Annotated in this window: 85 protein-coding genes, 4 pseudogenes and 1 riboswitch; of the genes and pseudogenes, 56 read left to right on the top strand and 33 right to left on the bottom strand. The window is 66.8% G+C overall.

Features of this window, described 5'->3' with window-relative positions:
* Positions 1-352: 352 nt before the first annotated feature.
* Positions 353-1825 carry an aminotransferase-like domain-containing protein gene (locus tag AVMA1855_RS18730; protein ID WP_284426841.1) on the bottom strand — a complete coding sequence of 491 codons (1473 nt, stop codon included), beginning with the start codon at positions 1823-1825 and terminating at the stop codon, positions 353-355.
* A gap of 126 nt (positions 1826-1951) precedes the next feature.
* On the opposite strand from AVMA1855_RS18730, the gene AVMA1855_RS18725 reads away from it, so the two are divergent.
* The 9 genes and pseudogenes from AVMA1855_RS18725 to AVMA1855_RS18685 all read left to right on the top strand — a co-directional run bounded on the left by AVMA1855_RS18725 (position 1952) and on the right by AVMA1855_RS18685 (position 9431).
* A complete protein-coding gene (locus AVMA1855_RS18725; protein ID WP_284407225.1) occupies positions 1952-2551 on the top strand; it encodes a LysE family translocator in 600 nt (199 codons plus the stop codon).
* Positions 2552-2633: 82 nt separating this feature from the next.
* Positions 2634-3623 carry a DMT family transporter gene (locus AVMA1855_RS18720; protein ID WP_284426840.1) on the top strand — a complete coding sequence of 330 codons (990 nt, stop codon included), beginning with the start codon at positions 2634-2636 and terminating at the stop codon, positions 3621-3623.
* Between the two features lie 109 nt (positions 3624-3732).
* Complete coding sequence (locus tag AVMA1855_RS18715; protein WP_284426839.1) at positions 3733-4923, top strand: aminotransferase-like domain-containing protein; 1191 nt, start codon at positions 3733-3735, stop codon at positions 4921-4923.
* A 3-nt stretch (positions 4924-4926) separates the two neighbouring features.
* Positions 4927-5547 carry a glutathione S-transferase family protein gene (locus AVMA1855_RS18710; RefSeq protein WP_284426838.1) on the top strand — a complete coding sequence of 207 codons (621 nt, stop codon included), beginning with the start codon at positions 4927-4929 and terminating at the stop codon, positions 5545-5547.
* Between the two features lie 14 nt (positions 5548-5561).
* Complete coding sequence (locus AVMA1855_RS18705) at positions 5562-6428, top strand: PhzF family phenazine biosynthesis protein (RefSeq protein ID WP_284407222.1); 867 nt, start codon at positions 5562-5564, stop codon at positions 6426-6428.
* A gap of 219 nt (positions 6429-6647) precedes the next feature.
* Positions 6648-7523 (top strand): PhzF family phenazine biosynthesis protein, encoded by an 876-nt coding sequence (locus tag AVMA1855_RS18700; RefSeq protein WP_284403000.1) that lies wholly within the window; start codon positions 6648-6650, stop codon positions 7521-7523.
* Positions 7520-8224, top strand: coding sequence for a VOC family protein (locus AVMA1855_RS18695; protein ID WP_284407221.1), 705 nt, complete (start codon positions 7520-7522; stop codon positions 8222-8224). Before AVMA1855_RS18700 ends, AVMA1855_RS18695 begins: the two co-directional genes overlap by 4 nt.
* A pseudogene (locus tag AVMA1855_RS18690) lies at positions 8224-8367 on the top strand (LysE family translocator); the annotation flags it as partial. The gene AVMA1855_RS18695 and the pseudogene AVMA1855_RS18690, both read left to right, overlap by 1 nt.
* 107 nt (positions 8368-8474) lie before the next feature.
* Complete coding sequence (locus AVMA1855_RS18685; protein WP_284426842.1) at positions 8475-9431, top strand: threonine dehydratase; 957 nt, start codon at positions 8475-8477, stop codon at positions 9429-9431.
* Positions 9432-9547: 116 nt separating this feature from the next.
* On the opposite strand, the gene AVMA1855_RS18680 is transcribed toward AVMA1855_RS18685, so the two are convergent.
* On the bottom strand, positions 9548-9784 hold the full coding sequence (locus AVMA1855_RS18680; protein ID WP_284426837.1) for a hypothetical protein: 237 nt from the start codon (positions 9782-9784) through the stop codon (positions 9548-9550).
* Between the two features lie 49 nt (positions 9785-9833).
* Between AVMA1855_RS18680 and AVMA1855_RS18675 the strand changes: the two genes are divergently transcribed.
* The 4 genes from AVMA1855_RS18675 (at position 9834) to AVMA1855_RS18660 (ending at position 15702) form a co-directional block, all read left to right on the top strand.
* The gene (locus AVMA1855_RS18675; RefSeq protein ID WP_284426836.1) at positions 9834-10925 is read left to right on the top strand and encodes an Ig-like domain-containing protein; all 1092 of its coding nucleotides are present in this window, start codon (positions 9834-9836) and stop codon (positions 10923-10925) included.
* Between the two features lie 3 nt (positions 10926-10928).
* Entirely contained in the window at positions 10929-12035 is a 1107-nt protein-coding gene (locus AVMA1855_RS18670; RefSeq protein WP_284426835.1) for a hypothetical protein, read from the top strand.
* Positions 12036-12176: 141 nt separating this feature from the next.
* A complete protein-coding gene (locus AVMA1855_RS18665) occupies positions 12177-12848 on the top strand; it encodes a histidine phosphatase family protein (protein WP_284426834.1) in 672 nt (223 codons plus the stop codon).
* A gap of 370 nt (positions 12849-13218) precedes the next feature.
* Positions 13219-15702 (top strand): hypothetical protein, encoded by a 2484-nt coding sequence (locus AVMA1855_RS18660; protein ID WP_284426833.1) that lies wholly within the window; start codon positions 13219-13221, stop codon positions 15700-15702.
* 52 nt (positions 15703-15754) lie between these two features.
* Here AVMA1855_RS18660 and AVMA1855_RS18655 read toward each other — a convergent pair.
* Positions 15755-16642, bottom strand: a pseudogene (locus AVMA1855_RS18655) (LysR family transcriptional regulator).
* 155 nt (positions 16643-16797) lie between these two features.
* On the opposite strand from AVMA1855_RS18655, the gene AVMA1855_RS18650 reads away from it, so the two are divergent.
* On the top strand, positions 16798-17190 hold the full coding sequence (locus AVMA1855_RS18650) for a carboxymuconolactone decarboxylase family protein (RefSeq protein WP_272566867.1): 393 nt from the start codon (positions 16798-16800) through the stop codon (positions 17188-17190).
* Between the two features lie 14 nt (positions 17191-17204).
* On the opposite strand, the gene AVMA1855_RS18645 is transcribed toward AVMA1855_RS18650, so the two are convergent.
* Positions 17205-18065, bottom strand: coding sequence for a creatininase family protein (locus AVMA1855_RS18645; RefSeq protein ID WP_284414650.1), 861 nt, complete (start codon positions 18063-18065; stop codon positions 17205-17207).
* A gap of 7 nt (positions 18066-18072) precedes the next feature.
* Positions 18073-19401: a sulfatase family protein gene (locus tag AVMA1855_RS18640; RefSeq protein ID WP_284426832.1), complete on the bottom strand. Its 1329-nt coding sequence runs from the start codon at positions 19399-19401 to the stop codon at positions 18073-18075.
* A 235-nt stretch (positions 19402-19636) separates the two neighbouring features.
* On the opposite strand from AVMA1855_RS18640, the gene AVMA1855_RS18635 reads away from it, so the two are divergent.
* A complete protein-coding gene (locus tag AVMA1855_RS18635; RefSeq protein ID WP_284426831.1) occupies positions 19637-21430 on the top strand; it encodes a methyl-accepting chemotaxis protein in 1794 nt (597 codons plus the stop codon).
* 82 nt (positions 21431-21512) lie between these two features.
* Here AVMA1855_RS18635 and AVMA1855_RS18630 read toward each other — a convergent pair whose 3' ends face one another.
* The 3 genes from AVMA1855_RS18630 to AVMA1855_RS18620 all read right to left on the bottom strand — a co-directional run bounded on the left by AVMA1855_RS18630 (position 21513) and on the right by AVMA1855_RS18620 (position 25106).
* A complete protein-coding gene (locus AVMA1855_RS18630; protein ID WP_502870348.1) occupies positions 21513-23582 on the bottom strand; it encodes a TonB-dependent receptor in 2070 nt (689 codons plus the stop codon).
* A 139-nt stretch (positions 23583-23721) separates the two neighbouring features.
* Entirely contained in the window at positions 23722-24081 is a 360-nt protein-coding gene (locus tag AVMA1855_RS18625) for a DUF2946 domain-containing protein (RefSeq protein WP_284426829.1), read from the bottom strand.
* A 71-nt stretch (positions 24082-24152) separates the two neighbouring features.
* On the bottom strand, positions 24153-25106 hold the full coding sequence (locus AVMA1855_RS18620; protein ID WP_284426828.1) for a LysR family transcriptional regulator: 954 nt from the start codon (positions 25104-25106) through the stop codon (positions 24153-24155).
* A gap of 101 nt (positions 25107-25207) precedes the next feature.
* Between AVMA1855_RS18620 and AVMA1855_RS18615 the strand changes: the two genes are divergently transcribed.
* The 5 genes and pseudogenes from AVMA1855_RS18615 (at position 25208) to AVMA1855_RS18595 (ending at position 31574) form a co-directional block, all read left to right on the top strand.
* A complete protein-coding gene (locus tag AVMA1855_RS18615; RefSeq protein WP_284426827.1) occupies positions 25208-26224 on the top strand; it encodes a zinc-binding alcohol dehydrogenase family protein in 1017 nt (338 codons plus the stop codon).
* Between the two features lie 58 nt (positions 26225-26282).
* Positions 26283-27723, top strand: a pseudogene (locus tag AVMA1855_RS18610) (MATE family efflux transporter); the annotation flags it as partial.
* A 42-nt stretch (positions 27724-27765) separates the two neighbouring features.
* Positions 27766-28569, top strand: coding sequence for an alanyl-tRNA editing protein (locus AVMA1855_RS18605; protein WP_284426826.1), 804 nt, complete (start codon positions 27766-27768; stop codon positions 28567-28569).
* 47 nt (positions 28570-28616) lie between these two features.
* The gene (locus AVMA1855_RS18600) at positions 28617-30833 is read left to right on the top strand and encodes a protein-disulfide reductase DsbD family protein (RefSeq protein WP_284426825.1); all 2217 of its coding nucleotides are present in this window, start codon (positions 28617-28619) and stop codon (positions 30831-30833) included.
* A gap of 132 nt (positions 30834-30965) precedes the next feature.
* On the top strand, positions 30966-31574 hold the full coding sequence (locus AVMA1855_RS18595) for a thioredoxin family protein (protein WP_284407203.1): 609 nt from the start codon (positions 30966-30968) through the stop codon (positions 31572-31574).
* A gap of 77 nt (positions 31575-31651) precedes the next feature.
* On the opposite strand, the gene AVMA1855_RS18590 is transcribed toward AVMA1855_RS18595, so the two are convergent.
* Both AVMA1855_RS18590 and AVMA1855_RS18585 read right to left on the bottom strand, forming a co-directional pair.
* On the bottom strand, positions 31652-31810 hold the full coding sequence (locus tag AVMA1855_RS18590) for a hypothetical protein (protein WP_272566856.1): 159 nt from the start codon (positions 31808-31810) through the stop codon (positions 31652-31654).
* 25 nt (positions 31811-31835) lie between these two features.
* Positions 31836-32819 carry a TerC family protein gene (locus AVMA1855_RS18585; RefSeq protein ID WP_272550714.1) on the bottom strand — a complete coding sequence of 328 codons (984 nt, stop codon included), beginning with the start codon at positions 32817-32819 and terminating at the stop codon, positions 31836-31838.
* A gap of 229 nt (positions 32820-33048) precedes the next feature.
* Here AVMA1855_RS18585 and AVMA1855_RS18580 point away from each other — a divergent pair, with 229 nt between their 5' ends.
* From AVMA1855_RS18580 to priA, 3 genes are all read left to right on the top strand, one after another.
* Positions 33049-33963 carry a LysR family transcriptional regulator gene (locus tag AVMA1855_RS18580; RefSeq protein ID WP_284426824.1) on the top strand — a complete coding sequence of 305 codons (915 nt, stop codon included), beginning with the start codon at positions 33049-33051 and terminating at the stop codon, positions 33961-33963.
* Positions 33964-34042: 79 nt separating this feature from the next.
* Positions 34043-35155: a uroporphyrinogen decarboxylase gene (hemE, locus tag AVMA1855_RS18575; protein ID WP_284426823.1), complete on the top strand. Its 1113-nt coding sequence runs from the start codon at positions 34043-34045 to the stop codon at positions 35153-35155.
* 637 nt (positions 35156-35792) lie between these two features.
* Complete coding sequence (gene priA, locus AVMA1855_RS18570) at positions 35793-37934, top strand: replication restart helicase PriA (RefSeq protein WP_284426822.1); 2142 nt, start codon at positions 35793-35795, stop codon at positions 37932-37934.
* Positions 37935-38006: 72 nt separating this feature from the next.
* On the opposite strand, the gene AVMA1855_RS18565 is transcribed toward priA, so the two are convergent.
* The 5 genes from AVMA1855_RS18565 to AVMA1855_RS18545 all read right to left on the bottom strand — a co-directional run bounded on the left by AVMA1855_RS18565 (position 38007) and on the right by AVMA1855_RS18545 (position 41193).
* Positions 38007-38957: an AEC family transporter gene (locus AVMA1855_RS18565; RefSeq protein ID WP_284407233.1), complete on the bottom strand. Its 951-nt coding sequence runs from the start codon at positions 38955-38957 to the stop codon at positions 38007-38009.
* A 135-nt stretch (positions 38958-39092) separates the two neighbouring features.
* Positions 39093-39452 (bottom strand): hypothetical protein, encoded by a 360-nt coding sequence (locus AVMA1855_RS18560; protein ID WP_272566851.1) that lies wholly within the window; start codon positions 39450-39452, stop codon positions 39093-39095.
* 86 nt (positions 39453-39538) lie between these two features.
* Entirely contained in the window at positions 39539-39940 is a 402-nt protein-coding gene (locus AVMA1855_RS18555; protein ID WP_272566850.1) for a roadblock/LC7 domain-containing protein, read from the bottom strand.
* A gap of 6 nt (positions 39941-39946) precedes the next feature.
* Positions 39947-40489, bottom strand: coding sequence for a GTP-binding protein (locus tag AVMA1855_RS18550; RefSeq protein WP_284426821.1), 543 nt, complete (start codon positions 40487-40489; stop codon positions 39947-39949).
* Positions 40486-41193: a DprA-like winged helix domain-containing protein gene (locus AVMA1855_RS18545; protein ID WP_284426820.1), complete on the bottom strand. Its 708-nt coding sequence runs from the start codon at positions 41191-41193 to the stop codon at positions 40486-40488. Before AVMA1855_RS18545 ends, AVMA1855_RS18550 begins: the two co-directional genes overlap by 4 nt.
* 271 nt (positions 41194-41464) lie before the next feature.
* On the opposite strand from AVMA1855_RS18545, the gene AVMA1855_RS18540 reads away from it, so the two are divergent.
* The 4 genes from AVMA1855_RS18540 (at position 41465) to AVMA1855_RS18525 (ending at position 45598) form a co-directional block, all read left to right on the top strand.
* Positions 41465-43528: an ATP-dependent helicase gene (locus AVMA1855_RS18540; protein WP_284426819.1), complete on the top strand. Its 2064-nt coding sequence runs from the start codon at positions 41465-41467 to the stop codon at positions 43526-43528.
* A complete protein-coding gene (locus AVMA1855_RS18535; protein WP_284426818.1) occupies positions 43525-43728 on the top strand; it encodes a hypothetical protein in 204 nt (67 codons plus the stop codon). The genes AVMA1855_RS18540 and AVMA1855_RS18535 overlap by 4 nt, the downstream gene beginning before the upstream one ends.
* A 14-nt stretch (positions 43729-43742) precedes the next feature.
* Positions 43743-44972: a phospholipase A gene (locus tag AVMA1855_RS18530; protein WP_502868976.1), complete on the top strand. Its 1230-nt coding sequence runs from the start codon at positions 43743-43745 to the stop codon at positions 44970-44972.
* 239 nt (positions 44973-45211) lie between these two features.
* A complete protein-coding gene (locus tag AVMA1855_RS18525; RefSeq protein ID WP_272566840.1) occupies positions 45212-45598 on the top strand; it encodes a hypothetical protein in 387 nt (128 codons plus the stop codon).
* Positions 45599-45614: 16 nt separating this feature from the next.
* On the opposite strand, the gene AVMA1855_RS18520 is transcribed toward AVMA1855_RS18525, so the two are convergent.
* Positions 45615-46100, bottom strand: a complete 486-nt coding sequence (locus AVMA1855_RS18520) for a universal stress protein (RefSeq protein WP_272566839.1) — start codon at positions 46098-46100, stop codon at positions 45615-45617.
* 131 nt (positions 46101-46231) lie between these two features.
* On the opposite strand from AVMA1855_RS18520, the gene tgt reads away from it, so the two are divergent.
* Together tgt and AVMA1855_RS18510 are read left to right on the top strand one after the other, a co-directional pair.
* A complete protein-coding gene (gene tgt, locus AVMA1855_RS18515; protein ID WP_284402457.1) occupies positions 46232-47404 on the top strand; it encodes a tRNA guanosine(34) transglycosylase Tgt in 1173 nt (390 codons plus the stop codon).
* Positions 47405-47495: 91 nt separating this feature from the next.
* The gene (locus tag AVMA1855_RS18510) at positions 47496-48185 is read left to right on the top strand and encodes a glutathione S-transferase family protein (protein ID WP_284426817.1); all 690 of its coding nucleotides are present in this window, start codon (positions 47496-47498) and stop codon (positions 48183-48185) included.
* A gap of 44 nt (positions 48186-48229) precedes the next feature.
* Here the strand turns inward: AVMA1855_RS18510 and AVMA1855_RS18505 are convergent, their stop codons facing one another.
* From AVMA1855_RS18505 to AVMA1855_RS18490, 4 genes are all read right to left on the bottom strand, one after another.
* Complete coding sequence (locus tag AVMA1855_RS18505; protein WP_284426816.1) at positions 48230-49363, bottom strand: zinc ribbon domain-containing protein; 1134 nt, start codon at positions 49361-49363, stop codon at positions 48230-48232.
* 98 nt (positions 49364-49461) lie between these two features.
* Positions 49462-50265 (bottom strand): DUF2145 domain-containing protein, encoded by an 804-nt coding sequence (locus AVMA1855_RS18500; RefSeq protein ID WP_284407192.1) that lies wholly within the window; start codon positions 50263-50265, stop codon positions 49462-49464.
* An 11-nt stretch (positions 50266-50276) separates the two neighbouring features.
* Entirely contained in the window at positions 50277-50747 is a 471-nt protein-coding gene (locus AVMA1855_RS18495) for a hypothetical protein (RefSeq protein WP_284414608.1), read from the bottom strand.
* Positions 50748-50842: 95 nt separating this feature from the next.
* Positions 50843-51370 carry a YiaA/YiaB family inner membrane protein gene (locus AVMA1855_RS18490; protein WP_284426815.1) on the bottom strand — a complete coding sequence of 176 codons (528 nt, stop codon included), beginning with the start codon at positions 51368-51370 and terminating at the stop codon, positions 50843-50845.
* 218 nt (positions 51371-51588) lie between these two features.
* Between AVMA1855_RS18490 and AVMA1855_RS18485 the strand changes: the two genes are divergently transcribed.
* Both AVMA1855_RS18485 and AVMA1855_RS18480 read left to right on the top strand, forming a co-directional pair.
* Entirely contained in the window at positions 51589-53181 is a 1593-nt protein-coding gene (locus tag AVMA1855_RS18485; protein ID WP_284426814.1) for a surface layer protein NpdA, read from the top strand.
* A gap of 288 nt (positions 53182-53469) precedes the next feature.
* Positions 53470-55083, top strand: a complete 1614-nt coding sequence (locus tag AVMA1855_RS18480) for a surface layer protein NpdA (protein ID WP_284426813.1) — start codon at positions 53470-53472, stop codon at positions 55081-55083.
* Between the two features lie 158 nt (positions 55084-55241).
* Here the strand turns inward: AVMA1855_RS18480 and AVMA1855_RS18475 are convergent, their stop codons facing one another.
* The gene (locus AVMA1855_RS18475) at positions 55242-55763 is read right to left on the bottom strand and encodes an Lrp/AsnC family transcriptional regulator (protein WP_284426812.1); all 522 of its coding nucleotides are present in this window, start codon (positions 55761-55763) and stop codon (positions 55242-55244) included.
* A 218-nt stretch (positions 55764-55981) separates the two neighbouring features.
* Between AVMA1855_RS18475 and AVMA1855_RS18470 the strand changes: the two genes are divergently transcribed.
* Positions 55982-56998, top strand: a complete 1017-nt coding sequence (locus AVMA1855_RS18470) for a 1-aminocyclopropane-1-carboxylate deaminase (protein ID WP_272566827.1) — start codon at positions 55982-55984, stop codon at positions 56996-56998.
* A gap of 23 nt (positions 56999-57021) precedes the next feature.
* Positions 57022-59718, top strand: a complete 2697-nt coding sequence (mdeB, locus tag AVMA1855_RS18465; RefSeq protein WP_284426811.1) for an alpha-ketoglutarate dehydrogenase — start codon at positions 57022-57024, stop codon at positions 59716-59718.
* Between the two features lie 48 nt (positions 59719-59766).
* Here mdeB and AVMA1855_RS18460 read toward each other — a convergent pair whose 3' ends face one another.
* Together AVMA1855_RS18460 and AVMA1855_RS18455 are read right to left on the bottom strand one after the other, a co-directional pair.
* A complete protein-coding gene (locus AVMA1855_RS18460; protein WP_284426810.1) occupies positions 59767-61710 on the bottom strand; it encodes an MFS transporter in 1944 nt (647 codons plus the stop codon).
* A gap of 26 nt (positions 61711-61736) precedes the next feature.
* Entirely contained in the window at positions 61737-62708 is a 972-nt protein-coding gene (locus tag AVMA1855_RS18455; RefSeq protein WP_284426809.1) for a hypothetical protein, read from the bottom strand.
* Positions 62709-62862: 154 nt separating this feature from the next.
* Here AVMA1855_RS18455 and AVMA1855_RS18450 point away from each other — a divergent pair, with 154 nt between their 5' ends.
* On the top strand, positions 62863-63594 hold the full coding sequence (locus AVMA1855_RS18450; protein ID WP_284402471.1) for a helix-turn-helix domain-containing protein: 732 nt from the start codon (positions 62863-62865) through the stop codon (positions 63592-63594).
* A gap of 91 nt (positions 63595-63685) precedes the next feature.
* Here the strand turns inward: AVMA1855_RS18450 and AVMA1855_RS18445 are convergent, their stop codons facing one another.
* Positions 63686-64438 carry a hypothetical protein gene (locus AVMA1855_RS18445; RefSeq protein WP_284414589.1) on the bottom strand — a complete coding sequence of 251 codons (753 nt, stop codon included), beginning with the start codon at positions 64436-64438 and terminating at the stop codon, positions 63686-63688.
* 387 nt (positions 64439-64825) lie between these two features.
* Here AVMA1855_RS18445 and AVMA1855_RS18440 point away from each other — a divergent pair, with 387 nt between their 5' ends.
* The 11 genes from AVMA1855_RS18440 to AVMA1855_RS18390 all read left to right on the top strand — a co-directional run bounded on the left by AVMA1855_RS18440 (position 64826) and on the right by AVMA1855_RS18390 (position 71626).
* Entirely contained in the window at positions 64826-65146 is a 321-nt protein-coding gene (locus AVMA1855_RS18440) for an FAD-binding monooxygenase (RefSeq protein WP_284426808.1), read from the top strand.
* A gap of 122 nt (positions 65147-65268) precedes the next feature.
* Positions 65269-65586, top strand: a complete 318-nt coding sequence (locus AVMA1855_RS18435; protein ID WP_272566815.1) for a R body protein — start codon at positions 65269-65271, stop codon at positions 65584-65586.
* Between the two features lie 35 nt (positions 65587-65621).
* Positions 65622-66125 (top strand): hypothetical protein, encoded by a 504-nt coding sequence (locus tag AVMA1855_RS18430; RefSeq protein WP_284426807.1) that lies wholly within the window; start codon positions 65622-65624, stop codon positions 66123-66125.
* Positions 66126-66197: 72 nt separating this feature from the next.
* Positions 66198-66575, top strand: a complete 378-nt coding sequence (locus AVMA1855_RS18425; protein WP_284426806.1) for a hypothetical protein — start codon at positions 66198-66200, stop codon at positions 66573-66575.
* The gene (locus AVMA1855_RS18420; protein WP_284414583.1) at positions 66572-66913 is read left to right on the top strand and encodes a hypothetical protein; all 342 of its coding nucleotides are present in this window, start codon (positions 66572-66574) and stop codon (positions 66911-66913) included. Before AVMA1855_RS18425 ends, AVMA1855_RS18420 begins: the two co-directional genes overlap by 4 nt.
* Positions 66910-67113 carry a Ras family protein gene (locus AVMA1855_RS18415; RefSeq protein ID WP_284407179.1) on the top strand — a complete coding sequence of 68 codons (204 nt, stop codon included), beginning with the start codon at positions 66910-66912 and terminating at the stop codon, positions 67111-67113. Before AVMA1855_RS18420 ends, AVMA1855_RS18415 begins: the two co-directional genes overlap by 4 nt.
* A 1-nt stretch (position 67114) precedes the next feature.
* Positions 67115-67336 carry a hypothetical protein gene (locus AVMA1855_RS18410; RefSeq protein ID WP_284426805.1) on the top strand — a complete coding sequence of 74 codons (222 nt, stop codon included), beginning with the start codon at positions 67115-67117 and terminating at the stop codon, positions 67334-67336.
* A gap of 10 nt (positions 67337-67346) precedes the next feature.
* Positions 67347-68042: a hypothetical protein gene (locus AVMA1855_RS18405; RefSeq protein WP_284426804.1), complete on the top strand. Its 696-nt coding sequence runs from the start codon at positions 67347-67349 to the stop codon at positions 68040-68042.
* Between the two features lie 333 nt (positions 68043-68375).
* Positions 68376-68798, top strand: a complete 423-nt coding sequence (locus AVMA1855_RS18400) for a YXWGXW repeat-containing protein (protein ID WP_284402473.1) — start codon at positions 68376-68378, stop codon at positions 68796-68798.
* A 149-nt stretch (positions 68799-68947) separates the two neighbouring features.
* Positions 68948-69967, top strand: a complete 1020-nt coding sequence (locus AVMA1855_RS18395; protein WP_284426803.1) for a Bug family tripartite tricarboxylate transporter substrate binding protein — start codon at positions 68948-68950, stop codon at positions 69965-69967.
* Positions 69968-70117: 150 nt separating this feature from the next.
* Positions 70118-70228: riboswitch (glycine riboswitch) on the top strand.
* 93 nt (positions 70229-70321) lie between these two features.
* Positions 70322-71626, top strand: a complete 1305-nt coding sequence (locus tag AVMA1855_RS18390; RefSeq protein ID WP_284426802.1) for a D-amino acid dehydrogenase — start codon at positions 70322-70324, stop codon at positions 71624-71626.
* Between the two features lie 146 nt (positions 71627-71772).
* On the opposite strand, the gene AVMA1855_RS18385 is transcribed toward AVMA1855_RS18390, so the two are convergent.
* Positions 71773-73089, bottom strand: coding sequence for an FIST signal transduction protein (locus AVMA1855_RS18385; RefSeq protein ID WP_284426801.1), 1317 nt, complete (start codon positions 73087-73089; stop codon positions 71773-71775).
* A gap of 73 nt (positions 73090-73162) precedes the next feature.
* Complete coding sequence (locus AVMA1855_RS18380; protein ID WP_284426800.1) at positions 73163-74065, bottom strand: PhaM family polyhydroxyalkanoate granule multifunctional regulatory protein; 903 nt, start codon at positions 74063-74065, stop codon at positions 73163-73165.
* 277 nt (positions 74066-74342) lie between these two features.
* Between AVMA1855_RS18380 and AVMA1855_RS18375 the strand changes: the two genes are divergently transcribed.
* Positions 74343-74837, top strand: a complete 495-nt coding sequence (locus AVMA1855_RS18375; RefSeq protein WP_284402479.1) for an HU family DNA-binding protein — start codon at positions 74343-74345, stop codon at positions 74835-74837.
* 96 nt (positions 74838-74933) lie between these two features.
* Here the strand turns inward: AVMA1855_RS18375 and AVMA1855_RS18370 are convergent, their stop codons facing one another.
* Entirely contained in the window at positions 74934-75686 is a 753-nt protein-coding gene (locus AVMA1855_RS18370; RefSeq protein ID WP_284426799.1) for a tyrosine-protein phosphatase, read from the bottom strand.
* A 339-nt stretch (positions 75687-76025) separates the two neighbouring features.
* Here AVMA1855_RS18370 and AVMA1855_RS18365 point away from each other — a divergent pair, with 339 nt between their 5' ends.
* The 5 genes from AVMA1855_RS18365 (at position 76026) to AVMA1855_RS18345 (ending at position 80778) form a co-directional block, all read left to right on the top strand.
* The gene (locus tag AVMA1855_RS18365) at positions 76026-77474 is read left to right on the top strand and encodes a diguanylate cyclase domain-containing protein (RefSeq protein ID WP_284426798.1); all 1449 of its coding nucleotides are present in this window, start codon (positions 76026-76028) and stop codon (positions 77472-77474) included.
* Positions 77475-77664: 190 nt separating this feature from the next.
* A complete protein-coding gene (locus AVMA1855_RS18360; RefSeq protein ID WP_284426797.1) occupies positions 77665-78498 on the top strand; it encodes an alpha/beta fold hydrolase in 834 nt (277 codons plus the stop codon).
* Between the two features lie 3 nt (positions 78499-78501).
* The gene (locus AVMA1855_RS18355; protein ID WP_284426796.1) at positions 78502-78807 is read left to right on the top strand and encodes a cupin domain-containing protein; all 306 of its coding nucleotides are present in this window, start codon (positions 78502-78504) and stop codon (positions 78805-78807) included.
* A 273-nt stretch (positions 78808-79080) separates the two neighbouring features.
* A complete protein-coding gene (locus tag AVMA1855_RS18350; protein ID WP_284426795.1) occupies positions 79081-80376 on the top strand; it encodes a tyrosine-type recombinase/integrase in 1296 nt (431 codons plus the stop codon).
* A 195-nt stretch (positions 80377-80571) separates the two neighbouring features.
* A complete protein-coding gene (locus AVMA1855_RS18345) occupies positions 80572-80778 on the top strand; it encodes a helix-turn-helix transcriptional regulator (protein WP_284426794.1) in 207 nt (68 codons plus the stop codon).
* A 328-nt stretch (positions 80779-81106) separates the two neighbouring features.
* Here the strand turns inward: AVMA1855_RS18345 and AVMA1855_RS18340 are convergent, their stop codons facing one another.
* Positions 81107-82210 (bottom strand): hypothetical protein, encoded by a 1104-nt coding sequence (locus AVMA1855_RS18340; protein WP_284426793.1) that lies wholly within the window; start codon positions 82208-82210, stop codon positions 81107-81109.
* Between the two features lie 723 nt (positions 82211-82933).
* Here AVMA1855_RS18340 and AVMA1855_RS18335 point away from each other — a divergent pair.
* Positions 82934-83524: an HAD domain-containing protein gene (locus AVMA1855_RS18335; protein ID WP_284426792.1), complete on the top strand. Its 591-nt coding sequence runs from the start codon at positions 82934-82936 to the stop codon at positions 83522-83524.
* 117 nt (positions 83525-83641) lie between these two features.
* On the top strand, positions 83642-84004 hold the full coding sequence (locus AVMA1855_RS18330) for a DUF4238 domain-containing protein (protein WP_284426791.1): 363 nt from the start codon (positions 83642-83644) through the stop codon (positions 84002-84004).
* A 464-nt stretch (positions 84005-84468) separates the two neighbouring features.
* On the opposite strand, the gene AVMA1855_RS18325 is transcribed toward AVMA1855_RS18330, so the two are convergent.
* The 3 genes from AVMA1855_RS18325 to AVMA1855_RS18315 are packed head-to-tail and all read right to left on the bottom strand — an operon-like array spanning position 84469 to position 86860.
* Complete coding sequence (locus tag AVMA1855_RS18325; RefSeq protein WP_284426790.1) at positions 84469-84747, bottom strand: hypothetical protein; 279 nt, start codon at positions 84745-84747, stop codon at positions 84469-84471.
* Entirely contained in the window at positions 84744-86264 is a 1521-nt protein-coding gene (locus AVMA1855_RS18320; protein WP_284426789.1) for a class I SAM-dependent DNA methyltransferase, read from the bottom strand. The genes AVMA1855_RS18325 and AVMA1855_RS18320 overlap by 4 nt, the downstream gene beginning before the upstream one ends.
* Positions 86261-86860: a hypothetical protein gene (locus AVMA1855_RS18315; protein ID WP_284426788.1), complete on the bottom strand. Its 600-nt coding sequence runs from the start codon at positions 86858-86860 to the stop codon at positions 86261-86263. Before AVMA1855_RS18315 ends, AVMA1855_RS18320 begins: the two co-directional genes overlap by 4 nt.
* A gap of 18 nt (positions 86861-86878) precedes the next feature.
* Between AVMA1855_RS18315 and AVMA1855_RS18310 the strand changes: the two genes are divergently transcribed.
* Genes AVMA1855_RS18310 through AVMA1855_RS18300 form a run of 3 tightly spaced genes read left to right on the top strand, consistent with a single transcriptional unit; the run spans position 86879 to position 90524 of the window.
* A complete protein-coding gene (locus AVMA1855_RS18310) occupies positions 86879-87004 on the top strand; it encodes a type I restriction-modification enzyme R subunit C-terminal domain-containing protein (protein ID WP_284426787.1) in 126 nt (41 codons plus the stop codon).
* On the top strand, positions 87001-88806 hold the full coding sequence (locus tag AVMA1855_RS18305; protein ID WP_284426786.1) for a restriction endonuclease subunit S: 1806 nt from the start codon (positions 87001-87003) through the stop codon (positions 88804-88806). Before AVMA1855_RS18310 ends, AVMA1855_RS18305 begins: the two co-directional genes overlap by 4 nt.
* 2 nt (positions 88807-88808) lie before the next feature.
* On the top strand, positions 88809-90524 hold the full coding sequence (locus AVMA1855_RS18300) for an ATP-binding protein (protein ID WP_284426785.1): 1716 nt from the start codon (positions 88809-88811) through the stop codon (positions 90522-90524).
* 140 nt (positions 90525-90664) lie between these two features.
* On the opposite strand, the pseudogene AVMA1855_RS18295 reads toward AVMA1855_RS18300, so the two are convergent.
* Positions 90665-91021 (bottom strand): annotated as a pseudogene (locus AVMA1855_RS18295) (type I restriction-modification enzyme R subunit C-terminal domain-containing protein); the annotation flags it as partial.
* Positions 91022-91055: 34 nt separating this feature from the next.
* On the bottom strand, positions 91056-91147 hold a 92-nt coding region (locus AVMA1855_RS26650; protein ID WP_349817121.1), incomplete at its 5' end, for an IS3 family transposase.

The raw sequence follows: 91147 nt of genomic DNA, 5'->3' as shown, positions 1-91147 counted from the left end.
ATTTGCTCTCGCTCAGCAGGTCCACGTCCAAGGAGAACAACTCGGAGAGCGCTTCTTTGCCCTGCAGCTGGCGAAACTGCAACTGCTCGCCCAGGGGCGTCTGGATGGTGACTCGGCGTGTCATGGGTGCAGCGGCCGCGAAGGGCCGGTGGGTGGGATTGGAATGGGCCGAATGATAGTGCGCGGCTGAGCGCAACCCACCCCCGTCCAATCCCCCCGCCAGCGGGAAAATGCCTCTAGATGTAACCAATTGCGGCTGTTTCGGCCGCAACGTGCACGAAATCACACAGGCCGCCGCTCCATCTCCAGGCCCATGGACTGCGGCCCGGCAGCCGCCGGGCTCCCCCTGGAGTCACCCCCGCACGCCCCCGGCGAGGGCCGCCGCCTGCTGCTGGAACACGCGCCAGAACGCCGCGTCCTGCGTGGTGGTGAAGTTGATGCGCATGAGCGTGCACGGCTGGCGGCTGGCGTGGAACAGCGCGCCCGGCGCGAGCAGGTAGCCCTCGTCCAGCATGCGCTGGGCCAGCACGTCGGTGTCCACGCCCGTCTCGACCCAGCCGAACATGCCGGCCGGCTCGGCCGCGAAGGTGCAGCCGGCCTCCAGCGCCAGCTGCACGCTGCGCGCCCGGGCCTGGGCCAGCCGCTGGCGCATGCGGTCGCTGTGGCGGCGCAGCATGCCCTGCTCGATGCACAGGGCCATGGCCTTTTCCAGCAGCGAGGGCGTGGTCAGCGTGGACAGCAGCTTGGTGTCCAGCAGCGGCTCCACCAGATCGGGCGGCGCGGCCAGGTAGCCGATGCGCCAGTTGGGCGCGAGGATCTTGGCGAAGCCGCTCACGTAGATGGTGCGCGCCAGGCCGTCCAGCACCGTGAGGCGCGTGGCGTGTTCCGGCGCGATGTGGCTATAGGTGTCGTCTTCGACGATGTGAAAGCCGTGCCGCCCGGCCAGCTGCAGCACCTGGTGCGCGCTGCCCGGCGTGAGGCAGTAGCCGGTGGGGTTGTGGAACACGCTCACGCTCACGAAGAGCTTGGGGGCATGCACCTCGCAGTAGCGCTCCATCACGGCGAGGTCGGGGCCCTGGGCGCCGCGCGGCACCGGCAGGATGCGCATGCCCAGCGCATCGAGCCGCGCGAACTCCACCGACCAGCCGGGTTCTTCCACCATCACGGTGTCGCCCGCCTTCAGCAAAGTGCGGCTCACGATGTCCAGCGCATGCGTGGCGCCCATGGTGGTGATGACCTGGCTGGCCTGTGCGGGCACGCCGAAGCCCTGCAGGCGCCGGGCCAGCACCTCGCGCAGGGTGGGCTCGCCCATGGGGTCGCCGTACTGCAGCGAGCTGTCCTGCAGCGCCCGGCCGCTGGCAACCTTGCGCACCGCCGCGCCCATGAAGGTGTTCTCCAGCCAGTCGCGGGGGAACACGCCGGCCCCCGGCTGCGGGTGGCTGGAGGCCTGGTGGAACATGCCCCGGATCAGTGCCGTGGCATTAACGCACGAGCCAGAGGGCAGCGGGGACAGCACGGGGGACGATTTGCGGTCGTTTGCTATTTTTTCTATAGCACCATGCCCTAGTGGAATATGTCCTTCAGGCATTTTTTTTGCAATATCGCGCACATAGAAGCCCCGCTGGCTGCGGGCCTCCACCAGGCCCTGCGCAAGGAGCTGGTCGTAGGCGGCCACCACCGTGTACGCGCTCACGCCCTGCAGCCGCGCGCATTCGCGCACCGAAGGCAGCCGCGCACCGGCGGGCAGTAGCCGGGCCCGGATGCGCTCGGCAAAGCGCTCGGCCAGTTGCTCGGTCAGGGATCGTCGGGCGGTGCGGGTCAGCATGGCGGGGGGCTCCTTCACTGTGCTGATGCAAACACCAATACAGATCATGAAATTGTCGAAATAACTGTATTGCAACTGTAATGGAATCTGCTCCTACATTGGAAGCCACAACCCCTACAACACCCCATGCCCTTCGTCGAATTCACCGCCCTGCTGGCCCTGGCCACCGCCATGAGCTTCAGCCCCGGCCCCAACACCACGCTGGCCACGGCGATCGCCGCCAACCGCGGCCTGCGCCACGCGATGCGCTTCGTCTGGGCGGTGCCCCTGGGCTGGAGCGCCCTGCTGCTGGTGTGCGCGGGCGGTGTCGGCGCGCTGGTGATGGCGGTGCCGGCGGTGCGCCTGGGCATCAAGGTACTGGGCATCGGCTACCTGCTGTGGCTGGCCTTCAAGCTGAGCCGCAGCGCCCAACTGGGCCAGGCGCAGGCCGGGCGAATGGACGTGGGGTTCTGGCAGGGCGCGGCGATGCAGTTCGTCAACATCAAGGCCTGGCTGCTGGCGCTGACCATCGTGGCCGGCTGGATCGCCGGGCGCGACGATGCCCTGGCGCGGCTGGGCGTGGTGCTGCCGGTGATGGTGGTGTTCGCCTTTTCCAGCAACCTGGTGTATGCCGCCACGGGCGCGCTGCTGCGCCACTGGCTCGCCCAGGGCTCGCGGCTGCTGTGGTTCAACCGCGCCATGGCGCTGGTGCTCGCACTCACCGCCGCATGGATGGTGAACGCATGATCGTCCACCGCCGCCTGGATGGTGAACGCATGACCGCCCGCCCCCGCCGCTTGCGCGCCCTTTGTTTCACCGGACCCCGCCCATGACGCACCCCGCCATCTTGCCGAGCGCCCCCGGCGCCCCCACGGCCCCGGCCACCGGCTGGCAGTCGCCCGAAACCCGCGGCCTGCTGTGGGGCCTGCTGGGTGTCACCATCTTCGCCTTCACCCTGCCCATGACGCGGCTGGCCGTGGGCACGCCCGAGGCGCCGCAGATGTCCGGCGTCTTCATGGCCATGGGCCGGGCGGCGATCGCGGGGGTGCTGTCGGCGCTGCTGCTGTGGGCGCGCCGCGCGCCCTGGCCGCGGCGCGAGGACTGGCGACCACTGGTTTTTACCGCGCTGGGCGTGGTGTTCGGGTTTCCGCTGCTCACCTCGCTGGCCATGCGCCACGTGGGCGCGGTGCATGCCAGCGTGATCATCGGCATGCTGCCGCTGGCCACGGCCGGCGTGGGCGCGTTGCTGCACCGCCAGCGCCCGTCGCCGCGCTTTTGGCTGTGCGCGCTGCTGGGCACGGCGATGGTGGTCGCGTTCGCGGTGCTGCGCTCGGGCAGCGCAGGCCTGTCGCTGCACCCGGCCGACCTGCTGCTGTTCGCGGCCGTGCTGTGCGCCGCCGTGGGCTACGGCTACGGCGCGCGGCTGTCGCAGCGCATGCCTTCGGGCTCGGTGATCTGCTGGGCGCTGGTCATCTCTCTGCCCGCCACGCTCCCGCTGGGGGCCTGGTCGTGGCCCACGGCGCCCATGCCGGCATCGGCGTGGGGCGCACTGGCCTATGTGTCGGTGTTTTCGATGTGGCTGGGGTTCTTCGCGTGGTACCGGGGTCTGGCGCTCGGCGGCACGGTGCGCGTGAGCCAGGTGCAGCTGGTGCAGCCGTTCCTGGGCATGCTGTTTTCGGTGCCGCTGCTGGGCGAATCGCTCGATGCGGTCAGCCTGGGCTTCGGCATCGCGGTGATGGCCACGGTGGTGGTCGGCCGACGCGCCCCGGTGCGACAAGGCCCCGCCAGGAACCCCCAACCCGCCGCGATGCGCGGTTAAGCTCTTTCCCCGGCGGGCCCACCCGCATGCCCGCCACCCGCCGCACAACGGCTTCCTCAACGACGACCCCGGCGCCCCGGAGAACAAGCGCCCCCTGGAGATGCACTCAATGACGAACTGGACCCTGGCCGCACGCGCCGCGAAGATGAACCCCTCGGTGATCCGCGAGATCCTGAAAGTGACCGAGAAGCCCGGCATCATCAGCCTGGCGGGCGGACTGCCCTCCCCCAAGACCTTCCCCATCGACGACTTCGCCAAGGCCTGCAGCGCCGTGCTGTCGCAGGACGGCCAGTCGGCCCTGCAATACGCCGCGAGCGAGGGCTACCAGCCGCTGCGCCAGGCGGTCGCCGACTTCCTGCCGTGGGACGTGAGCGTCGATCAGGTGCTGATCACCACCGGATCGCAGCAGGGCCTGGACCTCGTGGCCAAGGTGCTGATCGACGCCGGCAGCCGCATTCTGGTGGAAACGCCCACCTACCTCGGCGCGATCCAGGCCTTCGCGCCCATGGAGCCCGAAGTGGTCAGCGTGGCCAGCGACGACGAAGGCGTGCAGATCGATGACCTGGCTCTGAAGGCCGGCAGCGGTGCCGACAAGGCGCGCTTCTTGTACGTGCTGCCCAATTTCCAGAACCCCACCGGCCGCACCATGAGCGAGGCGCGCCGCGCTGCGCTGGTGGCCAAGGCCGCCGAGCTGAACCTGCCGCTGATCGAGGACAACCCCTACGGCGACCTGTGGTTCGACCAGCCCCCGCCCGCGCCGCTGACCGCGCGCAACCCGGAAGGCTGCATCTACCTGGGCTCGTTCTCCAAGGTGCTCGCCCCCGGCCTGCGCCTGGGCTTCATCGTGGCGCCCAAGGCCGTGTTTCCCAAGCTGCTGCAGGCCAAGCAGGCGGCCGACCTGCACAGCCCGGGCTTCAACCAGCGCATGGTGCACGAGGTCATGAAGGACGGCTTCCTGGGCCGCCACGTGCCCACCATCCGCGCGCTGTACAAGCAGCAGCGCGACGCCATGCTGGAGGCGCTCACGCGGGAGATGGCCGGCCTGGACGTGCACTGGAACAAGCCCGACGGCGGCATGTTCCTGTGGGTGCGCCTGCCCGAAGGCATGAGCGCCATCGACCTGCTGCCCGAGGCCGTGGACCGCAACGTGGCCTTCGTGCCGGGCGCGGCCTTCTATGCCGACAACGCCGACCAGCGCACGCTGCGCCTGTCGTTCGTGACGGCCAGCGCCGCGCAGATCAACACCGGCGTGGGCGCGCTGGCCGCGGCCATCCGGGCGCGCGTCGCCCAGAAGGACTGAAGCATGCTGCGGCTCTGGGGACGGCTGTCGTCCATCAACGTGCGCAAGGTCGTGTGGACCGTGCAGGAGCTGGGCCTGGAGCTGCAACGCACCGACGCGGGCGGGCAGTTCGGCATCGTGTGCGAGCCGCAGTTCCTGCGGCTCAACCCGAACGGCATGGTGCCGCTGATCGAGGACGACGGCTTCACGCTGTGGGAGTCGAACGCCATCGTGCGCTACCTGTGCGCCAAGCACGCCAGCGGCACCCTCTACCCCGAGGACCTGCGCACGCGCTTCGTGGCCGAGCAGTGGATGGACTGGCAGCAGACCACGCTCAACCCCGCAGGGCGCGACGCGTTCCTGCAGTGGGTGCGCACGCCCGAGGCGCAGCGCGACCCGGCCGCCATCGCGCGGTCGGTGGCGGCCACCGAGCCGCTCCTGGACCGGCTGGAGGCGCACCTGGCGCAGCAGTCGTGCCTGGCCGGCGAGCGCTTCACCATGGCCGACATCGTGGTGGGCTGCGAGATCCACCGCTGGTGGGGCCTGCCGCAGGAGCGCGTTGCGCGCACCCACCTCGACGCCTGGTACCAGGGCCTGCTGTCGCGCCCCGGCGCGCGCGGCGTGATCGACCAGCCGCTCGCCTGACCCCATCGCCCGCCATGCGCCAGCGCCCCTTCAAGCAGATCGACGTGTTCAGCCACCGCCCCGGCGACGGCAACCCGCTGGCCGTGGTGCTGGACGCGCAGGGCCTGGACGACGCCGACATGCGCCGCTTCGCCGCTTGGACCAACCTGTCGGAAACCAGCTTCCTGCTGCCGCCCACCGAGGCGGGCCGCACAGCGGGGGCCGACTACCGCGTGCGCATCTTCACGCCGCGCGGGGCCGAACTGCCGTTCGCCGGGCACCCCACGCTCGGCACCTGCCACGCCTGGCTGGAGGCCGGCCACGTGCCGCGCGATGCCGGCCTGGTGGTGCAGGAGTCGGCCGGCGGGCTGGTGCGCATCCAGCGCAGCGGCGACCGGCTGGCGTTCGCGGCGCCGCCGCTGCGCCGCAGCGATGCCAGCCCCGCGCTGGTGCCGCTGATCGCCGGGGCCCTGGGCATCCGGCCGCAGCAGATCGAGGCCGCCCAGCTGCTGGACAACGGCCCGCGCTGGCTGGGCCTGGTGCTCGACAGCGCCGAGACGGTGCACCGCCTGCGGCCCGACCACGCCCGGCTGAAGGACCTGGGCCAGGATGTCGGCGTGATCCACGTCGGCGCCGACGCCCACGATGCCACGCAGCCCGGCGTGGTGGTGCGCGCCTTCGCCGCGCCCATGGGCAACCCCGAAGACCCGGTCACGGGCAGCCTGAACGCGAGCTTTGCGCAGTGGCTCATCGCCGAAGGCCGTGCGCCGCACAGCTACCTCGTGGCCCAGGGCGAGAGCCTGGGCCGGGCCGGCCGCGTGCACATCCGCCAGGACGCGCAGGGCCAGGTCTGGGTCGGCGGCCGCAGCCTCACCTGCATCGAGGGAACCGCCCGCCTATGAGCTGCGCCCCGCCCGCCACCGCGCCGCCGCGCCAGATCCCCACCGGCTGACGCGCCGGCCCTTTTTTTGAATGGTCGATGGGTCCCGGCGCCGGCCGCGCCGCGCTGCCGCATGGGCGCGCGGCCCGAAACGCCGGCCTGCCGACCCGCTTCCACCCCGTTTTCCATCGCCCCCGGCCCAGCGGCCGGCCTTTTTCCTCCCCGCAAAGAAGCCCACACCATGCGCCAACGCCCTTTCAAGCAAGTCGATGTGTTCACCCAGCAGCCCTACCTGGGCAACCCGCTGGCCGTGGTGCTTGACGGCTCGGACCTGTCCACCGAGCAGATGCAGCACTTCACCAACTGGACCAACCTGTCCGAGGCCACGTTCCTGCTGCCGCCCACCGAAGCCGGCCGGGCCGCCGGCGCCGACTACCGTGTGCGCATCTTCTGCCCCGGCCGCGAGCTGCCGTTCGCGGGGCACCCCACGCTGGGCAGTTGCCACGCCTGGCTGGAGGCCGGCGGCCAGCCGCGCACCGAGGGCGAGGTGGTGCAGGAATGCGCGCTGGGCCTGATCACGCTGCGCCGCGACGGCGACCGGCTGGCCTTCGCCGCGCCGCCGCTGCTCAAGAGCGGGCCGCTGGCCGAAGAGGACGTGGCCCTGATCGCGCGCGGCCTGCGCATCGAGCGCAGCGACATCGTGGCGCATGCCTGGTGCGACAACGGCCCGAACTGGCGCGGCGTGATGCTCGCCAGCGCCGAGCAGGTGCTGGCCCTGCAGCCCGACAGTGCCGTCCTCGGCCAGCTGGACATCGGCGTGGTGGGGCCGCGCGGCAAGGTGGGCGTGGTCGGTGCGCATGCCGACGAGGGCATCGCCTTCGAGGTGCGGGCGTTCTTTCCGGGCAACAACGGCCTGGCCGAAGACCCGGTGACGGGCAGTCTCAACGCCGCCCTGGCGCAGTGGCTCATCGGCGCGCACCTGGCACCGCCCAGCTACGTCGCCAGCCAGGGCACGGCAATGGGCCGCGCCGGGCGCGTGCACGTGCACCAGGACGGCGAGCGCATCTGGATCGGCGGCGGTTCGGTCACCTGCGTGAACGGCGAGGTGCGGCTGTGAACCTGCCCGACGCCTGCATCGACCATCTCGTGGTGATGGCCGACCGCCTGGACAGCGGCGTGGACTGGTGCCGCCGCACCCTGGGCGTGGTGCCGGCCATGGGGGGCGAGCACCCGCTCATGGGCACGCACAACCGCCTGCTCAACCTCAGCGGCCCGGCGCACCCGCGCACCTATCTGGAAATCATCGCCATGAACCCCGGCGCCCCCGGGCCGGCGGCGGGCACACGGCGCTGGTTCGACATGGACGACCCCGCTCTGCAGGCGCGCGTGGCGCGCGACGGCCCGCAGCTCATCCACTGGGTGGCCTCGGTGCGCGACGTGGCCGCCGCCCATGCGGCGCTGGCCGCGCGCGGGCTGGACCGGGGCGAAGTCGCCACCGCCAGCCGCCCCACGCCGCTGGGGCTGCTGCAGTGGCAGATCACCCTGCGGCCGGACGGCCAGCGCCTGCTGGGCGGCTGCCTGCCCACGCTGATCCAGTGGGGCGAGCGCCATCCCTGCTACAGCCTGCCCGCCGCCAGCGGCGTGCAGCTGCAGTCGCTGCGGCTGGAGCACCCCGAGGCGCCCGCGCTGGCCAGCGCCTGCGCCACCCTCGGCCTGGGCACGCAGGTGACTGTGTCGCCCGGGGCCGCGCCGCGCCTGCAGGCCGTGCTGGCCACGCCCCGCGGCCCCGTCACCCTCGCATCGAAGGAGCCCGTCTGATGTTTCTCTTCACCTTCCAGGACATCCTACTGTTCGCGTTCGCCGCGCTGGTGCTCGTGCTCGTGCTCACGCCCGGGCCCAACAGGGTCTATTGCGTGTCCCGCAGCCTCACGCAGGGGCCGCGCGCGGGCCTGCTTGCGCTTCGCATCCTGTCCGAAAAGAAAGCCACCGCATGAACGCCCCCACCACCGCCATCGACGCCTTCGCTCCCGCATCGGCACCCGCCACGGACAGCGCCGGTTTGCACGCCATGGCCGCACTCCCCACGCTCGCCGACATCGAGGCCGCCGCCCAGGTGGTGTACGCGGACTTCGCCCCCACGCCCCAGTACCGCTGGGCGCTGCTGGGCGAGCGGCTAGGCACCGAATGCTGGCTCAAGCACGAGAACCACACGCCCGTGGGCGCGTTCAAGATCCGCGGCGGGCTCACATACTTCGACCAGCTCGCCCGGCGCGGCGCGCTGCCGCGCGAGGTGGTCAGCGCCACGCGCGGCAACCACGGCCAGAGCATGGGCTGGGCCGCGCGCCGCCACGGCGTGGCCTGCACCATCGTCGTGCCGCGCGGCAACTCGGTGGAAAAGAACGCCGCCATGCGCGCCCTGGGCGTCACCCTGATCGAGCATGGCGACGACTTCCAGGAAGCGCGCGAACACGCCATCCAACTGGCGGCCGACCGCGGCGCGCACATGGTCCCCAGCTTCCATGCCGACCTGCTGCGCGGCGTGGCCACGTACTGGTGGGAATTTCTGCGCGCGGTGCCGCAACTGGCGGTCGCCTACGTGCCCATCGGCCAGGGGTCGGGGGCGTGCTCGGCCATCGCGGCCAAGCGCGCGCTGGGCCACGGCGTGCGCATCGTCGGCGTGGTCAGCGCCCATGCCACCACGTATGCCGACTCCATCGCCGCCGGCCACGTGGTCGAGGCGCCCGTCACCACGCAGCTGGCGGACGGCATGGCCTGCCGCGTGGCCGACCCGGCCGCGCTCGCCATCCTGGCGCCGCACCTGGACCACGTGGTGAAGGTGACCGACGCCGAAGTGGCCGCCGCCATGCGCGCCCTGTTCACCGACACGCACAACGTCGCCGAAGGCGCGGGTGCCGCCGCATTCGCCGCCGCGATGCAGGAACGCGGCTCGCTCGCGGGCCTGCCTGTGGGGCTGGCGCTCACGGGCGGCAACGTGGATGCGGCGATGTTCGCTGGCGTGCTGTGACGCGGCCGATCCTTCAGTCACCGGACGGCACGAAAGGAGGGGGTACGAATCAGGGGGGTGTCGATAGGAAAGAACCTCCAGCACAATAAAGATGCCGGCGTATCGTTATTAAAAATTTAGCGTTTAGTTTTGAATTGCCCTGCGCCATACGGCTGGAAGCGAATGAAAAAGTCTGCCGTCACCAAAGCTCTCAAGACGGTGTCGCAATTTTTCTTTTTCAACGGCAGTGAAGGGGTTTGCAGAAATTGCTGCATGTTCGATTGCCGGCCTGTTGACAGGGCGCCTGCATCTGGTCGCAAAGAAAAGCCTGGAGAATCTGCGCGCGCGGCTACAACGTTGCAAAAAAGCTGCATGAATCACTTCCAGTCATGGTAACTTTCGGGACTTTTTCGAAAGTTAACATTGAGCAATATAATCCATCGACGCGCGCTATCTTTGGTGCTGGTGGCAATGGCAGCTCCCACGGTGCAGGCACAGATCACCGTGCAAGGATGGACGGTTGGGAGTTGGGGATCGGATGGCAGAAGTTGCTACCCCTCCATCCAGGAAGCCTGCACCATTGGCGGGAATGGCCAATTGAGTCCATCACCGACTGCTGGTACGGGATATACCTGCCGGGAAATGGGCACGGAAGGCCCCTACTGGGCGGCCATCAACAAGTGCTACTACCAGCAATTTCCCACCTTGGTCACTTTGTCGGGACCACCGGAAACGCGCCCCGCCGCCACGGGCGGTTCTGCCGAAATCACCTTGATTGCCAAGGTCACCAACAGCACCGCCGCCAAGTCCGGTGTGGCGCTCGGCTTTTCAGTCGATATCACCTCCAATTCTGGCGGGCATGAACACCACGACGTGGCCCGGCCCAAGGGCTTGTTGAACGCAACCCAGGGCGTCACGGATGCCAATGGGGAAGTCAAAATCGCCTTCAAAGCCCCCGAAGTGGCGGGAATTCATACGATCCAAGTCGCTTGCGCCGTTTGCTCCAACAGCCCGGTTTCCAAAGAGATACAGGTCAGGGTGCCAGACCTGCTGCCCATTTCTCCGAATCCACCCCAGAATGCAGATGGGACTTTCGTTTATGCGTTGACCAGTGTGGATAAAACCCACCAAGGCAATGGGCGGTATCACCACAATCAATACTATTTGACACAACAATCGTTGCAGAATCTGCTCGGGTTGATTGGCTCTTTTGCTGCTGAAGGTTGGGGCACTGTGGCATTGAACGATGCGAGCCTATTTTGGGGTGGCCGCTATGACATCACGTCCAACTGGCGCGGACCACATGCGGGGCATCGAGAAGGTCGTGAAATAGACATTTCTTTCACCCGCGCAAGAAATTTTGTTTCTATCGACAAGCAAAATAATCTCTACAAAAAATTTTGTGAAGCCAATGCAGCTGAAGTTCCTTTTTCAATACTTCATCACTACGCGTCGGCACCGCACTTCCATATATTTCTAGAGAAGCAGAAGGCCTGCTTTAAATCGGAGCACTGAACCATGAAATTTGCCCTTTTCGTTCGACCTATGCTAGTAGTTCCCTTGCTGTGCTTGGGTTTGGCCCATGCCCAAGACAGCGCCGTCTTCGACGCACAGAAAAACGCATGGAAGCTCTACTACCAAGACCCAGAAACTTCGCAGTGGGTGAATAAGACCTACATTCAACAGAATGCGATCAAACCAGGCATCAAGTCTGCCATACAAGCTAGCGGATCAGAGTATATATACCGTTATCGACTAAGCAACAGCCGCGAAGCAAAACAGGCAATCGATCTCTTCCGGATTTGGGGGATCCCACTGGTATATGCAATACCAAATTTGCCAGCGGTGACGGCAAACGCAAAAACAGAAAATGACAGATGGACACAGCAATACTGGAATCAATTAATTTCCAAAAGAAATTTTGAAACCAAAATAATCAAGGCGCCCACAGGCTGGAGCGGTAACTTGCGCGTTGACGAGAATGTGGGTCAGACCAGTTTCGTCTGGACTCCTGGCTTGAAAGATACTGATCCGGATGGTATTTCTCCAGGAAAAACACAAGATGGCTTTGTCGTGACCCGTGTAGAACTGCCCGGCATGGCACGTGCCAAGCTGACGGGGGCCACCCCGGAGCCTTGGGGACTGGATAACCTGCCTGATACACCCTACTGGAATCAGAAAATCGACGAAATTCAAGATTTGGATTACGTCTTGGTCCCTGTTCTGGCGCCAGTGATTCCCGTGCCGACGCCATATAGTGGGGCGGAACTGGCTCGCAGGCTAAAAACACACGTTCAGTCCTGGGTGAAATACGAGCATATCCATGCCGATGTGCTCACACGACTCAACCGCCAGTTCGACGTTTTGATTCCCGCATTGGAAATGAACAACCAGCCCACCGCGCGCGCGGCCGTCGCGGCGATGCGCAAGGAATGCACCGATCACCATCGCGATCTGGTGGATGCCAAGGCCGGCGAAGACGATGACACGCAAGTTTCGGTGGCGTTGCCGCGCACACCTGCACAACGCAGCGCCACGCCCACTCCAGCATTTGATCGCCTAGCGGCCAGAGCGCTGATGTTCGATCTGCGCTACCTCCTGGATCGGATGGATACGGTCCGTTGATGACCCACTGCGGATTCTGCGCAACACCTGCATCGGAACGGCCGCCAGCACAATGAAAACGCCGGCATATAGCTATCAAAACAATAGCATTCGTCACCCGCGAGACAAAGGCGCACCCAGGCCCCGCCCAGAATCGCCGGCATGGGAACCCTCTACCTCGTGCGCCACGGCCAGGCCTCGTTTGGCGCGGATGACTACGACCAGCTGAGCCCGCGCGGGCGCGAGCAGGCGGTGCGCCTGGGCGAGTACTGGCGGGCCCGCAACGTGCGCTTCGATGCGGTGATCACCGGCACGCTGCGCCGCCACGTGCAGACGCTGGAGGGCATCGCCGAGGGCCTGCAGATCGCGCCACAGCCGCTGGCCCTGCCCGCCCTGAACGAGTACGACAGCGCGGCGCTCATCGCCGCCATCCATCCCCACCCGCTGCCCCCGCCCGACACGCCCGAGCGGTACCGGCACCACTTCCGGCTGCTGTGCGATGCGCTGGCGCAGTGGATGGGCGGCACGATCAGCCCGGCGGGCATGCCCAGCTGGGTGGCGTTTTCCAGCGGCATCCGCGCGGCGCTGGAGCATGTGCGCCGCCATCACGTGGGACACCACGTGCTGCTGGTGTCCAGCGGCGGGCCGATCTCCACCGCTGTGGGCGAGGTGCTGAGCACGCCGCCCGAAGTGACGATCGCGCTCAACATGCGCATCCGCAACAGCGCGGTGACCGAGTTCAGCATCGCCCCCAAGCGGCTCATGATGCAGACGTTCAACACGCTGCCGCGCCTCGATACCGAAGAACATGCGATCTGGGTGACGCACGCATGAGCGCGGACTGCGCGGGCACTTGGCAGCCTGTTCTGCCCGCCTCTTCCTGCATGGAGGTGGACGACCCAGGCCGACGCAGGCAACTTCGGATGCGCTGACGCGCTTTCGCGCTACCGAGCGCTCGCCACTCCTTTGCCAGCGATTCTGGTGCATTGTTATTGGTGAAACCATGCCCACTCGCGCACTTGCTGCAAAACCGCCCACGCCCCAACCCTTGCCTCCCCGGCCGCGCCAGCCCGCCAACGCCACAGCATGCCGCCCTTCGGTGTCATCGTCACACGGCTGGCCGCTCGGACTGCGCTCCATGCGGGAGGCCAGAGAGCGCGCCGGGCACAAGCCCGACCCGGAACACCATGCCGAACTGACGCCTTTGGCGATCATCGATGCGGAGGAGGCTGGCTCGAATCTCCTGGCCGCAGTGAAGTACATGACCGATCCATTGCACGGGGCATCCGAGAAAGCCGTGGAATTGGGAACGGAGGGCGTGAACGGCGAGCAAGGGGGAGAAACCTCCGCGGAAGGCGCGGACGGAGGCACGTCCGCCAGCGGAGCGGAAGGGCACCATGCCCAGGATCCGTCCCAGACCACTGCGCAGCAGGGCGCGGACGCAGGCAACCGCCATGGCGCCAGCGTCGGCACGGAAGACGCGGCCCCCCATGCCGATGCGCTGCATAAGCTTGCAGAAGAAGGCACGCCCAGTGGCGTGAGCGACCTTGCGACCACCCTGGGACTGGGCGCGGCCATGCTGCCGCTGTCGGCGTTGGCGATACACACCGGCTACCGGGAATTGCGCGAGGTGGCCGAGCAGCGCACGATCCTCGAACAACAAAAGGATGCGCTGCAGCACCAGCGCGACAGCCTGCCCGCCGCGGCGCAATCCGGCCCCGCGCAGGCGGCGGTTCAAGCCCAGACGCTTGCGCTGGACCAGACCATCGACGACGTGGCCCACCAGCAGCTCATCAACCGGCACGACGGCCGCGTCGCGGGTGCATCCGTCACTTCGGCCAGTCTGATCTTCGCCAAAACTGCAGTGGAAACCTCGGTGCAGGCGGGCCTGTCGATCGCTTCGGGCCATGCCAATGCCGCCAATCTGGTCGCTCACAGCGCCAGTGCAGCCGGCGCGGCGTCGGCCGCCACGGTCGCCAGCACCTTCGTCCTCGGGCCCGCTGCCAGCGTGATGGCGACGGTGCTGGGCGGAGTTTTTCTGCACCAGTCGCACGTGGAAAAGAAGCGTTTTCGTGCCGACTTCAAGCGTGTCAGCGCTTTTCTGGACGGCGTGAGTGCCAAGGGGCTGAGTGGAGAAACAAAGCAATACCATGATTTCCTGAAAACCAAGTTCGACCAGCGCAACCGCTTCGTGAACGGGTTCAACAACTGGAACAAGGGATTCGTCGTTGGCGGCGTGACTTACACCGCCAGCACCGCGGCCAAGGTGGGCGTCGGCATCGCAACGGTGGCGGGCGCCAGCGCCGTGGCTGGACCCGTCGGCCTTGGCCTGCTGATCGGCGTCGGGCTGCTGGGCGCTGTGACCATGGGCGTCGGCTCGCACCAGTTCGTGCTCACCCACGGCAAGGTCAAGCGATATCGAAACTATGATCGCGAGGACGCGGCGGGCATCGACCGGGCCTTCCTTGCCATGGCGGACCTACTGCCGGCAGCAACCCGCAGGGGGCCGTCGGCGCTGGCGGAAACGCCAGCAGCGCAGGAGGGCACCGTTCCATCCATCCACGCGGATTCGGACGCTGAATCCCCAACCGAAATTTCGTCCTATGCGTCGGCGCTCTCGCGAAGGCTATCGGAACCAGACGACACCGCTCCATCCCTGCCTGCGGATTCGGATATCGATTCCCGATCGGAAATTTCGTCCTATGCCTCGGCGCTGCCGGAAACGCCATCGGATCTGGACGAAACAGAGGCATCCATGCACGCGGATTCGGGCATCGAATCCGGGACGGAGATTTCGTCGCATGCCCCACCGTCGCCGATGCAGCATGCCGGCCCAGTGCCCGCTGAGCCCCAGGGATTTGTGCTGCGCAGCGCCCTCTACCAAGCCACCGATGGCCACGAGCGCGCACTGGGCGGGTTTCTTCGGCAAGCGGCAGAGAGCCTGCAAAAGCGCTACAAGGACAAGGGCCGCTCCACCGATCAAGCCCCTCCCGCGGCGCCCACGCACAAGCGTTCCGTGCAACGCGAGGCCAAGGCTGTCCTGCACGGCGGGCTGGCCTACGGAAAGTCGCTGCTGACCGGCCACAAGCCGCGTGAAGCGCGTGACCAGGCCCGCCAGGCGCACGCAAGCAAGACAGGCCGACTCACCGAGACCGTGCTGGCGCAGTGGCTGGACTCTCCGCAGTCCAGGCAAATACAGGTGGATTACATGCGGACCGCGGTCGATCTGCAAAAGAGATACCTGGAAACCAAGTTGGATGCCCGCGAATCGCTGCGGGACCTGGAGGACTTGCTGGCCGGCTCCGACGCAAGCCTTCTGCCCTCTGCATCCGCAGAATCCCTGGAAACGCCGGCATCCCTTTCAGCCAAGCTTCGCAAGGCCCGCGCCGACGACCAGACCCAATTGCACATGCTGCAGTCGCTCCACGGTGATCTTCAGATGAATTTGATCGATGGCCCTTCTGCCCCGCTGCTGCTGCAGTCCGTCAGGCAGCACTTCCTGGTATCCCAGACCGGCAAGGCGCACAGCCCGGAACACACCGCCCGGCCTTTCGCGCACTACTGCATGAAGCAAGCGCAAATACAGGCCACTGCAGTGCGCGGTACCCTGCTCGCCACGGAAATGCAGGCGGCACGCGTTCGTGACCGCGAGCGGCAAGTGCGCGTCGCGGACGTGGCACAAGCGTGAGCGGGAAAGGGGGGACTGGATTGAACCGCCCCTTCTGACGAACCAGTGGCGCTCAGGCAGGGGCCACACCCGCCGCCGCGATCAGCACATCGCGCAGCGGCTGCCGGCCCTCCCGCGTCGCCAGCCCGATGCCGACCGCCAGCGCCTCGCCCTCGGCCAGCGCCCGGTACACCACACCGGGCCGCCGCAGCGCGGTGAACGACCGGGGCAGCAGCGCCATGCCGCGCCCGCTGGCCACCTCCGCCAGTAGGACATGGTGGTCCGCCGGCTCCCGCAGCTTCGGTGCGGCGAACCCATGGCGTGAAAACACCTGCTGGCAGTGGTCGTAGAACGCGGGCTGGCGCGCGCGCTCGAACCAAAAGAGCGCCTCGCTCGCCAGGTCGGCGAGGCGAACCGACCTGCGCCGTGCCAGCGGGTGGGACTACGGCATCGCCACGACCATGGGCAGGCGATCCAGTTCCTGCACGTCGAGCCCGGGGGCCTGCGTCGGCAGCGCGACGAAGGCGGCATCCAGTTTGCCAGCGCCCAGTTGCCGCACCAGCTTCGGCGAGGCATCGGACACCACCGACACCGTGGTGCCCGGCTGCGCCGCCTGCACCCGCTGCACCAGCCCGCGGAACCAGGCCGGCTCGACTGCACTGGTCAGGCCCAGGCGCAGCGTGGCCGGCATGCCCTGGGCCGCTACCGCCGCTTGCGCATCGCGCAGCAACTGGCCGACGCGGCGCGCGTAGGGCAGCAGCCGGCGCCCGGCCTCGGTGAGCGCCACGCCCTGGGTGGTGCGGTCGAAGAGCCGCGTTCCCAGCCGCTCCTCCAGTTCGCGGATGGCCCGGCTCAGGGGCGGCTGGGACAGGTGCAGGGTTTCGGCCGCCTGCCGGAAGCTGAGGGCATCCGCCACCGCCAGAAAAAGCGCGAGGGAGCGGGAATCGAGAAGGTTTGGCATATCAAAAAGGTATCACGAATCGGGTCATTCCCAGGTTGATCAACCCTCCCTAAATTGGCGGCTTCCATACACTTTTCGAGAACCGCCATGACCCGTTATCTCCCTGATTTTTTCGACCGCCAGAACTTCGCGCAGCAGCGCCAGGGCGGCGCCCGATGAGCGCCGGGCGCTACGAACGGGGCCGGCGCATGCTGGCCGCCGTGGACGGCCCTGCCGGCCTGGCGGTGGTCGAGGCGCTGGCCCAGTCGTTTCCGGACTTCGCGCGCTACCTGCTGGAGTTTCCGTTCGGCGACATCTATGCCCGCGAAGGGCTGGGCCTGCGCGAGCGCGAGCTGGCCACCGTGGCGGCGCTGTGCGCCCTCGGCCATGCGCTGCCGCAGTTGAAGGTGCATGTGCACGCCGCGCTGCACGTGGGCTGCCAGCCCCAGGAAATCGTGGAGGTGGTGATGCAGATGGCGGTGTACGCGGGCTTTCCGGCCGCGCTCAACGGGCTGTCCGTCGTGCGCGAGGTGTTCGCGGAGTCGGGCATCGCACTGCCGCTGGCGTGATCGCCAGCGCCTCGTCAGTCCCCGCCCCCGGGCCGGTCCACCACGGTATCGAGCGGCAGCGCGTGCAGCTCGCCCAGCAACTGCACCAGCGCGGCTGCCGCGGCCTGCACCACCGCCCGGCCTTTTTCCGCCGTGGCGCCCGCGGCGTTTCCCACCGCGCCGGCCGGGTGGTAGTCCTGCATGGCCCAGCCCATCTTGGCGCTCTTGCCGTTGCCCAGGAGGGCGTAGCGCTCCGCGCGGTCCTGCGAGGTGGAGCGCCAGTGCTGCGCCTGCGCCATGTGCACGGTGCCGGGGGCGAGGTGCAGCATCATCGATGTCTCGATCTCGCCGCCGTGGATGCCGAAGCGGTGCTCCTCGGCGCTGAACTGCGCGCTCACGGCCTCGGGCAGCGGCAGGCTGAACCAGCTGGCGCTGTACACCAGCAGGCCGCAGTGCTGGCGCAGCTCGCGCGCCACGATGTCCATCACGCTCACCTGGCCGCCGTGGCCGTTGAGCAGCAGCAGTTTCTTCACGCCCGCGCGGGCCACGCATTCGCCCAGCTCCGTCCACAGCGCGATGAGGGTGGCGGGCTTGAGCGTGAGGGTGCCAGCATAGGCCGTGTGCTCGGTGCTCAGGCCCACGTTCTGCGGCGGCAGGAACAGCGCCGGCACCTCGGCCGGCAGTTGCGGCAGCGCGGCATCGATCACGCCCTGCAGCAGGGCGGCATCCACGCTGAGCGGCAGGTGGGGGCCATGCTGCTCGATGGCCGCCACCGGCAGCACCGCGACGGTTTGCGCCGCCCGGCCCGAGGCCTGCGCCTGCGCGAAATCGCGGGCGGACCATTCGGCCCAGAAGCGGGAAGGCGGGGCCGGGGGAGCGGTGCGGGGTGAGGTCATGGGCGGTTCAGAAGGTGGCCTGCGGCAATTCGTTGCGGGTGAACACGAGCGAGACCTTGGCCTCCGGCGGGATTGCGGGCAACTCCGCATCCCACGCCTGCCACGCGGCGCGCAACTCGGCCAGGCGCGCGGGCTCGCGATCGCGCAGGTTGGCGCGCTCGCGCGGATCGGCCACCACGTCGAACAGGTATTCCACGCCGTCCACCTGCAGGTACTTGTGGCGGCCGCGCACCAGCGCGCGCTGCTCGCGGTGCTTCATGCGCCAGCACAGGTCGCGCTCCGGATTCCACGCGGGGTCGTCGAACAGCGGCAGCAGGCTGGTGCCGTCCAGCGGGTAGTCGGGGTGGGCCGCCACGCCGGCCGCGTCGAGGAAGGTGGCGGTCCAGTCCATGGTGAGGCTGGGCGTGTCGCTCACGCGGCCCGGGGCGATGCGGGCGGGCCAGCGCGCCAGCAGCGGCACACGGATGCCGCCCTCCAGCAGGTCCATCTTCTGGCCCACGAACGGCCAGTTGTTGGAATAGCGCTCGCCGCCGTTGTCGCTGGTGAAGACGATCAGGGTGTTTTCGGCCAGGCCCTTTTCCTGCAGCGCATCCAGCACCCAGCCGATGCCTTCGTCCATGTGGTGGACCATGCGCTGGTAGGTTTCCAGGCTGCCGCCGTCGACGTGCTTGCCGAAGCCGGCGAGCCGCTGCGATTCGGCGCGGTCGTCCCGCGTGAGCCAGGGCCAGTGGGGCGCGCTGTAGTGCAGGCTCAGCAGGAAGGGGCGGTCCGCCGTCTGGTCGCGCACGAAGTCCACCGCCCGGCGGCTGAGCAGGTCGGTGAGGTAGCCGTCTTCGGTGTGCTCGGTTTCGTTGACCCAGAAGTCCGGGCGGCCGCGCGGGTCGCAATGCGCGAAGTAATCCGAACCGCCGGCATGAAAGCCATAGAACGTGTCGTAGCCGGACATGCGCGGGCCGAAGTGCGGCGGGTAGCCCAGGTGCCACTTGCCCACCAGGGCGGTGGCGTAGCCCGCGTCGCGCAGCAGCGAAGGCAGCGTGGGGTGGCCGGGTGGCAGGCCCAGCACCTTGTCGCCGTGCACGCTGGCCAGCGGCTCCTCGGCCGCGCCGCGCAGGCGGTACTGCCAGCGCCCCGTGGCCAGTGCGAACCGCGTGGGCGAGCACACGGCCGAATTCGAGTAGCCCCGCGTGCATCGCAGGCCTTCGGCCGCCAGCGCGTCCAGGCGCGGCGAAACATCCACGGGCACGCTGTAGGCATCGCGGGCGCCGGTGCAGCCCAGGTCGGCATAGCCCAGGTCGTCGGCAAGGATGAAGATCAGATTGGGGCGGGAGGACGTCATGGACCGGTCGCAGTAAGGGGATTGGCGCGAAATTGGGGCGGCGCAAACCAGCAAGGGACCGTCGATTGTCGCCGCCTGCCCGGCACCTGAACCCTCGTCCGCTCGCCATCCGCGCACCGGCAGGCTGGTTTGTGTCCTACAGATCGATTACATCAGAGGATTAAAAATTACACATTGACACACACCCATCCCGCCGGCCAAATCGGCATTCGACTCTAGCGAAAAGGCTGCATCCATGAACTTCTTCCAACGCATGAAACTGGGTACCTTGCTGGGCTCGGGCTTTGCTCTCGTGATCGCCATCGGCTTCCTGGTGGCCGCCTTCGGACGGGTACAGCTCGATCACATCGGTGGCAACATCAAGCTGCTGTCGCATGAACGCATCGCCAACCTGCTGGTGCTTCAGGAGATGAAGGACGGCATCAACACGGTGGCCCGGGCCGCACGCAACATCGCGCTGCTGGAAGACATTCCGCAGATGGCCGATGAAAAACGCCGCATCGACAAGGCCCAGGCACGCAATGCCGAACTGCTCAGCCAACTGAACCAGCGCATGACCAGCCCCGAGGCGAAAGCCCTGGTTGCCCAGATCGGGCAGGCGCGGCCGGCCTATGTGGAGGCCCTGAACAAGGCCGTCGACCTGGGCCTGGCCAACCAGAACGATCAGGCACGCGAGCAGTTGCTCGGCCCGGTGCGCCCTGTGCAAGCCGCTTATTTCAAGGCGCTGGACGACCTGGTCGACTACCAGAAGGTCGCCACCGTGCGCACGGCCGACGAGTCCGAAAAGGACGCGGTCGCCGCAGGCACGCTGATGCTCGCGCTGGCCGCCCTCGCGGCCGCCGCCGGCGCCATGGTGGCCTGGGCCATCACCCGGCAGATCAAAGGACAGCTGGGCGGCGAGCCGGCCTATGCCTCCGAAGTCGCGCAGCAGGTGGCCAACGGCAACCTGGCGGTCGGCGTGCAGTTGCGCCAGGGCGACACCCACAGCGTGCTGGCGGCCATGAATGCCATGCGCACCAGCCTGAGCGGCATCGTGAGCCAGGTGCGCGAAAGCAGCGAATCCATCGCAACCGGCGCCGGGCAGATCGCCACCGGCAACGCCGACCTGAGCCAGCGCACCGAAGAGCAGGCTTCCAACCTGCAGCAGACGGCGGCATCAATGGAAGAGATGAACTCCACCGTCAAGCAGAACGCCGACACCGTGCGCACCGCCTCGCAACTGGCGAGCTCGGCCAGCGCCACCGCCTCCAAGGGCGGCGAGGTGGTGGGCAACGTGGTACGCACCATGGAAGACATCACCGCCAGCTCGCGCCGCATCAGCGACATCATCGGCGTGATCGACTCCATCGCCTTCCAGACCAACATCCTGGCGCTCAACGCCGCGGTGGAAGCCGCCCGCGCGGGCGAACAGGGCCGCGGCTTCGCCGTGGTGGCCAGCGAGGTGCGCAGCCTGGCGGGCCGCTCCGCTGATGCCGCCAAGGAGATCAAGGCGCTGATCGGCCAGAGCGTGCAGACGGTGGAGCAGGGCTCGGCGCTGGTGAGCGAAGCCGGCGCCACCATGAACGAGATCGTCGACCAAGCCCGCCGGGTGGCCGACCTGATCGGCGAGATCGGCGCCGCCACGCGCGAGCAGGAGCAAGGCATTTCGCAGGTGAGCGATGCGGTGAACCAGCTCGATCAAGTGACGCAGCAGAACGCCGCGCTGGTGGAGGAATCCGCCGCAGCCGCCGACAGCCTGAACCACCAGGCCACCCGCCTGGTGGAGATCGTGAGCGTCTTCCAGCTCGAAGAGTCGGCCTCCAGCGCCGTCATCCGCCGCGCGCAGGCGCAAAGCCGGACGGCGCCGGTGTCGACGCCCTCGCTGGCCTCGGCGCCTGCCCCGGCCACCAAGGCCCCGCGCGCCATGCCCGCCCCTGCGCGGAAACTGCAGGCATCGCCCGCCAAGGCCCCGTTGGCGGCCGCGCCCGCCAAAGCCGCCAAGCAGCCAGCAATGGCGGGCACGGGCGCTGACGACTGGGAAACCTTCTGACGCCACCGCCCCCTGCCCCACCGGACGCCGCCCCACGCCCCTCCGGCCGTGGGGCGTTTTTCTGGGGCGGCCCGCGCGGCGCCTAGAACCGCCAGCCGAGCGAGGCCGACACGCTGCGGCCATCCCCCGGCGAATAGCCCGACGAGCCGCTGTCGTACCACGCATAGACGTAGCGGCGGTGGGTGGCGTTCTTCACCTGCACCGACACGTCCATCGCGGGCGTGAGGCGCCAGGTGGCGCCTAGGTTCAGCAGCGCGTAGCGGCCGGCGCGGCCCTGCGTGTTGGTGCGGTCCAGAAAGTAGTCGCCCTGCGCGCTGGCCGAGGCGCTCAGCTCCCATTGCTCGCTGGCGCGGTAGGTGATGCCGGCGGTCGCCAGGTGGTGCGGCACGTTCTCGACCTCGCGGCCCGCCGTGGCGGGCGCGCTCGGGTCGGGCGTGGTGATGCGTGCCACCTGGCGCGAATAGGCAAGCCAGCCGGTCCAGCGGGCGTGCAGTTGCGCGTTGAGCTGCAGGTCGTAGCCCTTGCGCAGCGTGCGGCCCACGTTGCCGAGGCCCCCGGGATCGGGAACTCCATCCACCCCCAGCACGCGCGCCACCTCGCCCGAGGCGCGCTGGCGCCACAGTGCCGCGCGCGCCTCCAGCCAGGGCAGCGGGCGGAACTTGGCACCCACCTCCCAGCCGTCGTTGATCGAGGGATCGAGGTTGCGCGACTGCGTGCGGTACGCATCGATGCCCGTGCCGATCTGGAAGGTGCGACCCCAGTTGCCGTACACGCTGGTGTCGGGTGTGAGCGCGTAGGCCACGCTGAGCTTGGGCTGGCGGATGGTGCCGTAGTCGTGCACGGGCGCGCTGGTGCCCGCGAGCCCGTCGGAAAAATGCCCGCCGATGCGGTCGACCCGCAGCGCGGGCACGATTTTCAGCGCCGCCGCGGGCCGCACTACGGCCTGCACGTACGCGCCGCGCGTGTCCAGGTCGAAGTTCCAGTCGCGAAACGTCGAGGTCCGCACGCGCTCGATGGTGCGGTAGCGCTGTGCGGCGTTGCTCTGCCACTGGGCATCGACACCGCCTTCGAACGTGAACTCGTGCGCCCAGTCCACCCGCGGGCGCCAGGTGAGCGACGTCAGGGCTCCCCGGTGCGTCTCGTCGTTGTCGCGCTCCTGCTGCACGGCGGCCTGCGAAAAGCGCACCCAGCGCTGGTTCTCGTAATGATTGCCATAGGCCTTGGCGGACCAGGAGAGGCGCTCGGCCAGTTCGCCGTCGATGTGCAGGGCGATCTGGCCCGTCTCGCGCTCGCTGCGGTCGGCGCTGGCGTAGGCGGGGGACGAGCGCGGCGCGGCCTCGGCCTGCTCGCGCGTGAGGTAGCCCGATTCGAGCGCGCGGTTGCGGTAGTAGCGGGCGGTCAGGCCCGTGCGCCAGCGCCCGTCGTCGCTGGTGTAGAACCATTTGCCCGACAGCGCGCGCTGCGTGCCGTCGGCATGCGCCCGGTAGCCGTTCGACTCGCGCCAGGCCAGCGTGTAGTTCTGGCTCCAGTTGCCGCTCTCGATGCCCTTGGCCACCTGCACCTCGCGCGTGCCGAAGCTGCCGACCGTGGCGATGGCGCGGCCCTCGTTGCCGCCCGTGCGCGTGACCACGTTGGCATTGCCCGCGATGTTGTTCAGCCCGTAGCGCGGGTCGTTGGTGCCGCGCACCACCTCGATGGCCTCGATGTCGATGGGGAAGACCGCATCGAGGTAGGGCATGCCGCCCGCGTTGTCGTTGGAAGGAATGCCGTCGATCAGCAGCTTGACGGCGTTCACGCGGCCCTCGCCGTTGAAGCCGCGCATCGAAAAGCGCCCGGCATCGGTGCCCTGGCGGAACGGCGTGACCTGCACGCCCGGCGCGCGCGCGAACAACTCCCAGGCGTGGTCCACATGCTGGTCCTGCAGCACGCTGGCGCCCAGGATGTCGACCGAGCTGAACACGTTGCGCACGGGCAGCGGGCCCGCGCTGGCGGCCTGCACCTGCACGGTGCCGAGCGTGAGGGCAGCATCGGCCGTGGGTTCGGCCGCAGTGCCGGGCGCGGGTTGCGCATGGGCCGCGAGGGCCGTGGCGGCGGCCAGCGCAAGGGTGTGGCGCGCAGCGCCCGAGGAAAAGGAAAGTCGTTTCATGGCCATCGTCCGTGGGCCCTCTCCCGCATCGGCCGGTGCGTGGCGATGCAGGGCGAGGGCGAAGAAAACCGAAGGGCTGCGCCCAGGCGCTCGCCCACGCGCCGCACCCCGGGCCCGGCCGGGGTGCGGCGCACGATTCAAGGCATCACGAAACGAACGGAGGCCCGCGTGCGGGCAGTGGCGCGCCCACCAGGGCGGCGATGCGCGCAGCCGCCACGGGTTGAACGGCATGGGCCAGCGGCTGCGGCGGCGCGGCGCGTACCCGCAGCACCGGCGGCGGGGCGCCGCCCGGCAGGCACAGCGCGCAGTCGAGCGTGTGCAAGCCCCCACCATCGGGCACAGTGCCATCGTCCTGCGCCACGAGCTGGAACACGCCCGCGGCACTGCACACCACCATCAGCGACTGCGGATGCACCAGGGGCGACGCCGCGGCCACGCCCAGCGCCAAAGCAAACCACGCCAGGACCCAGCGGGCGGTGAGGAAGGGCGTGCGCAGCGCATTCATGGGCGGGGGGATTATCGGCGCCGGGGCCGGGCGCGCATGGCGGCCCGACCATCAAAGAAAGGCGCGCGGCGTCACGGCAGGGCCACCCAGCCGGGATGGCCGGGCATCGCAGCCTCTTCGGCCACCAGGGCTGCGCAGCACTGCGCCACGTGATCGACCAGCGCCCGCACGCGCGCCGGCATGAACCGGTGGCTGGGCAGCACAGCGTGCAGGGCATAGCGCTGTCCCCGCCAGTCGGGCAGCAGCGCGACCAGGGCGCCCGAGCGCAGGCTGGCGCGCACGTCGATCGCCGACTTGTAGACGATGCCGCCGCCCGCCAGCGCCCATTCATGGGCCATGGAGCCGTCGTCCACGCTGCGCTCGCCCTCCACGGCCACCGAGACCGCCTCGCCATCGGACGCCCGCTCGAAATGCCAGCGCACCTCCCGCCGGCCGGCGATGTGCAGGGTCAGGCAGTCGTGCCCCGCCAGTTCGGCGGGGTGCCGGGGCACGCCTCGGCGCGCCAGGTAGGCCGGCGCAGCGCAGGCCACGCGCCGGGTGATGCACAGCGGCCGGGCGATCAGTTGCGAGTCGGCCAGCGCGCCGTAGCGCAGGGCCACGTCCACCGCATCGCGGCGCACGTCCTGCACCCGGTCGCTGACCGACAAGGCCAGGTGCACGCCCGGGTGCTGCTGCAGGAAGCCGTCGAACCACGGCAGCAGCAGGCTGCGCGACAGGTCCGACGGTGCGGCCACGCGCACGGTGCCGCGCAGCGCGCCGGCCTCCGAGGCCGCCTGGCTCGCGCCCTCCTCCAGCAGCTCGAGCGCCCGCGCCGCGTAGTCCAGCAGGGTCTGCCCCTGGTCGGTGAGCCGCATGGCGCGGGTGGAACGCTCGAACAGGCGCGCGCCCACTTGCGCCTCCAGCCGCTTGAGCATGGCGCTGGCCGCTGCGGGCGTGATTTCCAGCACCCGCGCCGCAGCCGTGAGGCTGCCGCCCCGGGCGGTTTCCACCAGCACGCGCAGGTCGGAGATATTTTCAAATTTCATTTGAAAGAGATAGGCATCCAAGCCGACTTATCAAATCCATTTTGCCAACCTACAGTGCATCCATCGCTGTTTTTCCCATATCTTTTCAGAGAAAGTCACCCATGAAAGCCATCGGCTACCACGCCCCCCATGCCATCGACCACCCCGAAGCCCTGGTGGACCTGGACCTTCCCGCGCCGATCCCTGGCGAGCACGATCTGCTGGTGCGCGTTCACGCGGTGTCGGTGAACCCGGTGGACACCAAGGTGCGCGCCAGCGCGGCGCCCGAAGGCGGCGCGGCCAAGGTGCTGGGCTGGGACGCCGTGGGCACCGTGCAGGCGCTGGGCAGCGCGGTGCAGGGCTTCGCCGTGGGCGACCGGGTGTACTACGCCGGCGCCATCGACCGCCCCGGTTCCAACGCCGAATTGCATACGGTGGATGCGCGCATCGCCGCCCATGCGCCCGCCACGCTGTCCGATGCGCAGGCCGCCGCCATGCCGCTGACCGCCATCACGGCCTGGGAAATCCTGTTCGACCGGCTGCGCGTGCCCTCGGGCGACGGCGCTGCGGCGGGCCAGTCCCTGCTGGTGGTGGGCGGCGCGGGCGGGGTGGGCTCGATCCTGATCCAGCTCGCGCGCCAGTTGACCGGCCTGCGCGTGATCGCCACCGCCTCACGTCCCGAGACGCGCCAGTGGTGCCTGGACCTGGGCGCGCACGACGTGATCGACCACCGCCAGCCGCTCGCCCCGCAACTGGCCGCGCTGGGCGTGCCGCAGGTGGACCATGTGGCGGCCCTCACCCACACGCCGGCCTACATGGCGCAGTACGTGGACTGCGTGCGGCCCCAGGGGCAGATCGCCGTGATCGACGACATGCCCTCGCTGGACGTGATGCCGCTCAAGCGCAAGAGCATTTCGCTGCACTGGGAAATGATGTTCACCCGCTCGCTGTTCGGCACGCCCGACCTGCACCGCCAGGGCGAGCTGCTGGCCGAAGTGGCGCGCCTGCTGGACGCCGGGCGCCTGCGCAGCACCTTCACCACCGACGGCGGGCGCATCGATGCGGCCCACCTGCGCCAGGCGCATGCGCTGGTGGAGAGCGGCCGCGCCATCGGCAAGGTCGTGCTGCAGGGGTTCTGATGGCGGGTGCCGGCATCGGCCGACAGCCGGGCCACCCGGGCGGCTGGCACCATGCCGCATGCCAAAGCCCCCCACGCGCGACCTGACCCAAGGCCCCATCGGCCGCACGCTGCTGGTGTTCGCATTGCCCATCCTCGCGGGCAATGTGCTGCAGTCCCTCAACGGCTCCATCAACGCCATCTGGGTGGGGCGCTATTTGGGGGAGGCGGCGCTCACGGCCACGGCGAACGCCAACAACATCCTCTTCCTGCTGATCGGTGCCGTGTTCGGCGTGGGCATGGCGGCCACCATCCTCGTGGCGCAGGCCATGGGTGCCAGGAACCTGGCGCAGGCCCAGCGCGTGATGGGCACCAGCGCCACGTTCTTCGGGGGCACCTCGGTGCTCATCGCGCTGGTGGGGCTGCCGCTGTCGCGCGAAATCCTCGGCTGGATGGGCACGCCAGCCGACGCGTTGCCGCTGGCCGAGGCCTATCTGCGCACGCTGTTCCTGGCGATTCCGCTGCTGTACCTGTTCGCGTTCGTGTCGGCGGTGCTGCGCGGCGCGGGCGACACGCGCATGCCGTTCCTGTTCCTGCTGCTGGTGGTGGTGCTGGACACGGCGCTGAACCCGCTGCTCATCTTCGGCCTGGGGCCGCTGCCGCGCATGGGGATCGCCGGCTCGGCCATGCCCTGAGCTTCGCGGCACTGCTGGCTTGGCTGCGCCACCGGCGCCATCCGCTGTGGATCGGCCGGGCGCAGTGGCGCCTGTTCGTGCCCGACCCCGCCATCCTGCGGGCGCTGGTGGTCAAGGGCATTCCGATGGGCGTGCAGATGGTGATGATCTCGCTGGCCATGCTCATGGTGATGGGCATGGTCAACGCCCAGGGCGTGGTGACGGCCTCGGCGTATGGCGCGGCGCTGCAGCTGTGGACCTACGTGCAGATGCCGGCCATGGCCATCGGCGCCGCGTGCTCGTCGATGGCGGCGCAGAACGTGGGGGCCGGCCGCTGGGACCGGGTGGACGGCGTGGCGCGCAGCGGCACGCTGTTCAACTTTTTGCTCACGGGCGCGCTGATCGCGCCGCTCATCCTGCTGGACCGCATGGCGCTGTCGCTCTTCTTGCCCGAGGGCAGCGCCTCGCTGGAAGCCGCCCGGCACCTGAACCACATCGCCGTGGGATCGTTCCTGTTCTTCGGCGTGACCTTCGTGCTGTCGGGCGTGGTGCGGGCCACGGGCGCGGTGGTGCCGCCGCTCGTCATCCTCGGGCTGGCGCTCTGGGGCATCCGCCTGCCCATCGCGTACGGACTGCAGCCGGTGCTGGGCGCGGATGCGATCTGGTGGAGCTTTCCGGCCAGCGCGCTGTGCGCCATGCTGATGTCCATCGCCTACTACCGGTTCGGCCGCTGGCGCCAGGCGCGCATGCTGCCGCCTGGCGAATCGGTGGCCACGCCCGCCGAGGTGGGCGGCCTTCCGCCCGCACCGGTGTGTACGCCGGCGCACGCCACGCCCACGGCGCGCCGCACGGAGGGCACTCCCGCAGGCGCCGCCGTTACCATCGGGCCATGACGACCGACGACCGCTCCGCCCCTGCGACCTCCCCCACCCCCACGCTGGCCACGCAAGACCTCTTCCGCGAAGACGCCTACCTGCGCGAATGCCAGGCCACCGTGGTGGCGGTGCAGCCGGACGGCGGCATCGTGCTGGACCGCACCGTGTTCTACCCGCTCGGAGGCGGCCAGGCCGGCGACAGCGGCGTGCTGCTGCGGGCGGACGGCAGCACCGTCCCCATTGCCGACACGCGCAAGGGCAAGGATGCCGAAGGCCGGCCCACGGCCGCCATCGTGCACGTGCCCGCACCGGGCGAAATCGCGCCCTGGACGGTGGGCGAGGCCGTGACCGCGCGCATCGACTGGGAGCGCCGCCACCGGCTGATGCGCTTTCACGCCACCACCCACCTGCTGTGCCACCTGGTGGCGCAGCCCGTGAACGGCTGCTCGATCACCCCAGACTACGCGCGGCTCGATTTCCACATGGACGGCGCGCTGGACAAGGACGCCCTGACCGCCGGCATCGCGCGCCTGGTGGCCGAAGGCCATGCCGTCACCCTGGGCACCGTCACTGATGCGGAGCTGGACGCCAACCCCGCCCTGGTCAAGAGCATGAGCGTGCAGCCGCCGCGCGGCACGGGCCAGGTGCGCACCGTGCGCGTGGGCGGCACCGGCGAGGCGGGCGCGCCGCAGATCGACCTGCAGCCCTGCGGCGGCACGCACGTGGCGCACACCGGCGAGATCGGCGCCGTGGTCGTGACCAAGATCGAGAAGAAAGGCGCCCTGTCGCGCCGCGTGGTGCTCGGCTTCGCTGCCTGACACCGGCCCAGGAACCAAACCCCGGGCTGCGGCTCCCACCCTGCGACATGTCACACCGCCTGCTCCAGCGCTTGCTGCCCGCTCTTTTTTTGATAGCTGCCAGCGCCTTTCACATCGGCGCCGGTGCCCAATCGGGCACCAAGACCACCGGTTCCGGCAGCGGCAGCAGCACCGTCACCACCCCCCATGTGCAGGCCGAGCTGGTGGCCCACGCCCCCGAGGGTGTAGCGCCGGGCAAGCCGCTCTGGCTGGGCCTGTCGATCACGCACCAGCCCGAGTGGCACACCTACTGGATGAATTCGGGCGATTCTGGCCTGCCCACGCAGCTGGAGTGGCAGGTGCCCGCCGGCATCGAGGCCGGCGACATCGCCTGGCCCGTGCCGCGCAAGATCCCCATCGGCAACTTGGCCAACTACGGCTACGAGGGCACGGTGCTGCTGCCGGTGCCCATGGCCGTCTCCGATGCGTTCGCGCCCGGCCCGCTGGCGCGCACCGCCACCTTCCACCTGCGCGCCTCCTGGCTGGTGTGCCGCAAGGAATGCATCCCCGAAGAAGGCGACTTCACGCTGCAGTTGCCGATCCGCAGCACCACGGCGCTGAGCGCCGGGGCCTTCGACGCCGCGCAGCAGGCGCACCCCCAGCCGCTGCCGGCGCCCGCAGCCGGCGCCCCGGCCAGCAGCGCGCGCGTGGACGGAGGCGCCATCGCCCTCACCGTGGCCGGGCTGCCCGCCGCGCTGCGCGGCAAGGCGCTGGAGTTCTTTCCCGAAACCACCGGCGTGATCGAAACCGCGGCCGACTGGACGCAGGCCTGGCAGGGCGACGTGTGGACGGCGCGCGTGCCGCTGTCGCCGCAGCGCAGCGCCAGCCCCACGCCCATGCCCGTGGTGCTGGCCCATGCCGGCCAGGGCTGGCGGGCCGAACTGCCCCTCACGGGCGGCTGGCCCCCGCTCGCGGCGATGGCCAGCATCTCGCCCGCACTGGAGGCGGCCTTGCGCGCCAACGCGGCCCAGGGCGGCGGCGCACCGGCCGCGCCCACCGTCACCGCCGCGCCGCTCGGCACCCTGCTGGCGGCGCTGGCGGGCGCGCTGCTGGGCGGGCTGATCCTCAACCTCATGCCCTGCGTGTTCCCGGTGCTCGCGATCAAGGTGGTGGGCTTTGCCCAGCATGCGAACCACCGCCGCGCCCACCGCATCGGCGGGCTGGCGTACACGGCGGGCGTGGTGCTGTCGTTCATGGCGCTGGGCGCGCTCATGCTCGCGCTGCGCGCCGCGGGCGAGGCCGTGGGCTGGGGCTTTCAGCTGCAGTCGCCCGGCGTGGTGGCCCTGCTGGCGGCGCTGTTCACGGTGATCGGGCTGAATCTGGCGGGCGTGTTCGAGTTCGGGCGCTTCCTGCCCAGTTCGGTGGCCAGCCTGCAGGCCCGCCACCCGGCAGTGGATGCCTTCCTGACTGGCGTGCTGGCCGTGGCCGTGGCCTCGCCCTGCACCGCGCCGTTCATGGGCGCCTCGCTCGGCCTCACGGCCACCTTGCCGGCCGCGCAGGCGCTGGCGGTGTTCGGCGCACTCGGCCTGGGGCTGGCGCTGCCGTACCTGGCCGCCAGTTGGGTGCCCGCGGTGGCGCGCGCCCTGCCCCGCCCTGGCGCCTGGATGGACACGCTGCGCCGGTTCATGGCGTTCCCGATGTTCGCCACCGTGGTGTGGCTGGTGTGGGTGCTGGGCCAGCAAAGCGGCATCGACGGCGCGGCGGCCCTGCTGGCGCTGCTGGTCACGCTCAGCATGGCGGTCTGGGCGCTCACGCTGGCCGGGCGCACCCGCTGGGCGATTGCTCCTATTTCAATAGCACTCCTGGCATATTTGACTACGGCATGGGCACCAAAAGTGCTTGAAATCACGCCCAGCCCGGCGGTGGCGGCGGCCGCTGCCACGGCGGGCGGCTGGCGCCCCTGGCAGGCCGGCCTGCCCGAGGAACTGGTGGCCAAGGGCCAGCCCGTGTTCGTGGACTACACCGCCGCCTGGTGCGTGACCTGCCAGTACAACAAGAAAACCACCCTGGCGCACGAAGACGTGCTGAAGGACTTCGCCGCCAAGAATGTGGCCCTGCTGCGCGCCGACTGGACGCGCCGGGACCCCGCCATCACCGCTGCGCTGGCGCAGCTGGGGCGCAGTGGCGTGCCGGTGTACGTGCTGCAGGCGCCGGGCCGCCCGCCCGTGGTGCTGTCGGAAATCCTGGGCGTGCAGGAAGTGCGCGCAGCCATCGCCGGCCTGTAAGCGCTTCGTTCAGCAGGCGCCCCATCGCCCTGCCGGCACGGGGGTTTTGGGTGGCGACGCGCTGGAGGCTCGGTGACACTGGGCCGCCCCGGGGGCCCCGGCCCCGCTCGTTCTTTCGACAGGAGAAACGCCATGCTTCGACGGACCCTCTTCGCCTGCCTTTTCCTTGCCGCGGGCGCTGCCCAGGCGGCGGCCACCGTGGGCCAGCCCGCGCCCGACTTCGCGCTGAAGGACGCTACCGGCAAGACCGTGCGGCTGTCGGACTTCAAGGGCAAGCACGTGGTGCTGGAGTGGACCAACCCGGGCTGCCCCTTCGTGCGCAAGCACTACGACAGCGGCAACATGCCGGCCACGCAAAAGGGCGCTGTGGACCAGGGGGTGGTGTGGCTGTCGGTGAACTCCACCGAGAAGGCCAGCAGCGACTACCTGGCCCCCGCGCAATTGGCCGCCTGGTTCACCGAACGCAAGGCCGTGCCCACCGCCCTGCTGCTGGACGAGGAAGGCACCGCCGGCCATGCCTATGGCGCGCGCACCACGCCGCACCTGTACATCGTCGATCCCAAGGGCACGCTGGTGTATGCGGGCGGCATCGACAGCATTCCTTCGGCCCGCCCGGCCGACATCCCGAAGGCCACGAACTACGTGAAGGCCGGCCTGGCCGACGCCCTGGCGGGCAAGCCGATCGCGGTGTCGACCACGCAGCCCTACGGCTGCTCGATCAAATACAAATCGCCGGCATAGGCCGGCGACGGTTTATGCCATCCGCCGGCGATGGGCATGGCAGCACGGCCCCGGGCGGGCCGCGTGCCGTGGTGCGCTCAGACCACCAGCGCGGTCGCGGCGCCCACGCCGCACAGCGCGGTCAGGCCCGCAAGCAGCCCCACATCGCGGCGCTCGTTGCCCGCGTGCCAGCCGAGGAACGTGGTGATGACCAGGGTCGCCAGCAGGCACAGCAAAATCAATTCGATCATGGACATGGCAGGGCTCTCCTTGGCTGATTGATCAACGGGGGTCGTGGGGCAAGGCGGGCGTTTCGCGGGGCTGGCCGCGCGAGGTCCACAGCGAGGCGGCGACCGAGCCGGCGATCAGGCCCGCGGTGACCAGCAGCGCGTAGCCGATCGGGATCTTGTACAGGTCGATCAGCAGCATCTTCGCGCCGATGAACACCAGCACCAGGGCCAGGCCATAGGCCAGCAGGTGGAAGCGGCTCGCCAGGTCGGCCAGCAGGAAGTACAGCGCCCGCAGCCCCAGGATGGCGAAGATGTTGGCGGTCAGCACGATGAACGGGTCGTTCGTGATGGCGAAGATCGCGGGAATGCTGTCCACCGCGAAGATGATGTCGGTCGTGCCGATCAGCACCAGCACCACGAAGAGCGGCGTGTAGTGCTTGACGCCGCCGATCATCGTCGTGAGCTTCTCGCCGTCGAAGGTGTCGGCAATGCGCATGCGGCCCCGCAGGAACTTCAGTACCGGGTTGGTGGCGATGTCGGGCTCCTTGCCCGCGGCCAGCCACATCTTCACGCCGGTGATGACGAGGAAGGCGCCGAACACGTACAGCAGCCAGTGGAACGTGGCCAGGAGCCAGGCACCGGCCAGGATCAGCACGGTGCGCAGCACGATGGCACCGATGATGCCGACGATCAGCGCACGCTTTTGGTATTCCGCCGGGACGGCGAAGTAGCTGAACAGCATCAGGAACACGAAGATGTTGTCCACCGACAGGCTTTTTTCCACCAGGTAGCCGGTGATGAACTGCATCGACACCGTGTTGGCCACCTCGCGGCCCTGCGAGCCGTTGAGATACCACCACAGAATGCCGACGAACACGAAGGCCAGCGAGAACCAGAGCAGGCTCCAGCCCACGGCCTCCTTGGTGGTCACCTTGTGCGCTCCCTGGCGCTCCATGACCAGCAGGTCGATCCCGATCGCGACGACCACGAAGACGGCAAAACCCGCCCACATCCACCAGGTTCCAATGGTTTCCATGGCTTTAGCCTCCGATCGGTTGAAAGCCGTGCGGTGACGGCGGTTGGGGGAACGCCGAAGGCGGCGCAAGGGAAACGGGCTGCAGGTGGTTCATGGCTTGTTGGAAAAGTAATTGGAGGGAGAACGAACTGGACTGTGGGGCCGCCGCAGCCAGAAAAGAAGATGCCTTCCCGGTACCATTGCTTCGGTTTTTCCGAACCATTCCATTTTCCCCACCGCCCGCCCCGCCATGAGCCAGAGCTTCAACTACCGCCACCTGTACTACTTCTGGGTGGTCGCCAAGGAGGGGGGCGTGGCCCGCGCGGCCGAGCGGCTGGACATGGCGGTGCAGACCATCAGCGCCCAGGTCCGGTCGCTGGAAAAGGACCTGGGCGTGGCCCTGCTGCGCAGCGAAGGGCGCAACCTCGTGCTGACCGATGCCGGCGTGGCGGCCCTGCACGAGGCCGACCACATCTTCGCGCTGGGCGAACAACTGCCCCAGCGCGTGCGCGAAGCGACCAGCGGGCAAGCGGTGCGGCTGAACCTGGGCATCTCCGACGGCATCGCCAAGCTGGCCGTGCACCGGCTGCTCACCCCGGTGCTGGACGAACCCCACCTGCGCCTGCTGTGCCACGACGGCGAATTCCAGCCCCTGCTGGCCGAACTGGCACTGCACAAGCTCGATGCGGTGCTGGCCGACCGCTCCGCCCCGCCCAACCCCGCCCTGCGCACCACCAGCCAGTTGCTGGGCACCAGCGCCATCGGCTGGTACGCGCCGCCGCTGTGGGCCCGCGCCGCCTCGCAGAACTTTCCGCACAGCCTGGCCGTGGTACCGGTGATCCTGCCCACGGCCCACGCCGCACTGCGCGCGCGCATCGACCACTGGCTGGAGCGCGAGCGCATCCGCCCCCGGCTGGCCGGGGAGTTCGAAGACAGTGCCCTGCTCAGCACCTTCGCCGCCGCCGGCATGGGCGTGATGCCGGCGCCCCTGCTGCTGGGCGAGCACCTGCAGCGCACCTACGGGCTGGAGCCGGTGGGCACCACGGCGGACGTGCACGAGCACTTTCACCTGATCTACAGTGCGCGCAAGGTGATCCACCCCCTGGTCACCCGGCTGGCCGAGGCCGGCGCGGCAGGGCTGCTGGGGGATGCGGCCACGGATTGAAAGGGATGACCCGGCCGCCGGGGCTGGGCATGGACCTGGCGCAAAAACCCGGCCTTGCGGCTACGCCACAATCAGGGGCATGAGCTTCGCCCCCCTCCAGAACGACACCTTCCTGCGCGCCTGCCGGCGCCAGGCCACCGACTACACCCCCCTGTGGCTGATGCGCCAGGCCGGCCGCTACCTGCCGGAGTACAAGTCCACGCGGGCCCGGGCGGGCAGCTTCATGGGGCTGGCCACCAACGTGGACTACGCCACCGAGGTCACGCTGCAGCCCCTGGAGCGTTTTCCGCTCGACGCGGCCATTCTGTTCAGCGACATCCTCACCGTGCCCGATGCGATGGGCCTGGGCCTGTCGTTCGCCGAGGGCGAAGGCCCGCGCTTCGCCCACGTGGTGCGCGACGAAGCGGCCGTGGCGGCCCTGGCCGTGCCCGACATGGACAAGCTGCGCTACGTGTTCGATGCGGTCACCAGCATCCGGCGCGCGCTCGACGGCCGCGTGCCGCTGATCGGCTTTTCCGGCAGCCCTTGGACGCTGGCCTGCTACATGGTGGAGGGCAAGGGCAGCGACGACTACCGCCTCGTTAAGACGCTGATGTACAGCCGCCCCGACCTGATGCACCGCATCCTGGCCATCAACGCCGACGCCGTGGCCGCCTACCTGAACGCGCAGATCGACGCGGGCGCCCAGGCCGTGATGGTGTTCGACAGCTGGGGCGGCGTGCTGGCCGACGGCGCCTTCCAGGCCTTCAGCCTGGCCTACACCAAGCGCGTGCTGGCCCAGCTCCAGCGCACCGGCGTGGACGGCACCGACGTGCCGCGCATCGTGTTCACCAAGGGCGGTGCGCTCTGGCTGGACGCCATGAAGGACCTGGACTGCGAGGTGCTCGGACTGGACTGGACGGCCAACCTGGCCCGTGCACGCGCCCTGGTCGGCGGCGCGGTGGGTGGCCCCGGCAAGGCGCTGCAGGGCAACATCGACCCCAACGTGCTGTTCGCCCCGCCCGAGCAGATCGCGCTGCACGCGCGCGCCGTGCTCGACAGCTTCGGCCCCCCCCACACCGACCGGGCCACCACCGGCCCCACGCACATCTTCAACCTGGGCCACGGCATCAGCCAGTTCACGCCCCCGGAGCATGTGGCGGCGCTGGTCGAAACAGTGCACCGCCATTCCCGCGCGTTGCGCCAGGCTTGACAGGCCTTGACAGCAGGAAACGCAGGCGGCGAGTTATGCACACTGCGCGCACCACGTTGGCGCACGGCCCGCATTCCCGGGAATCTTTTCGATGGGCGTCAAAATAATTGGGCAGCGCCTGTAAGTGGTTGATTCATAAGAACTGGAAGAATTTGCCGAATTTCCGGGCAATGTAACAAAACCACGTGTTTTCAAGGCTTGGCGGCCGGTCGGACGCGGATATCAACAAAGTTATCCACAGAAAATTGGTACTTTTCCAAAATCCTCGTCAAATCAAGCACTTGCGTCGCCCATTGAAGAAATTGCCCGACCTTCGCACCCCGCCCTAACACAGAATGGCCCCTTGACAAGACCAATACGGGTGCACTTATGCACAAGGTGCTTGATGCGGTGCAGCATCTGACCCAGCATGACAGGCTGCGGGCGGCATTCACCATACTTTTGATAGATCATTGATTCATATGGATTTTTTGAATTCCCTCAGGCCATGCAGATTGCCGGAGGAACGCCCCGCCGCCTCTGAGCCAGCAGCCAGGCCTGGGATGTCAACAAAGTTATCCACAGAAAAAGCCTGCAGCCCCTCAAATCCCCGCTAAATCAATCACTTAACGCCTGCATCGCCATCCCGCCTGAACAAGTGCCCGTAAACGACGACCCGCCCTCCCCGGTACCCACCATCCTGCAGATTGCCGTCCAGACCCCTGGGCACAGCAATGTGGGTGACCTGCTGAGCTACGCCAGCGACCGGCCCCTGCCCCCCGGAACGCTGGTGCGCGTGCCGCTGGGCACCCGCGAAGTGCTGGGCGTGGTCTGGGATGCGCCCGAGGGCGGGTTGCCGCCGCTGCCCGCCGGCCTGTCCACCCGCGCCGTTGCCGCGGTGCTGGAGGGCGTGGCGCCGCTGGCGGCGCCCTGGCGCCGGCTGGTGGCCTTCACCGCGCGGTACTACCAGCGCGGTCTGGGCGAGGTGGCCCTGGCCGCCCTGCCCCCCCAGTTGCGCGACCTGGGCCCCGCGCAGCTCGCGCGGCGCCTGCGCCGCCCGGCGGCGTCGTTGCAAGGTGGCGATGCGCTACCGGAGATCGCCCTGAGCGCCGAGCAGGAAAGCGCCCGCGCCGCCATCGCCGCCGAACCCGGGCCCTTCCTGCTCTACGGCAGCACCGGCAGCGGCAAGACCGAGGTCTACCTGCGCTGCGTGCAGGAGGCGCTGGAGGCCGATCCGGCCGCGCAGGCGCTGGTGATGGTGCCCGAGATCAACCTCACCCCCCAGCTGGAGGAGCGCTTCACCGCCCGCTTCGCGCCCCGCTACGGCGCGGGCAGCGTGGTCTCGCTGCACAGCGGCATGACCAACCCGCAGCGCCTCAAGAGCTGGCTGGCGGCGCATGCGGGCACGGCGCGCATCGTGCTGGGCACGCGCATGTCGGTGTTCGCCAGCATGCCGGGCCTGGCGCTCATCGTGGTGGACGAGGAACACGACGCCAGCTACAAGCAGCAGGAAGGCGCCCGCTACTCGGCGCGGGACCTGGCCATCTGGCGTGGCCGCGACCAGGGCGCCAAGGTGGTACTGGGCTCGGCCACGCCGTCGCTGGAAAGCTGGCATGCCAGCCGGCCCGCCGAAGCCGGCATCCCGGCCGGCCGCTACCGGCGGCTGCACATGCCCAGCCGCATCGGCGCCGGAGAACTGCCGCACGTGCGCCTGGTGGACATGGGCCAGCAGCCGCGGGGCGCCGTGTTCTCCGCCCCGCTGCTGGCGGCCATCACCCAGCGCGTGGAGCGCGGCGAGCAGTGCCTGGTGCTGCTCAATCGCCGCGGCTTCGCGCCCGTGCTGCACTGCAGCGACTGCGGCTGGAAAAGCGACTGCCCGCACTGCAGCGCGCACCAGGTCTTCCACAAGATCGACCGCACCCTGCGCTGCCACCACTGCGGCTACACCCAGCGGGTGCCCCATGCCTGCCCAGGCTGCGGCAACCCCGACATCGCCCCCATCGGCCGGGGCACCGAGCAGCTGGAAGAGCAACTGGCCGCCCTGCTGCGCAACGTGATCACGCCCGAGCGGCGGGCAGCGCGCGTCGCCCGCATCGATGCCGACACCACCAAGGCCAAGGGGGCGCTCGAATCCCAACTGGCCCAGGTGCATGCGGGCGAGGTGGATGTGCTGGTGGGCACGCAGATGGTGGCCAAGGGCCACGACTTTCGGCGCATCACGCTCGTGGCGGCGGTGCAGCCCGACGGCGCGCTGTTTTCCAGCGACTTCCGGGCGCCCGAGCGCCTCTTCGCCCTGCTGCTACAGGCGGCCGGCCGCGCGGGGCGCGATGCACGCTACGTGGCCGAGCAAGGCAGCCGGTGCGAGATGTGGGTGCAGACCTACCACCCCGACCATGCCGTGTACGCCGCGCTGCGCCGGCACGACTACCCCGCGTTCGCCGACAGCCAGTTGGCCGAGCGGGCCGAAGCCGCCATGCCGCCCTTCGCCTACCAGGCGCTGGTGCGCGCCGACGCGCGCACGCAGGAGGTGGCCCAGGCGTTCCTGGCCGCGGCCAGCGCCGCCGCGCAAGCCGATGGGTTGCCGGGGCTGGAGCATGTCACGCTGTTTCCCCCCGTGCCCCTGGCGATCCAGCGGGTGGCCAACGTGGAGCGCGCGCAGATGCTGCTGGAAAGCGGCAACCGCGCGGCGCTGCAGCGCTTTCTGTCGGCCTGGCAACCAGTGCTGCACGCCACGCGCGCGGCGCCGGAGCACAAGGGGCTGATCCGCTGGCTGGTGGACGTGGACCCGCTGACGATCTGATCCCCGGCTGGGCAGCGCCTGGCAGGTTGACGCCATGCGGCATCGATTGCTACCAAATGAATAGCAAAATGCCTAAGTCAATATTGCGGTGGCGGCCGAAAAGCTCAGAAAGGCCAGCGCGGTGGAGACCAGGATGATCCGCGCGATGCGCCCGTTGTGGGCGCCGAAGCGCTCGGCCAGCAGCGACACGTTGCTGGCGCTCGGCAGCGCCGCCACCAACACCAGCACCGTGTGCGCGAACGGCGTGAGCGGCACGCCCGCCGCGATCGCGCCATGCCCCGCGCCCCAGACGAGCAGCGGATGCACGAACAGCTTGGCCAGCGCGACCGGCACGTAGTCGCGCGGGGGCACGCGGTCGTGCTGGTTCATCTGCGAGCGCGCCAGAACGGCGCCGATCGTGAACAGCGCCACGGGCGACGCCGCGCCGGCCAGCATCGCCACCGTCTGGTCGAGCGGGCCGGGTAACTTCCACTGCAGCGCGGACGCCACGGCCCCCAGTGCGATGGCCCAGGGCATGGGGTTGGTCGCCATGCCCCGCAAGGCCCGTCGCACCGCCACCGCCACGCCGTGCGTGCCCACGCCGTCCAGCCGCGACAGGGCGATGCACAGCGAGGTCGTGAGCACCATGTCCACCAGCATCGTCAGGATGGCCGGCCCCGCCGCCGAGGCGCCGAGCAGCGCCACCAGCAGCGGCACGCCCATGAAGCCGGTGTTGGGAAAGGCCGCCACCAGCGCGCCGAAGGCGGCATCGTTCCAGCCCAGGCGCGCCCGGGTGAGCGCCACCGTGGCGCCGACCAGGGCCAGGCCGCACAGGATGTACAGGCCCGCCACCGCCGGGTCCAGCAACTGGCCGATGGGCGTGTTCGCGCCCAGTCGGAACAGCATGCACGGCAGCGCGAAAAACAGCACGAACGCATTCAGCCCGGGAATGGCCGCCTGCGGCAGCGCGCCCGCACGCGCGGCCAGGTAGCCGCAGAGCACGAGCGCGAAGAAGGGAAAGGTGATGGACAGAACGGACAGCACGGCCCATTGTCGGCGCAAGGCAGCGTGCAGAGTGCCGCGCGTCACCGCGAAAAAAAGCCCGCACGGGGCGGGCAGCAGGACCGGGGCCGATTCCAGGCCCCGATGGCGTGGCGCAGCGCGCCGCAGCCTGTCCGGTCAGATTTGCACGCCCTGCTCCACTTCCTGCACCTTGCGGCGTGCCAGGGCGAGGTTGGAGCGCTCCTTGTCCAGCACCAGGTAGATGAACAGGCCTTCGTGCGCGGCCAACGGGCGGATCACGTGGTACTGCTTGCCCAGCGTGATGAGGATGTCGTCGATCTTGTCGGCCAGGCCCAGCGAGCGCATGGTCTTGTTCTTGGCACGGACCACTTCGGTGTTGCCGGCAGCCGCCAGTTCCATGTCCACGCCGCTGCCGACGCTGCCCAGCAGCATGCCGCTGCCGCTGTCCACCACGGCCGCGCACAGGGCGCCGTCGATGGAATGGAGTTGGTTCAGAGATTCTTGAAGGGAGGCCATGGGTTCGATTCCTTAAACAGAAAGAGACGAAAGGGGAAGCAAGCACACATGCGCGCCGCCGGCCGACCCAGCAACGCGCGGGGGGATCATTCGGGGCGGCCCAGTTGCTGCGCGACCTCGCCGGCGGTCCACAGGGCCCGCCCGAGCACGGCCTGCTTTTCCAGCACCAGGCACAGGATGCAGGGGAAGGCCCCGCCGATGGCCTGGAAGATCGCCAGGCCCGCCTCGGTCTCGAAGGTGAGGCGGCGGCAGCCGGGGTAGTCGATCTCGCGGCCCACGGCACGGGCCATGGCCATGAGCGAGCCCGCCATGGCCGCCAGCCGGCGCACCTCCAGGCCACCGCCCACCGACAGCGAGGCCACCTCGAAACCGTCGAGGGTGGTCACCAGCGCCATGCGCACGTCGCCCGCGGGGGCCACCACGCGGTCCAGCACCTCCCGGGCCGCCTGCGCGCGCTCGGGGGGGACGATGTTCGCCTTGTTCATCATGGGATTTCAGTCCATTTCGTTCTGCAGGGACAGCATGGAAGCCAGCACGCCCACGGCCTCCAGCAGTTGGCCGCGGTCGCGCGGATCGGCTTCCAGGATGGGTACCACGCCGTGCGGCGAGGCTGACAGCGCCAAGCCGAACGCCTCGATCTGCGCGGGCGTGGCGGGACGGGCGCTGAGCAAAAGGGCCAGCGGCGGATCGGGCTGCACGGCCATTTCGGCGAGCAGGTCGAGCGTCTCGGCCACTGCCGAGGGCCGGGCCACGTCGGTCATGATGAAGACGCCCATCGACACCGAGAGAATCCATTGCCGCACGAAGTCGAAGCGGTCCTGCCCCGGGCAGCCACACACCTGCACGTGCTCGCCATCGCCCAGGTCGATCTCGCCGAACTCCGCGCCCACGGTGGTGAACGCCTTGGAATGCGCCGCCCGGTCGAGGTTGGGCACGTCGGAGGACGCCATCACGTCGCCGCACAGCGAGCGCAACGCGGTGGTCTTGCCGATGCCCATGGGCCCCACGAGCGCGATGCGCGGCAGTGCCCCGTTCATGCCTGGCCTCCACCGCGCACCCAGCGCGTGAGCCGCTGAACCAGCCCGCCGTGCCCGGAGGGCTTCGGGCGGTCGGCGCGCACGACCGGTGCCGATGCCGCCGTTTCGGTGCGCAGCACGTTGCGGCGGGACAACTCGGCCAGCAGCGCCTGCGCAGTGGCGGGCTCCAGGCCGCTGTGCTCGCACAACTGCGCCAGGCTGACCGGCGCGCGGGTGAGCAATGCGAGCGCCCGCACGTGGCCGCCCGAACGGAACGGCGCCCCCAGGGACACCCAGGTACTCAGCCGGAACCGTTGCTGGGGGTCGCCGAACGCGGCGCGCGCTGCGGCGGGAGACTCCCACGCCGTGTCGGCGGAGGCGGCCGTCATCGTCTGGCGCGCCCGCCAGTCCATCAGGAACACGGCGGCACGGTCCAGCACGTCGATCAGGTCCGCCAGCGTATAGCCGATCTGCAGGCGCGCGGTCCACTGCGCCTGGGGCGCCTTGTCGGGAAAGGAGCCCCCCACGCAGACCAGGCACGGCGCGCGGGAGCCCGGCTGCGCCGCGCTGGCGTCGTCCAGCAGCAGCACCTGGGCCTCGGCGGCCGGCACTTCATGCCAGCGGAGCAACGATTTGCGCGACGCCACGCTGAACAGCTTGTGGAACCGCTCGTAAAAGTGGGGAGTGAGCATCTCTGCGGCCACCCCCGCTGAAGCATCGCGCATGGCGGTGACCCCGGTGGAAATAATCAAATTGGAGGGCCAGTATAAAGATGCACATTGATACATTGTCAAGAAATTTGCTAAAAATGAGAAAAATGATTTCTTCTTGACGAATTCCAGATCCCGGCACGCCGTTCCTGGCAAAACCTTGTAGAAAGGGCCGGTTCGATTCCGGCCCATCCCGGTATCATTGCGCGCTCTGGCCCCCTTCTCCCTGGGAAGCGGTGCTCCACCCGTGCCTCGCCGGCGCCTGTCCACCCCCTTTTTTCTGCGCATGTCCGCCGGTCTCAATCTCGCCCAGCTCCAGGCGGTCCACTACACCGAGGGGCCATGCCTCGTGCTGGCGGGCGCAGGTTCGGGCAAGACGCGGGTGATCACCCACAAGATTGCCCGGCTGATCGAAACGGGGCTGGAGGCGCGCCGCATCGCCGCCATCACCTTCACCAACAAGGCCGCCGCCGAGATGCGCGAGCGCGCGCAGGGCCTCATCGGCCGTGCGGCCAAGGACGTGCTGGTGTGCACCTTCCACGCGCTGGGCGTGCGCATGGTGCGCGAAGACGGGCATGTGCTCGGGCTCAAGCCCCAGTTCAGCATCCTCGATGCGGACGACGTGACCGGCATCCTCAAGGACGCGGCCGGCGGCACGACCGACATGGCCACCGCCCGCCAGTGGCAGTGGACCATCAGCAAGTGGAAGAACATGGGCCTGAACGCCCAGGAATCGCTGGCGCAGGCCGCGGACGACAACGAGCGCAGCATCGCCGTCCTGATGGCGCGCTACGAAGAACGCCTGACCGCCTACCAGAGCGTCGATTTCGACGACCTCATCGGCATGCCGCTGCGCCTGCTGCGCGACCACTCCGAGGTGCGCAGCAAATGGCAGCGGGTGCTGGGCCACGTGCTCGTGGACGAGTACCAGGACACCAACGCCACGCAGTACGAGTTGCTCAAGCTGCTCGTGGGCGAGCGCGCGCGCTTCACCGCCGTGGGCGACGACGACCAGTCCATCTACGGCTGGCGCGGTGCCACGCTGGACAACCTGAAAAAGCTGCCGGTCGACTTTCCGCAGCTCAAGGTGATCAAGCTGGAGCAGAACTACCGCTCCACCAGCGCCATCCTGCGCGCGGCCAACAACGTGATCCAGCCCAACCCCAAGCTGTTCCCCAAGACGCTCTTCTCCGAGCTGGGCGAAGGCGAGCCGGTGCGCGTGGTGGACGCCGACAGCGAAGAGCACGAGGCCGAGCGCGCCGTGGCCCGCATCCAGAGCCTGCGTGCTGCGGCCAACCCGCCGCCGGCCTGGAAGAGCTTTGCCCTCCTCTACCGCGCCAACCACCAGGCCAAGCCGTTCGAGAAGGCGCTGCGCAAGGCCAACATTCCCTACAAGGTCTCGGGCGGCACGAGTTTCTTCGACCGCGCGGAGATCAAGGACCTGTGCGCCTGGTTCCGCCTGTGGATCAACAACGACGACGACCCGGCCTTCCTGCGCTCCATCACCAGCCCCAAGCGCGGCATCGGGCACACCACGCTGGGCGCACTGGGCGAATTCGCCACCAGGCACAAGCTGAGCATGTTCGGCGCGCTGTTCAACGGCATGCTGCCGGCGGCCATCCCCAAGCGCGCGCTCGACGGGCTGATGGAGTTCGGGCGCTACGTCAACGACCTCGAATACCGCGCCCGGCACACGCATGGCGCCGAGGATTCGCGCGCCTTCCTGGCCGACTGGCTCAAGGAAATCGACTACGAAAAGCACCTGTACGACGGCGAGGACAGCGAGAAGGTCGCCGCCGCGCGCTGGAGCAACGTGCTGGAGTTCTGCGACTGGATGTCGCAGCGCGCCGGCGGCCAGATCGACGACACCTCGGGCAGCGTCGTCACCAAGGAGACCAAGAGCCTGCTGGAGGTCTCGCAGACCATCGCGCTGCTGTCCACCATCAGCGAGCGCGAGAAAGACCAGGACATGGTCACGCTGTCCACGCTGCACGCCTCCAAGGGCCTGGAGTGGCCGCATGTGGTGCTGGTGGGCGTGACCGAAGGCATGCTGCCCTTCAAGCTCGACGACGACGAGGGCCGCCAGCTCAAGGTGAGCGACGACACGCTGCAGCGCCTGCAGGAAGAGCGCCGCCTGATGTACGTGGGCATCACCCGCGCCCAGCGCAGCCTGGCCGTCAGCTGGACCAAAAAGCGCAAGAAGGGCCGCGAGATGGTGAACGCGCAGCCCAGCCGCTTCATCGCCGAGATGGCGCTGGACAAGAATACCGCCCGCGAAGACCCGCGCGAAAAGCTCAAGGCGCTGCGCGCCGAATTCGCCGCGCGCAAGGCCCAGAACGCCACGCCATGACCGGCCGTGCCATGATCCGCCGCCACGTTGCCGCCGGGCGGGCCGCAGCGTGCGCCGGAATGCGCCGGCCGCTGGCACAGAGCGTGCGTGTCGCCGGTCCGCGCCACCGCACCTGGGCGCGGGCATCGCGCGGGGCGGACGGCAAGAAGAACATCAGCGCCACCTGGATCGGCCAGGTGGAACAAGGCAGTTGCGGCTAGGAGATACGAGGAACATGGAACAACGCACCACATCACACCACCGCCCCGTCCGTGCTGCGCAAGCAGTCCGGGCGGCCATGACACCGCGGCGCCTGGGCACCCTGGCCCTGGCCCTGTGTGCCCCCGCAGGCGCTGCGCTGGCGCAGACGCCCGCCCAGACGGAGGCCGCCGGCGACGCCTGGCGCCGTTGCACCGCCATGGCCGGCGACAGCACCGCGCGCCTGGCCTGCTTCGACCAGTGGGCGGGCCAACAGGCCTGGAAAGCGCCTGCGGCATCGGCCAGCGCGTCCACCGGCAACACCACGGCCAGCACCGCACCGCCCACCCCCGTGGACACGACGCTGCCGGCCACCCGCCTCATCGACGTGGCCCAGGTGGAAGGCTGCCGCGACGAGCAGTACAGCACGCTGTCGCGCTTTTGGGAATTGGAGTCGGGCAGCGATTGCGGCACCTTCCGCTTCCGGGGCTACCGGCCGATCAGCATCTCGGTGGTCAAGGGCAGCAACGTCAACCGCCAGCCGACCTCGCCCGTACCGGACCACAACGCCACCTCGGCCGTGGACTACCGGACCACCGAGAACCGCATCCAGCTGTCGGTGCGCACCAAGATCGCCCAGGGCCTGCTCACGCAGGGCCATCCCACGCTGAAGGACTCGGTGTGGGTGGGCTACACGCAGCAGTCGTACTGGCAGCTGTTCAGCCCCGACATCTCGCGCCCCTTCCGCGCCACCGACCACGAGCCGGAAGTGATGTACGTGTACCCCACCGACGCCAAGCTGCCCTTCGGCTGGCGCTGGCGCTACAGCGGCATCGGGCTGGTGCACCAGTCCAACGGCCAGAGCCTGCCGCTGTCGCGCAGCTGGAACCGCGTGTACCTGATGACCGGCATGGAGCTGGACAACCGCTGGAGCGTGAACGCGCGCCTGTGGAAGCGCCTGAGCGAAAGCGCCGACAGCGACGACAACCCGGGCATCAGCGACTACATCGGCCGGGGCGAGCTGCAGGTGAACTGGAACTACGACCGCGACAACACCGTGGGCGTGACCGTCCGCCATTCGCTGGCCTCCACGCCGCGCGGCTCGGCACGCATCGAATGGCTGCAGAACCTGGGCAAGGGCCTGGGCGGCAGCAAGAGCAACCTGCGCCTGCACACCGCCCTGTTCAGCGGCTATGGCGACAGCATGATCGACTACAACCGCAAGCGCACGGTGTTCAGCGTCGGCCTGAGCCTGGTCGATTTCTGAGCGCCTGAACGCACGGCCGGCCCCCGCCTGCGCGGCAAGGGGCCGGTCGCATCACATCCCGTTACCCTTTGACAGGGCTGCTGCCTTGAATCGGCGCACACGCGCCGACACAATGGCACGCACATCGCAGTCCGGCAGGCCCCGCGCACCACTCCCTGGAAAAAGAGGCGTTTTCATGCCGCTTTCTCCACCATTGCTGGTCCAAGCCCCCGGGACAATGCCCCTCGGAGGACGAAACCATGGACATGCAATATCAGCTCAAGGCTGGAAGTTACTACCTGTACGACATGCGCGAGGCGCCCAGTGCCGTCACGGGCGAGCGCCGTTTCAAGCTGAAGACCGATACCGTCGCCATTGCCTTCGATGCGCACACGGGCGAAGTCCACCAGCACGGCACGCCGTCGCGCATCCAGTCCTGGGCCAGCAACACGCGCCGCCGCCTGCGCGCGGCCGGTGCGCTGGATGTGGCCAACGACATCGTCGTCGTCTCCGGCCCGCTGCCGGTGGACGAGCTCAACAAGTGCCTGTGGATCAACGGCTACTGCCGGCGCATGTTCAAGCGCCTGGCGAGCCTGCCTCACGGCAAGCTGCAGCGCCCGAGCGAGCCTTTCCGCAAGGCCGCCTGAGAGTTTCTGAAAAGGATCAGGCCAGGGTTTCCTGCCCGCCCTCGGCATTCACATCCACGGTTTCCAGCACGTCCGCGTGCTTGACGATGGTCACGGGCACATGGCTCGCATGCACGAGCGCCTGCGACACCGACCCCAGCAACGCGCTGCTGATCGCGCCCTGCCCGCGGGCGCCGATCACCAGCATGCCGCAGCCGTGGCGCTCGGCGATGTCCACCAGCGTGTTCGCCACGTCGCCCACGCCCACATCGGTTTCGTGCTCCACGCCTGCGGCCTCGAAGATCGCACGGGCCGGGGCCATCAGGTGCAGACCGGCTTCCAGGCTGGCCGCCGCGATGAGGTCCGGGTCGCGCGACACCACCATTTCGTAGAGCGTGGCGGGCTCCTGCACATGCGCCAGCACGACGCTGGCGCGCAGCCCCTGGCGCAGCAGGGCCAGGGTGTGGTGCACCGCATCCAGGGAGAGGTCCGAGCCATCGACGGCGATGAGGATCTTGAGCATGTCCGTGTCCTTTCCGGGAGTCTGAGGGGCCTGCCGGCGATGCGCTCCGCTCGCCCGGCAGGCAGTGCGGTCCAGTGTACCGGCGCCCCGCCGCGCCCCCGACCCTGTGGGCGTCTGGGACAATGCGCGCCATGCTGCAGTTCGACCTCCTGACCACCGACCCCGAAAGCCACGCGCGACGCGGCACCCTCACCCTGAACCACGGCGTGGTGCAGACCCCCATCTTCATGCCCGTGGGCACCTACGGCACCGTCAAGGGCGTGATGCCGCAGAGCCTGCACGACATGGGCGCGCAGATCATCCTGGGCAACACGTTCCACCTGTGGATGCGCCCGGGGCTGGACGTGATGCAGGGCTTCGGCGGCCTGCACGCGTTCGAGAAGTGGGACAAGCCCATCCTCACCGACTCCGGCGGCTTCCAGGTGTGGAGCCTGGGCGCCATGCGCAAGATCACCGAGGAAGGCGTGCACTTCGCCTCGCCCGTGAACGGCGACAAGCTCTTCATGTCGCCCGAGGTGAGCATGCAGATCCAGACCACGCTCAATTCCGACATCGTGATGCAGCTGGACGAGTGCACCCCGTACGAAACCAAGGGCCACCTGACCACCGAGCGCGAGGCGCGCACCTCGATGGAAATGAGCCTGCGCTGGGCGCAGCGGAGCCAAGACGAATTCCATCGCCTGAACAACCCCAACGCACTGTTCGGCATCGTGCAGGGCGGCATGTTCGAGAACCTGCGGGCCGAATCGCTCGACCGGCTGGTGGAGATGGATTTCCCCGGCTACGCCGTGGGCGGCGTTTCGGTGGGCGAGCCCAAGGACGAGATGCTGCGCATCATGGCGCACACGCCGCACCGCCTGCCGGCGCACAAGCCGCGCTACCTCATGGGCGTGGGCACGCCCGAAGACCTGGTGGAAGGCGTGGCCCAAGGCGTGGACATGTTCGACTGCGTGATGCCCACGCGCAATGCGCGCAACGGCACGATCTTCACGCGGTATGGCGACCTGAAGCTGCGCAATGCGCGCCACAAGGCCGACCACCAGCCGCTCGACACCACCTGCACCTGCCATGCCTGTGCGGGCGCCGAGGGCGTGGCCTGGGACCAGGGCGGCCGCGGCGGCTTCAGCCGCGCGTACCTGCACCACCTGGACCGCTGCGGCGAGATGCTGGGCCCGATGCTCACCACCATCCACAACCTGCACTACTACCTGAACCTGATGCGCGAGGTGCGCGAATCGCTGGATGCGGGCCGCTTCGGCGAATTCCGCCGCCAGTTCGCGGCCGATCGCGCGCGGGGCGTGTAACCCCGAAGCCCCGGCGCCCCAGGCCCCGGGCGATGTCCGCTGCGGGACGGCGGTGGTATCCGGCCCCGCCCGCGCCCGCTACGATGGCGCCATGCTGACCGTCCACCACCTCGAAACCTCGCGCTCGCAGCGCGTCCTGTGGCTCCTGGAAGAACTGGGCGTGCCCTACGAACTCCGGACCTACCAGCGCGACCCGCGCACCCGCCTGGCGCCGCCGGAGTTGCGCAAGATCCATCCGCTCGGCAAGTCGCCGGTCATCACCGAAGGCGACGAGGTCATCGCCGAGTCGGGCGCCATCATCGAAACCCTGGTGGACCGCTACGGCGCGCAGGCGCAGGGCGAACTCGCGCACCTGGAGCCCGCGCGCGGCACGCCCGAACGCCGCCAGTGCCGCTTCTGGATGCACTACGCCGAAGGCTCGCTGATGAACTGGCTGGTGATGAAGCTGGTCTTCCAGACGCTGCCCAAACAGCCCATGCCGTTCTTCGTGCGGCCCATCGCGCGGGCCGTATGCGGCAAGGCGGAGCAAAAGCTGGTGGATCCCAATCTGGCCACGGCCCTGGCCTTCATCAACGACCACCTGTCGCGCAACGCCTGGTTTGCCGGAGCCGACCTCACCATGGCCGATTTCCAGATGAGCTTTCCGGTCGAGGCGGCCATGAGCCGCGTGCAGAACGCCGACCGGCACACGCACCTGAAGGCCTACCAGGCCCGCATGCGGGCCCGCCCGGCCTACCAGCGGGCGCTGGCCAAGGGCGGCCCGGTGGTGATGGGCGGCTGAGGCGCCACGCCACCCGCGTACCAGCGCCCTTTCAAGCCGATCCTCTAGAGCGGTCCCGCCGGGGCCGGGCCGCCGGCCAATGGCCCGGCGGCGTGCGGCACCACCGCCGCACTGGCGTCCGATTCGCTGCCGGGCAGCAGCCCCCGGCCCGCGCCTGCGCCGCAGGCATGGCAGAACCGGGCGAATGCGCTCTTGCGGGTATTGCACGCGCCGCAGTGGTCGAACAGCCCAATGCCGCAGTGGGGGCAGAAGTCGATGGTGGGGTCCTTCAGGTCCACCGGCCGCTCGCACCCCGGACACACGCCCTTGGCGAGGCGCGCCAGGGCGACGTCGTAGCTCAGCTCCTTGCGGCGCTCCTGGTCGGGCAGCGCCTCGGCCCGCTTCTGGCGCTCCAGGTAGCGGTTGAGCGCCACGATGGCGTACCGCCCGACCAGCGCGGTCACGATGATGCCGACCACGTAGCGCACATAGCCGCCGTAGCTGGGCAGGTAGGGCACCAGCTCCACGAAGAACGCGAACAGCGCGAAGAAGATGAAGCCCCACACGAACGGCCAGTAGGTGCCCTTGCGCTTCTTCACGAAGAGCCAGCCGGCAATCACCAGCAGCGGCAGGGTGAGCGCCAGCCGGTACAGGAACACGCGCAGCTGCACCTTGCGCTGCTGCACGGCCATGCGCTCGTAGCCCTCCTTTTCCAGCGCGGCCAGGCGTTGCTGCGCGGCCGTGGCCGCCTGGCGCGCATCGAGCGCGGCCTGCTGCTGCGCTTCGACCGCCTGCTGGGTCTGGCGCTCGCGCAGCTGGAGCCGGTCCAGCGCCTGCGTGCGCTGCACCACCTCGGGGTTGTGTTCGGACTGCTGCGTGGCGCTGCGCGTGGCCAGCCAGTTGTTGAAGGTCTCGCGCTCCGCCGCGGTCTCGCTGCGCGACTTGGCGCGCTGCAGGCGGGCCTGGTCGAGCGCCGTCTCCGCGCTCTCCTCGGCCTGCTGCGCGTTGCGCACCTGGGCGCGCAGCGTCTCCGCGGCAGGGCGGTCCAGGAAATCGTCGAGCTGCAGCGTGGCCTCGACCTTGGGCAGGTCGTCCACGACGGTGCCGCCCAGCCCGATCAGGAAGCTGGCGAACACCAGCGACACCAGCCACAGGCCCCGGCGGAACCATTTTTCCGACAGGCGAAGGGATTTGCTCATGACCAGCTCCTCGGCATTGAAATACTATTCATTTGATAGCAACACAGGCAATCAATATCCTGGCATCAGCGGCTTTTGACTATAAACCCGTGTTGGCGTCACGGCGGCGGCAGCGCCACCGGGGCCGATGCCAGTTGCGCGCGCTGCAGCCACGCCAGGGCGGAGTCCACGGTCACCGTGGCGATGCGGTTGGCGAAGCGCTCGCTGTCCGGGTGGTCGTCGAACGCCACGTTCGCCGCCGTCACCCGCCCGCCCAGCCGCGTGAGCGCGCCGACCTTGAGCACGGTCGGCTCGTAACCCTTGTAGCGCAGCCAGGCCTGCGCCTGATCGCGCCGGAGCACGGTGCCGGGCTCCATGGCCGCGGCCAGCGTCTCCAGCGCCCACTGGTTCGACTGCTGGTACTTCGTGCCCCAGGCGTAGCTCACCATGCTGTAGGGCCGCTGGTGCATGGCCGTGGCGCGCGTGCGGTCGGCGAGCACGGCCATCATCCGCTGCTGCACCTCGGGCGTGGGCACGGCCCACACGGCCTCGTAGCGCCACAGGTCGTCGAGAAAGAACTCGCCCAGCCCCTGCCGGTACACCACGCCCACCGCGGTGCCGCACTCGTTGAGCTTGTGCACCACGCGCCACGGCCCCTGCGGCGTGCGGTAGGCCCAGCCCAGGTGCGAGTAGCGCAGCCCGTACCGGGACAGGTCCTGCCCCGCACGCGCCAGGACCACCACCTGGGTGCCCGAGCGGGCGTGCTCCGCGTCCAGGGCCCGGGCCGTGCGGGCGGCCAGATCCATGCCGCGCTCGATGAGCTGCGGGGTCGGCTTGCGCGCCTCGCAAGATCGGCCCGCGTGCGCGGCACCGGTTCCGGCGAGAGCAACCGCCGCCAGGGCGGCCAGGGCCCGCCTGCGCATGGTCCGCCCCCTCACAGCCGCTCGTTGTAGAGCAGCGCACGGCCCAGGGCATTGGGCACGAAGGCCAGCGCCTCGCCCGCCACCGACAGGACGACGCCGGTGCCGATCACGCTGCAGGCCACCGCCGACCCCACGGCATGGACCGTGCCGGAGGCCGCGCGGCCGGCCACCTCCACGCTCACCTGCGCGCCATCGGACGCCCGCTCCAGCACATACACGGTGCCGTTGGCCGACGCCTCCACGGCCTTCACGGTGAGGATCGCGCCCCCAACCGACAACGCGACGGGAACAGCCGCCACCGCCCCGGCGGCCGTGGACGCCACCGAAGCGGTGCCCACCACCGAGGCCACGGGCAGCAGCGACAGGCCGACGGACACCTCGCTCTGCGCATGCACGGCGCCTGCCGCCAGCGCAAAGGCCAGGCCGAAGCCCACGGCCCGGCGGGTCCAGGAAAAACGGGGAATCAGAGTCTCGATGCGCATGGTCTTTCTCCAGAAAAAGGGCGCGACAGCGGGGCCGCCGTGCACGCAGGGACGGCCGGGAAAGCGGGCACCGCGCCCGCTCCGGCCCCCGGGGGTCACTCCGCCGTCGCCTTGCCCGCCTTGTCCGGGACGGCGGCCGGTGCGGAAGGGGTGCCACCGGCTGGCATGGAGGCATCGCGGCGGCCTTGCCAGCGGGCGTCCGCCAGGTCCGCCTCGTGGCGGTCGCGCAGCATCTTGGCCAGCGTGAAGGCGGTGGTGATCAGGTAGAGCCAGCTCACGCCCAGGAAGGCCTGGTAGGTGGGGTTGATGTCCATGCTCCACAGGCCCCAGCCCGTGAGGCCCACGGCCACCGCGAACGCGCCCCAGACGACCAGCTTGAACATCGGCGTGTCCGCACCGTGGCGCGTCTGGTTGTCCCGCACGAACTTCGCCAGCATGAACACGGCCGAGAGGCAAAAGACGTAACCCATCACCATGAAGGCCCGCTCCATGGCCACCCCTGGCAGCCACGCCAGCCCCACCGCGCAGCAGAACACGGCGATGCCGAACGAAACCCAGACCTGCAGGCGCCAGGCGGGCGTATCGCGCTGGATCAGGGGCGAAGGAGCGAAGGGGTGTGACATGGAGAGAAGGGCTTGCGGCCCGGGGTGGAACATGGGGCGGAGCATGCGCAGGCCGCCCACCCCGGCGCGCCCTGGAATGCGCGGGTGGCGGGCTTTCGGCTGCCTGGTATCGCGTGGCGATACTTTCCCTGCTTCCCCCAGTCCTTCGGTGAGTGCCACAGCCGCGCGGATTGCGGTAATCTGCCGCCATCATTGGCTCTCCCTCCGAAGGATTCCGCATGCCTATCCAGAAGATCGCGGCCGCGTGCGCCCTGCTGTGCAGCGCCGGCTTCGCCTCCAGCGCCCTGGCCGGCGTCATCGCCGGCACGGGGAGCACGCCCTCCAGCAGCGTGATGGGCACCACCGATGCCACCACCTATGCCATCGCCGAAAGCGGTCCCGGCCACAGCCTCGTGGTGCCTTACTTCACGGCGCAGAACGGGCAGATGACGGTGCTGCACCTGGTCAACACCGACTTGAACAACGGCAAGGCCGTGAAGCTGCGCTTTCGCGGCGCCAACAACGGCGATGGCCTGCTGCACATGACCGTGCTGCTGGCCCCCGGCGACGTCTGGACCGGCGCGGTGACGGCCGGTGCCAACGGCATCGCGCAACTCACCACCGCCGATGCGACCTGCACCTCGCCCCGGCTCGCGGCCGGCGTGGCGCAAGCCTTCGTGACCGAACGGCTCAACCCCCTGTGGACTGCCAACGTGCAGGCCAACCACACCCGCGAAGGCGCCATCGAGGCGATCGTGGCGGCCGACATTCCCGCCGCCGCCGTGTACGGCACGGGCCAGCAGGAGCGCTCCGCCCTCTTCACGGCCATCCGCCCGGTGAACGGCACGGCCCCCTGCACCGATGCGGCCTTGAACGGGGCGCTGCTGGAGGACACCAGCGCCGAGGCCACGGCCGCTTCCCGGGGCCTGGCCACGCCCACGGGCGGCGTGGCGGGCACCTGGTACATCATCGACGTGCCCAACTCCACCACCTTCTCGGGGGCCGCCACCGCAATCCGCGCCGTCAACAACGCAGGCCGCAATGCACGGGGCAACTACGTGCTGTTTCCGCCCACCGCGCAGACCGTCACCGCGCCCGAGCGCTACACCGCCGACCCGCTGCTGGTCTCGGCCGGCTTCGCCACCCGCGTGAAGAACATCGACGGCGAAACCAGCGAGCCCACCAATGCGGCCGTCATCCAGGCGCGCTACTACGACCTGCCCGACCTGTCCACGCCCTACTACCTGCCGGCCGGCGAACGCAACGCGCGCAGGACGGCGGGGGACCTGTCGGCGCAACTGGCAGCCACCGAAGTGATGAACCAGTACGCCACCGACCCCTCCATTTCCGCCCGAACGGATTGGGTGCTGTCCATGCCCACCAAGCGCTACAGCGTGGCCTACGACTACAGCCAGCCCCCAGCGGTCGCCCGCGTGTATTCGGTGGTGCCGCCCTCGGACCTCGGCAGCCAGTATTTCTCGGGTGACGACACCCAGGTCAAGACCAGCCCCGAGAGCGTGTGCAGCCAGTGGAACCTGACCTATTTCGACCGCCAGACCAGCACCAAGCTCGCCCTCAGCCCCGTGGTGGCCTGCGGCACGGTGGCCACGCTGGGCTTCCAGGAGGCGGGCCGCTCCGGCGTCTCGGCCTCGATCACCGCGCAGCCCCGCTCGGACGCCTTCGTGTCCGGCTGGGCCAGCATCGCCACCAATGCATCGGATGGCCGGCCCATCATCGGCGCCGCACTGCTCAAGCTCACCAACCCCAATGCCACACCTGGCGTCGCGGGCAATTACGGCCTGACCATGCCGCACATGTATAAAGCGCCCTGAGCGCACGCAGGGCGGCGGCCGATTGAGGCCGCCATGGGCCCGGCGCTCGGAACGGGTTCACGATCCTTGCCGGAGCCGCCGGGCACCATCGCCCGGCATGGCTCCCATCCTCAGCGCGGTGGTTTCGATTTGCGGGTGGCCTGCTGCATGCAGCAGCCACCCAGGGCGGGCCTTTGGCCCCGCCCCACCACCACCGTGCCGACCCCATCGCGTGACAGGCTGCCTTTGCGCGGCCCATGGGCGATGGCGGAGACGTTCCCACCTGCCATCCCAATCACAGGAGAAACCGTGAAAGTCAAAACCATTTCCGGGGCGGTCAGCGCCCTGCTCGGCACGCTGGCCATGGCCGGCGCAGCACACGCAGGCGTGATCGCCGGCACCGGCGCCACGCCTTCCAGCACGCAGTTGGGCGGGACCGATGCCATCAGCTTCAAGGTGGCCGAAGGCCAGGCAGGCCATGCGCTGCTGGTGCCCTACTTCACGGCGCAGAACGGCCAGATGAGCGTGCTGCACCTGGTGAACACCGACCTCGACAACGGCAAGGTGGTGAAGGTGCGCTTTCGCGGCGCCAACAACGGCGACAGCCTGCTGAGTGTGCACGTGCTTCTGTCGCCCGGCGATGTGTGGACCGGCGCGGTGACGGCCGGTGCCGACGGCCTGGCGCAGCTGACCACCACCGACCGCAGCTGCACGCTGCCGCACCTCGCGCAGGGTGTGGCGCAACCGTTCTCCACGGGCCGACTGGACCCCGCATGGACCCCCGAGGTGATGGCGGCCAACACCCGCGAGGGCGCCATCGAGGCCATCGTGATGGCCGACGTGCCGCAGGCGGCCCTCTATGGCCCCAACGGCGCCAGCCAGTCGGCGCTGTCCGTTGCCATTCAACAGGTGAAGGAGGTCGCGCCCTGCTCCGAGTCCGTGCTCAATGCCGCGCTGATGCAGGACACGAGCAGCGAAGCCGTCGCCGCCAGCCGCGGCCTCGCGGCCCCCAGCGGCCAGCTCAGCGCCACCTGGTACGTCATCGACGTGCCCGGCTCCACCACGTTCTCCGGCGCGGCCACGGCCATCCAGGCCATCAACAACACGGGCCTGCCGGCGCGCGGCAACTACATGCTGTTCCCTCCCACGGACACGGCGGTCTCGCAGCCGGAGCGCTACACCGCCGACCCCCTGCTGGTGTCCGCAGGCCTTGCCACGCGCAACAAGGATGCGCAGGGCAACACCGCATTCCCGACGACGGCGGCAGTCGTGCTGGCCCGCTACAACGACCTGCCCGACCTCTCCACGCCGGTCTACCTGCCCGCCACAGCAGACAGCGCCCGGGCCACGGCCGGCGATCTCTCCCGGCTGCTGGCCGTGCGCGAGTTCAAGAACCAGTACGTTCTCGACGACTCCATCTCCGCCCGCACCGACTGGGTCGTGGCGACCCCCACCAAGCGGTACAGCGTGGCCAAGGACTACAGCCAGTCGGACCCATCGAACCAGCGCGTCTATTCTCTCGTGCCGCCCAGCGGCGGCGGCGAGCAGTACTTCCATTCGCTCAACACCCAGGTCCGCGACGGCGTGTGCAGCCGGGGCGGCAGCTGGAGCTTCCGCATGGGCTCGCGCGATGGCAGCCTCACCCCGGAAAGCGTGATTTCAGACGCGGCATCGCAACCCGAAAGCTGCGGCGCACTGTCCGTGCTTTCGTTCTCGGACACCCGGTCGGCCGTTTCTTCTTCCGTGGCCCGCAAGACGCTGCAAGGAACGTTTTCCAACGGCTGGGCCATCTTCCGGATGCCCGACGCGAGAGGCATTCCCCTCATCGGCACTGCGTTCACCAAGCTGAGCAACCCCAGCGCCACGCCCGACGTGGCGGCCAACTATGGGCTGACCTTTCCGCATGTCGTGAAGGCGCCCTGACCCCCTGAGGCAGCCTCCCGTGACCTCCGCCCCGGCGGTGGTCACGCCCCAGGCATTCCAATGGCGGCTGCGTGGTGGATGAGGCGCGCCGCTCGCAGCGAAACCACCCGGGCCGATCTTCCCGCCTTGCCGCGCGCCGCCGGCCTTCCGGCCCCGCGTCAGATCGCCATGGGCAGTTCGGTCGTCGAGAGCACGTTGCGGATCACCATGAACGAGCGCACCTGCCGCACGCCTGGCAGGTAGAGCAGCTGCTCCGCATGCAGGCGGTTGAAGCTCTCGCTGTCCTTGGTGCGCACCAGTAGAAAATAGTCAAACTCACCCGTCACCACGTGGCATTCCATGCAGCCCGAGATCTTGGCGGCGGCCTTCTCGAACTCGGCGAACGACTCGGGCGTGGAGCGGTCCAGCACCACGCCGATCATCACCAGCATGCCCGCGCCCACGGCGCGCGGATTGAGCAGCGCCACCACCCCGTCGATCAGCCCCAGGCGCTTGAGGCGCTCCACGCGCCGCAGGCAGGCAGGCGCGCTCAGGTGGACCTTGGCCGCCAGCGCCACGTTGGAGACCGAAGCATCGCGCTGCAGGGCCCGCAGGATGGCCTTGTCGGTGCGGTCCAGTTCGCCGGTGAGATCGGCGGCGGGTACCGGCACCGCAGGCTTTCTTAATTTTGTTGCGCACATGAATGATTCCCCGCAATGAAGTCGAAGTAAAAAGGTTTCACGGCCTTTTTCAGGCCGATTTTCAATCCATTTTTGCAACCCTGTTGCGCCCGCATTTTCCTACCATTCCAGGCAACGGACTGCCCTTGTCGATTGCCCCTGCCACTGCGCGGCAGCAGCCATCCACCGCGGCGCCGGAGCCCCGCCCCCATGCCCTTCCCTTTGCCAGGATGCTTCCCATGAACTTGCAGAAATTCCCCCGCCATTCGCTGACCTTCGGCCCCACGCCCATCCAGCCGCTGCCGCGCCTGTCCGCCCACCTGGGCGGCAAGGTCGATCTGTACGCCAAGCGCGAGGACTGCAACTCGGGCCTGGCCTTCGGCGGCAACAAGACGCGCAAGCTCGAATACCTCATTCCCGAGGCGATCGAAGGCGGCTACGACACGCTGGTCTCCATCGGCGGCATCCAGTCCAACCAGACGCGCCAGGTGGCCGCCGTGGCCGCACACCTGGGCATGAAGTGCGTGCTGGTGCAGGAGAACTGGGTGAACTACTCCGACGCGGTGTACGACCGCGTGGGCAACATCGAGATGAGCCGCATCATGGGCGCCGACGTGCGGCTGGACGCCGCGGGCTTCGACATCGGCATCCGCCCGAGCTGGGAGCAGGCCATGGAGGACGTGCGCCAGGCCGGCGGCAAGCCATTTCCCATTCCCGCGGGCTGCTCCGAGCACCCCAAGGGCGGGCTGGGCTTCGTCGGCTTCGCCGAAGAAGTGCGCCAGCAGGAAAAGGAACTGGGTTTTCAGTTCGACTACATCGTCGTGTGCTCGGTCACGGGCAGCACGCAGGCCGGCATGGTGGTGGGCTTCGCGGCCGATGGCCGGGCCGACAAGGTGATCGGCATCGATGCATCGGCCAAGCCGGAGCAGACCCGCGCGCAGATCCTGCGCATCGCGCAGAACACCGCCCAACTGGTGGAACTGGGCCGCGACATCACCGAAGCCGACATCGTGCTGGACACGCGTTACGGCGGCCCCGAATACGGCCTGCCGAGCGAGGGCACGCTGGAGGCGATCCGCCTGTGCGCGCGCCAGGAGGCCATGCTGACCGACCCGGTCTATGAAGGCAAGTCGATGCACGGCATGATCGAGATGGTGCGCAACGGCGAATTTCCGGCAGGCTCCAAGGTGCTGTATGCCCACCTGGGCGGCGTGCCCGCCTTGAACGCCTACAGTTTCCTTTTCCGCAACGGTTGATCCCCCCAGGAGAACGCAGCACCATGACACGACTCGGCTGGCCCGGCGCCACCCCCTTGCCCGATACGCTCGACCCCGGGGAAGTCCAGGAATGGTGCGATGCGCTCGACGGCCTGCTCGCCGCCTGGGAGCCCCGCCAGGGGCGCGAGCGGGCCGCGGCGCTGCTCGACGCGTTGCTGGCCCATGCGCGCCAGCGCGGGCTGCAATGGAGCCCGGCCGGGATCACCTCGTACCTCAACACCGTGCGGGTGGAGGAACAGCCGCCCTACCCGGGCGACCCGCAGATCGAGCAGCGGCTGTCGGCCATCGTGCGGTGGAATGCGCTGGCCATGGTGGTGCGGGCCAATGCCGCGCAGGGCGAGCTGGGCGGCCACATCGCCAGCTACGCCTCGGCGGCGGACCTGTTCGAGGTGGGCTTCCACCATTTCTTCCATGCGCGCACCGAGCAGCACGGCGGCGACCTGGTGTATTTTCAGCCGCACTCCGCGCCCGGCGTCTATGCGCGCGCCTACCTGGAAGGCCGGCTGAGCGAAGACTCCCTGCGCCACTACCGGCAGGAACTGGCCGCCGAGGCCAAGGGCATCCAGGGCCTGACCTCCTACCCCCATCCCTACCTGATGCCGGATTTCTGGCAGTTTCCCACCGGCTCGATGGGCATCGGCCCGATCAAGGCGATCTACCAGGCGCGCTTCATGCGCTACCTGGCCGACCGGGGCCTGTGCGACACGGCGGGCCGCAAGGTCTGGGGCTTCTTCGGCGACGGCGAGATGGACGAGCCCGAATCCATCGCCGCGCTCACCCTCGCCGCGCGCGAGGGGCTGGACAACTGCATTTTCGTCATCAACTGCAACCTGCAGCGCCTGGACGGCCCGGTGCGCGGCAACGGCCGCATCGTGGACGAGCTGGAATCGCTGTTCACCGGCGCCGGCTGGAACGTCGTGAAATGCCTGTGGGGTTCCGAATGGGACGCGCTGCTGGCGCGCGACCACGGCCACGCGCTGGCCCGGGCCTTCGCGCAGACGGTGGACGGCGAGTTCCAGACCCTGAGCGCGAACGACGGCGCCTTCAACCGCCGCCACTTCTTCGGCAAGAGCCCCGAGCTGCAAGCCCTCGTGGCCCACCTGTCGGACGACGACATCGACCGCCTGCGCCGCGGCGGGCACGACCCGGCCAAGGTGCATGCCGCCTTCGCGCGCGCGGCCGGCCACACCGGCCAACCCACCGTGGTGCTGGCCAAGACCATGAAGGGCTACGGCATGGGCAGCGTGGGCCAGGGCCGCATGACCTCGCACCAGCACAAGAAGCTGGGTGCCGACGAACTGCTGGCCTACCGCGACCGCTTCCACCTGCCGCTGACCGACGAAGAGGCCCGCACCGCCGCCTTCTGCAAGCCCGCCGACGACAGCGCCGAGATGCGCTACCTGCACGACCGCCGCCAGGCGCTGGGCGGCTACCTGCCCGCACGCCGCGCCCGGGCGCCCGAAGTGGCCGTGCCGCCGCTGCCGGCCACCGGTGGCTTTGCGCTGGAGGCCGACGGCAAGGCCATGAGCACCACCATGGCCTTCGTGCGCCTGATGGGCAACCTGCTGAAGGACGAGGCGCTGGGGCCGCGCGTCGTGCCCATCGTGGCCGACGAGGCCCGCACCTTCGGCATGGCGGGGCTGTTCCGTCAGGTCGGCATCTATGCGCCGTTCGGCCAGCTCTACCAGCCCGAGGACAACGCCTCGATGCTGGTGTACCGGGAAGAAAAATCCGGCCAGATTTTGGAAGAAGGCATCACCGAGGCCGGCGCGCTGGCCTCGTGGACAGCGGCGGCCACCAGCTATTCGACGCACGGGCTGTCGATGCTGCCGTTCTATATTTTCTACAGCATGTTCGGCTTTCAGCGCGTGGGCGACCTGATCTGGGCCGCGGCCGATCAGCGGGCGCGCGGCTTTCTCATCGGCGCCACCTCGGGCCGCACCACGCTGGGCGGCGAGGGGCTGCAGCACCAGGACGGCAGCAGCCACCTGATGGCCTCCACCATTCCGAACTGCCGTGCCTACGACCCGGCCTTCGCGGGCGAACTGGCCGTGATCGTGGACCACGGCATGCGCCGCATGGTCGAGGCGCAGATCGACGAATTCTTCTACATCACTGTCACCAACGAGAACGTGGCCAACCCCAGCCTGCCCGCCGACGCGCACGACGGCGTGGTGCGCGGCATGTACCGGCTGCGGCAGGGCGCGCCGGCACTGGCGCACCGCGTGCAGCTCTTCGGCAGCGGCGCCATCCTGGGCGAGGTGCTCAAAGCCGCCGACCGGCTGGAGCAGCAGCACGGCGTGGCGGCCGATGTGTGGAGCGTGACGAGCTACGTGGAACTGGCGCGCGAGGGACAAGCCTGCGAGCGCGGCTGGCGCCAGGGCGAGCGCGATGCGGTGGGCAGCTGGTTCGAGCAGCAACTGGCGACCACGTCCGGGCCCATCGTCGCCGCGAGCGACTACGTGGTGGCATTGCCCGAGATGGTGCGCGCCTTCGCGCCGCCGGGCCGGCGCTATGTGACGCTGGGCACCGACGGCTTCGGCCGCAGCGACTCGCGCGCCGCCCTGCGGGCGCACTTCGCGGTGGATGCCGATGCCATCGTGCAGGCCAGCCTGCGCGCCCGCGAGGAGGACGACACCGACGAGGCGTCGGCCGAGCAGCGGCGGCTGCAGGGCCTGGCCTCGCTCGCCGTCACCTGAGGTGGCGCGCCCCCCGCCTTCGCGGCGGGGGCTCCGCAATGACAGCCCTCAGTCGGCCAGCAGGCCCGCCACCCGTTCGCGCAGCAGATCGGGCTGCACCAGCGTGGCCGGCACCGCCGGCCCGACGTTCAGGCCCACCCGGTTGAACAGGCCTCGTCGGAAGGGCCGCGCCATCGCGGTGCCCCGCTCAATGCGGCTGAAATACGAGCCCCACAGGTTGGTCAGCGCCATCGGGATCACCGGGGGCGCCACGCCTTCTTCACGGGCGCGTTCGAGGAACTTCATGATGCCGCCCTTGAACGGCTGCAGCTGCCCGTCGCGTGTGATGCCACCCTCGGGAAAGATCGCCAGCAAATCCCCTTCCCGCAGCACCTGCGCGGCGCGCTCGAACGCTGCGGCATAGACCGCCGGATCGTCCTTTTGCGGGGCGATGGGAATGGCCTTGGCCAGGCGGAACAGCCAGCCGAGCACCGGCACGCGGAAGATGCGGTGGTCCATCACGAAGTAGATCGGGCGCGGGCTCGCCGCCATGAGCAACACCGCGTCCACGAAGCTCACATGGTTGCACACCAGGATGGCCGCGCCCTGGGTGGGCAGGTGCTCGTCGCCCCGGATCCTGAAGCGGTAGACGAAGCGCGAGGCCACCCACGCCACGAAACGCAGCAGGTACTCGGGCACCAGCAGGAAGATGTAGAACGCCACGATGGCGTTGGCGATGCCCGTGAACAGGAAGATCTGCGGCACCGAGAAGCCCGCGCCCAGCAGCGCGCCGGCGATGAGCGAGCTGCCGATCATGAACAGCGCGTTCAGGATGTTGTTGGCCGCGATGATGCGCGCCCGGTGCGTGGGCTGGCTGCGCATCTGGATCAGGGCATACATGGGCACGCTGTACAGGCCGGCGAACAGGCTCAGCAGCGCCAGGTCGGCCATCACGCGCCAGTGCGCGGCCTGCCCCACGAAGGCGCCCAGCCCCATCTCGGGCGCGGGCGGCAGGGAGCGGGAGGCGAAGTACAGGTCGATGGCGAACACGCTCATGCCGATGGCGCCCAGCGGCACCAGGCCGATCTCCACGTGCCGGCGGCTCAGCACCTCGCACAGCAGCGAGCCCACGCCGATGCCCACCGAGAACACCACCAGCAGCAGCGAGGCCACATGCGCATCGCCGTGCAGCACCTCCTTGGCGAAGCTCGGGAACTGCGAGAGGAACACCGCGCCGAAGAACCACATCCAGCTGATGCCCAGCAGTGAGCGGAACACCACGGGGCTCGCGTGCGCGAGCTTCAGGTTGCGCCAGGTCTCGGTCACCGGGTTCCAGTTGATCGACAGGCCCGGGTCGGTGGCCGGCACGCTCGGTATGAACTGCGCCACCACGCGCCCGGCCAGCGCCAGCAGCACGCAGGCCGCCGCCACCCAGGCATGGCCGATGTCCGGCACCGCCACCAGCAGCCCGCCCGCCACCTGGCCCAGCAGGATGGCGACGAAGGTGCCCATCTCCACCATGCCGTTGCCGCCCGTCAGCTCGCGCTCATTCAGCACCTGGGGCATGTACGCGAACTTGACCGGCCCGAACAGCGTGGAATGCAGCCCCATGAGGAAGGTGCACGCCAGCAGCACGGCGGCGCTGGAGGCGAGGAACCCCCAGGCCGCCACCAGCATGATGGCGATCTCCAGGTTCTTCACGAATCGGATCATGCGGGTCTTGTCGAACTTGTCCGTCAGCTGCCCCGACGTGGCCGAAAACAGCAGGAAGGGCAGGATGAACAGCGCGCCGATCACGAGGCCAGCCATGGACGGCGGCATCCACGACACGCTGAGCTGGTAGGTCACCATCACCGTGAAGGCGAACTTGAACAGGTTGTCGTTCGCCGCGCCGGCGAACTGCGTCCAGAAGAAGGGTGCGAAGCGGCGCTGGCGCAGCAGGGCGAACTGGTTGGGGTGCGACGGCTCGGCCGCGCGGGGGTGGTCGGCCATGCGGGCCTGTTCTTGGCTCATGCCGTGCTCCTGTGTGGAATGGTTCTTCAGACGCGTCGCGCCGCGGCGCCAGGCTGGTCCCCCTCGTCCGCGCTGGCGGCGATTGTGCCCCGGCGCAGGCCCGTTGCGGCCGCCGCCGGGCGGCGCCAGGGCACCGCCCGCACGCACTGCGCCCAGTAGGCGCCCGGCAGCGGGGCGCGGCGCGGCGCCAGCGCTGCGATCACCGGCCATGCGGCCAGGGCCGCCGCCACGTGCTTGAGACTGTGGCCCGACACCCAGCCGCCCATCCAGCCGAACACCGCATGGTCGCCCAACTCCAGCAGCTTGGCCAGGGCATACCAGCCGATCACGGCCACCAGCGACAGGGGCGGCCGGCCGGGCCGAGCCGGCACCATCGCCAGCGCCGCGACCAGCAGCATGCCCCCGCCCTGCAGCACGCCCCAGGGCAGCACCTGCCCCGCCGTGCCCCACGCCCGCAGCGACAACGCGCCCGCCAGCGGCACCACACAGGCCAGTACCCAGGCGGGCCGCGCACCCATGCGCCCATCGACCGCCAGGCCCAGCAGCCCGGTGAAGGCCACCAGCATGCCCATGCGGTCCCACAGCAGCGTGATGTCGTGCGGCACCGCGTGGTACAGCGCCGAGGCGCCGGCCGTGAGCAGCAGGCCCGAGAAGAAGATCGCCGACATCACCGCCGTGGTGGTGCGGCCGGTGCCGCCCGCCTGCGCCACCCCCTCGCCGCGCCCGCCAGCCTTGCCGCTGCGCACCCACTGCACCAGGCGCCGCACGCCCAGCAACCCCATGAGGGCGAACGGCAGGTTGGTGAGCACGTCCATGGCGTGCGCGATGCCCCACAGCGTGCGCTGGTCGGCAAAGGCATGCTGGTGCGGGTCCGCCGCCACCTGCGGGCCCCAGGCGCCCACGGCGGCCAGCACCGCCAGGGCGCCATACAAGGCCCACTCGGCCGGGGCCGGACGCGAGAGGAAGGCGCGGAAAAAAGAACGGGTGGACGACGGCATAAACGAAACTCTGGAAGGCAGCGGGATGGAACGGGGGACGGGACGGGGAAGGGACGAGCAATGGAACGCAGTCTCTACGCCCTCGCCATGCCAGGGCGCACGAAACGCGCCCAGGCCCATCGCCGGCCACGCCGGGTATCCATAATCGATACCCATGAGCACCACTGCCGACCTCGTCGCCGCCCTCAAGAAGGAACTCAAATCCGCGCAGATGACCTATGCGGACCTGGCCCAGGCCCTGGGGATGGCCGAGTCCAGCGTCAAGCGCATGCTGGCCAAGGGCGACATGCCGCTGTCGCGCATCGATGCGATCTGCCGGGCGCTGGCGCTCGATTTCGCCGATCTGGCGCGGCGCGTGGCCGACAGCCAGCCGTTGCTCAAGGAACTGAGCCAGGCGCAGGAAACGGCGGTGGTGGCCGACAAGAAGCTGATGCTCATGGCGATCTGCGTGCTGAGCCAGTGGACACTGGAGCAGATCGTGACCACCTACCGCCTGAGCGAGGCCGAGGGGGTTAAGTACCTCGCGCAGCTCGACCGCATCGGCATCATCGAATTGCGCCCCCTGAACCGCTACCGCCTCAAGCTCGCCAAGACCTTCCGCTGGCGCCCCCATGGCCCGGTGATGCACTACTTTCGCGACCATGCGCTGCTCGACTATTTCGCCGGCAGCTTCGACGGCCCGGGCGAAGGCGTGCTGCTGGTGCACGGCGCGATCAGCCGCAGCCTGGCTCCGGCCTTCTGGGAGCGCATGCAGCGCGTGGCGCACGATTTCGCGCAGCAGCACCTGGCCGACCAGCGCATGCCCGAGCGCGAACGCGAGGGCTACACCGTCCTGCTGGCACTGCGCAGCTGGGAGTTCGACGTGTTCACCAGCATGCGAAGGTAAATCGCATTCCGTGCCCTGCCACGTGGTCCGAGAGCGGCCATTTCGAGCTCTCTCGAAGCCTGGCGGCCAAGACAGGCAGTGATGCCGCGGGTCACTTCAAGGATGAAACAACGGGCTTGAGAGCGCTGCAAATGGACGTCGCGAGTTCCTCCTGCTGTTGAATCCCGAAGTGGACCGAGCAGTCGAAGTGCCGAGCCCAGGTGATCCGTTTGAGAGAAGAATCCACCAGCCGTATGGACGCACGGATGCGCTCGGTGTCGATGCGCAGGCTGCTTTCGACGCAATGGTGCGACCTGCCGCGCTGGCTGGTCCCTCCAGGGTCACCGGCATTCGGCCCGGCCGATGACGCGGGCGCCACCAACACGTCTCCAAAAGCACGAAAGAGCTGGTTCACCAGTTCCTCATAGAGCCCGCGGGCGAAAGCATGCCCGTCAACACGCTCCGCAATGCATTGGACCGGCTGCACCATGAGACGGTTGGGATGCACCGGGTCTTCGAGAGGGGATGCAGGGCGGTGGATCACCGGCATGTAGCTACCCACCGGAATGCGGATCTCGATTCCTCCCTGCGGCCTGTGGGCCGCGTAGTAGGCGTCCAGCCTTTGGCGCAGTCGCCCGATCTGAACCCTGACGATCGGGTCTTCACCCGGCATGTAGGCAGAAGCTTCGCGGTCGAAAACCTCGATCCCGATGGTGTGCTCGTTGGTATTGCGATTTTCTCCGGCGACCGCCTGCTCCACGAGAAAACGGAAAAGCCGCTTCATCCGATGCGCCTTTGCAAACGCATCGCTCTCCAATATTGCGTCGCACGCCTCCCTGATTTGATTTTCTTCGATCTCATTCATCTTACGCCTCACTGAGTACCTCATCGGTTAATGGTGCATCCACGCGTGGCCCTCCCAAAAGCCCCAAAAAACGCTGGCACTTCAATCAGGCGACCGGCGCGACTCCAATAACTTGAAAACCATTGGTTGCCGCCATCGCCGGCTTTTCAATACCCGTTTAATGCGCTGCCACGCGCGGCCGACATATTCACCCCGCAATGTGTTTTTCGGGCTGAGCCGTTCTGAATAGATCTGAAAAAAACTGCGCGTCCTCAAAGAGGAATACTGTTACGGTAACAGCCGACAGGAGTTACCGTATCGATACTTCACTTTTTCTTTGCCGGAATTAATATAGCGCCACACCAACCAAATTTGGCAAACGGAACCCCGCCAGCTATGGAGAGATAAATGGCCGACTCACTCCCCGCCGATGTCATTCAGGCAATCGCCATATCCAATGCAAAGTCCATTGGCGAGCAGCCTGCCATTTTGGCGAATCTCGCGCTAGCACAGCAAATATTCAACCAGAATATGCAACAGCAAATCGCCTTGAGCCAGCAGCAGGCCATGAATCAGGTGCAGATGGCAGCCGCCGCAAAATGCGTCACCATGATCGAGAAAAGCGATGGCAAACAAGGCGAGCCTTCCATGGAAAGAATACTCAAAGACATTCAAGAATTCATGAAAGTCATTCAAGAAAAAACCGCCAGCAACGCATCGGGCCAATAATTCATTCACGAATGCCATTCATTACATTTCTTGCAAATGCAATGAACCATCCTCCCAATTCCGGGGTGCGGTAGGTAACCCGCTTTTTTATCAACCTGCAATCCATCTCAAGGAGAAACACCATGGCAACTTTGCCCGAAGAAGTAGTGAGCGCTGTCGCGATCGGCAACCTGAAAGCCATCTCGGAACAGCCCGCGATGCTGTCCAACCTGGCCTATTCCAATACCGTGGCCAATACCAATCTGTCCCAGCAGAACGCGGTGGCCAACCAGCAGGCCATGAACGAACTGGGCATCTCCATCGTTGCCAAGGCATCCAACACGGTGAGCAACATCGGCCCGCTGGAGGCCCGCTCGGCCGTAGATGTCCTGACCAACGACGAACTGGCGCAGACCATCGCCGACATGAAGGCCACGCTGCAGGCTTTCAGCGGTCGTTGATCCCGGCCTCTCAGCGCTGACACGGAGGACAAAACATGATTGATGCACAAGTCACGAGTGCGGTCGCCGTCGGCAATCTGAAAGCCATTTCAGAGCAGCCGGCGATGCTGTCCAACCTCGCGTACGCGAATGTGGTCACGACCAACAACCTGGGACAGCAGAACGCCGTGGCGAACCAGCAGGCGATCGGCGAACTGGGTATTCCGCTGGTGGCGAAGGCCACGAACACCATCAGCACCATCGGACCCATGGAGGCCCGGTCTGCGGTGGATGTTCTGACCAACAACGAGTTGGCGCAATCGATCGCCGATCTGAAGGCGGCGGTGAACGCCTTCGCGGCGCCTTCGGGCGGAAGCGGTGCGGCTAGCCGAGCAACGCTCCGGGCGCTGATGGACAGGGGTCTTCGCGTGGACCCGGCCGGGCAGTTGGTCGTTCCACCGGGCATCACCATCCTTGTTCCCGGAAAAGTGGCCAAGGAGGAGATCCTCATCGATCTCCAGCCCAACTACTTCACCGTGAAGGTCAAGGCGAACGGCTGAATGCGTCGACAAGCTCGATGACGAAGGTGGGGCTGCCTGCGGGCCGCTCCACCCCTTTTCAACGGAGGGAATATGGGAACCATCGAAATCAACAGCGTGGGCGACGACACGCCTCGGCACCCCGCCGTGTCGGCGGTCGCTCTGTCGGGATGGGTGACCGCGCAGCAGCCTTCGGCACTGTCGAACCTGGCGTATGCCAACCAGGTCGTCAGTGGCGACCTGAGCGCCAAAGCCCAGGTGGCGCGCCAGGACGCCATGAACCGCCTTCGCCACACGATCGTGGCCTCGGCCGTGGCACGCATCCAGGCGCCGGGGCCTTGCACCGCCCGGTCGGTGGTGACGGTACTCACCAACAACGAATTGGCGCAGACCCTTGCCGGCCTGAAGAGCGCCCTCGGCGCCTTCTCGATGCGGCAGACCACCGCCCCTGTGCGAACGGCCATCCCATGAACCAGGCCACGCGGGAGCCGACGCCGATGGAGCTGCACAACACCATGCTCATGGAGCAAATCCAGAGCCGGCTGAAAAGCGGATTCGATGCGGCATTGCAGGGCGGCAACTACTACGTGGTCCGAAGCAGCCTGACAGGGGTGCTGTCCGTTCTGGCATCGACCACCATCACCGACGACCACGATGTGGCTTTCGGCCCTCAACCGTTTTCGCAATGCATCGGCTATGTCAACTCCACCGTCGTCATGCGAACGGCTGAAAAAAACGATTGGGAATCGGACCCCGCCCTCACGCCGGTCCTTCCGAAGAAACACAAAGACAAAGGCACTGAGCAATGAACCAACCCCAATCGCTGGCACAACTGGGCCAGGTCGTCGAAAGCATCGCCGACTCCATGACGAAGGTGGCCACCAACATCGCGATGCTGGGGGTCGAGGGCAACGCCGATGAACAGATGCGGGTCATCACCGAGGAGAACAACAAGGTGCTGGACTACATTCGCCAGCTGTACAAACTGCCGCCAGCGCCGGAGCAGTGACATGGCAGCCAGTGGTGCCATCGTGGACGCTGCCCTGTCGGCCGTGGCGGCGCTCAATGCCGTCGCGCTGCCCAGCGCCGAAGCCTCTTACGCCCTGATGGTCGAGGTGCTGGAAAGCGATCCCTCCCCACTCATCTTCGGATCGTTGGCCCTGAGCGCCGGCGCCATCATCCGGGGACTGAACGCCTACGAAGCCACCACGGTGGCGGGCAGCCCTGAATAGGGTCACCCGCATGCCACGTCGCGAAACCCCATGGCGGCCTTTGCCGGCACAGGTGGTGGTGGTGGCATTTCCCCAGGCATATCGCCAATATCCCTCCGGCATGGGGCTGGACGGCTATTCAGGCGATTTCATTCTGGTTCAAGCCGACCCAGGCGACATCCAATTGCCTGACAGCGCAGGCGACTGGTTGAACCTTTCGCCGCCCGTGGCACTGTCCCCCGGACTGAGCCGTGTGAATTACAAGGCCACGGACAACACCTTGTCCATGCGCCGTCTGGCGGTTCCAGTCGGTGTCCGTGGAAAGACTTATGCGGTGCAGTTCATGCAGCAGCCCGGTGAACTGGTGCAGACGCAAATGGTGAGGGTGCTGAATTCACCGCTGACCCTCGATTGCCTGATCGCCGTTTCGTTCATCGCCAGCCTCATCAAGAAGATCCCGATCCCGCCGATCAAGGCGATCGTGGCGGTGATCGCGGTGGTGGCATTGCTCGCGCTGGGAATGGCCGTGTCGTTGTTGCGGCGCAGTTTCATCCTGGTGCCAGAACCCTTGCCGCTGTCCACCGACACCGACGGCGTGCCCATCACCATCGTTCCCGGCGTGTCGGTATCGAATGTCCTGCCACTCGAGAACGTGTTGGCAGAAAACCAGACCATCGCACTGCAGACGATCAAGGCGGTTTATTGGTTGATAAAGGAGGTGCAATGACGTCTGCGACCGGGAGAACCAAGGCATGCGTTGAGTCAGGAGAATCCATGGATGACTACACGGGTTTCGGCACCGCGAAGTTTCCGGGGATGGAGTCCCTCGCAAGACCCGAGCCGCTCGGCCCCATGGAACGCATAGGCGCAAGCCGATATGGATGGCGCAACGGTCTGCCGGCCGCTGAGTTTTTGACCTTCAGGGCATAGCCCCACCGACCCTCGCGGCCGGAAACACCCGGTCACAACACTTCGCGCCGCGGCGACACCGGCTTGACGTTGGCGGATCACGATGGAGGTGCTGAAAAAAACACACAGCGCTTTTCCAAAGGAGATCGTCATGACCCGCAAGACCATTGCCCTCACCGCCGCCACGCTGGCCCTCGCCGCGATGGGCTCCGTCACCACCGTGGCACGGGCAGCCACCAGTGCCACCGTGATCGTGCAGTCTGGCGGACCGGTGTACCGGCAGCCCGGGCCCGTGATGGTGCAGTACCAGGCACCGCCCCCGCCCCGCCGCGAAGCCGTGCCGCCCCCGCGCCGCGGCATGGTGTGGGAGACGGGCCATTGGGAATGGCGCGGCCATCGCCATGTCTGGGTGGCCGGCCACTGGGTCCGCGCCCGCCCCGGCTATGTCTACCGCCAGCCGGCCTGGGTGCAGCACGACGGCCGCTGGGAGATGCGCCGCGGCGGCTGGGACCGCGACGGCGACGGCGTGCCCAACCGCCAGGACCGCCGCCCGGACAACCCGAACCGGTACTGAGCCACGCGCGGCCCGCGCGGCCCCGCGCCCGCCGCATTCAGCCCATGGCGGCGGCGCTCCCCCGGCCCATATGCATATGGCGCGCGGCGCATGAACGCTTGCCCACAATGACGCATCGGTTCTCACCCCGCGTTCAGCGCCCCTCTGCCATGCCGCTCCTCTTTCCCATCACCCACCGCGCCACCCGCCGCATCGCCGCCGCCCTGGCCTGCGTCGCGGCCACCACCTTCAGCTTCGCCGCCCACGCCGAAGCGGCCGGCTGGCCCCGGCAGCCCATCACCCTGATCCTGGGCTTTCCGGCGGGCTCGGGTATCGACGTCGTCGCCCGCGCGGTGCAGGAGCCCCTGGGCCAGAAGCTCGGGCAGCCCATCGTCATCGACTACAAATCGGGCGCCGCCGGCAACATCGCCAGCGAGTTCGTGGCCCGCGCCCGGCCCGACGGCTACACACTGGCCTTCGGCACCGCCGCCACGCACGGCAGCAACGCCGCGCTCTACCCCAAGCTGCCCTTCGACGTGGAGAACGACTTCGTTCCGGTGGGCCCGCTGATCGACGTATCGAACGTGCTCACCATCAACCCCGACGTCATCGACGCGAAGACGCTCCAGGAGTTCGTCGCGCTGGTGAAGGCCCACCCCGGCAAGTACAACTACGCCTCCACCGGCAACGGCGCCGGCACGCACATGGCCTTTGCCGAATTCAATGCGCGCCTGGGCCTGGACATGGTCCACGTGCCCTACAAGGGCGGGCCCGAAGCCATCACGTCGGTGGTGCGCGGCGAGACCTGCTGCATCATGAACCAGGTGCAGACCGTGCTGCCGCACTACAAGGCCGGCAAGGTGCGCCTGCTGGGCGTGACCACCGCCAAGCCCGTGGCCGCCGTCAAGGAGGTGCCCACCATCGCCTCCAGCGGCCTGCCGGGCACGCAGGGCTTCGACAGCTCGATCTGGTTCGGCCTCTTCGCGCCCAAGGGAACGGACGCCGCCGTGGTGCAGAAACTCAACACCGCCCTGCGCCAGGTGCTGGAGCAGCCCGAGGTGCGCGAGCGCTTCGAATCGCAGGGCAACGCCGTGCGCATAGAGACGCCCGCGCAGTTCCGCCAGACCGTCCACACCGACCGCGCCAAGTGGGCCCAGGTGGTGAAGGACGCCCGGATCCGCATCGACTGACCGCACGGCCCGCCCCCTCCGCCGCGCACCGGGTTTGCGCGGCGCGGCTTCGCTGCTACGATGCACCCCGCAGGAGAGCGAACGGCCCCCGGGCCGTTCCACCGAAGGCGCAAACTCCCATACACGCTCAGGTCCCGTACTGCACCACCATCAAAGCCGTCTGGAGAGCCGCCATGCATGCCATGGCGCACCGAAGGAGCAAGCCCCTCGCCGTGTTGGCGCAGGGTGAATCTCTCAGGTACCAAGGACAGGGGGAGCGGCAGCACGGCAGATCGCCGTCGGCTGCACGCTATCAATTCAATAGCACCACGCCGGCGATCTGCTTGCGCAAACCTTCCAAAAGGCTTGTGAATCATGCGCGTGATCGTTCTCGGTGCCGGCCTGCTCGGCACCACCTCCGCCTATTTCCTGCAGCAACTCGGCCACGAAGTCACCGTCATCGACCGCCAGGGCGTGCCCGGTGCGGAAACCAGCTTCGCCAACGGCGGGCAGATCTCGGTGAGCCATGCCGAGCCCTGGGCCAACCCCGGCGCACCGTTCAAGGTGCTGAAATGGCTGGACCGCGAAGACGCCCCCCTGCTCTTTCGCCTGCGCGCCGACATGCGCCAGTGGCTATGGGGCCTGCAGTTCCTGCGCGAATGCACGCCGGCCCGCACGCGGCACAACATCGAGCAGATCGTGCGCCTGGGCACCTACAGCCGCGACACGCTGCAGCAGCTGCGCCGCGATACGGGCCTCCAGTACGACCAGCGCACACAGGGCATCCTGCACTTCTACACGAGCGCCCGGGAGTTCGATGCCGCGCTCGCTCCCGCCGAGCAGATGCGCGCCCTGGGCTGCGAGCGCCGCGTGGTCAGCGCCGACGAGGCCATGCGGCTGGAGCCCGCGCTCGCCCACATCCGCCCGCAACTGGCCGGCGCCACCTACACGGCCGAGGACGAATCGGGCGACGCCAACACTTTCACGCGCGAGCTGGCCCGGCTGGCGCAGGCGGCGGGCGTGCAATTCCGTACCGGCTGCCACATCACGGCGCTGCGCACGGCGGGCGGCGCCATCGACCATGCCGAGATCACCAACGCGGAAGGCCGCTTCGAACGCGTGCGGGGCGATGCCTACGTGCTGGCCATGGGCTCGTTCAGCCCGCTGCTGGCCGAGCCGCTGGGCCTGCGCCTGCCCATCTACCCGGCCAAGGGCTATTCGGTCACGATGCCCGTGCGCGATGCCTCGGCGGCCTACGAGGTGAGCCTGACGGACGATGAATTCAAGCTCGTCTTCTCGCGGTACACCAGCGAGCGCGGCGACCGCCTGCGCATCGCCGGCACGGCGGAACTCAACGGCTACCAGCGCGACTTGAACCCCGTGCGCTGCGAAGCCATCGTGCGCCGCGTGGAAGAACTCTTTCCCGGCGCGGGCGACACGCGCCACGCCCAGTTCTGGACCGGGCTGCGCCCCGCCACGCCCAGCAATGTGCCGCTGATCGGCAAGACGAAGATCGGCAACCTGTTCCTCAACACAGGGCACGGCACGCTGGGCTGGACGCACGCCTGCGGCTCGGGCCGCTCCATCGCCCGCATCGTGAGCGGGCTGGCGCCGGAAGTGGACTTCGCCTTCACCGGCATGCCGCGCACGGCCGCACCCGCGCTCCTGCCGGTGACCTGAAGTCCATTGCTATTATTTTCATAGCTGTCACCGCATGATTTTCTAGGGCGTGAGGCCAAAACGGCCTAAAACCCCATTGGGCCACCCCAGGAAAGGGCGCACGGCCTGCGGGCATGCCGGCGCGGGGCCTCCCGCGGTCACCGGGCTCAGGCCGGCGCGTGCTCGCTGGTGAACACCGTGAGCACGCCGGTGTAGCCGTACAGCCGGTGGTGGGCGATCTCGCCGCCGGCGAAGAACCCCACCAGTGGCACGTCGCCCAGCGCATGGCGCACGATCTGCAGCTCCGCGCTGGGCCCGCCGAAATGCGGGCCGCCGCGGCCGGAGCAACTCACGTAGATCGCGCCCACGATGTGCCGCTGCACCGGCGCTCGCGTGGCCCCGTCGGCACCGCCGCCCAGGGCCTGCGCCAGCGCACGGCGCTCGCTGTCGGCCGACGGTGCGGGCAGGGTCTCGGCCTCCTCGGGCGTGAGCTCCTCGCGGATCTCGGCGCAGATGCGCATCAGGTCGGCGCGGGCCGCCGCCACGTTACGCTGGCAGAACGCCAGGCGCATGCCCTCTTCCACCTGGTCGGCCAGGGCCACGCCCCGGCGCGTGGCGTCGAGCCCCACGATGTGGCGCACCCGGGTGTCCGTGCCGAAATGCCCGGCCCGGCCGAGCGGCTGCACGCCGGCATCCACCAGGCCCGCGAGCGTGGCCCGCACTTCGCGCAGCGCGGGCTGCGGGTCGCCGTCCAGCGAGATGTGCAGCGTGTCCAGCAGCGCATCCAGCGCCGGCTGGCCGTCGAGCGCCAGCACCACGTTGTCCTGCGCCTCGGTGATGGTGCAAAGCGGCCCCACGGGCTGGCAACCCTGCGTGACGCGCGACAGCAGGCTCACGCCCTCGCTGAAGGCCACGCCCGACAGTCCGCCGTCGAACACGCCGCGCGCGCCGCCCTGCCCCGCGATGTTGCCGTTGCCGCCCACGGCGAACTGCACGCTCGCGTTGCGGCTGGCCGACAAGCCGCCGAACAGGTACCCGGTGGCCGTGCGGTCGGCCATTTCATCGATCAGCTCGGCCAGGTCGGGCGTGCGGCCGTCCGCGTGCACGAGCGCCGTGTGCGCAACGAACCCGCTGGCCGCATTGCGCGCCAGCGGCGCCACGCCGGAGAACACGCGGTACTGGTCGGACCGCAGGTCCAGCAGCATGACGGACAGTGCCGGCTCGTCAAAGTATTCGGCGTTGTTGGCCGCCACGCCCACGCCCACGGTGCCGCTCCAGTCGGTCACCTCAGGCAGTTCGGCCGACACGAAGTCGAGCAGGGCCTGCGCCTCGTCCGCATAGTGATCGGTGATGTAGAGCACCCCCAGGGTGGGCGCGCTGGCGTACTGCGGCAGCGCCATCTGCGCGCGCAGTTGCGCCAGCACCAGCGCGGCCGCCATGCGCCACTGGGGATGGGTGGCGTGGCCGTTGGGAAAGAGTTTCATGGTCGGAGGCAAAGGTCGCGGCGGCCCGCTGCGCGGGCGGCCATGTCGGAAAAGAAAGTGCAGGGAGATGCGGTCACGGGCCCGTCCGCTTGCGCGGTGCGGCGGACTTGGCCGCGGCCGGCGCGGCAGCGCGCCGCGCCGCAGAAGGGGGAGCCCCCACGGGCTTCCTGGCAGCGGCCTTTTTCGGCGCAGCGGCCGGCCGGGTGCGCGGGGCTGGGGTGCGGGCTGAGGCAGGGGCCGCGGCCGGCTTGCGGCTGCGGGCGGTTGGCGCCTTGGCATCCTGCGGCGCCTGGGCCATGCGCGTAGCCTCCTGCACGCCCTGCAGCCCCTGGGCGGCCAGTTGCGTGGCCATGTCGGTGGCGGTCTTGAAGGCCTCGGCCGCCGCACCGCGCGTGGCCTCCACCGCGGCCTGGTGCGACGCATCGCCCATCGCCTGGGCTGCGATCTGCTGGAACTGGCTGGTCAGCGCGCCCCACCACTGCATCGGGTCCACGACGCCGGGCAGCGCGGTGGACGCGGCTCCCGTGGCCGCGGGGTCGCTGGCGGCGTCTTCTTCGGTCTCGGGCTCGGAAGCGGGCGGCTCGGCCGGTGGCTCGCGCTGGGGCTCGCGGTAGGGGGCGGGGCTGGCACGTGCGGGCTCGGGGGCGGGTGCCGCGGGCGATGGTTTGGGCGCGAAGGCACCGGCCAGATCGCCCATCGCCACGTTCATGCCCTTGAGCGTGGCGAGGGTCATCTTCTGCACCTCCAGCGCCTGCACCGTGGCGCTCAAGGCGCGCGAATTTTGCTCCAGCCAGAACTGCACGGCCTTCAATTCATCGATGCGTTTTTCCAGCTCTTCCACGCTGATCGTCGGGGCCACCCAGCTCGACAGGCTGGGCATCTGCGGCACGCCGCCCGGCGCGCCTTTGGCCAGGTTCTGGAGGAAGTCGAAGCCCGGCACGAACCTGCCGAAACCGAAGGGAGATGTGTCGCTCATGGCCATTCCTTTGCGATGCGCTGCATGGCGCCGGTGGGGGATGGGACAGCTTAACGCGATTGCCCCGCGGGGCCAACGCCGCGGGCATCGCCCGGCATCGCCAGGGCACCTCGCCGGCACCGCTTTCTGCGCGCGCCTCGGGGCCTTCGAACCCAGCATCCATGCCGCTTGCAGCGTGCAATCCGCGTGCGGCCCGCGCCCGCCGATGCAAACCCCCTAGAATCCGGCGACCAGCATGCTGGAATGTTCACCACTTTTTCCGAGAAATACCAACACCATGGCAACTGCAAAGAAAACCACCGCGCCTGCAAAGAAGGCCGCTCCCGCAGCCAAGAAGGCTGCAGCCCCCGTGGCCAAGAAGGTCGCAGCACCGGCCAAGAAGGCCGCTCCCGTGAAGAAGGTCGCAGCCCCCAAGGCCAAGGCCCCCGTCGCCGCCAAGGCCGCTCCTGCCGCGCTCAAGCCGCTGAAGGAAGTGTTCACGAAGACCTCGCTGATCGCCCACCTGGCACAGCAGGCCGGCGTCGAGCCCAAGGCCGCCAAGGCCGTGCTCGCAGCACTGGAATCGGCCATCCTGGCTTCGGTGCACAAGAAGGGCTCCGGCGAATTCACGCTGCCCGGCCTGATGAAGATCGGCCTGCAGCAAGTGCCTGCCAAGAAGAAGCGCTTCGGCAAGGACCCGTTCACGGGTGCCGAGCGCTGGTTCCCCGCCAAGCCCGCATCGGTCAAGATCAAGACCCGCGCGCTGAAGAAGCTCAAGGACGCCACGGTCTGATCGACCGGTGCCCTCCGCGGTGCCTTGGCGGCACCGCCAGCCCAACAAAAAAGCCGGCACCTGTGCCGGCTTTTTTTCATGCGCACCGCGCTCCCATCAGGGCTCCAGATACCACTGCGCCAGGCGCCTGCGCTCGGCGGGGCCCACGCCCAGCCGGTGCTCCAGGTAGCGCAGCACGCCGCCATGGTCCGTCTCCACGGCCTGCAGCGCCGCTTCGAGAAAATCCTGCTGCACGCGCCACAGCACGTTCAGCACCGCCTCCGGCGCGGCCCCGTTCACCTGCGCGGGCCGCCGGTACAACCCGTTGGTGAGCAGATAGTCCTGCATCACCACCTCGCGCGATACACCCAGCGCCAGCAGGATGAGCGCCGCCGCGAAGCCCGTGCGGTCCTTGCCCGCGGTGCAGTGAAAGACCAGCGGCGTGTCGTTGTCCAGCAGGTGCTCGAATAGCGTGGCGAACTCGCGCGTGTTGTGCGCGACGAAAGCGCGGTAGGTGTCGCGCATCAGATCCATCGCGATCTCGGGCGTGAGCGTGTGGCCCGACAGCGCCATCTCCTTGGCACGCTGCACCACCGTCGGCTCGATGGACAGCGGGTAATAGGCCACGTCGGGCAGCACGTAGGCCAGCGTGGCCCGCTCATGCTCCCCTCGGAAATCCACGGCGCGCGCCAGCCCCAGCACCGACAGCGCCAGCGCGTCTTCGGGCGTCAGCGCGGCCAGGTGGTCGGAGCGGAACAGGCGGCGCCAGCGCACGGGCCGGCCCTGCTCGCCCGGGTAGCCGCCCAGGTCGCGGAAATTGGTGGCGCCCAGCAGGTTCAGCGAACGGGAGTAGGAAAGTGAGTCGCTCATGCAGCCACTTTATGCGAAAGGCGCGCGGGCCGGAGGGATGGCCAGGGCATGGCCCATGGCGCCGATCCCTGGGCAACCCCTGCCCCAATCGCGGGGCGCCACCCTATACTGGCTACGGATCACCCGGCCCCGCTGAAAGCCATGGCGGAGGCACGGATGCAAGTGCGCAGAAAGAGGCACGGAGAAAGGACGCAAGGGCGAATGCCTGCCCATGCCGAACAGGGCCCCGGGTGCAGGGGGCCAGGCTCGGCGCGGAGAGGCGCACGACAAGAATCCAAGGCCAGTGACCGCCCACGGTCCGGCCTTCCATTCCATAATTTCAGGAGGGGGCTTGCATCCATGAAGAAGACGCTGGCGAACGCTTCCACCAGAAAGCTCCTGATGCTGCTGGTTCCGGCGCTGATCATCTTCCAGGTGGTGGCGTTCGTCTTCCTGCACTTCGCCAACCGCAACATCGCGCTGGAAAGCGTGGACTCCGCGCTGGAAGGCGGGGCGCAGACCTTCCTGTACACGGCCGCCACGCGCAAGGACAACCGGCAGCAGACCTCGCTGCTGGTCACGAAAGACTACGGGCTGCAGCACACCATCGCCAACGGCAACCGCGCGACCATCGAATCGGCGCTGGCCAGCCAGCTGGCCCGCACGGGGGCCGAGCTGATCGTCCTCACGGACCTCAACCACAAGATCGTGGCCCGCGCTTCCGTGACCCAGTTGCTGAACGAGCGCGACCTGGATCTGGACGCGACGCTGGAGGCCCTCGTGACCGAGGTCAGCGAAACCGGCCGCAGCATCGGCCCGCTGGCCGCGGGCGAGCACACGCCCGTGCTCTACAACTGGGTCAAGGCCACCATCAGCGCCCCCATGCCCATCATGAACATCTTTCTGGGCTATCGCGTCAACACCATGGCGGTGGAGCAGTTCACCAAGATGACGCAGCTGAAGATGGCGTTCCTGTCGCAGGAAAGCGAAGGCGATTTCGTCATCCACACCTCGACCCTGCCCGGCATCGTGCTCAACCGGAGCATCCACGAACACACGCAGTCGTCCGAGAACTTTTCGGCGGAAGGCACGGACGGTGCGCAGTACCGGGCCAAGGTCATCAACCTGGGCGGGCTGCAGGGCTCCAACGTCATCGCGGTGGTGGCCAAGCCGTTCGCGCCGGTCTTCTCGCCCTTCCTGAGGCTGGAGGGGCTGTTCGCCGCCAGCATCCTGTTCAGTTCGTTCCTCTCCATTCTGGCCGCGAACCTCATCACCAACCGGGTGGTCGTGCCGCTCGAGAACGTGGCGCACCGCGATGCGCTGACCCATCTGGCCAACCGGCGGCTTTTCGAGATCAACCTGGAGAACGCCGAGCAGAACCAGCAGGCCCTGAACACCGGATACGCGATCTTGCTGATGGATCTCGACAAGTTCAAGGCCATCAACGACAACTACGGCCACGAAGCGGGGGACGCCGTCTTGAAGGAAGTGGCGCTGCGAACCAAGAAGCACGTGCGCTCGTCGGACACGCTGGCGCGCCTGGGCGGAGACGAATTCGCCATCCTGATGCGCTCGCAGGACCTGCAGCGCGTGCAGGAGGCCGCCGCCGCCATCGTCAACGCCATCCGGCAGCCCATCCAGGTGCGCCCGGACCAGTGGGTGAACGTCGGGGCCAGCATCGGCATCGCGCGCTCCCCCGAGAATTCGACCGTGGCCGCCCAGGTGCTGCATTGCGCCGACCTCGCCATGTACAGCGCCAAACAGCAGGCCAGCGGGCTCCAGGTGTACGAGGGCACACCGCCGACGTGATGCGTCGCCGCCACCGCAGGCACCGCGCTCGCGAAGGTTGATTTCGTTACAGCCCGTCCTGCGAGCAGGACCGAATGCGCCAGAGGCTGAGTAGGACAGGTCTGATTGACGTGGTTTGAAATTCTGGACCCAATGGATTCCTTCACTCCTCACCCCTTCACATCCACCCACTGCCGAGGTCCGCACCCCCATGCCCAAGCTCCAAACCGAATCCAGCGCCCGCCATCCCGTCGAGATCCACTACGAAGATTACGGACAGGGCGCCCCCGTTGTGCTCATCCATGGCTGGCCCCTGAGCGGACGCTCGTGGGAAGCCCAGATCCCCGCCCTCGTCGAAGCGGGCTACCGCGTGATCGCCTATGACCGCCGCGGCTTCGGCGCATCGTCGCAACCCTGGGAGGGCTACGACTACGACACCTTCGCGAAAGACCTCGATGCGCTGATGACCGGCCTCGATCTCACGGGCGCCACGCTGGTCGGCTTCTCGATGGGCGGCGGCGAACTCGCGCGGTACATCGCGAAATACGGCAGCCAGCGCGTGGCCAAGCTGGTCTTCGCGGGCGCCGTTCCGCCCTATCTCTACAAGAGCGCCGACAACCCGGAGGGCGGACTGGACGACGCGACGATTGCGCAATTCAAAGAGGGCGTCAAAAAGGACCGGATGGCGTTCCTGGAAAACTTCACGCACAACTTCTTCAGCGTGGACGGCAAGCTCAAAGTCAGCGAGGAACAGCGCCAGTACGCCCGCGACATCGCCGCCATGGCATCGCCCAAAGGCACGCTCGACTGCATCGAGGCCTTCGGCAAAACCGACTTCCGCGAAGACCTGAAAAGCGTGAAGGTTCCGACGCTGGTCCTCCACGGCGATGCCGACGCCATCGTGCCGCTGGAAGTGAGCGGAGCCCGCACCCACAAGGCGATTCCTGGCAGCGTACTCCAAGTCATCGCTGGGGCGCCGCATGGCTTCAACCTGTCGCACGCGCAGGAATTCAATGCCGCCTTGATCGCATTCCTGAAAAGCTGAGCCATGGCCCAGCCACATGCCCCCATTCCCGCGAGCTTCGAAGACTTCGAGCGCCAAGCGCTGGCGAAAGGCTACGAGCAGGCACTCGTTCGTACCTGGGCCCCGCAGCAAATCGTGCAGCAGCATCGGCACGATTTTCATGCGAGTGCATTGGTGGTGGCGGGCGAGATGTGGCTGACGCAGTCGGGCACCACGCGCCATCTGGTGCCTGGCGACACGTTCGAACTGGATCGGTCGGAACCGCACGAGGAGCGCTACGGCCCGGATGGGGCCACGTACTGGGTGGCGCGGAGAACGAGCGCGGCGTGAATCGCCGGATCATCGACAGGAAATGCCGCGTTGGCAGGAATGGTTCGAGTTTTAGTGATTGGAGCGGGCGCACGCCACCGAACCGCTTCGCCGCTCCACACACGACCGCATCAGGGTGAGGAAAACCATCCGCAAAACAAAAAGCCCCTGGTTCGCAAGAACCAAGGGCTTTGATGACTGGTGGCCTGGGACTCTCCCCCATTCCCTGCTGGAGGCCGCATGAACAGTGACTTTCGCTATACCGAGTAATACAACTCCTGCGAAAGTTACTGCATGCCTATCTTGGTTGGCCTCTCCGATACTGCCCTGCGCAATGTGAAACCTGGCGATCCGCGCAAGCGGCTCAGCGATGGTAAGGGCCTGTACCTGCTGCTCTTCGTGAAAGGCGGCTCTCACGGGTGGCGCTTCGACTACTCAATTCGAGGCCGAAGGAAGACCCTCTCCCTTGGTACGTACCCAGATACGTCGCTTTCCCTCGCCCGTGACAAAGCCAAGCGGGCGCGCCAGCTGGTCGCGGAGGGACTTGATCCCAGCGATGGACGCAAAGCGGCGAAGGCTGAAGCAAAGCTTGAACGGGATGCAGAGTCTCGTATTGCATCTGGGCTTCCGGCCTTGGGGAGCTTTGAATGTGTGGCTCGAGAGTGGTTCGATGTCCATCAGTCTGGCTGGGCTCCTTCGTACGGTGAGAAAGTGATACGACGTCTGGAGCGGGATATCTTCCCGTGGATTGGAAAGAAGCCCGTTGACCGCATCAGTGTTCCTGAAGTGCTCGAGGTCTTGCGTCGGATTGAATCGCGCGGTGTGCTGGAGACCACGCATCGTGCTCGCGAGAACTGCAGCCAGGTGTTTCGGTTCGCCATCGCCTCAGGCTTGGCCCTCACTGACCCGGCACGGGATTTGGCCCCGGCATTGCGCAGGCCCGTCTCTGATCGGATGGCCGCCATCATCGAACCCTCCAAGCTGGCACAGCTGCTGCGTGCCATTGATGGGTACTCTGGCACGCTCATCGTCCGCACCGCGTTGCAGCTCTCACCCATGCTGATGGTGAGACCAGGTGAACTGCGGCACGCTCAATGGTCCGAACTGGATTTAGACAGCAGTGTTTGGATCATCCCGGCTGCCCGAATGAAGGGGACAAAGGTCTTCAAGGCGAGTAGAAAGAACGATCACGTTGTCCCGCTCGCTCGCCAGGCCGTGCAGCTGCTGAGGGAGCTCCATCCGCTGACCGGACCAGGAGGATATGTGTTCAGGGGTGTGCGCGACCATGAACGGCCGATGAGCGAGAACACCGTCAATGCAGCGCTGCAGCGAATGGGCTACGACACGCAGGAAGAGATGACTGGTCATGGCTTCAGAGCTACGGCGCGCACCATCGTAAGTGAGCAGCTCAAGTTTCCATCTCCGGTCATTGAGGCCCAACTCGCACACGCGCCCAGTGGTCCTTTGGGCAGTGCGTATGACCGCGCGAAATTCTTGGAAGCCCGTCACGACATGATGCAGCAGTGGGCCGATTACTTGGACCGACTGCGGCACAGCGGCGAAATGATTGAGCTACGCCGCGCAGCCTGAAGACTATCGAGGAAAATTCATCAATAGAAAGTTTCAATAGAAATTCACTGCATCACCAGTCCTCCGCATTCCTATACGTCATTAGGCGTTCTTGGACGCACCCGGATGACCGATGGGCCCTCCCCCACGATTGAGGCAGGCTTCGATTCATCGAAGACACCTTCCGGCCCACCACTCGGAGGATGGAGATGTTTGATGACCATGCCCAAGCACGACGCGCTGCTGCGTCTTCCTCAAGTCCTGACCCTTGTCCCTGTCTCGCGTGCCAGCTGGTATGCGGGCATTAAAGTGGGGCGCTATCCCCAGCAGGTGCAGCTCGGTCCTCGCACTGTCGCTTGGCGTCGCAGCGACATTGAGCGGCTGATCGATTCCCTCGGCCAAGAGGTCGCGCATGGTCAGTGAGCCTTCAACGGGGGGACCTTAGGCGTCAATTCTCGGGAGACATCTGGCGGATCACGCCCTCAGTTCACGCGCCTCTTAACTTTCCCCGCAATGCGCTTTTTGGCGCGCGCCAAAAAATTTTCGGTGAGTGGGAGCGTTTTATTCACAGACCTGTTGAAGCCAACTATTCGGGATCAATGAAGACTAGCGCGCTCGCTAAAGCGTTTGGACTATGGGCCCATGAGCGTGATGCGATCCATAGCACGAAGTCTTGATATACGCCGCTACACCCAAAGAGCCTGCCTTCGTTGATCGAGCGTTGAGCAAAGAGGATCGGGTTCAAGGTTACCTACTTCGCAGCCACCTCTTTCCCCCACCGTGTCAGATGCACAGTCACTTCCGTTTTGCTGACGCTGTAGTCGGCAACGCGTACTGCCTCAGGTACGTTTGACTCTTGAAGGTTCTTCAAGCTCTCTTTGAGTTGGAATGTGAACTTCGCCGTTGTCGCTCCCGTTCCAGTGAGTCTTTGCACCAGTGCCAGAGGCAGAGGGAGGGAGCGTCTGTGGGTCGAGTAGAAGGTAGCAACCCATGACTTCAGTCCCTTGCCGGCGTTAAGCGCTGAGTGCGGCACTGCTGTCCACTTCGCAGGGCCATACAGTTCGGCTAGCGGTTCAAGCACCCGGAAAACGATCTTATCGCTGCCGCTTGAAATGTCACCACGGGCCTTGCCGTCGGCGAAGGAAACTTCCAAGATGCGCGGAAGGTGACGCTCAAACCCGTCGTGTCGCAGGTGAAGGGATAAGGCCGATAGTCTTTCGAGGCTTGCGCGAAGGGAGCGGTGACTTTCCGCGCTGTACGCAACGCCCATTTGATTGACAAAAAGATAGAACGACACTTCAACCCATGATGAGTCGCCCCCGGGAGACAAAGGCCGATCTTTGTAATAGTCCACGCAACTGGCGAAAACCCTGCGGTCATAACTTCCGAGGGCCGGGCCACGATTTATCAAAGTAAAGTCGCCCATTCCAGGAATCAACCTTCCCCCGGGCTCCTGGTCGATATCGCCGCTGATCGTGTCTTGATCTACGGCGTTTTGAGCCTCGGTTACTCCGTCGGGTGTCAGCCCTATGGTCCTCATTGACCAGAGGGCGGACCGAACGAGGACGTTCGGAAATCCCGTGGTCTCGGGCTTCCAGGAGGGCAGGAATATGTCTTTCCCGCGTCTGACGGAGCGCCTTTTCCGAGCACTGTTAACCTCGTTGGGTGTGGCGTTTGGCGGTAGTTGAAGTATCGGCTCTCCAGGTACTCTGGAGGCTCGCTCAGCGCGGGCCGCCGCGCGGTGGATGACGTCTTTTTGATGTTGCGTGAAATGATTGCTTTCAAGGGCCAGCGTTGCTAGCGTTTTCACGTCGCCCGCAGCGATGGCATGTCGAGAATTTTTCGTAGTCGTCAAACTGCACCGTTAAAACTGTAGTTGGGAGAATGATTCGCTGCAGCTCGAAGGTCATGAAACTATAGGCTGAAGGATCCTTCGGTATAGGGCACAGGATGACTTTGAAAAACGGCACCCAGAACCACCTTGAAAAGGTGGGTGAATTTGGTGGTGCTGTTCGACCTAATCTAATAATCCCTTAGCGCAATCTTGGGTGAGGTGCCTCCTTGCCTGAATTTGCTTGGGCCTTGTTTGCGCTTTTGATGCCCCGAGATCGCTACGAACGCTCCATTTTGCAGAGGGGCCTCGTAGGGAGTTTTTCTACCCATGAAACGTATAGCGCTGCACGGTAAAACGGTCGAATGTGAAGCCTTGGGCTTCTTGCGGACGGCACTAGCCGACCGCCGTGGAAGGCTTCTCAAACCTGATGCAGCCGCATAAGCTGAGGCGTGCTGTCCTAAGTTCGAGGGCACGTTTGCCGACCAGGCAGGATGCTGACGCATCCTGTTCCATTTCGGGTGTAGCAGCCACCGCCGATGGCGGCGTGCAAGGACTCTAGAGGTAGCAGGCGTCCCGAGAAGACTCACGTTCGAACCGTCATATGAGTGGGGGCCAATGAGCGAGAACGAGAATTACCAATAAATCTTGGTACTTCGGTTTAATCTGAAGAAGACCGTCGTAAAAGAATCGAGGGATCCTGTGCAGCGGTGAGATTAGGCCCTTGATTTGGATTAGTCTGTGTGCATGGTCTTTACCGCTCACCAATCGACCGGCACTGCGACAAACTTAGCCGCCCCGTACTTTCAAGCGCCGCCGCCTCGCAGTGCCGAGGTGGTGCTGTATCTGGATTTCGATGGCGTTCTCCAGCATCAGGCTGTGTACTGGCATCCTCGACGTGGTGCTTTTATCAACCAACGAGAGGCGCCTGGTCACACGTTATTCGAATGGACGCATTTCTTGGAACAGACGCTCGCCGGATTTCCCGATGTGCGCTTGATTCTGAGCAGTACGTGGTGCATTGCACCTGGGTACGGAAAGGCTTTAAAACGCCTGCCAGAGTCGCTGCGATCAAAGTTTATCGGGGGTACATTCCATCGGCGGGTTCATGGTGCAGACCCTTGGATATTCGAGTCGTTCAGGCGAACACCCAGGTGGCTTCAGATATGGGGTGACGTAAAAAGAAGGAAGCCCGTGCATTGGCTAGCCTTGGATGACGATGTCAGTGACTGGCCACGTGAGCACTTGAAGAACCTCGTAGCTTGCGACGGAAACACGGGGCTTTCATGCGTGTCGGTTCAGGCTGAATTAAGAGAGAAACTTGCACTATTGACTTGAGTGAATGACGTCCGTGCGAGGTCACGTTCCTGGGCTGCCCACAGGCTTCTCGGCGTTAACGACGCTTCGCAGCGAACGTAGACATTGATCGGCACTGAAATAAGGTAGGAGGTCAGAGTGGCAGGTCGAAAACAACATTTCATCCCTCAGGCGCTGCAGCGGGGGTTCGGGCAGGCAAAAGGAAAGAAGACCCAGGTCTACGTCTTCAAGAAGGGGAGCGAGCCCTACCTGTCCTCCACTGAGGGGGTTGCTGCGCAGCGGGACTTCTACTCCGAGCCGTCAGACGAGGAGACGCTGGACGACCGAATCACCAAGTACGAAAAACTGGTGCTATCGCCAGCGGTCACCGCGCTCCGCGAGTCCCCCCTGGGCCCGGTCGACGCACTGGCGCGGTACAGCGTTGGCGACGGGATGCCGAAGCTTTGCTGGCTTCGCGGCAGGGCAAGAGCTAAGAGGGGCCGCTCCGGCTTGCGGAGGTGACACTGGCTGCTCCGACCAATGAGCAGTTGGCCGTTGCTGCCTTGATGCAAGCCTGCTGCATCAGACAGCGCCCGCAGCTGCAGCGGCCACTGCAGGGACGGTGATCCCGCCGCAGAAGCGTCGCGTGTTGGTCTGCCAGGGCCGGCCTTGCAATCATGCAGGGGGCAGGATGGGTCTGGGGGCCCTTGCGCAACGAACAGAAGCGACTGGACTTGTGCAGTGCCGGGGCCGGGGCCGGGGCCGGGGCCGGCATGATGAGCGCGCGCACCAGTTGTTGGGACCCTGCAACCTTACGCTCGTAGTGCAGGTGTTTCCCGAAAGGACTTAGTATGGCGGCGTAGATGAGTTGGGCATCGCCCGAATCATTGATGCGCACCTGCTGCGTGGGGAGATTGGTTCGCGAAATAGCCTACGAGCCGCTACCTACCAAGCAGACATTACGGCAGCTTGGGTGAAAGGCGTCTTTAGCCACAGGAAGGTCTGAAAAAGCCAGAACTCGCGGCGCCAGCGAACGTCTGCTTTTGGACGCCCACACTTGCCTTTCTTGATTTTCCGACATGGGCCGTGATCAGCGGCTTAACAGCATCAAAGTCTTTTTGATTCGCGAGCGCGATCTCCAGGTCGCCTGTGCCCCAGTGCCCAATGTCACTCACGTCCCGAGCGTTGGGCGGCAAGGGGCCAGACTGTTTGGGGTTCAAGTATAGGTAGGCCATCCAACAGCCGAAAGAGATGAGCTCGCTCATGCAGCATATTTCTGAGGAAAGCTCGGCAGGCTTGCTGCAACATCGCGGAAGGCTGCCAGAGCTGCCTCTAGGTGCTCAATGATCTCTTGCTGCAGAACATCCGGTGAAGGAAGCTCATCGAGGTTGTCGAGGCTGTCGTCCTTCAGCCAGAAAACATCCAGGCTGGCTTTGTCGCGGGCCATGAGTTCGTCGTAGCTGAAGAACTTGAATCGGTCCGTTACGTTGCGTACGTGGCGATCTGCCGGGTTGTAGCAGGTGACGAAATCACGCAGGTCGTCCAGCTTCAACTGGCGCGTCTTCAGCGTGAAATGCTTGTTGGTACGCAGGTCATAAAACCAGATGCCTTTGGTGTGCACACGGCCATCTTTTGGCGCATTGTCAAAGAACACCACGTTCGCCTTCACACCTTGTGCATAGAAGATGCCGGTAGGCAAGCGCAAGATGGTGTGCACATCGCAGTTCTCCAGCAGCTTGCGGCGAATCTTCTCTCCGGCGCCTCCCTCAAACAGCACGTTGTCAGGCAACACCACAGCTGCCTTGCCGTCAACCTTCAACATGCTGACGATATGCTGCAAGAAGTTGAGCTGCTTGTTGGACGTGGTTTCCCAGAAGTCTTGACGCTCGTAGGTCAGGGAGTCTATGTCCTCCTCTCCAGCGTCATTGGTGATCGTCATGCTGCTCTTCTTGCCGAAGGGCGGGTTGGCCAGCACGTAATTAACCTTGCTCTTTGGCTCTGAAATCAGCGCATCGGAGCGGTCAATGGCTGGCTGACCATCCAGCTCACCGATGTTGTGCAGGAACAAGTTCATCAAGCATAAGCGCCTGGTGTTCGGAACTATCTCGTTGCCGACGAATGTCTCATCACGCAAGAAGCGCTTCTGCTTTGGGTTGAGCTTAGGCAGATCACGCCCAAGCGATGCACCGTTATCCTCCAGCCACTTGCCAGTACCCGATAGCCACTCATTGGCCACGAGAAAGAACCCGCCAGTACCGCAAGCGGGGTCGGCAATGGTCTTCAATGGCTGCGGCCGAAGGCAGGCCACCATGGCCTGAATGATCGCGCGCGGCGTGAAATACTGCCCTGCACCGCTCTTCGTGTCTTCGGCGTTCTTCTGCAACAAGCCTTCGTACAGATCACCTTTGGCGTCTGCCTCGAGACTGATCCAATTTTCGGCGTCGATCATCTGGACCAGACGGCTGAGCTTGGCCGGATCCTGAATCTTGTTCTGCGCCTTGAAGAAGATGGCCCCCAGCATGCCGGACTGCTCGCCCAGCTTGTGCAAGATGGACAGGTAATGCGCTTCCAGCGGCTCGCCGACCTTGGAGGTCAAGCTGATCCAGTCGTACCCCTTAGGGATTTGGGTGTTGCGGTTGTATGGCTCCTGCGCGTATTCATGCGCTAGTTTCAAGAACAGCAGGTAGGTGAGCTGTTCGAGGTAATCGCCGTAACCAACGCCGTCGTCGCGCAAGGTGTGGCAGAAGTTCCAGACTTTCTGGACAAGGGTGCTCGTGTTCATAGAAGAGCCTCAACCCAAGCCTTGTCTCGATGCGTGCCAATGGCAGATCGGAAAAAACTTGTGTGTTCGTGATCGTGGGAGAGATATTTTTTGATTTCAGCTGTTACCGCTGGATTGGCCTTGTCGCCCACAACAGCTAGTAACGTAGCCAGTGTCTGCCAACGACTGCGCTTGTCTTCGGGCATGTTCCATTCATTAAATCCGAGACGGTCAATCGTGTACCGCGCACGCTGATGTTCCCAGGTGCCATTACGCGCCGCAGGCTTGACCTCGCCGTCAATACCATGGGCGAGCAGTTCGCAATCAGCCTCCATGCATGGGTCCAACAGCCTAGGCGATTCAGCATTTAGGTACTCCGCAGGCAGCGCGCAACGCTGTGCCTCATTGCGAATCGGGAATTCATTCGCCTTGCCGTGCAATACGTCTGCATCGTCCTTTTCTGGTCGATTGCACCGTTGGCAAGAAAGGCGAAAGTTAGACCATTCATATGCCAGCCAGTAGTACTCGTCATGGCCTACGAGCTTCACGCCATCTACCGTGATGCCTAGCTTGGGCCGGAAGTGATCGACATCAAACGGTGCGCGCGTGCTCTTCACGTTGCCAGCAGTTGCTGCATGAGCTGCGACGATTTTGATTACGCAGAGTTGGCAGACAAAGGCGGACTACAGAAAGCCGGGGGTATTTTTGGCAAGGAACTGGATACCTTGATGAAGGAAATGAATATGGAGTTGGTGGCGTGAGTGAGAATGAAAATTTGCCGCCCGGATGGCTTGAGCTGGAGTTCGGGGATTTGTTCTCGCGGCCCGTTGACGACATCGTTGATGGCCCATTTGGCTCGAACCTCAAAGCAAGCGAGTATGCCTCTGCGGGTATCCCAATTGCGCGACTGCAAAACATTGGTCGGAATCGGTTCATCACCAAGAACATCCAGTATGTGACCGACGAAAAAGCTGAAGAGTTGGCTAGGCACACATTTGTGCCTAGCGACATCCTCATCACGAAGCTGGGCGCCCCACTTGGAAAAGCGTGCCTTGCTCCGGACAGCATTCCCAGAGGCGTTCTGGTCGCAGACGTCGTTCGTGCTCGACTGACGCATCCTTGGGTTGATCGTCATTTCCTTTGTTATCAGATCAACGCTGAAAATGTAGTCGAGCAGTTTAAAGAGCAAACGAAAGGCACGACACGACCTCGCGTTAATCTCACGAAGATACGAACACTCAAAGTCCGACTGTGTCCCCTGCCAGAGCAAACCCTCATCGTCGCCAAACTCGAAGAACTTATCTCTGAACTCGATGCAGGTGTGGCCGAACTCAACGCTGCACAGAAAAAACTAGCGCGATACCGCCAGACGCTGCTCAAAGCTGCAGTGGAAGGTGTGCTCACCGCTGATTGGCGGGCCAAGCACAAGCCCACCGAAACGGGCGCGCAACTGCTGGCGCGTATCCTGACCGAACGTCGCGCCCGCTGGGAAGTCAAACAACTCGCTAGATTTGAGGAGCAAGGCAAAATCCCGCCGAAGGATTGGCAAAATAAATACCCCGAGCCGGTGCAGCCGGGCATCGCCGATTTACCGAAACTGCCGAAGGGTTGGGTGTGGGCGAGCGTTGACCAATGTTCTTTAAACGAGTCGGCAATTACCGACGGTCCGTTTGGGTCAAATTTGAAATCGTCCCATTACCAAGAACACGGGCCTCGTGTGATTAGGCTCCAGAATATTGGTGATGGAGAGTTTGTTGACGCGAAGGCGCATATATCGCAAGAACATTACGAGCGGCTCACAAAGCATGCGGTTGAGGCAGGTGACTTGGTCGTAGCGATGCTTGGAGAGGAGCTTCCGAGAGCCTGCATTATTCCGCCGGGGGTGTCTCCTGCAATTGTTAAGGCTGATTGCGCAAGGGTTCGCTTGAATCCCGCTCTCGGAATCCCTCACTTGGTTATGTCGCAACTGAACTCGAAGCCTGTTCGTGATGCCGTTCTAAGGTTCGTAAAGGGTATTGGTCGGCCCCGCGTAAACCTTGGCCATATTCGGGCTGTGCCGTTGGCCATCTGCTCGATGGAAGAGCAACGCGAAATTGAGAGGGCTCTGGTTGAAGCTGGAATTTCAATTGAGGACCAGCTAGCCGCTATCGACCTCGCCCTCAAGCAATCCACCGCACAACGCCAAAACATCCTGCGCGCAGCTTTTGCCGGTGAACTGGTGCCGCAAGACCCCAGGGACGAACGCGCCAGCGTGCTGCTAGAACGCATCCGCGCCGAACGAGCAGAGCGTGCTCAGCAGCCGAAGATTCGCAAAACAAAGCCAAAGGAGACCGCCGCCATGGCGATCCAACTGATCGACGTGCTCGCTGAGGCGGGCGACTGGGTGCCAGCGCAAGAAGTCTTCCGGCGCTGCGGTGTGACCGATGGCGCGCTAACGGAACGGATTGAAGAGCTGTACGCCGACTTGCGCGAGCTGGACAAGGAAGGCCGCCTAGCCGTGGAGACCGTGACGGACGAGCATGGCCGCAAGCTGTATGACAAGCTGAAACTGCTGGCGGGCTGAGCATGCGTCTGGACAAACTCACCATCGGTAGTGCCAAGGGCAGCCCGGCGCACCAGTTCAAAAATCTGAAGAACGTCACCATCGACTTCGACCAGGAGCACTGGGTAACAGTAGTGATTGGCTGGAACGGCACAGGCAAGTCCAACGTGCTGGAGGCGCTGGCCATCATTTTTCGTGACTTGATCACCTACAAGAGCACGTTTCCAAAAAAGAAGAAGGAAATTCCTCGATTCGCATTCAAACTCGCCTATCGCATGGGCTCCGGTGAGAGTCTGCGGCACATTCACATTGATGCCGACCCGGATCGAGGGGATGAGCCCTTCACGATCCACGTTGCGACGGATGCAGAGGCCCGTGGCGAAGGCACCTTGATCCCATTCAGCGAGGGCGAAGCGTCGGTGTCGGCCCTGCGTGGCAAGGCCATCAAGCTCACGGCGTTCCTTAATGCGGATAACGAGTATCTTCCGCGGTATGTCTTTAGCTATTACTCGGGCGAGAGCCCGCGTATGCAAGAGGTATTCGAGCCCTACCTAAAAGATTATTATCAAGACCTTTTGAGCTCGAAGACTGATCCTGCTCCGAAACGTCTTTTCTATGCGCTACCTGTCCACAGCCAGTTCGTCCTCCTGGCATTTCTGATTCAACCCGATCAGAGGGTGAAGGATTTTCTAGAGAAAGAACTGGGTATCGATCCAGATAACGGGGTTGAATCCGTCCTTTTTGTCTTGCGTGAGCCACCTTGGGAATCGAGAGAAGGTGATCCGAGATTTTGGCATGCAAGAGGTTTGGTTCAGCGTTTCCTGGATCGACTGATGAATGTTTCGCTGGCGCCGATCTCCATCAAAAGGAAATTAAAGAAGTCCATATGGAATAAGAACTCGTCTGAGTACGAGTATCAATATTTGTATATCAAAGATGTGGAGTCACTCAGGGCGCTTGTCGGGGACCAGCCTGCAAACGAGTTCTTTCGAGACCTAGAGAGCACCTATGTCTCCGAATTGATCGAAGAAGTGCGCATTCGAGTGCGCCTGAAGAAAAACGATGGCAGCGTCACATTCCGTGAGCTGAGCGAAGGCGAACAGCAACTGCTCACGGTGTTGGGGCTGCTTCGCTTTACTGCCGAGGAAGAAAGCCTGTTCCTGTTGGATGAGCCAGACACCCACTTGAACCCTCGCTGGTGTGTGGATTACCTGAACTATCTGAGAACCTTTGTCGGGCAGAGTAGTGAAGGGCAGGACAACAGTCACATCGTCCTGACAACCCACAATCCCTTGGCCATTGCAGAACTTGTTAAGGAGCAGGTGCAGATCCTCTATCGCGAAGTGGGCAGCCGCACTGTGCGCGCCGAAAACCCCGCAGTTGACCCAAAAGGCATGGGCTTTGCAGGGATCGTGACTAGCGATATGTTCGGCTTGGGCACTAGCCTAGACAAGGCTACGAATGCCGATCTCCTGACATTGCATCGGCTCTCTACCCAACAGGCTCCGCTTAGCGATGATGATCAAGCTAAGTTGGTCAAAATACGTACACGCCTTGAAGGCTTGGATTTCAACTTTGCGTCGAGGGATCGGCTGGAGCAAGAGTATCTGCGAGCCCGGTTTGAGCTGGCGGCGGATGGCGATATCGACGGTGCCGTCGTTACGCCGGAAAACAAACAAAAGGCACTCGATGCCCTGGTGCAAAGTCTGATGCGCAGCTTGCAGGAGGGGCAGGCTTGAGATTCATCCAGATTCCATTGCCCCCTCATTTGCCCGCACGCTGGCTCACGGTTTGCGTTGGCCGAGTCTCGCGAGTCGATGCGCTGGCCACTCATGATCTTCGATCTGAATACATCAAGAGAAATGGCAGTTGGGGCTTGCTAAAAAAATGGCTCGCCGACGCCAGCGGACACAAGTGCTGGTATTGCGAAGCGATCCTTCATCAAGCGCAGCCATTCAGTCTGCTCTGTCGTAAAAGCCGTACCACGCTGGGCGTTGTGTCGAAAGATCCAGGCTTGGAGGCATTTGTCCACCTCGTCGGCAAACGGTTTGAGTTCGCCCTCCATCCCTATAGCAAAACGAGCTAGCGCCACCAGATCTGTCAGCTGCCGCTTGCGGTCAGTCCCGTTCACGGCGCTCGACTGCACACGTGCATAGGCGCTCCACAGTCGCTCAGTGGTGAGCATCAGCGGCGGTTTGCTCAGGTGTTCGTGTAGATCTTCGATCATGTCGAAGGTGAGTGGGCTTCCCCCGGTTTCCCGGACGGTTTGCCTAGCCCATTAAGCGCTGCCGCTCTTCGAATTGAACCGGGCTGAGGTAGTCCAATTTGGAGTGTTTTCTGAACGGGTTGTAGAACCGCTCGA

The sequence above is a fragment of the Acidovorax sp. SUPP1855 genome (assembly GCF_030158955.1).
Lineage (GTDB): Bacteria > Pseudomonadota > Gammaproteobacteria > Burkholderiales > Burkholderiaceae_C > Paracidovorax.
This window is presented reverse-complemented; position numbering and strand designations above follow the sequence as displayed.

Excerpts from the sequence above, each read along its gene's own strand:
- AVMA1855_RS18730 (WP_284426841.1), bottom strand. The coding sequence starts at position 1,825 with ATGCTGACCCGCACCGCCCGACGATCCCTGACCGAGCAACTGGCCGAG.
- AVMA1855_RS18725 (WP_284407225.1), top strand. The coding sequence starts at position 1,952 with ATGCCCTTCGTCGAATTCACCGCCCTGCTGGCCCTGGCCACCGCCATG.
- AVMA1855_RS18720 (WP_284426840.1), top strand. The coding sequence starts at position 2,634 with ATGACGCACCCCGCCATCTTGCCGAGCGCCCCCGGCGCCCCCACGGCC.
- AVMA1855_RS18715 (WP_284426839.1), top strand. The coding sequence starts at position 3,733 with ATGACGAACTGGACCCTGGCCGCACGCGCCGCGAAGATGAACCCCTCG.
- AVMA1855_RS18710 (WP_284426838.1), top strand. The coding sequence starts at position 4,927 with ATGCTGCGGCTCTGGGGACGGCTGTCGTCCATCAACGTGCGCAAGGTC.
- AVMA1855_RS18705 (WP_284407222.1), top strand. The coding sequence starts at position 5,562 with ATGCGCCAGCGCCCCTTCAAGCAGATCGACGTGTTCAGCCACCGCCCC.
- AVMA1855_RS18700 (WP_284403000.1), top strand. The coding sequence starts at position 6,648 with ATGCGCCAACGCCCTTTCAAGCAAGTCGATGTGTTCACCCAGCAGCCC.
- AVMA1855_RS18685 (WP_284426842.1), top strand. The coding sequence starts at position 8,475 with ATGGCCGCACTCCCCACGCTCGCCGACATCGAGGCCGCCGCCCAGGTG.
- AVMA1855_RS18680 (WP_284426837.1), bottom strand. The coding sequence starts at position 9,784 with ATGCAGCTTTTTTGCAACGTTGTAGCCGCGCGCGCAGATTCTCCAGGC.
- AVMA1855_RS18670 (WP_284426835.1), top strand. The coding sequence starts at position 10,929 with ATGAAATTTGCCCTTTTCGTTCGACCTATGCTAGTAGTTCCCTTGCTG.
- AVMA1855_RS18665 (WP_284426834.1), top strand. The coding sequence starts at position 12,177 with ATGGGAACCCTCTACCTCGTGCGCCACGGCCAGGCCTCGTTTGGCGCG.
- AVMA1855_RS18650 (WP_272566867.1), top strand. The coding sequence starts at position 16,798 with ATGAGCGCCGGGCGCTACGAACGGGGCCGGCGCATGCTGGCCGCCGTG.
- AVMA1855_RS18645 (WP_284414650.1), bottom strand. The coding sequence starts at position 18,065 with ATGACCTCACCCCGCACCGCTCCCCCGGCCCCGCCTTCCCGCTTCTGG.
- AVMA1855_RS18640 (WP_284426832.1), bottom strand. The coding sequence starts at position 19,401 with ATGACGTCCTCCCGCCCCAATCTGATCTTCATCCTTGCCGACGACCTG.
- AVMA1855_RS18635 (WP_284426831.1), top strand. The coding sequence starts at position 19,637 with ATGAACTTCTTCCAACGCATGAAACTGGGTACCTTGCTGGGCTCGGGC.
- AVMA1855_RS18630 (WP_502870348.1), bottom strand. The coding sequence starts at position 23,582 with ATGGCCATGAAACGACTTTCCTTTTCCTCGGGCGCTGCGCGCCACACC.
- AVMA1855_RS18625 (WP_284426829.1), bottom strand. The coding sequence starts at position 24,081 with ATGAATGCGCTGCGCACGCCCTTCCTCACCGCCCGCTGGGTCCTGGCG.
- AVMA1855_RS18620 (WP_284426828.1), bottom strand. The coding sequence starts at position 25,106 with ATGAAATTTGAAAATATCTCCGACCTGCGCGTGCTGGTGGAAACCGCC.
- AVMA1855_RS18615 (WP_284426827.1), top strand. The coding sequence starts at position 25,208 with ATGAAAGCCATCGGCTACCACGCCCCCCATGCCATCGACCACCCCGAA.
- AVMA1855_RS18605 (WP_284426826.1), top strand. The coding sequence starts at position 27,766 with ATGACGACCGACGACCGCTCCGCCCCTGCGACCTCCCCCACCCCCACG.
- AVMA1855_RS18600 (WP_284426825.1), top strand. The coding sequence starts at position 28,617 with ATGTCACACCGCCTGCTCCAGCGCTTGCTGCCCGCTCTTTTTTTGATA.
- AVMA1855_RS18595 (WP_284407203.1), top strand. The coding sequence starts at position 30,966 with ATGCTTCGACGGACCCTCTTCGCCTGCCTTTTCCTTGCCGCGGGCGCT.
- AVMA1855_RS18590 (WP_272566856.1), bottom strand. The coding sequence starts at position 31,810 with ATGTCCATGATCGAATTGATTTTGCTGTGCCTGCTGGCGACCCTGGTC.
- AVMA1855_RS18585 (WP_272550714.1), bottom strand. The coding sequence starts at position 32,819 with ATGGAAACCATTGGAACCTGGTGGATGTGGGCGGGTTTTGCCGTCTTC.
- AVMA1855_RS18580 (WP_284426824.1), top strand. The coding sequence starts at position 33,049 with ATGAGCCAGAGCTTCAACTACCGCCACCTGTACTACTTCTGGGTGGTC.
- hemE (WP_284426823.1), top strand. The coding sequence starts at position 34,043 with ATGAGCTTCGCCCCCCTCCAGAACGACACCTTCCTGCGCGCCTGCCGG.
- AVMA1855_RS18560 (WP_272566851.1), bottom strand. The coding sequence starts at position 39,452 with ATGGCCTCCCTTCAAGAATCTCTGAACCAACTCCATTCCATCGACGGC.
- AVMA1855_RS18555 (WP_272566850.1), bottom strand. The coding sequence starts at position 39,940 with ATGATGAACAAGGCGAACATCGTCCCCCCCGAGCGCGCGCAGGCGGCC.
- AVMA1855_RS18550 (WP_284426821.1), bottom strand. The coding sequence starts at position 40,489 with ATGAACGGGGCACTGCCGCGCATCGCGCTCGTGGGGCCCATGGGCATC.
- AVMA1855_RS18545 (WP_284426820.1), bottom strand. The coding sequence starts at position 41,193 with ATGCGCGATGCTTCAGCGGGGGTGGCCGCAGAGATGCTCACTCCCCAC.
- AVMA1855_RS18540 (WP_284426819.1), top strand. The coding sequence starts at position 41,465 with ATGTCCGCCGGTCTCAATCTCGCCCAGCTCCAGGCGGTCCACTACACC.
- AVMA1855_RS18535 (WP_284426818.1), top strand. The coding sequence starts at position 43,525 with ATGACCGGCCGTGCCATGATCCGCCGCCACGTTGCCGCCGGGCGGGCC.
- AVMA1855_RS18530 (WP_502868976.1), top strand. The coding sequence starts at position 43,743 with ATGGAACAACGCACCACATCACACCACCGCCCCGTCCGTGCTGCGCAA.
- AVMA1855_RS18525 (WP_272566840.1), top strand. The coding sequence starts at position 45,212 with ATGGACATGCAATATCAGCTCAAGGCTGGAAGTTACTACCTGTACGAC.
- AVMA1855_RS18520 (WP_272566839.1), bottom strand. The coding sequence starts at position 46,100 with ATGCTCAAGATCCTCATCGCCGTCGATGGCTCGGACCTCTCCCTGGAT.
- tgt (WP_284402457.1), top strand. The coding sequence starts at position 46,232 with ATGCTGCAGTTCGACCTCCTGACCACCGACCCCGAAAGCCACGCGCGA.
- AVMA1855_RS18510 (WP_284426817.1), top strand. The coding sequence starts at position 47,496 with ATGCTGACCGTCCACCACCTCGAAACCTCGCGCTCGCAGCGCGTCCTG.
- AVMA1855_RS18505 (WP_284426816.1), bottom strand. The coding sequence starts at position 49,363 with ATGAGCAAATCCCTTCGCCTGTCGGAAAAATGGTTCCGCCGGGGCCTG.
- AVMA1855_RS18500 (WP_284407192.1), bottom strand. The coding sequence starts at position 50,265 with ATGCGCAGGCGGGCCCTGGCCGCCCTGGCGGCGGTTGCTCTCGCCGGA.
- AVMA1855_RS18495 (WP_284414608.1), bottom strand. The coding sequence starts at position 50,747 with ATGCGCATCGAGACTCTGATTCCCCGTTTTTCCTGGACCCGCCGGGCC.
- AVMA1855_RS18490 (WP_284426815.1), bottom strand. The coding sequence starts at position 51,370 with ATGTCACACCCCTTCGCTCCTTCGCCCCTGATCCAGCGCGATACGCCC.
- AVMA1855_RS18485 (WP_284426814.1), top strand. The coding sequence starts at position 51,589 with ATGCCTATCCAGAAGATCGCGGCCGCGTGCGCCCTGCTGTGCAGCGCC.
- AVMA1855_RS18475 (WP_284426812.1), bottom strand. The coding sequence starts at position 55,763 with ATGTGCGCAACAAAATTAAGAAAGCCTGCGGTGCCGGTACCCGCCGCC.
- AVMA1855_RS18470 (WP_272566827.1), top strand. The coding sequence starts at position 55,982 with ATGAACTTGCAGAAATTCCCCCGCCATTCGCTGACCTTCGGCCCCACG.
- mdeB (WP_284426811.1), top strand. The coding sequence starts at position 57,022 with ATGACACGACTCGGCTGGCCCGGCGCCACCCCCTTGCCCGATACGCTC.
- AVMA1855_RS18460 (WP_284426810.1), bottom strand. The coding sequence starts at position 61,710 with ATGAGCCAAGAACAGGCCCGCATGGCCGACCACCCCCGCGCGGCCGAG.
- AVMA1855_RS18455 (WP_284426809.1), bottom strand. The coding sequence starts at position 62,708 with ATGCCGTCGTCCACCCGTTCTTTTTTCCGCGCCTTCCTCTCGCGTCCG.
- AVMA1855_RS18450 (WP_284402471.1), top strand. The coding sequence starts at position 62,863 with ATGAGCACCACTGCCGACCTCGTCGCCGCCCTCAAGAAGGAACTCAAA.
- AVMA1855_RS18445 (WP_284414589.1), bottom strand. The coding sequence starts at position 64,438 with ATGAATGAGATCGAAGAAAATCAAATCAGGGAGGCGTGCGACGCAATA.
- AVMA1855_RS18440 (WP_284426808.1), top strand. The coding sequence starts at position 64,826 with ATGGCCGACTCACTCCCCGCCGATGTCATTCAGGCAATCGCCATATCC.
- AVMA1855_RS18435 (WP_272566815.1), top strand. The coding sequence starts at position 65,269 with ATGGCAACTTTGCCCGAAGAAGTAGTGAGCGCTGTCGCGATCGGCAAC.
- AVMA1855_RS18430 (WP_284426807.1), top strand. The coding sequence starts at position 65,622 with ATGATTGATGCACAAGTCACGAGTGCGGTCGCCGTCGGCAATCTGAAA.
- AVMA1855_RS18425 (WP_284426806.1), top strand. The coding sequence starts at position 66,198 with ATGGGAACCATCGAAATCAACAGCGTGGGCGACGACACGCCTCGGCAC.
- AVMA1855_RS18420 (WP_284414583.1), top strand. The coding sequence starts at position 66,572 with ATGAACCAGGCCACGCGGGAGCCGACGCCGATGGAGCTGCACAACACC.
- AVMA1855_RS18415 (WP_284407179.1), top strand. The coding sequence starts at position 66,910 with ATGAACCAACCCCAATCGCTGGCACAACTGGGCCAGGTCGTCGAAAGC.
- AVMA1855_RS18410 (WP_284426805.1), top strand. The coding sequence starts at position 67,115 with ATGGCAGCCAGTGGTGCCATCGTGGACGCTGCCCTGTCGGCCGTGGCG.
- AVMA1855_RS18405 (WP_284426804.1), top strand. The coding sequence starts at position 67,347 with ATGCCACGTCGCGAAACCCCATGGCGGCCTTTGCCGGCACAGGTGGTG.
- AVMA1855_RS18400 (WP_284402473.1), top strand. The coding sequence starts at position 68,376 with ATGACCCGCAAGACCATTGCCCTCACCGCCGCCACGCTGGCCCTCGCC.
- AVMA1855_RS18395 (WP_284426803.1), top strand. The coding sequence starts at position 68,948 with ATGCCGCTCCTCTTTCCCATCACCCACCGCGCCACCCGCCGCATCGCC.
- AVMA1855_RS18390 (WP_284426802.1), top strand. The coding sequence starts at position 70,322 with ATGCGCGTGATCGTTCTCGGTGCCGGCCTGCTCGGCACCACCTCCGCC.
- AVMA1855_RS18385 (WP_284426801.1), bottom strand. The coding sequence starts at position 73,089 with ATGAAACTCTTTCCCAACGGCCACGCCACCCATCCCCAGTGGCGCATG.
- AVMA1855_RS18380 (WP_284426800.1), bottom strand. The coding sequence starts at position 74,065 with ATGAGCGACACATCTCCCTTCGGTTTCGGCAGGTTCGTGCCGGGCTTC.
- AVMA1855_RS18375 (WP_284402479.1), top strand. The coding sequence starts at position 74,343 with ATGGCAACTGCAAAGAAAACCACCGCGCCTGCAAAGAAGGCCGCTCCC.
- AVMA1855_RS18370 (WP_284426799.1), bottom strand. The coding sequence starts at position 75,686 with ATGAGCGACTCACTTTCCTACTCCCGTTCGCTGAACCTGCTGGGCGCC.
- AVMA1855_RS18365 (WP_284426798.1), top strand. The coding sequence starts at position 76,026 with ATGAAGAAGACGCTGGCGAACGCTTCCACCAGAAAGCTCCTGATGCTG.
- AVMA1855_RS18360 (WP_284426797.1), top strand. The coding sequence starts at position 77,665 with ATGCCCAAGCTCCAAACCGAATCCAGCGCCCGCCATCCCGTCGAGATC.
- AVMA1855_RS18355 (WP_284426796.1), top strand. The coding sequence starts at position 78,502 with ATGGCCCAGCCACATGCCCCCATTCCCGCGAGCTTCGAAGACTTCGAG.
- AVMA1855_RS18350 (WP_284426795.1), top strand. The coding sequence starts at position 79,081 with ATGCCTATCTTGGTTGGCCTCTCCGATACTGCCCTGCGCAATGTGAAA.
- AVMA1855_RS18345 (WP_284426794.1), top strand. The coding sequence starts at position 80,572 with ATGACCATGCCCAAGCACGACGCGCTGCTGCGTCTTCCTCAAGTCCTG.
- AVMA1855_RS18335 (WP_284426792.1), top strand. The coding sequence starts at position 82,934 with ATGGTCTTTACCGCTCACCAATCGACCGGCACTGCGACAAACTTAGCC.
- AVMA1855_RS18325 (WP_284426790.1), bottom strand. The coding sequence starts at position 84,747 with ATGAGCGAGCTCATCTCTTTCGGCTGTTGGATGGCCTACCTATACTTG.
- AVMA1855_RS18320 (WP_284426789.1), bottom strand. The coding sequence starts at position 86,264 with ATGAACACGAGCACCCTTGTCCAGAAAGTCTGGAACTTCTGCCACACC.
- AVMA1855_RS18310 (WP_284426787.1), top strand. The coding sequence starts at position 86,879 with ATGAGCTGCGACGATTTTGATTACGCAGAGTTGGCAGACAAAGGCGGA.
- AVMA1855_RS18300 (WP_284426785.1), top strand. The coding sequence starts at position 88,809 with ATGCGTCTGGACAAACTCACCATCGGTAGTGCCAAGGGCAGCCCGGCG.